The following is an 82,153-nucleotide window of genomic DNA, read 5'->3' on the forward strand; positions in this document are numbered from 1 at the left end:
AATTCAGAATCTGCCCGCCGAAACGCCCTGCCCGCCTGGATCCACGAATACAATCACCACAGGCCCCACACCGCCATCGGAAACCACCCACCCATCAGCCGCTTAACCAACGTCCCTGGGCAGTACACCTAGCTAGCCCTCGAGGTCGTCGACGCCGGGGGTCCAGCTCAGGCCGGGCACGCCCCAACTCTTCTTGCGTTCGACCTTGGTCGCCATTTTCGCGTAGACGTGCTCGAGACGATCGACATACAGCGTACCTTCGAGGTGGTCGTACTCGTGCTGGAAGATGCGGGCGAGCCAGCCATCCGCGCGAATCTCAAACGGTTGCTGTTCGGCGTCGACGGCTCGCAAAATGGCGGATTGTGATCGTTTCAGGGGAAACCGCTCGCCCGGAAATGACAGGCACCCTTCGTCTTCATCGACATTCTCATCATCGACGGGCTCGGCCGACACCGGCGTGATCCACAGTTCAGGATTGATCGCAACGCCGCGCCACGATACCTCGTCGTCGTCCTGGTAGCTGTAGGTGAAGATGCGCAGCCCAACACCCACCTGCGTGGCGGCGAGACCGACCCCCGGCGCGGCATCCATCGTCTCGAACATGTCTCGCACCAATTCACGCAAATTATCGTCGAAATCGACGACGGGAGCTGCGGGGGAGTGGAGAACGGGGTCACCTGAAATTACTATCGCGCGTACGGCCATTCCTCCAGAATATCGGCAAGCTTGTCGATAGGGTCATCAAGTGACCTCCGACCTAACCGATCTGGCGACAGAAATCGCTATCGATCCACGTCAGGCCATCGGAATTCCTCTGGCCTTGGTCGGTGCAGTCTTTCTCTCCCTCGGCGCACAATTTCAGCACCGCGGCGTCACCAAAGTCGAGGCGCGCACCGAAGAGGTCACCGGCGGGCTCACCGTACGCCAACTCACCCTCTTGCTGGCCAGGCCCTCCTGGGTCTTCGGATCACTCATGCTCGGCCTCGCCATCGTTTTCCAGCTCACGAGCCTCGCCTTCGCCCCCATCATCGTCGTGCAGCCGCTGGGGGCAGTCGCCTTGGTTCTCACCGCCGTGCTGAACGCGAGGGTCAGCAAGGTCAAGCTCAATCGCGCGAGCATTATCGCCATCTCCATGTGCGTCGGCGGTGTCGGCCTGTTCGTGACCGTGGCCGCGTTCACCGCCGTGGACAAGCCGGTCACCGACCAAAACCTGGTGACCATCCTCATCGTGCTTGCGGTGGTTCTGCTGGCCTTTGCGCTCGCCTTTGGGTTTCTGCGTCGCCGGTCCCAGGCGATCTTTTACATTCTCGGCGCCGGCGTGCTCTATGGATTCGTCGCCACCCTTGCCAAAGTCGTGATCAACCGCACCCAGCACGGCAACTTCGAATGGCTGACCCTGACCTGTGTGCTCGGCCTGCTGTTGGCGGCAGCGCTCGGGGCTTACTTCGTGCAGAACGCCTACGCGTCTGGACCACCCGATCTTGTCATTGCCGGGCTCACCGTCGTCGACCCGCTCGTCGCGGTGGGAATCGGAATCGTTGTGCTCGGTGAAGCCAGCCAGGCCCCGCCCGCAGCAGCACTCGCCTTCGTCGTTGCCGGTGCGATTGCCATTTGGGGCGTCTTCCTGCTGGCGCGGTACCACCCACAACTTGACCGCTGACGGCCTGCGAATTTGGGCCGCCACGGTGCGGGGCGCCGCGCGGCAGGCACGGTTTAGAATAGGGTTCGAGTGCGCAGCGTCATTTCCTGCCGCGCGTACCCGAGATATCCTGCCGGACGATGATCCCCGGCCCAACAACGTAGGGACCACTCCACTTGTCAGATTCGACCGACTTGCTGAGCAGCCCGACCCCGGGCAATGCGCCCGAGAGCGCGGCGGGTGCGCCAACCGAGAAGCCGCGGATTCGCGTGCTCATCGCTGCCGACACGTTTGCGCCCGATGTAAATGGTGCGGCCCGCTTTGCCGAGCGGCTCGCCGCTGGCCTGGTCGCCCGCGGCCACGAGGTGCAGATTATGGCTCCGGCAGCGTCGCGCAAGCACGGCAGCTGGACCGAAATGCACGAGGGCCAGCCCATGGTGGTGCACCGCCTGCACAGCTGGCGCTGGTACCCACACGACTGGCTGCGATTCGCCCTGCCCTGGCTGATCCGCGGTGAAAGCCGGCGCATTCTCGACTCCTTCCATCCCGATGTCGTGCACTTTCAATCGCACATCAATGTGGGGCGGGGCGTGTCCATCGAGGCGGCGAAGCGCAACATCCGCTTGGTCGGCACGAACCACTTCATGCCGGAGAACATGGTGAAGTTCTCCCTCGTTCCGGTCGGTTTGCAGGATCGAGTCATCAAGGCCGCGTGGCGAGCCGCCCGACGCACTTTCGGACGCGCCGCAGCCGTCACCACCCCGACCCGTCGGGCCGCCCAGTTTCTTGAGAAATACACCGGCCTCACCGGGGTATACGCCATCTCCTGCGGGATCGATGCCGACAACTATGCCCCGAATTTTGAGCCGCGCATCGAGAACCGCATCCTCTTTGTCGGTCGGGTCACCGGCGAGAAGCAGATCGACGTGTTGCTACAGGCGGCGGCGCTGCTGTCAGCCGACCTTGACGCTCAAATTGAAATCGTTGGCGGGGGCGATCAGAAGCGCAACCTGGAACACCTGGCCGACACCCTCGGTATCCGCTCGCGTGTCACGTTCACCGGTTATGTGACGGATGACGAACTGCGCGCGGCCTATTCACGTGCCACGGTGTTTGCCATGCCGTCCATTGCCGAGCTGCAGAGTATCGCCACGATGGAGGCGATGGCCTCCGGATTGCCGATTGTCGCCGCCGACGCCATGGCGCTGCCCCACCTCGTGCACGACCAGGCGAACGGGTACCTGTTCAAGCCGAGTGACGCGCAGGATCTGGCGGATAAACTGACCGTGGTGCTCACGGCGTCGCCGGAACGCCTGGAGGAGCTTAAGCGGGAATCGCTCAAGCTCATTGCCGCGCACGACATCAAGCGCACTTTGAACACATTCGAATGCCTGTATCGTGGGGAGACGGTGAGCGATCTGGTCACCAATGGGGCCTCGTCGCAGTCGCCCGATTAGTCACATGTCTGTGGGTGCAACCGTTGGGTTGTGCTTTTTGGGGCGGTAGCTCAGCTGGTTAGAGCAGCGGACTCATAATCCGTCGGTCCCGGGTTCAAGTCCCGGCCGCCCTACTGTAAATTTGATCTGATCAGGGTTTCTTGTCTGTACCGAAAGGGCAAGACTTGATGCACTATCCGTTTATTGGTCCTTTATTCAAAAATATCCGCCATCTCTGGCCGCTCGTAGAGAAGGTGCACGACCCGGTTCGAGTCATGTGGAATGACCTCGCTTACCTACGAGTTATGGACAGCGAACGACAATTCGGGCTCGGCCTGGAGCCGGTTTTAACGACAAGCGAGCTCGCCGAGTACCTCGGCGTGCAGACGCAGGCGATCTACGACCTGCGTACAGACGGACGTGGTCCCTCGGGCATTCGAGTGGGCCGGGAGATCCGCTTCCGCGTGTCCGATGTGGTGCGATGGCTCGACGGGCTTCACGAGCCCGAACCATCCAGCGCCCACGGGGACAGACGCTGATGGCCGGACGACCCCGGCTCCCGATCAGCACGTTTGGCGCCATTACGACTCAACAGGTCAGTCTCGGGATTTTTCGCTCCGTGACTCGCTTCCGCGACTGGGACGGTCAGACGCGCAAAGTGACAGCGACCGGCTCGAGTCGTAATGACGCGCAGGCAGCCCTTAAGTCGGACCTAGCGGCCCGCCTACGAGCCGGCGGTAGCGGCGACTTGCTCACGGCGAGCTCACCATTCCTGCTGCTCGCTGCGGCCTGGATGGAGGACGTGATGCTCGACGTTGACCGCTCTCAGGGCACAAAAGACACCTACCAGCGTGAACTGCGCGTGCTTGTTTTGCCCTTTTTCGAGAACTTCACGATTCGTGAAGTGACCGTTGGGCGGATCGAGCTCTTCCTGAGGCAGCAGCGCGCGCAGTCGTACCCGAGAGCGAAGCACTCCCGCACGCTGCTCGGCATGATCCTGGCCTTTGCGGTGCGGCGGGAGATCATTCCGCGCAATCCCATGAAGGAGACGTCGCGCATGAAGAAGCCCCCGCACACCCCGAAGGCGCTCACGACCGAGCAAATCGCTGCGATCCGCCTCGCGGCCCGAGAATGGCGCACGGAAGACGGCAGAATGGGGCCACGATCCGACGGCCAGGTGCGGGACATCATCGAGGTGATGCTCGGCACCGCAACTCGCATCGGCGAGGCACTCGCGCTGCGGCAGTGCGACGTCGACATGGACGCCGATCCGCCGCGGGTGAACATCAGCGGCACAATCGTCGTGCACAACGGCGCCGGCGTGCACCGTCAAGAGCACCCGAAGACACATGAGTCGAACCGGGTAATCGGCGTGCCGCAGTTCGCGGCCGACGTGATTCGCCAGCGCTTGGCGCTGCTGGATCCGGAGGACACGGAGCATCTGCTGTTCTACTCCCGGGTGGATACTCCACTGGCGCCGTACAACGTCAGGCGCACATTCCGGGGGATACTGCGGAATGCCGGCCTTGAGGGCAGGGCACCGGAAAGTCACACATTTACTCGGAGTTCTCACCGCACGGGATGTTAATCTCAGGCGGCGAGGTGACCGTCCCGAAGCTGTTTGTGAACAACGCGAACGGTCGCCTCGGCCTCGTCGGGTACTGGGACGTTGTCGCATTTGACGAGTTCGCGGGCAAGAAGAAGCGCACCGATAAGGCGCTCGTCGACATCATGAAGAACTACATGGCGAACAAGTCATTCTCCCGTGGCGTCGAGACCCTCGGGGCGGAGGCGTCAATGGTGTTCGTCGGTAACACGTCGCACACTGTGCCGTACATGCTCAAGCACTCCGATCTGTTCGACGAACTGCCCGAGAGTTACCACGACCCGGCATACCTCGACCGTCTTCACTTCTATATCCCCGGGTGGGAGATCGATACGATCCGCAATGAGATGTTCTCGGACGGGTATGGGTTCGTCGTCGACTACATCGCCGAAGTGCTGAAGTCGATGCGCAATCTCGACTATTCGGACCGCTACCAGCACTACTTCACGCTGGGGTCGGACATCTCGACTCGTGACCGTGACGCCATCCACAAGACTTTCTCTGGACTTATGAAGCTCATATACCCTCACGGTGATGCCACCGCTGAGCAGATCGAGGAACTGCTGCGCTTCGCGATTGAAGGCCGCAAGCGTGTGAAGGACCAGATCCTGCGGATGGATGCCACGATGGCCGCGGTGAATTTCGGCTACGACTCGCTCGGTGGAGGCTGGTCAGCTGTGACGACCCTCGAAGAGGACGAGTACCCGTCGCATTACTACCGGGGTCATGTGGCCGCTCCCGCCGCAGCAACGTCCCTCGGGGCAGACGCCTTGGCGTCCTCCGCAGCGACGGTGTCTGCGGTCTCGGGGACGGAATCCGCTCCGGCGAAGCTATTCCACGGGCAGCGCGACTTCGTCGAGAATCAGCGCGGCATCTCCTACGAGACGTTGCTTATGTCGTACATGGCGGGCGCGACCGAGATCGAGTTGCACGATCCTTACATCCGCTTGGGGCATCAGGGTCGTAACCTCGTTGAGCTGCTCGCGCTCATCGCGGCCGCGAAAGACCCCGCTGACGAGGTCACCTTCAATCTGTTTACAGTGCTCGACGAAGACCCTGAGTATCAGCCGAAGCAGCTCCGTATGCTGAACGACATCGTGCAGGGCGCCGAGCAGCAGGGCATCAAGGTAAATGTGGCGAAGGACCCGGGCGGCCACGACCGCTGGATCCGTACGGATGGCGGCTGGCGGATCAACCTTGGGCGTGGTCTCGACATCTTCCAGAAGGCCGATGGTGGCTGGTTCGACTTCGGCACGAGTCGACAGGAGTTCCGCCAAGTGCGCGCGTTTGGCGTCACCTATATTCGTGAAGGCACGGACAACGGATGACTAATTGGTCTTACCGACGGATGGATAGACGATGACTGTTCCCGGGTCTCTTCCGGAGATCACCTTCTTCATCATTTTGGTGACCCCAGGTGTCGCCGACTCCTTGGCAAAACGAATGGTGGTTGGCTGGCAATCGCCAGATCACAGCGCAGCGTCGAGGCTCTTCGACGCGTTGTTTGTAAGTCTCGTTTTCGACGCCAGCTACTTGTTTGTCATCCTCAGCCTGGTCGGCTGGACAGGCGGCAATGCGCTCGATAGAGCTGGGAACCTGGTGTCGACTTTGAACGGAGGTGTTCTCGCCCTCGGCCTTATTGTGCTGATGCTGCTGACGCCCGCCGGAATTGGATACTTCGCCTCTGCTCGGTTCAGAATCGTGAAAGTCCCTGCCCGTGGCGGGAAGACGCAAAAGCGCATTAGGCAGGTGAACCGTGCGCGGGCAACCCCCCGTGCCTGGGACCACGCGGCGTTTCGTGCCTATGAGCCCTGCTTCGTTCGAGTTCGAACGGAAGACGGCCGGTACTACGGTGGGTGGTTTAACGCGGATTCGCTCGTCAGCACCTACCCTTTCAGTCGCGACATCTTCATCGCTGTTGCGTGGAATATGGGTGAGTTCGGCGAGTTTGAATGTGAGGCGCCAAACACTCGAGGTGTTTGGAGTCCGATGACCGACGGGTGCATTGTCGAATGGGTCGATGCTTCACCGCTGAAAGACAAGGAAGCACAAAATGTCTGAGAACAAAGATGAATCCCGTGAGTCGCTATTTGGGAGTGCAGGGCCCCACCGGGCTCCACGTGCTCAGCGTATTTCGGAGAGCGCACGGCCCGGAGCGCAACAAGCTCGCCCCACAAGCGCTCCTCCAGGAGCAGCTTCCAGCTCCGACGCAGCGAAGGCTCCTGCCCGAGACCAGTCGAAAGGCTGACAGTGCTTACGAGCTGACAGTTCTCCCACTGCGATCCCACGCCTCTTGCAGATCGAGGCGGAGCGGGCATTATCGCTGCAGATGTCACTGGCCAAGCCGTTGTCGGTTTGCAGCGATCGGTTGCGGAAAGGAGTGGATCGCCGCCTCAAGGTCGGCGTCGTCGAAGACGACGAACGGCGCCTTGCCTCCGAGCTCGAGATGCACGCCCGCTGCGCTATTTCCTCCGATCGCGCTTCGAGCAGGGTCGCGAACTTCGAGAGCACGCCGGAGCGCTCGGAGGGAGTAGAGGTGGACCACCCCGGGAAGGCGGCGGGCCGCGGCGACGGCGTGGTCGCCGTCGGCCGCATTTGCCATGGTGACCTCGGCCATGGCGTCGCCGTTGGAGGGGTCACGCACGGTGCGGGTCTAGCCGGAGACGCCGTCTCGCGGTTCAGTTTGACTTTTCGCAATCGATGCGACAAGCTGATCAGCTTTGCAAACGCCGCGCCAAGCGAACGCAAAGCCACGAGATCGTGTTGCCCCATCGGGAGCACGAGTGGCCATCCGGCCATCTGAGTGGTCATCCGGCCATCAACACCCGCACCAATAACACAAGGGAGCATGACAAGTGCAGTATTTACGAATCACCGGCGCGGCACTCCTCACGGGAGTTGGACTTGGCAGCTTGGCCGCCAGCTCAATTCTGTGGAAGCAGGCAGGCATCGACCTCGCGCCGCTCGTAAGCCGAGTCCTCAACATCCGCGCGTAGCGCGGGCCTGCTCTTTCCGTCCGTCTTAACGTGCGACACTGATTTCGATACTTGAGGAGTACAACCATGGCCCTTTTCGACGCTTCCCAGTTCACCGCCTCAAAGGCAAAACCGCTCCCAGTCATTCTGCTGCTCGATACGAGCGGCAGCATGGCGCTCGCCACGCAGGGGGGCAACTCTGGCGAGAAGAAGATCGACTCGCTGAATGGAGCTGTCCGGCGCATGCTGGGCACCTTCACCAGGGAGGAGTCCCAGGCGAATGAGTTCCTGGTGTCGATCGTCGCGTTCGGCGGCGACGCCTCAGTCGCCACGTCGCCTACGCCGGCGTCGGAGATCGCCTTCCTCGACCTCCATGCAGGCGGCCTCACGCCTTTCGGCGAGGCAATCGATGTAGCCAAGCGTCTGATCGAGGACAAGGAGCAGACCCCTTCCCGCGCTTACCGCCCCCTGGTCGTCCTCGTGTCGGATGGCGTCCCCACTGACTCGTGGCAGGACCGGCTCGACAACTTCATCGGGACCGGGCGCTCGGCGAAGTGCGACCGTATGGCGCTGGGAATCGGGCAAGAGGCGTACGAGGGGGTCGGCCGTGCAACGCTGGAGCGATTCATCGCCGGAACCGAGCACCAGGTGTTCGAGGCGAAGGATGCGGAAGAGATCCACAAGTTCTTCAGGTTCGTGACGATGTCGGTCGTCAGCCGCAGCCTGTCTCTGGACCCGAATGCGGTCCCCAAAGATGCGACCCTCCAGCCGCCAGCCACCGCCACCGAGTCCGCTGTAGACGAAGACAGCTACTGGGGATGACCCTCTGGCTCATATGCGATGCCTCAGGCAGCATGATCGAAGGCGGCAAGCGCCTCATCGTGCGTGGCGTCGTACGACAGGTCGAACAGTACCTCCGCCTCGGTCATTCCACTAATGTCGATTTGCGCCTGATTATATGGCGGGACCACGCCGCTGAACTCGGCTGGATCATTGGCGACGAGGTGCCCGGCGAGTTGCTTGAGTGTCGAGGGTCTGTCGATGCCGCTGAGCTCTTGGCGTTGCTTGGACACGACAGCAATGACCGCTACCTCATGCTCACCGATGGCTTCTGGCCCGACGATTCAAGGGAGGAGCTCAAGCATTGGCGGGACAGACTCTCCCCTGACGCGCTTCGACTCATCAAGATTGGGGCTGACTCCAACCCCAAAATGATAGGTGATGAGGTGTTCGAGGCCGAGTGCCTCCTCGAAGCGCTGGACGGGTGGCTCGCGCGATGATGCCAACCACCTGGAAGAGTTTTGGAGCCAGCGTTACGGGCCCTTCCCACGTCGCGACGGGCAAACCGAATCAGGACGCGTGGTCCGCATTCGAGCATTCCTGGGGATACGGGATCGCGGTAGCCGACGGTCTGGGATCGAAGCCGCATTCGGACTGGGGGAGCCGCGCTGCCTGTCGAGCGGTCGAGGCTTCGGCATCCCGCTTGTGGACCGACCACCGGCACCCGATGCTCCAGTCCCATTCGAGCGAACTTTTGCCGGGCATCGTCGAGGAATGGCTGTTCGCGATCGATCCCTTTGTGGAGAAAGACTGCGCTGCAACGTGCTTGTACGCAATCACCTCCCCCGACGACCAGATCCATCTTGGGATGCTCGGCGACGGCGCCGCGGTGGCTGTACTCCAGGACGGGTCGGTGATCGTACTCTCCGACTCCAAAGATGAAGGCTTCTCGAACCTCACGAACGCGCTCTCAGCAACCACAACACTCAATCATTGGCGGGTGCGGAGTGTCGTCGCGTCGGAGTGCGCAGCTGTACTCCTGTGCACTGACGGCGTCGCCGACGACGTGGAGGATCTGGCCGGCTTCGCGCGGGGCTTCGTAAAGGCATACGAGGGACTCGGGAGTTTGGCGGCGTCGCGACGCGCCTGGGAGATGCTCAGCACGTGGCCTGTGCCGAAACACAGCGACGACAAGACCCTCGCGTGCCTGATCAATGTGGTGACTCCCGATGAGTGAGGTGTTCCAACGCGCACGAAGTACGGCACTCGCCGACCAGTACGGTTATGTCCACCAGGTCGGAGCGGAGCTAGCCCGCGGCGGTCAGGGCGTCGTCTACCGGACGGGCGATGCCGACCTCGCCATTAAGCAGCCGCTGGGCCCCGACGGAGAGCCAGACCACGCGTCGAACCTGCAATCTCGCTTCGAGAATATCCGAACGTTGCCGATCCCGCCGCGCATCCCGATCTCACTGCCGCTGGCAACACTGCGCGATGGGCCCGGATACGTAATGCAACTTCTCAACGATATGCGTCCGTTCAGCATCTTCGACCTGAGTGGCGACCGCCGCGAGCAGATAGCGAGGAGCCCACGCCCGGCATGGCTAGCTGGTATCGAAGACGTGAACACCGTCGCAACGCTCATGCACTACGCCGAGTCGGGATCGACGAAGCACCGCCTCATCGCCCTCTCTAAGGTCGCCGCTATTCTGGGCCGTCTCCACGCGGCTGGCCTCGTCTACGGCGACATCTCACTCAACAACTGCTTCATCGACGAGGGCTACAACCCTGAGGTCTGGCTCATCGACGCCGACAATCTGCGCTGCGAAGTCTTGAGCGGCGGGAACAGCGTGTACACACCGCGTCTCGGTGCACCGGAGGTAGTGCAGGGTCGTGATCAGTCACGACCGCGTACCGATGCTTGGGCCTTCACTGTGATGGCTTTCGAGATGCTGGCTCTCGTGCATCCGTTCATCGGGCAGAAGGTGCTCGACCCTGATGACGACGCAGGGGGCTGGGACGCCGAGCCTGTGGCCGCGGGCGCTCCGGCCGATCTCGACGAGCAGGCGTACGCCGGGTTCTTGCCTTTCGTCGATGACGAGGACGATGACACGAACATAACGATGAGCGGGCTGCCTCGCGGACTGGTGCTCACTGCCGAGCTTTCACGCCTGTTCCAGGAAACTTTGTCAGTTGGCCGCACCAAACCCTGGCGGCGACCTGCGATGTCTTTTTGGGCGTTTGAACTGATGCGAGCACACGACCAGTCAATTACTTGCCCCGGGTGCAGAATGAGCTACTACCGCACCTATGACACCTGCCCGTTCTGCTCGGCGCAGCGACCAGGATTTGTAGTTGCGACTACGGATCGGTGGCAGATGACGGTCCAGGGACATGGCCAGGTTGAAGTCCCACTCCCACACCGCCTCTTCAACCCTTTCTCGCTGGAGCTCAACGGCAGGACGGATTTCGAGGCATTGATTGACTTCGATCGTGGCACTGCGACGCACGTTCGCGGAACGGGTGCGCTGCCAGCAGGACTGGACTTCGAGCTTGTCAGAGGAGGGCTGTGAAGTTCTCGGAACTTCCGGGACAGAGGCTTTCCGTCCGGGTGTTGCCCACCGACCGCATCGATTTCAGCGACCAGCTCGATCAGCGCAGCGGGACCATGACCGTCCTGACGGTCGAACCAACGAGCGCGGAGGGCCAGTTCGGACTTGCACTTCGCGAAAGCTACATACACGTTCGTCCTGTCAGCGAGACCGAAGCGCAGCGGCTCAATGACGAGTTGCTCCACGGAAGGGCGATGCTCGCCCAACTCTCCGATCCTGGGGTCGACGGGAGCGCCGAGCTTTCCGTGGTCTTTTTCACCGGCCAACCAAATGACCTCGGTGACGTCGAAGTCGGTCTAGATGAATACGTCATACGGGCAGCTCAACGTCTCGGCCGCCAGTCGGCTCGCAAGGTACCCGGCTGGATTCAGACCCAGTTTGTCTACGAAGTAGACGGGCTGCACTACTTCTTCTTTGCGGCAGGACCAGCAATCGGGGACGCGCTTGCAGCAGGTCAGGTTGATGAAGGCGCGGGACCGGTCGGACCGTACGAGACGTCTTCCGCGGAAAATTCGGATGAGCCAACCCACTTGCCGCACGAACTTGCGTCAGCGCCCAGGGTCGACCAGACGACGAAAAACTCCTTCATGCTCGTCGGCACTCATGCGCGCTGCGTCGCCACGGATACACCCGTCGGACATGGACAATCAATCTATGTAGCCACGAAAATCACGGCGCGCAGCCCAGAGGTCGACCCGACAATCCGGCTCGCGCGGGGCACGTTGAAATTCGTTAACTGGTCGGAGGCTGGCCAGATTCAGATTCGATCCCGTGCTCAACTCGCGAGCCTGACACTGGACGAGTCGAGCTACATGCGCAAGTGGGATGAGTTCGGCGATCTTGAAGGCACGCTTCTTCTCGATCAAGCCAGAGAAATCGGGCTGGTTCGATTCACGACGCCGACTGAGAATCGTGATGGGACAGTCACGATCCAGATCACGGATGCCTCGGACTCTGCTTTCGACGCGCTCCGTAGTGGAAACGTGGAGGCACTTGAGCTCGTAGATGCCGTGCCGAGCTACCTCAGCAATACTGCCCTCACCTTCGCTGAGTTCTCCCGGCAGATCGCATTGGGTGCAGGCGTCGGCGATCGGACGCGTCAGGGGAGGGCTGATCGTGTGTCGGGAACGACCATTCCGGTCGGTCGCTTCGACAACGAATCACTTCGCCTCACACTCCAGATCGAACGACTTTCACCGGACGGCATGCTTGTGCTGTCGCTCCAAGGCGAGATCGCGCAGATCCGACGACGTCACGCTGCCCGCAGAGCGATTCTCGAAGGTCGGTCCGCGAACCCTCAGCTCGGGCTGCTTATCGAAGAGAAGGGCGAGATCACCTCGATGCGCTCACCGCAGAAGGTTGCGCCACTCACTGCCTTCGTGCGCGACAAGGTGTTCCGGAACGACCCGACGGTGATGCAGGAGAAGGCGATCGAGGTCGCGCTCAACACCCCCGACATCGCCCTTATTCAGGGGCCACCTGGTACCGGAAAGACGACCGTGATCGCGGCGATCTTGGAGCGACTCAACGAGAACGCGTCGAAGTCTGGCCGCTCACTGAAGGGGCGCGTGCTGCTGACCGGGTTCCAGCACGACGCGGTCGAGAACATGATCGACCGCATTTCGCTCAATTCCATCCCCGTCCCGAAGTTTGGCAGGCCCACGGGGGCGGATGACAGCACCGAATCGTTCGAGCGCAACCTCGAAGTCTGGTGCAAGCAGATCGCAAACGAGTTGCGAGAGCGGAATCCGCAGTTCGCCGACATAGAGCACGAGGCGGATATTCGAGACCTTTATCAGCAGTACCTGCAGGGCCCATCGCGGCGGCTTGCACTGGCGTTTGTGACCCGAATTGCTGCGCTGAACGTGTCAGACCTCGGCGAGGAGCTGAGTCGTACCGCGACTCGACTGCTAGATCGCCTTCAAGCCGAAGACACGACGTCCGTATCCGGGCTGGCGTTGGCACCAGTCGCTGCGGCGCGCCGATTGCGAGTGCGCGCCGAGAGCTTCGCAGACGACGGGCCCGAGCGTGCCGAAGATGCGCTCGTCGATCTCGAGTTTCTCCTCACCGCAGATGAGCGCGGCGTCTTGGACAAGGCGAGTCTTTGGACGCAGTCACGGGGTACTCCTCCGTTCTTGGGGGAACTCGTTGGCGCGAAGAAGTCGCTTCTGCAGCGTCTCAAGGCTCCTCCAGAGTTTCGGGTGGAGAAGCATAGCGACGAGGTGCTCGGTCTCGGCCGACGAGTACTGGATCGGCTTCGTACCCACGGGCACGCAGCGTCCGACCGAAAGTCGGCTGCGCTTGCACAGTTCCTGGCAGAACTCGAGAACAACCCGTGGGGCATGGTCGATGCGGTTGCCGAGTACAGCTACGCGTTTGCCGCGACCGTCCAACAGTCCGTGAACAATGAGATGCAGCGACGGAAGGGTCTCTCGGCCGGTGAGTCCCAGGACCTCGAGTACGACTACGTCATCATCGACGAGGCAGCACGCGTATCGCCGCGAGACCTGATGATCCCGATGTCACAAGGTAAGCGCATCATCCTTGTAGGGGACCACCGTCAGCTTCCTCACCTCATCGACGAGGCGGTAGCCCACAGAATGGAGTCCGGCGAGGCTGGCCCCACAGAGAGCGAGTGGCTTAAGCGATCAATGTTCGAATACCTCTTCGCAGAGCGATTGAAGGCGCTCGAGACACAGGATGGCATCACGCGTAGGGTAACACTGGACCAGCAGTTCCGAATGCACCCTGTCCTTGGCGGATTCATCAGTCGCAACTTCTATGAACGCTTCGACCCTGCCGAGCGCTTCGGGTCGGGTTTGCCCGAGGGCCACTTCGCCCACAACCTCCCGGACACGCAAGCACGACCAGCGATGTGGCTTCCCGTGACAAGCGACCAGGGCCCCAGCCGCCGTAGCGGCACCAGTTGGATTCGTCAGGCAGAGGCCGATCGAATCGTTCAGCAAATCCGTGACTGGATTCGCTCGCCAGAAGGAGAGAGTCTCACCTATGGCGTGATCTCGTTTTACAAGGCGCAAGCCAACTTGATCCGCGATCAGCTCCGGGAGCTCCTCGGTGACATCGCTGACAATAAGCACCGCATCAGAGTGGGCACCGTCGACTCATTCCAGGGCATGGAGTTTGACGTGGTGTTCCTGTCCGTTGTGCGGACAGTCGCGCCGAATTGGTCACCAAGAAGTGCAAACGCCGCTGTGAATGCACGTCAACTCTTCGGCCACCTCGGCCTCTACAACCGACTGAATGTGTCCATGAGCCGGCAGAAGCGACTACTCGTTGCGGTGGGCGACCCAGCGCTCGTCCAACACGACCTCGCTGCGGAACACATCCCTGGCCTCGTGGACTTCTATCGTCTCGCCGGCGAGGCTTCGCCCGCGCTCCGATCGCCGGCCGACACTGCCACCGTGCGATCGCCCCTCACTTCACCTGCGCCACTAGTCGTCGGCATGGAACAGCCACCGCCCAAGGGACAGCCTCCGACCAACGATCAGCCGCCGACCGAGGAGGAGCGTCACGGTTTCTTCGCCCGGCTGTTCGGCAGGGGGCGAGGCTACGTATGACCGTCAGGCTGATGGACTTCGGCTCGCCGAACCCCTTTGTAGGAATCTTCGGTCGGCCACGGACGCTCGCTTGGCCGGTCAACACCTATCGGGTCACCCTGCCGATGAGCGGGCGGGGGAGCAATACATTGAACCCCTTCGAGCAGGTCATCCTCGGCGTCTTGGAGGCCGAGCCCGGACGGAACCTCTCCGACCTCGCACAGGTGACTTGCATCCCGGAGGGCCTGGTCCGCAGCGTGCTGCTTCGGCTGCGCGACAGGCGACTCATTGACAACGACAACCGACCGCCGCAGCAAGCATCGACGGCGAATCCGGAGGATTCGGAGGTTCAGATCGTGACCGCGGTCGTCTTCCAGGAGGCTCTGACCGGTCGGCTCCTGCCGCACATCCAGATCCTTGACGAAGATTCCCCACTCCGATTCAAGACGCGTGAAGATCTCAAATATTACCAGGGTCGTGTTATTAGGGCGTCCGGCAGACCCAAGTCACATGCCCACCCTTCGCCCAAGGATGTCATCGCGGTTCTTCGCGAGTCCAGGCAGCGGAGCGCGGCCTTCGGCGGCCGAGCGAAGCTGCCCGAGCTTTCCCAGATCCGCGTCGCAGACGATGCCGACAGTCACCTGCTCGAGTGCCCGATTGCGATCCAGCGAAGTGATGCCGATTTCCGGATCGCCGATCCCTTCGGGAGCGGCTTCTCGCTCATGCTGGAAGAGGTGCTGACTGCTCGGCTGGCGGGCGATGAGTCACTGCAGCAGTGGATGACGGACTGGAGGACGTCGCTCACATCGACGGAATCAGGCGACAGCAGCAGCAGAGATCGAACGCGCCAGCCTTTCGAGGCCGAGCCATTCCGGAGTCGCTACCCGAGGCTGGTAACGTCGCTCGTCGCAGGTCGCACCCGCGGCTACCGGTCGATCGCCAAGATCTACGCCTCATTGGAGTGGGCGCTCTTCTACTGCGCTGACACTCGGGACGCCGCCAACGCAATTGAGGTGGTGCGCCACACCCGACCTGACGAGTGGAGCGAACACCTGTCTCGAGCCGCTGAGCAGATTGGCCTCAAGGTGCCTGCCTACGGATTCCGCGCGATCCCACATGGGCGCCTAGCCGACATGCTCGCAGGCAAAGCCGAGATGAGCACAGTGCTGGCGGCTACGTTGGTGCAGGCGGAGCATGACGAGGCTCATCCGTTGCGAAAGCTTGCGGAGCGGCACCCAGGTTTCCTCCTGCGGATTCAAGAGATTCGGGAGAGCCGGGACGAGCAGGAGCATGGTGGCGCAGCCGAGCGGCAGGATGGAGAGTCGCGATTCGATGCGCTGATGTGCGAGTGGGTCACCGCGTTGATTCCGGGGATCCGGTTCGACGGGCCTGCCCTCGGCACAGGCCACCAGGCCACGGCTGAGGACCGGCGCCTGGATGCTCGGACAGCTGTGATCGGACAGCTCGGGTACGCACTGATGAACCGACTCCCGGGAAGTGCCCGTGACGCTCTCATCGACGCAGAACGAGCGTGGATTGCGCATTATGACAGCGACGATGCGCTCCCGCTCGTGGGGCGGCTATATGCGGCGCTGCAGTCCGTCACGATGGATCGCCTCAGCGGTCTACAAGCCGTTGCTTTGCCGGCGCAGGACTATCGCAACGTTGCCACGAGCCGCGCCGAGGTTGCCGGTTTCGGTCGCATACCGGAAGCGCTCTCAAGAGTGCGCCCCGAGCGAGTTCGGGAGGCCATGTTCGGGAATGGGTCAACCCTGGGAGCATGTGCCATTGCGCTGCTACTTGTCCTGAGCGACGAGCAACTGGTGAAGCTGGCGGCCGTCCAGCCCTCCTTGATGGCGGACATCGGTGCCGTCATCTCGCATCGTGGGCATGGCAATGAGTCCGTACCACTAAACAAGTCGGCGACCAAGTCGCTGCGCACCTCAGCAATAAACTCAATTCGAACCCTTATGGAGGCCTAGATGGATGCACCAATCGACAAGGACAGGCCCCATACAGATGCGCCGACGGCTACGGGAGTAAAGCCGGTCCGGGCGGACGACTTCGCGATTGCGGAGCTCCAGTCGAATCTGGAGCGGAAGATTGCCGATGTCGGCGAACGACTGAAGGCCACGGAAGCTGCGGCAGGCGCCGCGCAAGGGCTGCTTGACACCCTCGAACGCTTCGCAAACGCCAACGCTGCTGATCGCGCCGCTCTCGCGCGCGGAAAGGCCGAGTTCGTCGAGCGACAGCAAGCCGTGTGGCGCGCCGAATCCATCCGCGACGCAGGGTATGCAGACGAGCGCGCCAAGCTGGATGCGGAGCTGCTGGACCGGCGGCGAGCACTCGACACGCAACTGAGCACCACCCGCACCACGCGGCTCGCGGAGGTTGCCGAAGCTGAGGAGGCGGAGCGCGATCGGGTGCGCGCTGCGATCGAAGCAGAGCGCACCGCTTGGGATGCCCGACGTCAACTGCAAGAATCCTCCCTTGCGCAGCTCATGGCCGAAGTCGAAACACAGAAGGGCGCGGTAATCGCCACGCAGAGCGCGCTCGAGGGCCGCCGCGTGGAGATCGAAGGCCTGGAATCCGAGGCCGAGCAACGTGAGTCGCGTGCCCGGCGACAGGCGCGGCGTCGCGCCGAGAACCTTCAGGAGGAGGTCGACGATCTTGTTGTCGAGCGGCGCCTGTCTTTCGAGAGCGCTCTGCAGGCTTCCGCTGCTGAGACGTCCCAACTTCGCGCGACGATAAGGTCGCAGACTGATCTCGTCGGAGCGTACGAGTCATTGAAGCAGCAGTTGGGCAGCCAGCACCCAGCTGCAGTTATTCAGATACTCAACAGCAAGACCGATGAGATCACGCGTCTGCAGGAGGAACTGGCGACTCGGCCGACGGAGGAGATGCGCACCCGGTACGAAAGCCTCGACGCGGAGTATCGACGTGTGCTGACGCTCGCTGAGCAGCGGGAGGTGAAGATCAACGCGGATGCGCAAGTCGTCGCACAAGTGACCGCATTCCAGCACGAGAACAGCGAGCTGAAGGCGCAGAACGCATCGCTTGATCGCCTGGCGCGAAACATGGAGAGCGAAGCGCAACGGCTCGACGCCGAGCTGAACCGCCTTCAGGCAGCGTACGAGCGACCGGCGGAGGTCGAGGCACGCTACGACGAGATCGAATTGCCGCGGCTGGCGGCAACGGAGATCAAGCAGCCTCCAGTCGCATCGGGCATCGACGAGTTGACCTGGCTCACGGGCATCGCCCGGGCTTCCGATGCATACGGACTGCACTTCAACCCGCGCATCTTGAAGGCATTCCACACTTCGCTGAAGACGGCCGAGTGGTCACCGCTCACTGTCCTCGCCGGCGTGTCCGGTACGGGCAAGTCAGAGTTGCCACGGCTGTACTCGCACTTCGGCGGCCTGTTCTTCGAGCCGCTCGCCGTGCAGCCAAACTGGGACAGTCAGGAGTCGATGCTCGGCTTCTTCAACTCGATTGACAACCGGTTTGATTCGCAGCCCGCGCTTCGCTTTCTTGCCCAAAGCCAGAAGCCATGGACAGCTACAACCGACGGAAGCGGGTACCCGGGCCTCGCGGATGCCGTGTCACTCGTCCTACTCGACGAGATGAACCTCGCCCACCCAGAGCTCTACTTCGCCGAATTCCTGAGCAAGCTGGAATTTCGCCGAGGCATGAAGGGCTCCGACGTTCCGCGCCTGCCAGTCAAGATCGGCGCGGGGATGCCGCCGTACGAGTTGCCGTTGGGTCGGAACGTGCTGTGGACCGGCACGATGAATCAGGATGAGACGACCAAGTCGCTATCCGACAAGGTGCTCGACCGGTCGATCATCATCCATTTCCCCCGGCCGACAGAGCTGAAGCGGCGTCTGAAGCTCGCCGCCCTGGACGGCAACAACCGTGGCGCACTCCTGCACAAGAGCGACTGGAATTCTTGGAAGGCACAAGCAAGTGGCTTCTCCGACGAAGAAGTGACGCCGTTCAAGTCGTTCATCGAAGAGATGAACACGTCCCTCGCGGTCGTCGGTCGCGCCCTCGGCCACCGCGTCTGGCAGTCGATCGAGTATTACATGGCCAACTACCCGGATGTGCGCGCCGCCGGCGACGACACGGCGAGGCGTGCCGAGGCGATGCACATCGCCTTTGAGGACCAACTCGTCCAGAAGGTCATGCCAAAGCTCCGCGGTATCGACACTCGCGGCAAGAGCAAGGACGAGTGCCTGGACAAGATCCGTGGCCAGCTCACCGTTGGGGTCAATAGCCGTGAGTTCAACCTCGACGAAGACTTCCTCTTGGCCACGGAACTCGGCTACGGCCAGTTCATTTGGCAAACCGCGAACTACCTGAAGGCTGACGATGCCGGCAACGCTGGGTGAGGTCTATCAGGCGTTTGGCGAGGACAACGAGGCTGGGGCGGTTGCGCGTCGACTGATCGAGCAGCAGCACTGGTACAACTCGTTCGCCGAGTTCGATCCGAAGACGGGGCAGGCGCTGCCCCTCGGGCTCGACGAGGTCCTCCGCCGACTCGTGAAGCCCGAAGAGGATGCCGAGATACGCGATCGCCTGTGGCGGATTGTCGAACACGGTCGTGTAGCCGTTGGCCGACTCTTCCACACGCTCAATGAGAGCCCACACCGCGAGCAGGCGACGCTGCCCATCCGCGCCGTCAGGGAGCTGAATGCCACGAGCTTGATCGCCCTCAACCGTCGGCCCGGACGCAACATCCGCGAGAAGCTCGCGGGCAACCCCTACATGCAGGCTGTCCGCAGGTACCAGTCGACCGATCTGCCTGAGAACCGGCTGCTCAAGGAGTACGTCACACGGCTCGCTGATCTGCTCGAACTGCGAGCCAAGCATCTCCTTCGCGAGGACCCGCTGCTCGCCGTAATATATCGTTGGCTCCACACAGACGAAGCGAAGGCCATCTCCCGATGGGGTAATCTTCCCCCGAACAACACTCTCCTTTCGCACAAGGACTACCGCCGTGTCTGGGATGCCTGGCGTCGGCTGCAGACGCTTGACGAGGACCTCCATGCAGACGTGGCGCAGGCAGGCGCCCGCGCTGCACTCATTAGTGAGTGGCAGAGCTTGGCGTCTTCGTACGCCGCCGGGACAACGTTGTTCGGCGACATGCCTGTGCTGTTCGACCATGAGGCCTTCACCATAACCCCGTGGATTGCACTGGTTGCCGTTAAATCTGTGCAGACTGCGAATCGGCGCGCCGGGCTGACGCTGCGAACCGACCGGGCAGTCTGCCTCGACCTGACTGGAGTCCATCCGAGGCTCGCCACCGAGTCGGGCACGCCGGAGGCGCTACCAGATACGTTCGTTTGGCAGCGATGGCAACGGAAAGGCGACGCTGTCGACATCAACCTCTTTGAGGCGGAATTTCCAATCCTTCACCCGGACTCGACCACAGTCGCTTTACCCGACCTGTTCTTCCGCAGCGACCTGGACCCGTCTCTCGCCGACATCGCCGCCCACTCATTTGCCCGGCGACTGCGGTCGCGCTTCCGGGATGCGGCGTTGACATGGCTGATCCCGGACCGACTGAACGAGTTTGATCTCGGGGTGCTGCGTCGGAATATCAATGCGCGGTTCCCGGCCGCGGAGCCACTGCCTCGATCGGTGGCCGCGGTGTTCGAATCTGTCGAGCACAAGCAGATCAAAAGCGAGGGCTTCACCGTCCTCGTTGTCGACACGACAGGCTGCATCACAACGGCAACGAGGCTAATCGCAAGAGTGGACAGCGAACTAGCTGAGCGGGTGCCGGCAACTCGCGGCTACTACTGGGAGCGAACGCCCACAATCAGTCTCGAGGACGCCGGTGCGTTCGATCCCCTAGATGCGATCGCCTATGTCGGTGCAGATGGGCAGTGGCGAGATGCCAAGACGAGTGGTCACCCTAGCGCCGTCACTGAGAAAGCGTTGCAAGCCAACCAGCAGATCGAACCGTTTGACGAGCTGATTCATGTCATCACCAGTCCAGTCGTAGGCGGCATGCGGGTCCACCAATTGCAGCTCACCGCTGGCGATATTCCGATCTGGCGCGACCAGATCCCTGAACTGTCGATCAAGGTGCATGTCAGTGGCCGCTATGAGTCGTTCTTCCTGGTCAACAAGCACACGACGATCCGGCCGATCAGGGGTCTCGCAGTCGAGATTCCTGTGGTCGAAGGGTTCACGCTTCCGGCCGGACGCACCCATTACCAGTTCCCGCTGTACCAGGGCAGCGACGCCAGCGATCTGGGCTTCGAGGCGCGCTTGGATTCCCCTAGCTTCCCGTTGGTGACGGACACCCGGTGCCGCTTGACCATGACGTACACCTACGGCGCCGACGAGCCGTACCGGCTCGTGCTGAAGGCCATCGATAGCTCGCTTCCGCCCATTCACGTGAAGTGGCGGCCGAAGTCGGACGAGCCCATGACTGACGCACCAGCGCCGGGCTACCCGCGGCCGATGACGTGGGCGGAGCTCCAGCGCAACTATTACGCGGCGAAGGACAGATGGAATGACTATCTCGACTGGGTTGTCACCGCGACACAACGACTTCTGGACAACGTAGAGAATCCGACCATCGTTGAACATCGGACACATTCGGGCGCTGTTGAAAGCGACTGGAGAGTGGACCGGAACGGGAAGTCCTTCACGTTCGTCGATGGACTGTTCGTGCACGAGAGCTCGCTTCGTGACGGTCTGACAACTCTCAGTGTTCGGCGAGGAGACTTCCTTTACTACGACATCGCAGAGTCAGCGGACGGGCGGTCTCATGCTCGGAATGTGTCGACTCAGCGCTCATCGACACGTCAACTCAGACCCGTTGATCCCGGTGCCGTTCGCATAAGTCTCTTTGTCCCCTACATCAAGACCTGGGGCGATGCGCGGTCTGTCACTGACGATGCCTGCCCTCCCAACTTCCGTAGCCAGATGGCAGAGCTTGTCCCGCGGTTGGAACTCGCAATGCGAGCTCCGGCTACGAATACCGAGTTGCAACGCGAACTCCACTTCCTCTTCTGCTGTATGCACCGTGACATGCCGACATCCGTGAGTCGCGATCTGGTGAGCGGTGCTTCAGCCAAGACCTTGGATGATCGGGCGTATGCGTTTGCGCTCGGTGACCTGACGCAGGGCTGGCAGAAGGAGGTGTTCCTGGCGATCTGGAATCGTGCAGATCTCCAGACGCTTTCCATCCTCGCCCAAGCCATCTGGCGTACGCACGACTTTGTACGGGTGTTCGATGCCGCATCGCTTGCCTGGCTCGGTGAGCGCCTCCTGACTGAGATGCAGAAGACTAACGAGGTGAAGCGACCCGACAAGCAGGATGTCTCCCGGATGACCCACTACTGCGAACTCCTCCTCGGACTCCTGCGGAGCCGCGATTCAGAGGTGCCAGAGGTGCGAATGACATTCCAGCCGAGTCAGGAGCTCACGACGCTACTCGCTGACCAGGTTGAACGTGCGGCATCGTTGATTGATCGATCTGGCATCCTGCCGCGGTCGCGGGTTGAAATCGCGGACCTGCCCGACAAGCCGGAAGGTGACACTACGCCCGACCTGCTCTACGCCCTCCGCCTTTTCCTGATTGGCGACGTGGGATCGAACGCGATTCGAGTGACCGGCGTTCTCGACGGAGATGATGATTGACGATGAAGCATTACCTGCTGACCTGGTACGGCATGACCGACTTGCGCGCCGCACTCGCGCTTGACGCCACGGATGGGCCAGTTCTCAGCGCGCTCAGGACCGGCGACTACACCGACGTCGTCATCTTGGCCTACACGGACTCTGGCAAGACGGGGCCGTCTGCAGGCGCCGCCCCGCCGAGCTCTGGATTGACCCGCGACGAAGCACAGTGCGTTACCGATGCAGTCAGCAACACTCCGGCCGGGCATGACTTGTTTGCCGCTTGGCTGACGAAGTCCTTAGCTGCTGGCGGACTCACGGTACGCGTGCGGGTCGTTCCGCAGGAGTTGACGCACATCAACGACGCAGCCGGGATTCACAGTGCTGCGTCGACCGCCGTCCGTATGGCGCTGTCCGACCCGAGCGAGAAGCAGATCACGACCTATGTAAGCCCCGGCACGCCCGTAATGGCCTACACGTGGGCCCTGATTGCGAGGTCCAACCCGCAGCTGCGCCTTCGAGTAATCTCCAGTTCTGACCCCCGGCGCCCGCCGGAGGAGATTGCATTGCCGACCTCCCTGTTGAACCCGTCTATCGGCGGTGCCGGATCGATTGGGGCGACAACCAGAGACTATGACCTCGTGATTCACCTTCTCGGTGAGCAAGTGATGCCAATCTTCTTTGCCCTCCGCCAGTTCGCCGCGAAGCGCCATGTGATCCTGACAACGCGGGGCTACCTCGACGAGGTCGATCGCCTTGCGAAGGTGACCGCGGTCGAGCCTGACCCGGTGGTGATCGCCGACCCGTTCAAGCCGGCCGACACGAAGAAGGCCATCACCGCACTGGTCGCGTCTATGTCCGACGGAGTGAGGGTTGCCGTCAACATGACCGGCGGGACGAAGCTCATGTTCGCCGGCGCGCTGTCGGCGTGCTGGGCGCTCGGGCTGGATCCGTTCTACTTCGAGATCAAGAACCACAACGTCATTTTCCTGCGCGATGGGACCCAGGTTCCGTTCGTTGGCATCTCAGACGTTGAGGACTTCCTTCGCGCTGGCGACTATCACGCAGTGACCGCGGGCCATTGGCCAACGCAGAATGACAGCATCAAGAATCGACGACTGCCGGCGACTGAGGAGCTGTGGCGACGGCGCGATGCGCTTCGATCCCTCTACAAGGAGCGAAGTTTCCTTGAGTTCTCGAACAAGTACGACCGGCACTATCCGCGACACGAGCGAGACGACCTCGAGTTCTCTTTTGCCTGGGGCGGGGGAGAGGCGTCGCTCAACCAAGGCGGCAACCCGACGCTGACGCTCAAGGGCACCCGGCTGGCAATTCCGAAGCGTGATTTCTTCCCTTTCATCGCGGGAGGATGGCTTGAGGAGTATGTGTATTCCCTGCTTCGACCGTTAGTAGAAGAGGGTGTTGTGCGGGACGTGCGCGTCGGGTTCGAGGTCGGGCACCGCCAGGACACTAGCGCGAAACACGAGAAGCTCGCGCAGGAGTTCGACTGCACATTCACCGATGGAAAACGGCTCTGGATCGTCGAGTGCAAAGCCGGCCCAGTGAAGCAAGAAGCGATCCAGAAGCTTGAGAACAACCTCCGCCAGTACGGCGGAATTGCCGCACGCGGCATCATCGTCTCTTCGTTCCAGCTCACGGACGCTAACCAGAGTCGGATCGACTCGATCCCGACGATCACGGGGATCGATCCTAATGGCCTCACGACCGACGCGCTGAGGCTCATCATCAAGGCAGCGCAGTAGTGTCCATTTGTACTCGCGCTGATATTCGTCGATCGAGTACGAGCGGCCCTGGAGCAGTTCCACGATCGTGCGGAAGTACGGTTTGATGCCTGTCGTAGCGTCTTGCTTTCGTTAGTTCGGTCTCGTGTTTCAGAGAGAGGATGGGTTGCGGTCCGGGAAGGCTTCGCCGAGGGCTTCGACAAGCAGGTCGGCAGGGTCGACAACATGAGGTGCAGCCATCGTGATCACTCCAATTCGAGGATTCGGTAGAAGGTTGACTCGAAGGATCACACGATGAACGCACTTTCGTCAGTAACGACGAACCGGGTCGCCGGGCTACACCACGTCATGGTGCACTACTTGCTTGCCAGGCAGTACCCCCACCGTTTACTCATTGGAATCACCCGTTACCTTCCGCAACGAACTCGCTAAAATCAGATCAGGCCAACCGCCTGCATCCCTAACAACTCAAGGGGACCCAGCGGTATCCGAGACATCAGGAAACACCTGCTGACCGGGGATTCATCAGAGGGTCGCAGGATGAGATCTGTCACGGCCGACCTGAAAACGAGGCGGTTTTCGAGACTGCGGCTGGACGGTCCCTGACAGGACTTTCGTGTTCCAAGGGGACAGTGCAGGCAAAATTCTGCGGCCTCTTGCTCGATGCCCCAGAACGGGTTCGCGAAGCGCGCGGTTGCATCGTGTCGCAAGACCCGATGCCCAGTTCACTACGGCCGAACTACCAACCACTCTGTGCGTACCGGTGCTCGTGGACCCGAGATGATTGTCGCCTCCGCCAGTGGTTGCGCGCGGCCGATGGTTGGTCACGTTGCCCCGAACTATCTTGGCAAGGAGACCATTAACCTCCGTGCGGATTCCTGCGACGAAGAAGCCTCTCTCTAATCCTCTTGTGGGTCACTGCGCACCTTCGTCACGACGACGGAGGTGACTTCAGTGACGGTGTCGATGCGGGTGATGAGCGCCGGCGACGGGTACAAATACCTGCTGCGCACCGTCGCCGCCGGTGACGGCAAACGCCTGCTGTCGACCCCGCTCACTCGGTATTACACCGAGGAAGGTACCCCGCCGGGCCGATGGATGAGCGGCGGACTCCGCGGCCTCGGCGAGGGACTCATCGTTAACGGCGACGTCGTTACCGAGGCACAGCTGCAGCTCCTCATCGGATTGGGCCGAGACCCGGTAACCGGCGAACCCCTTGGTCGCGCTTACCCGGTCTATCGCACTGCCGCCGACCGCGCCCTGGACGGGCCACGCGACGACGTTGGCCGATCTACCGAGCGGGCCGCGGCATCCGCTGTGGAGCAGCCCGACGAGAAACGGCGTCGCGCCGTTGCCGGCTACGACTTCACGTTTTCGATTCCGAAGTCGGCGAGCATCCTCTGGGGTGTTGCCGACGCGGCCGCGCAGGAGCGCATCGTGCAGGCCCACCATGCGGCGGTGGCGGAGGTGCTGGCGTACATGGAGCGCGAGGTGGCGGCGACGCGCACCGGCACGACGGCGCGGGGCGGTGCCGTCGCGCAGGTCGATGTGACCGGACTGATCGCGACGGCGTTCGATCACTTCGACAGCCGGGCCGGCGACCCGCACCTGCACACGCACGTCGTGATCAGCAACAAGGTGCAGACCGTGCTCGACGGCAAGTGGCGCTCGCTCGACGGCCGGCCGATGCACGAGGCCGTGGTGGCGCTCTCGGAACTGCACGAGACCCTGTTCGCCGATGAGCTCACGCGATTGCTCGGCGTGCAGTGGGAGCAGCGGGAGCGGGGGCGTGATCGCCACCCCGCGTGGGCCCTGACGGATGTGCCGGAGGCGCTCGTTGCGGAATTCTCAACGCGGTCCCGGCACATCGACGTCGAGACGGACCGTTTGATCGAGGAGTATGTAACCAGTCACGGGCGACGTCCGAAGCCGGTGACGATCATGAAGCTGCGCGCGCAAGCCACACTCGCCACCCGGCCGGCAAAGCAGGTGCACTCGCTGGCGGATCTCACGGCGGCGTGGCGGGAACGGGCTTCACGCGTGCTCGGAAACGAAGTATTGACGGTCGCCGAGTCGTCGCCGGTGTTGCTGCGTGCCGAGGATCTGCCTCGCGAGACAGTGGATGCGCTCGGGGCGAGCGTGATGACGGCCGTCAGCGAGAAGCGCGCCACCTGGCGGCACTGGAATCTCACCGCCGAGGCCGCGCGCCAAACGATGCCGTACCGGTTCGCGTCGGCCTCCGATCGGGAAGCCGTCGTCGGCCTCATAGTGGATGCTGCCGAGCGCGCGTCCCTGCGCCTCACGCCGCCAGAGCTCGCCGTGAGCCCTGTGGAGTTTCAGCGGGATAATGGGACGTCGATGTTTCGGCCGAAGCACTCCGTCGTGTTCACGTCGACCGAGCTGCTCGAGGCGGAGACTCGCCTGCTCGAGCGGGCTGCGCTTCTGACCGCACCACGGGTGGCGCTTGGGTCGGCTGCTTCTTCTCGGTTGCCGGGTGGCGGCCGGCTTGCCGATGACCAGCTCGCGGCGCTTTCCTCGGTTGCTGGTTCGGGCCGTGTCATCGATGTGCTCGTGGGGCCGGCTGGCGCGGGCAAGACGACGGCGATGAACGCGCTTCGGCGGGCTTGGGAATCAGAACGCGGTTTGGGCTCAGTCGTCGGGCTTGCTCCCTCGGCTGCCGCGGCGACAGTACTGGCGACGGATCTCGGTATCGCGACCGAGAACTTGGCTAAGTGGTGGCAGACCCATATTGACCAGAGTTCGTCGTTTCGAGCTGGCCAGCTCGTGATCATCGACGAGGCCTCGCTGGCGGGCACGCTGCCTCTGGATCGGGTCACCGCGCTGGCTGCTTCGGCGGGCGCGAAGGTGTTGTTGGTCGGCGACTACGCCCAGCTGCAGTCGGTCGAGGCGGGCGGTGCGTTCTCGCTGCTCGTGCACGATCGAGCGGATGCGCCCGAACTCGTCGACGTGCACCGTTTCGTGCACGAGTGGGAGAAGACGGCCTCCCTCGGACTGCGCCAAGGCAACCCCGACGTGATCGACCGGTACTCCGCCCACGACCGCCTGCGCGATGGCAGCACCGAGGCGATGGCGAATGCCGCCTACGAGGCGTGGCGGGCGGACATCCGCTCGGGCAAGTCGGCCGTGCTGATCAGCGACTCGAACGAGGCCGTCGCGGCGCTGAACGTGCGCGCTCGCAGCGAACTGATTCTGGAGGGACGTGTCGATGCGCTGCACGAAGTCGCCCTGCACGACGGAACCCGCGCCGCCGTCGGTGACACGGTCATCACACGCCGTAACGATCGTCGGCTGTATGCGTCGCGCAGTTGGGTGCGGAACGGGGACCGGTGGAATGTCATCGGCGTGCATCGGAACGGTTCGGTCGAGGTGCGGCGGCTGGGTCGCCGGTGGGGCAGCACGGTGCTGCTGCCCGCGTCGTACGTCGCTCAGCATGTCGAGCTGGGCTACGCGGTCACCTCGCACCGGGCGCAGGGAATCACGACCGACACCGGTCACGTCGTCGTCGCGCCGAGCATGCCCCGCGAGAACCTGTACGTCGCGATGACGCGGGGCCGCGAGGCGAACACCGCCTACGTCGCCGTCGACCGGCCCGATGTCGCCCACGTCGGGCCGCGGCCTGGCGACGTGGCGGACGGGACGGCGCGCAGCATCCTCTGTGGCATTTTGCAGCACGTCGGCGCCGAGCTGTCCGCACACGAGACTCTAGCGGCCGAGCAGGATGCCTGGGGCTCGGTGGCGCAACTCGCGGCGGAGTACGAGACCCTCGCGGCGGCCGCGCAGCACGACCGGTGGGCTTCTCTCCTGCGAGCGAGCGGTCTATCGCCGGGCCAGGCATTGGACGTGATCAATTCGGATGCCTTCGGGCCGTTGACCGCGGAGCTCCGGCGAGCCGACGCGCACTATGTCGACGTTGCGAGCCTGCTGCCGCGCGTAGTCGCGGCCCGCGGGTTCGAGGATGCCCAGAACATCGCGGCGGTGCTGCGCGCCAGGGTCGCTGCGGTCGTATCGCGAGATTCCGGAGCAGGTCGAACGCGCCGTGCGCCGCGTCTCGTAGCCGGGCTAATCCCGCGTGCGCTCGGGCCGATGGATACTGCCATGCAAGAGGCGTTGGTCGAGCGCGCCGACCTGATCGAATCGCGAGCTGCCGCCGTGCTCGACCAGGCGCTACTAGCGAGGGAGCCGTGGACTCGAGCGCTCGGCCCCGCGCCCCTCGGGGCGGCCGCAGTCGCGTGGCACCAAAACGGATGCGCCGTCGCGGCCTACCGAGACCGCTACGGCATCACGGGCGCTCGCCCGCTCGGTGCGGCACCGGAGTCGACGGCACAGAAACTCGACGCCGCGCGCGCTCGGGTTGCCCTTAAAACCATCAATCGTCTCGCGCAAGCGCCCCCCGACTACGTGTCCAGCCCGGTTGTAGCCGCGGCCCTAGAGCTGTAAATCATCAGACTGGAGTCCCTAGCGCATGCCATGCAGTTGAATAGTTTGCCAAAAGCCCCTGTGCCTATTACTTTTGAAGCCCGTAATTCAAACCATGTATTCGACAGATGGCCACCAGACAATCCAGACGAATTACTTTTCCAAGACCAGCTATATTTCGTAGATGCGTCTTTCTCTTCGACGGTCGACTTCGTGTCGAATTTGCAACGGCGCTGAAACTGATTTCGCACGGATAGTGTTAGGGCCCTTGGCGCGCTCGTTCACCGACCGGGGATCAGGCTTCAGCGTTCCCCTAATAGTCAACGATCGTAAATACGCTAGTTTGGGTCCGGTCTGCCTCTGTCTTGATGAAAATCGTGACATTATCATCAAGCCGGTAGCCAGAGAAGATTGGGCCGCGATGACGTAAGGCTTCTGACGTGCTAATGACCTCGAATTCTCGCCACAAATTTCGCTCATTCGCAGCCGCCTCCTCTTGATCCACGTCACCCCAGTCGCCGCGCATATGGCGTTGGACGAGCAGGTCAATTTCGACAAAGCGGCCTTCCTCCGCAAGCGCTGCGACCGATAGCCCTGTATCGACGACACCAATTTCGAGCGCCCACGACGATTTCCAGTCCGGGCTTGGGCGTTTGTATTCAAAGTTGAGGGGGATCCGGTCTGAAAAGTCAAAAACGTCCGATTCCTGCTGGATATCGGACTCCAATGAAACCAGCGCCGACCCGTATAGGCTGGCTCCTCGCGCCCCTGCAAGGCGCAGAATCTCACGCAGATCAGTGGTCGAAGGTACGTCGGCGTTTGGCTCGTCTGTTTTCACCCCGGGGATCATCTCCTCCACGAGGACAGGGAGGACGAGCTCCATGCATTCGGCCCGGAGCCCCACTTCGTGCAGCGGTGCATGCTCTTGTCCTTCTGAACGGGCGATCATTGAATCAATTTTCATCACCATTCCGAGGGATTCGAGAGCGACGCGACATGCGGCTGCGGCACTGGCTAGCGTCCAGCCCCTCTGCCGTCTGTGGCTGTCCAGGCATACGGCCAGCGCGCCAAACAGATCACACACAATCTCTTCAACAAAACGCGGCTTATTGAGCATCGGCAGGAGTCGGGATCGCTTCTCGTCCCACTCCGCAGTGGTTGATGCTTTCGCAGAGCCGTCGGCCCATGAATGCAGGTACCAGTCATCAATGAACAAGTGATGGTCCTGATATAGCATCAAGGAATTGTCCAGCGAGTGATCTGCACGGGGGCTACGAAAGGGCGAGTACTCGTCAAAAGAAGTTCCTTGTGACGACTTCAATATTTCTACGACCCGTGCAGATATTAATTCGAATGCGTGATGATCGGCCGTTTCCAGAAAGTGCATTTGCTCGTGAGCCAGAGCGAAGCGCTCTTGCAATTCAGTAGTCAGCCAGATGCTGAAGACACTTTCTGCGTCGGAGTAGTAGTCGTTCGAGTTGTCGACAGGAGTGCGATCAAGCAAGGCCGCCGCCTTTGACGCCTGCCGATCCGCTTCCGCAGATAGACCGGCCACGCTTAGTCGGACTGAGCACACTGTGCGAACGAGTGATTCTGCAACGGCCAGGGGCTGGGGGTGAGGGAGCTGAAGCGCGAAAATGTTCAGCAGACTTCCAAGCCCGGCATCCCAAACGATCACGGTACTTGGACCGCGACCTAACGTCGCAGGGAGCGCGCGCGCTGTGGACGCCTAAAAGGCTAGGTGCCGACGTTGATGTGCCCGCAATATGGCGGATGGCATTCCAAAGGCTGACGTTTCGACCGGACACCGTCTCGAGCTCATGGTCGTCGAGTTGACGGCCGATCGGGTTACCCCAACGGGTTGATACGTAAATCGGGAGGGCGATCAACTTTCGGGCGGTTCATTAAAGCCGAAGGTTTTGTCCAAAGCTGAAATCACTTTTACCGTGTCGCGACGATTCATACCGTCGATAACGATATCCCGACCGTTGTAGGTCACGCGCGAATTCTTTAGTTGATCAGAACGTGTGATTAGCCAAGTCCTTACTGTGGCCCAAATCGCCGTTGCACTCGCCGTAGTCGTGCCAAGAGGCAGGAGTAAGTCCAGAAAATTTGCGCCGTCAAAATACCTTTGCTCGGTCACATCTGAATCCCGACCGAGGGACGATGCCAAGTCAGCAAGGTCGTCGCGGTCAGCGGGAAGAACTCCAATTATTATGGCTGGCTCCGTCATGTGGCCAGCATAGAGCACACAAGGCCGTTACCTAATAGCTGCGCGTTGTCTAGTCGCGGTGGGTCGAGTCGTTGGCGACCCGCGAGGATGCGGCATAGTGGGGAAGACGACGAATGAGGGCAATACATGGATGGACTGATCGCGAACATATCCTTTGCCGTTCTTGGCGCGGGAATTTCGCTAATCTCCGGGCTCATGCTCGAGAGGTCGAAAAGGAAAAATGAGTTGCAAACGCGTTGGGATCAGCCGAGGCTGGAGGCATACATGAAATTCGGTTCTGTCATTTCGGGAGCGCTCAAGGCTTCGGATAAGGCCGCTGGTGGGTCGGCCATGGAGGGTTCAGGCGAACTCTATGAAGCGATCCTAATACTGAGCTCCTCACGGTCGGCGCTGGCGGCACAAGCAGCTAGAGCCGACAGTGACGCCTATGTTCAGAGCCTGCCAATGGCCCCGGAACTTGGGCCCAGCACTTCCAGGGATTGGGAAATCGACTCTGCTGGCCATGCGATAGCGCCACCGGGTATGGAATTGGGTATCCGAGGGCTCCAAGACTCTGGCTTTTCGAGCCTCACCTCCTTTTACGAAGCCGTACGCGCGGAGTTAGGAATTGCGGCTTTGGATCGCAACCAACTAAACGATCAACGGCGCGAGTCTTACCGGAGGGCTCAGTAGGTTAGCTCGGAGGAACGAACACGCAGATCGCTTGCCAGTCGTCTCCGGCGTTTGTCACCCTGCCGATCGGCAACATCGACCACCGTCCTGAGACCGACTCGCTCGGCCGACGGTTCGACGCCGAGTGCGCCCGCCCGGTAGGAGCGGAGCCAGTTGCCTCCGATGTCGACGTCGGAAAATCCGGTCGCGGTGCCCGCCAAGCAGTAGACCGGCAGATTGACGGAAATGCCTTCTAGCGGAATTTTACTGTAGCGGGCCCGGAGCCGGGTAATGAAGGCCCGATACAGATCGTCCGGCGCGCACAGAAATGATGACACTCGCCCACCCACCAGCGGCGTCAAAGCGTTCGATCGTTGAATATCCAGGGCATTTCGAGCGACGACGGCGCAAGGAGTGGGGCGGCGTTGGGAAAACGTGACCTATAAATCCAGCGCCCGGTAGAAGTCCAGCGCATTGTCCGAGTCGGCGCACGGCACTACCAGATGTGTTCGCTTGCCCGTGATCGTGTCCAGAATTTCGCGGGGCGGGTAGGCGCTTCCTAGGGCAGGGAAGCGCAGTCAAGCATGCACTCTGAGTTAGCGCGCGCGGCACTTTTGCTTGACGGCATCCCGTTCTAAAATGTTTGTAGGCAACCTCCATTACGCGCCATCGCCCGTCGCGATGGCATGATATTCAGTCCTTCAGGTTCTTGTTGCCGAACATCTGAAAGGCCGCGCCATGTTCGAAATCATTCTGGCCGCCACCGCACGCAGCTACTTCTTCTTGCGCCGCTTCATGCCGACCGCCATCCTGATCGACGCGATCAACACACGGCGCGGGCTGAAGTGGGGCCTGCCAGCGATGCTGCTCGCCGTTCCGTATGCGATGGCTGCTGTCTACTGCCGAGCTCAGATTGAAGCCGGTGGTGCGGGCTGGCTGAACCTTCTCGTGGTGCTGTTCCTTTGGAACATGCTCAAGTTTGTTTTGATCGGGCCCATCAGCCTGCTGAAGTTGATCGCGGTCCGCGTTCGTGAAGCCGTGGCGCGCCGTCGCAGGGCGCGGACGCTGCTCGCTGACGGCGTTGAGAGCCTCGATGAGCCAGTGCTCGTGTCGAGACACGGCTGACGCCACGTCACAGTCGGCGTACCTCCTAATAGCGGCATGATTGGCTCACACACGTCCGCGCACAGGAGGCTTTACTATGACCATCCCGCAGGAACAGTTCGACGACCTGCTCAGCCGGACCGCACTCGCTGCGCTGTTCTACTTTCCGGAGGTTGCCGTCGACGATGACGGCCCCAACCTGCAGAACGACATCGCGTACTGCTTGGAGCCCGTCGCCGGGATCGCAGACGAAGATGCCGAGCGGCTCCGCGTAGCTGTCGGGCGCGTGATTACGAATCCGACGACGCACCGCTCCGAACTTCTTGCTTTGGCCATCGAGCTGGCCCCGCCGCCCGCCGAGTAGCAGCGATCATGAACGACTTATCTGGGGAAGCCGGAGCAGCATGGAAGGCGCTGGCGGAGCATCCGTCTGTCGATGACACGGCGGAGAAGCGACGCCAGTATGTGGCGGCGAACCGTGACAGGATCCGCGAGCTGAATCGTCTCTGGCGTTCGCAAAATCTCGACCGGGCCCGGGAGCTCAATCGGGACTCGATGCGTCGGGCCGCGGCTCGCCGGCACCGAGAGTCGGAGGTGCGTGCGCGGGGGAGAGAGCGGGCGAAGCGGTGGCGGGTGGAGCATCCGGAGCGCCGGCGTGAGTATTAGCAGCGGTGGGTGGCGGAGAATCGCGAGAAGGTGCGCGAGTACTACAACCGCTACTACGAGGCCCATCGCGAAGAGGTGAACGCCCAGGCCGCGGCCAGGCGAGATGCGGACCCGGAGCGGACGAAGCAGATCACCCGGCAGTGGGCGGAGCGCAACAAGGAACGCCGTGCCGAGTTGCAGCGCAATCGGCGCAGCGACCCGGAGATCTACCAGTCCGAGCTAGAGGACAACGCTGCGGCACGACGGCTGACGCGCAGCCTGAGTCGGGGCGGGCTCCCGCCGAAACTTCTGCACGCGACGACTGCGGCTGAGCGCCGGGCGAATGTGCGTGAGGCCGACGCCTATTTCAACCTCGATCGAAAAGAGCGACCACCGGCGGCGACGCGAACGACGACTGGGCCGTGCGCGGGCGAGAGTCGCCACCTCAAGGACCTTGAGCAGCGATGCACCGATTCAGCGTCGACCCGCTGCCTCGTCTTCATGCACAGAACAGCGGAAAGAAGCGGGAGAAATGAAGAGGAGTGTGGAAAAGCCAGTACTCATATTCGCCAACACAAACCCGAAGACAGGGAAACTCTCGTAGATGAATTTTCAAACGACATCAGGAGCCAGTTTCAGTCGCGGACGACACGGAGTTCGGTGACGCCGGGGTCATACGCGCCGCGCACGTATCCGCTAGGGCTGGCAGCCACAGCCTGCAAATACTCCACGGCGGCCGAGGTGATCTCCTCACCGGGTAGCAGGTTCGGGATGCCGGGCGGGTATGCGGCGACCGTATCCGCCGACACTGCACCTATGGCGGAGCGCGCCGGCATGATCGCGGTGGGCGCGAAGAATGCCTCGCGAACGCTCATTCGGCGGGGTCCACCTGGTGGAATAATCAGTGAGTCTCGGGCCCCCGGCTTGTGGGCCGAAGGCAACCCGTGCAACAGGTCGAGTACATTGCCCGCACCATGGTTGGAACCTGCTCCGATCACCGCAACTAGGGTGGACTCGTTTGCAAGTTCGAAAAGGACGTCGTGCTCCTCGTCGAGGATCGAACGTGCTTCGTGGCCCGTGATGCCCCCGTCGATCGTGGTAATCACGACCTTGAGTGGATCGTTCGCGTACCAGCCCGGAACCTCGTGGAATCGGTCGGAGGCGATCGTGAATCGCCCCCGGCTGCGCACTTGGTCACGAAGCGAATCAGCAAAGTCGATCGACCGCCGCACTAGGGCGGGCCGTGTGACAAGGGCTCGACGAGCGAGGTCAAGCGAGGCCAGGAGCACGGCGCTCTCACTGGTCGACTGTACCGCTCTGTGGGCGCGCTCGATCAACGGCTCGAGTTGGTCGGCGAACGGCCCGTAGCCGAGGTGGATCATGGCTGACTGGGTCAGCGACCCGGCCTGCTTGTGAGTGGAGGAGATGACGAGGTCGGCTCCATTCGCGAGCGCGTTAGTAGGAAGGTCGTCATGGAGACTCAGGTGCGAACCCCAAGCTTCGTCGACGACGAGCGGGATGCCCTCAGCATGCGTTACCTCTGCGATTGCGGCAATGTCGGAGATGAACCCAAAATAGCTGGGTGACACCACATAAATGGCCACTGGGCCCGCATTCCCCGCGCGCATCCGTACCAGTTCCTGCCGCACGTCATCAGCGGTCACCCCATGGGCGATGCCGAGAGTGTTGTCGATCTGCGGGAGGACGAACCGAGCGTTCGCGCCCGTCAACACCATGGCGTCGACCACAGACGAGTGCACCGAACGTTGAACCAGTAGGTCGGTGCCGAGGCTGCGCAGAGCGATCGAGGCGACGTGATTGCCTTGGGAAGCCCCGTTCGTGAGGAACCACGTGCGGCGCGCGCCCCAGGCCTTTGCTGCCAGTCTCAAAGACCGGCCGAGCGCAGTGGGGGCCGGACCAAGGTCGATTCCGCGGATCATGGGCATGAGATCGAGCTCGGCCAGCCGCCCACCGAAGAACTCCGTCAAGGCTGTGACCCCGGCCGTATCGCCACCGTGGCCGGGCAGGTGCAGTCGCCGACGATGCCGTTCAGCGTAGGCCACGAGGGCATCGGCATAGGGCGCGCTCGCCTGCGAATCTAAGGGCTCATCTCGCAGATTCGGGGTGGTTGCGAGAATGAAAGAAGCTGCTTCTGGCATGACTGACCTCGGGGTTGAGGAGTGGATATGTAATTTACATTACATTACGCGTCAGTTTTTTGACATTACGGTATGTTTGTTACATGCAGACCGTTTCGCAGATTCTGAGAGCGCATTTGGGCACACTTCCGCGTGCCGAGAGGATGGTAGCCACTGCGCTGCTGGGAAACTATCCGGCGGCCGCTCTCGACACGGTGGCCAGCATCGCAGCCGATGCGAGCGTAAGTGCTCCGACCGTTCTGCGCCTCGTGGAGCGCATCGGCTTCGATGGGTATGCCGCGTTTCAGGACGCGCTGCGTCAGGAACTCAAGGAACGCTCGCTCGCCCCTATCGAGCAGCTCTCGGACTATGGAGCGGACGACGACCCGTTGATGCGCGCACGCACAGTCTTTAGCCGCGGCGTCATCGAGACCTTCGACGCGATGAACCCCGCCGACTTCCATGGCGCGGTCGCAATGCTCTCCTCCGCCAAGAACCGCATCTATGCCACCGGCGGTCGGTTCTCGTACATCCTCGCCAAGACCCTCATTCTGGGACTGGAGGTGCTGCGGCCGCTCACCAGATACCTCAACGTCGAGGATCGCACCACGCTGCTCACCGACATCACCGTGAACGACGTAATCGTGATTGTCGACCTGCGTCGGTACCAAACGAACACGATCGAATTTGGTCGCGGGGCGAAGGCCCGCGGGGCGAAGATCGTGCTGCTCACCGACCGTTGGATGAGTCCCCTTGCTGAGCACGCGGATGCCGTGCTCACCTGCTCGATTGATGCCCCGCATCCGCTCGATTCGATGGTGCCGGCCATGGCGGTCACCGAGGCCCTTCTGGCCGGTGTCGCGGACTCACTCGGCGACACCCCTGTGGAGCGGATGCGCCGCTATGACGCGGCCTGGGACAGCCTCGGCTTCCGCAACCGGCATGGATCGCTCGTCGAAACCGCCGACGCCCAGTTTGGAGAAACCCCCCGATGATCGCATCCGACGTCAGACTCGTCGACCACCACTGCCATGGTTTGCTCTTCGGCGCGTTGCCGGCGGCCGAGTTCCGGTTGCATGCCACTGAGTCCGATTGGCTGAGCATCAACGGCATCGAGACCCTCGACTCGCCGTTCGGGCTGGGAATCCGCTCGCGGTGCGCACCCTTGCTCGGTCTGCCTCGCCACGCATCTATCGCGGACTACCTTGAGCGGCGCGCCGAGCTCGGCGCACCTGAGGTCAACCGCCGTTTGATGGCGGCCACCGGCACTGACATCCTGATCCTCGACACCGGATTCACAGCATCCGATGTCGTGTCCCCGTCGTTGATGACTGGCGAGCTCGGCATCGGTTCGGCCGAGATCGTGCGCCTCGAGCGCATCGCCGAGGAGGTGGCGCCGGACACCACCGCGTCCGGTTTTCTCCTCGACTTCCGGGAGGCGCTGCAGCGAGCCTCCGCGGGCGCGGTGGGCTTCAAATCGGTGATGGCTTACCGCACCGGCTTCGATATTCCCGAGTCGCCGTTCACTGCCGCAGAGGTCGAAGCTGCCGCCGCGGAATGGTTGGCCGGCAGCGACCCCGAGGCCGGTTATCGACTCGATCACCGGGTGCTGCTGGCGCACATCGTCTGGGAGGCCGTCGCCCTAGCCAAGCCCATCCAGTTTCACGTGGGTTTCGGCGATAGCGACGTGCACCTGCACCTCTCCGATCCGACCCGTCTCACCGGTTTCTTCCGCGCTACCCGTGCTTCGGGTGCCTCGATGATGCTGCTTCACTGCTACCCATTCATCCGCGAGGCCGGGAGCCTCGCGCACATCTTTCCCCACGTCTTCCTCGACGTAGGCCTCGTGAGCCACTACATGGGGCCGAGCGCCGGTTCCGCCGTGCGAGAGTCGCTTGAGATCGCTCCCTTCCACAAGGTGCTCTACTCCTCTGACGCCTATGGCTTGGCCGAGCACTACCTCGTAAGCGCGACGTCGTGGCGCAGTGCTATCTCGCGCATCGCCGAGGAGTGGTTGGGCGACGACTGGCTGACAGCAGACGAAGCCGAACGCATTGTCGAGCTCGTCGCGTCCGGCAACGCCAGGCGCGTCTACGGACTGGAAAACCGCGGGGTCAATGACAGTGTGCTCGAGGTACGCGGGCTCGGTGGCCGCCGGTGAGCGAGAATCCGCGACTGCCTGATGAGACCGAGACCGAAGGCGTGGTCGGTCTCGTGGCCGAGCAGCTAGAGGCCCTTGAGCAGGTGGCGATCAGTATGCTTGAGACGGTCCTGCCTGAGGCTGTGGAGTTGCGCCACCGCATTCATGCCGAGCCGAGGCTCGGCGGGGACGAATTCGACACCCGCGACGAGATCCTGCGCGCGCTGGGGATGCCCGGTGCGCAATTCATCCACGAGGGCTTCGTGCTTCGGGTCGGCGACGCGAAAGGTCCGGTGATCGCGATCCGCTCCGAGCTCGATGCGCTGCCCATCCAAGAGTGCTCAGAGGTTCCGTGGCAATCGCGGCGGGCGAACGTCGCCCACCTCTGCGGTCACGATGTTCATATGGCAGCACTCGTGGCAGTCACCCGGGTGCTCGACATGGTCAGGCCCCCGGTGCCCTTCCTGGCTGTGTTCCAGCCCCGTGAGGAGACATACCCCTCCGGTGCCAAGGATTTCGTGGACAATCCGACGATGCTCGCACACGACATTCGCGCGATGATCGGGGTACACCTGCAGCCCGCCATCCCTGAGGGATGGATCTCCTCGGCGGCCGGCGCTATCAACGCCGCAGCCGACAATTTCGATATTCTGGTGCATGGGAGGCCGGCGCACGGAGCGTATCCGCACCTCGGCGACGACACCGTGCTCGCTGCCGCCGCCATCGTTCAGAGCCTGCAACAGGTCGTCGCCCGTCGGATTGACCCGATGAATCCCATGGTCATCACCGTCGGCCGTATCAGCGGCGGTGACTCGCACAACGCCATGCCCTCGCAGGTATCGCTGCAGGGCACCATTCGAAGCTACAGCCAGTCCGAATCCCGCCTAATTCATGGCTTGGTCAACACGATTGTGCGCTCCACAGCCGAGGCCTATGGCTGCACCGCCGAGGTGGTTATAAGCATCGGAGAGCCCGTGCTGCGCAACAACGTCGAGCTGGCGGAGGGGCTCTCAGCTCAACTGCGGTCCAACGACTTCATGGAATCGGCTCCGGTGCGCTCGTGCGGCGCCGACGACTTCGCCTTCTTCAGCGCGCTCATGCCTTCTCTTATGGTCTTCGCCGGTGCTGGCGACGGTGATCCAGGCTCGCCGGGCCTCCATCATCCGCGGTTCGCCCCCGATGACACGAGCGTGCGGCAGGTCGCCCAAGTGATGCTGCTCGCCTACTTCGCGGCCGCACGCACCCTGCTCACCTGATCCACACTAAGAAGGAGTTCTTGATGACCAGTATCCCGCCAGCGGCTTCGCCCGTCGACCTCGGCGCGGTTCGCGCGCTGATGATATCTCATGTCGACAACGCCGGTGTCTCGCGGCTCAAGGTGGTGCCCGGTAGAAAGATCGAGAGCGCTGCGCGCAGCGGCAGCACTGTCTCGCTCAGCGTCGCTCTGCTGCTCGCGATCGACGATCACGTGTGCCGCACCGACGAGCTCGACTCGACGGTCGGCGACCTGCGGGGTATCCCCGACCTAGGCGCCGCCGCCCTGATCGATCCGATTGCTGGGCTCGCCTGGGCACCTTCCGATCTGCACGCGCTTGACGGCAGCCCGCATCCGGCCTGTTCGCGCTCGCTGCTGAAGCGTCTCGGCCGAGAAGCGGAGGCTGATGGACTCCACTTCACGATCGGCCTCGAGATGGAGTTCACGCTGTTCACAGGCTCGGCCGACGCACCGGTGTTGGCGCACTTCGGGCCGGGATACGGGGCACGCCCGTTCCTCGAACTGGAGACATGGCACCTCGATGTCATGCGCGGACTCGACCAGGCGGGCGTGCCAATCGAGCAGATGCACCCGGAGTTTGGGGCCGGGCAGGTGGAGGTGTCGTTCGCCCCGCGCGATCCGGTGCGGGCGGTTGACGACTACATGCTTGCGCGCCATGTCATTACCCGCCTCAGCGCAGCCCACGGACTGCTCGTCTCATTCCAGCCAGTCGCCAGCACAGCGACCTGCTCGAATGGCTGCCACATACACTTCTCGGCCCGGCGCGAGGGGGTCAACGTCTTTCATGATCCGGCGGGGTCGTGGGGGATGAGTGATGAGGGCGGCCACATGATAGCCGGAGTACTCGCTCATATGCGGGAGAGCACCGCTCTCCTCGGTGGCAGCACCCTGAGTTTCGAGCGCTTGCAGCCGCACAACTGGTCGGGCGCCGCGATCTGCTGGGGCGTGGGTAATCGCGAGGTCGCCGTGCGCCTTATGCCTGGCTACGCCGGTTTGGAGGCGACGCAATCCAATGTGGAGGTCAAATGCGCCGACCCGGCGGCGAACCTCTACCTCGCTGTCGCGACGGTCATCGCTTCAGCACTCGACGGCGTGCGCACCAAAGCCCCACTGCCTGAACCCGTCAACGTCGACCCTGAGCTCCTCACGGAAGCCGAGCGTGCCGCGGCCGGCGTTACTGCGTTCCCGGCCGATCTTGGTCAGGCGCTTGATCTGCTCGAGAAAAGCACGTACCTTCGCGAGGCCTTCGGCTCCGTGCTTCTTGACGCTTACGTTGCGGTACGGCGCCACGACGCGGCCACCTACGGAGCGCTGCCCGTTGACGAGGCGGCCGCGCTGATCCGTTGGAAACTCTAGCTCTAGTCCCCGAGTTTCCCTGCCGCCTCGGCAGATTCCAATGCCGATTTCTCAATCGGAAAGAACGCAGTGGATTCTGGCCACAATGCAGGCGCCGAGGCCCCAAGAATACTCCTGGGGCCTCGGCCATTGTCCTGCAAAAGCAGCGGCAGTGATCCAGTTGGGAAAGTTGCCGTGTTCCGATGATCACCATCGTCGACAACGGACCACGGTGCGGAGACTACCTATCACCGGTAGGTGTCAGTCAGTCGGTGCGGGAACCTGCTCGGCAAACTTCTCTGCGATGTCGATGCGACGCATAAAGGCGACGTCGTCAAACTGCTTCGCGTAGTCGATGAATCGAGCCAGAGCATCGGCGCGAGCAGGATTTCCGGTGATACGCGGGTGCAGACCGATGGACATCATGCGCCCCACGTCGTCGCCGTCGTTGCGCAGGCGGTCCAGGCTCGCCTTGGCGGTCTCGAAAAAGTGCTCCGGGCTCGCGTATCCGGTTCCGATAACGTAACGTGCGTCATTGACCACCAGCGAGTACGGAACGACCAAGTGGTTCTTGCCGTTCGTCTTGGTCCAGTAGGGGATATCTTCGTTGTAGGTATCGGAGTCATACATGAACCCGCCCTCCTCCACAACGAGATCCCGCGTGTTGACACTCATCTCTCGGCAATACCAGCCAGTCGGACGCTTGCCCGTCGTCTTTTCAATTGAGGCGATCGCGCGCTTGATGGCTTCGCGTTCCTCGTCGCGGGTCATTTCGTAGTGATTGCTCCACCGATAACCGTGGCCAGCTGCTTCGTCGCCACGGCGGGCGAGCTTCTCCGCAACCGCCGGGTTGCGTTCCAGTGCCACGGCAGCGGCAAAGAATGTGACCGGAATATCGGCGGCGTCGAAGATTCGGAACAGTCGCCAGATCCCCGCGCGAGCCCCGTATTCGTACATTGACTCGACCGCAAGGTCGCGCTGGCCGTCCACGGCGAACGGAAGCTCGTACATTCCCTCGTTTACGCCGTCACCCATAGCGAACGACTTCTCCGAACCCTCCTCGTAATTCACGACGATCTGGATCGCAACCTTCGCGTCGTTCGCCCAACGAACGCGGGGCGGAAATTCGCCGTATCCGACCAGGTCGCGAGATGGACCAGGCACGTCGGCAACGTCGGCCTGTCGGAAAAATTGTGGATCAAGGGACATAATCTCACTCCTCTAGTGTTTGTGTGCGGGGTGGTGCGCGGCGCTGTCGCGCCTAGTCAAGTCCGGCAAGGTTGCGGCCGCCGTCGACGACCAGAAGTTGGCCGTTGACGTAGGACGCCTCTTGACTGGCGAGAAAGCGGTAGACATATCCGATGTCGTCCGGTACTCCCACTCTTCCGGCTGGAATCTTCTTGGCTGCAGCGTCCACTCCGGCGGGGCCTAGCGAGTTCACGGGGTCGAGCGACTGCGGGGTGCGAATGACCCCGGGTGCGACCGCATTGGCCGTGATCCCGTCGCCGCCGAACTCCACGGCGAGCGACTTGACGAGCCCGACGAGCCCGGCCTTGGCAGCGGCATAGTGGGAGTGCTCGGGCCAGCCCGAGACGGTGCCCGCAACCGACGAGGTCGCGAGCAGCCGACCGTATTTCTCGCGCTGCATGGACGGGATGGCCGCTCTGAAGCAGCGCCAAGCCCCGTGCAAATCGACTTCCATTACAGAGTTCCACGCCACATCGTCTAGGTCGGCGAGGCGCACGGTGCGCGCTATTCCGGCGTTGGCGACCACGATATGGACGGCCCCGAACTCATTTTCGGCGGCTTTCACAAGCCCTTCGACATCCGCAGTGGACGAAACGTCAACGGGAGCGGTAATCGCCCGGCGGCCGGCTGCCTCGACGGCGGCGACGACGGGGCGGATATCGTGCCCGTCCGGCGGGTAAAACGCGAGTGCGACATCGGCTCCGGCCTCGGCGAATATCCTCGCGGTTGCTGCCCCAATGCCTGAGGCGGCCCCAGTGATTAGGGCCACTCGCCCTGTAAGGTCAAACATCGTCATCTCCTGTTTCTCTTACCGCCGGGGATATGGCGGAGTTGTGTGCGCCGAAAGCGCCAGTCTCGCGCAAGTAGCGAATTCTCGTTTCGGGGTATCCGAGCAGGCCTCTCAGAATTTCTGGGCCGTCCTCATCGCGTGCGGGGGCTCGGCCTCGCGCGGGCGGAAACGAGCCGACTCGAGCCGCGGTAGCGACCTGCGTGATGGTCCCAAACCGGGGATGCTCTGTTTCGACGAGCATGTTTCGCGCCAGTGTGTGCGGATCGGCTAGGGCCTCGCGGACCGTGTTGACCGGACCGCACGGTACACCGGCGACGGTCAGCTTTTCGATCCACGACGCAGTGGTGTCGGATCGAAAGGCCGCCTCGAGGATCTCCGTCAACGCTTCACGGTGGGCGCGCCTTGTCGCGAAGCTGTTGTATCTAGCGTCCGTGGCCAGTTCTGGTCGACCGATGGCATCGGCCAATCTTGCCCAGAACTTCTCCTTTGCACAGGCCACAACTAACCAGCCGTCCTCGGATGGGAAGGCTTGGAATGGCACGATCGACGGATGGGCAGAGTGATGTGTGCGCTCGGGGAGAAAGTTACTGTTGAGCGCCCACGCCGCGGGGTAGCTCAGCATCGAGATTGCAGTGTCGAAAAGGCTCACGTCGCAGTCCATGCCCACGCCGTCACGCCGAGCCGCGTGGAGGCCGGAGAGGAGAGCGATGGCCGCGACCAGGCCACCCGAGTAGTCGACGACCGAGAGCCCCGATTTGGTGGGGGGGCCGCTTGGTTCACCTGTCAGGTCCATCCATCCCGCGATTCCTTGCAGGAGATAGTCATAACCGGGTTGCGCGCTCCGAGGACCGGACATTCCAAAACCACTGAGGGAGCAGCACACAATCTTAGGGTTGAGGTGCTTCAGGGCGTCATACGTTATTCCGAGCTTGCTCGGCACGTCGCCGCGGAGGTTGGAGTAAACGGCATCACTGTTGCGAACCAAGTCTTCGAATACACGGCGTCCGCTCGACGTGGAGAGGTCGAGGCTAATGCTCCTCTTGTTCCGGTTGAACGCTTCAAAAAAGAGACTGTCTTCGCCGGCTTGAAGCGGAACCACGTAGCGTCCGACGTCGCCGCCGCTAGAGGGGTCTTCAATCTTGATCACGTCGGCACCGAGGTCTGCGAGGTGCAGGCTGCCGAATGGCCCGGCGCCGTACTGCTCGATGGCGATAATGCGCACATCTTCAAGCGGCCTCATTCGCCTACCGCCGAAGGAAGTAACTCCGAGATTCTCCGTCGCGCGGCGGCCAATGCCGCGGTGCGCGCCATTTCGTTCCCAACAATCATGACCCCCTCGTCAACGCCCATCCCCGGTTTGGCGAGAACCTGGTCTGCCCCGCATGCCATAGCGACGTGGGCGCACACCCGACCCGAAATATCGGTTTCGTTGCAGGTGCCGCCGCAATACGCGGCCAGACCGCTCGCGCGGACGAGAAGTAGCGCAGTGATGGTGTTGTTGATTCCGCCAAGGTCCGGAGTTTTGACATGGATCACGTCAGCGGCCCGAGCTGAGACGAAGGCCTCAATGTCCTCGAGGGTATTGCACCACTCGTCCACGACCAGTTCAACACTGATTGAACGTTCCCTCAGCAGGGCACGCAGGGCTGCGAGCATCTCGATCTGGGCATCCCGGCTGCCGGCGTCGATAGGATGTTCTACTCGGAGTCGGAACGGCGACGCACACTCCTCCAGCTCGCCCAAGTAGTCAGCAATACGATCCAGGTCGTTCGAGAAGGCAATGCCGATCGTGCCGTAGGTGTCGATGTGGAGCCGCGGGTTGTAGTGAGGGTTCAACCGAACCGTCCGGATGCGCTCGCTAAGCCAGCTGACGTAGTCCTTGAGCAATCCGCCGTCGATGCCGAGCTTGGTCTCAACATTGTTTATGAGGCCGTGGGGTAAGACGTCAACTTCTTTGAGAATCATCTTGTCGACGTTTATCCGACGTTCGTCGCCCGTTTGTGCATACAGGGGCACGGGCACGATCTCGATCCCCGTGTCGTATTCGTCACGCACGATCTCTGCCATCGTCAGGCCACGCGTTAGCGAGACGGCATGAAGCAGCGCCTGGGTCACGCCGTATCGAACGGAGGCAGAGAGTCGGTCTGCATCGCGTGGGTCGCCGTCAACCTCATCGGCAAGCTCCCGGAAGCTGTGCACCTCGCGACCGACAAGCGCAGGAGTGACCCGTTCGGAGATCTGCCGACTCGCACTGTCCGCGTGGAACACCGCTTCGCGCCCCGCTGCTCCCGAATACTGAACTTCAGCGCAGTCGCCGACGCCGACTTGCCCGTCGGCGAGCACAATCATTACCGAGACCGATTCGCCCGGTTCTCGCACAGAACGAAATCCCGGGGTGACCGGCGATCCAGAATAAAGAAAGCCATCGTGCCCTGCTCCCGTGCGAATAGCCATCTGGTCATCGCGGTAGAAACCAGTGCGGCCAGGCACGCAGATAACATCGACAATCCTCACAGCATCACGTCCCCACCGTTAGGCCCGAGGGTTTGCCCGACGTAGAAGGAGCCCCCGGCAGAAGCAAGCAGCACTGCCGTGGGCGTAACCTCGCTCACCTCGCCGAATCGCCCTATAGGCAATTCGGCCAGCTTTGCCGTGCGCCACGACTCCGTTTCGGAGTCGAGCAGTGGAGTGTTGATCGGGCCGGGAGCAATCGCATTGACGAGCACTCCGCGCGAAGAGACTTCGCGCGCGAGCGCTTTCGTAAAACCAATGACACCGGCTTTACTTGCGCAATAGTGAGCTACTTCGGCGCCACCAATCTGGCCGAGTTGGGAGGCAATGTTGATGATGCGGCCGTCGCCGCGTTCGAGCATCCCACCGAGGAATGCCCGAGTGCACAAGAACGTGCCACGGAGGTTGACCCCCATGACGAAATCCCACTCAGCAATCGTCATGTCCTCAACCAGAGCTTGAGTAAAAACACCCGCGTTATTGACGAGCACATCTACTCGCCCCAGGTTTCTGGTTACGGCATCGGCGAGTTCGGACACAGCCGTGGCGTCGCTCACATCGGTTTGAATAAACAGGGATGTTGCGCCCATCGCGGCCAACTGATCGAGCACTGGCTGCGCCTCAGCTTGGTCGCACAAGTCGACGACCGCCACGTGGGCGCCTTCCCGTCCGAAGGCGAGCGCAATTCCAGCGCCAATACCAGATGCCGCGCCAGTCACAACCGCAACCTTGCCAACGAGTAGTCCGTCTCGTGTCACATTCTTTTTCATTGCTCTCCTTGGTTGCTGGGGTCTAGATCGGGAGGGCAGTCGAAGTGCTTTCCCATGCCATACGAATTTCGCCTTCCGTTGCCATGTCAAAACGGTGGCGCATGAGCAGCATTGAGGCGTCGTGTTGCTCCGGGTCGTCGCTGGCGACGCAGTCCGTGGCAAGAACCACGTAGTAGTTCGCAAACATCGCGTCGCGAGCGGTGGATTCCACACAACCCTCTGTGGTGCACCCGGTGACGATTACCGTCTCGATTCCGTTGCTGCGCAGAAGGAGATCGAGGTTGGTGCCCCAGAACGCGCTGGATCTGTACTTACGCACGACAAGTTCATCGCCGATGGGAAGGAGTTCCTCGACGAAGTCGAACCCAGGCGTGCCCGGACGGGTGTAGATAAGTGGCTCAGCCCGGGAGATGTCGCTCGAGTGCATCCGCTGGTTGAACCGGATTTGTGCGGGCGAGTCACTGGCTCGACCGGGAAGCGAAGTGTTCTGAATGTGTATTACGAGCACGCCGTTTTCCCGGGAACTCTTCAGCAGCTCATGCAGTCGGGGTCGGCTCTGGTGATACATGCTCAGATCGATGCCCATGATACCGAAAGCGCCATCTGGTTCGATGAAGTCCCGCTGCATATCAACGATGACGAGCGCGGTGTGCGAAGGCTCGACGAGCTCCTTGAGTTCCGTGTATATCTGCTTCCCATCGACGATGATCATTGCAATTACTCCTTATTTGAAGGGACGTCAGAGCGGCGCCACGGGTGAACTGGGCGGCTCAGCGCGGGTGCGCTGAGCCGCCCAGTGAGCCTGGGCTAGGGCTAGGGCTAGGGCTGAATGGTCTCGACGAACGTTGTGACTTCGTCGACGATACGCATGATGGTGACAGCCTTGCTCGGCTTGCGTGAGCCCTCGGGGAACGAGATTGTTCCCGTTACGGCGACCAGGTTCTGGGTGCTCGCGAGGGCATCCCTCACCGCTGCCGGGTCGGTGTCATCGGTCGCGCGCTTGAGTGCATCTGCGATCAGGTTCATCGTGTCGAAACCCAGTGCGGCGAATGCATTCTCCGGAGCAGTGCCATATTCCTCGGTGTAGGCCGTCACGAAGTCCTGAACGACCGCATCCGTACTTTCGAGGGAAACGTGAGTGGAGAAATAGACATCCTTTGAGTTGGCGCCTGCGACTTCAGCGACCAGCGGAGTGTCGTAGCCGTCGCCCGATACGATGGGTTGCATGAGCCCCGCAGCGCGGATTTGCTGTGTGATGATGCCAGCCTCGTTCGGGATTGCGGCGACGAACAGCACATCAGGCTGGGTCTTCAAAGCTTGCAGTCGTGCAATCTGCGCCGAGTAGTCTGTGTCGCCCGACTTGTACGAGTCTTCAAGGACAATCTCGCCGCCGCTGGCGGTGAAGCGCTCCTGGAAGAACTTGTTTAGCGCGGTGGTGAAGTCATAGGCCTGGTCCACGAGCGCCCACGCGGTTTGTGCGCCCAACTCTTCGGTCGAATAGTCTGCGATTGCTTCAGCCTGAAGGTCGTCACCGTAACAGGCCATAAACATGGAATCACCGACCTGTTCGGGCAGCGTCGGGAGGGTCGCACCGGATGCAACAAAAGGAATACCCGCCGCTTGGGCAATGGGCCCGGCCACCAATGCCAAGGTGGAGTCGTTCGTTCCGCCAAGTGCCACCGCACCGTCGTTCTCGATGAGTTCGGAAACGACGTTAGTTAGCGTCGTAGTCTCCGAAGCGGCATCCGAGAATGCAACCCGAATCTGCTTACCGTTGATGCCGCCGCTTTCGTTGATCTGCTTCGCAGCGAGTTTGAACCCGTTGTAGCCGGGCTGGTCGATTGATGCTTGCGAGCCAGTGATGCTGTACACAGCGCCGACGACAATCTCGTCGTCAGCGGCGGCGGCCGAGCAGCCGGCGAGGAGCATCGCAGCGCTCACGCCAAGTGCCAATAATTGGATGTTTCTCATTGTCGTGCCTTTCGTTGTGTTGTGAGTGTGGGAATTACTGCTGTGGTGCGTCAACGGAAACTGGAGTGGCAGGTTTCTTCATGAACCATGTCGAGGGATGCATCTCACGGCTACCCATGAGGCCCTGACGGCGAAAGATCATGAAGGCGATCAGGGCAGCGGCGATAATGATTTGTGAGACGCCGGGCAGCTCAAAGCGGCGCTCAAGGTCGCGCAGAATCACAGGCACGATAGTCATGATGATGGCTCCGATAACGGAACCGGTCACGCTGCCCGACCCGCCGATAACAAGCATGATCACAATCAAGAAAGTCAGGTCGAAAGAATAGGTGGGTGGCGTAATTGCGGTGAGCTGGTGGGCAAGCAACGCCCCACCTACGCCGCCAAAGAATGCGCTCATGATGAAGGCGATGAGTCGAATCTGGAACACGTAGATACCGCGGCTCGCCGCGGCCACGGAGTCATCCCGCACGGCGATCATCGACCGACCGAATGGGGAGTGCACCAGACGCCACACGACGAAGACCGTGACGACCGCCCACCCGAACGCCCACCACAGAGTCGTCGCCGAATCTAAACCACTCAGTCCTCGAGCACCGCGGGTGACCGGCTCCCAGTTGCTCGCGAGGCTCTTGACGACAATCAGTAGGCCCAGAGTCATTACCGCGAGATAGTGACCGCGAAGTCGCAACACGACGAGGCCAACAGGCAGGGCAACGAGCGCGGCAAGAAGCCCTCCGAGCACGGTCGCAAGTGGGAAAGGCATTGCGAACTCCTGAAACCAGGCGGGCAGGTCCGCGAGCTGAAGGGCTCGCGCAGCAAGCGGCATCGTCAGGAGGGCAGATACATAGCCGCCAATGGCCATGAAAGCAGCATGGCCGAGGGAAAAGTCTCCCGTGAACCCGTTCGTGAGATTTAGGCTCGCCGTTAAGACGATGTAGATCCCCATCAGTTGAAGAATCCGCAAGTAGTAGTTATTAAGCGTCGCGTCTGCGACCCCGAGGAGAACTACGAGAAGAACAATCCCTCCCAGCAGCACGACGTTCTTGCGCGTAAGAAAGCTCTTCATTATTTATGCCCTCTCAACTTCGGACTTGCCGAACAGCCCGTTCGGCCGGACCAGCAGAACAATCAGCAGAAGCGAGAAGACGAAGGCGTCACGGTAACCCGAGAACTCCGGAGGGAGAAAGCCAACGAACCCGATCTCGGCGACCCCGAGGATCACCCCACCCGCCACTGCACCGCGAATCGACCCAATTCCCCCGATGACGGCAGCGACGAACGCTTTTACGCCGGGAAGGAAGCCCATGAAGGGATCAATGATTCCGTACCGTGAGGCCCACAGGAACCCAGCCGTTCCCGCAAGAGCCGAACCAAGAACGAATGCTGCGCCAATCGCCCAGTTGACGTTGATGCCGATGAGTCGCGCGGCGCGAAGATTCTCGCTCGATGCGCGCATCGCCATGCCGGTCTTCGATCGGTTGATGTACAGGGTCAGGAGCACCATAAGAGCAATGACCAGCAGGAAGGTGAGCACATCCAGTTGGGTGAAACGGATACCCCCCACATTCATGGTCTGCGTTAGATCGCCGGGGAGCCTGAAGGCGCGCGGCTGAGGGCTGAGTACCAGAACCGTCGAGTTTTGTAGTAATCGGCTTACCCCGAGGGAGGTGATGAGCATCGCGACTTCTGGCGCGCCTCGTAGCGGCCTGTAGGCGGTTCGTTCAACGATCAGGCCCATGAGGGCCATGAGCAGGGTCGGGATGACGACAGCAAACAAAATGGGCAGGATCGTCGCGCTTATGAAGATGCTCGAGACGTAAGCGCCCAGCATCATGAGGTCTCCATGCGCGAAGTTTATGAGCCGCAGGATGCCGTAAACCATCGTCAGTCCGATAGCGAGGAGGGCATAGATACTTCCGAGCGCAAGCCCGTTCACCAGCTGCTGCATGATGTAGTTGATCGTCATCGGATTAGTCCAGTCCCAGGTAGGCCGCACGGAGCATTGGGTTGTTAATGAGTTCTGTCGAAGGGCCTTCGATAGTGACCGTGCCAGTTTCAAGCACGTAGGCGCGGTCGGAAATGCGCAGGGCCTCATTCGCGTTCTGTTCCACGAGAAGAATCGTGACGCCCTCGTTTCGGAGTTCGACTACGACGTCGAAGATCTTCTCGACGAGGAGCGGAGCAAGCCCAAGTGACGGCTCGTCGAGGAGCAAAAGATTCGGCCTGCTCATGAGTGAACGAGCGATTGCGAGCATCTGCTGTTCACCACCGCTGAGGGTGCCGGCCCGTTGCGACTTTCGCTGTTCAAGCACCGGGAACATTCCGAACATCCGTTCCATGTCGCTCTTTACGCCGGAAGGATCCTTGCGGTTGTAGGCGCCAAGTTTTAGATTTTCCGTTATCGTGAGGCGGCCAAAGATCATCCGTCCCTCGGGTGAGTGCGATATGCCGCGAGTGACTATTGCTTCAGGAGACAGCCCAACCATCGACTTGCCCTTGAACAATATTTCGCCGGACCGTGGCTTCAATACTCCAGAAACGGTTCGAAGTGTTGTCGTCTTTCCTGCACCATTGCCTCCAACAACGGTGACGATCTCACCTTCATTGACGGTCAAGCTCAGGTTAGAAACCGCGACGATCTTGCCGTAGGCAACGGAGAGATTACGAATTTCAAGCATCGTGGGCTCCCGCTCCTAGGTAGGCCTCAATTACGGCAGGGTGCTTGCGGATGTATGACGGTTCACCATCGGCAATTAGCCGACCGTAGTTCAGCACTTGAATCCGCTCACACGTGTTCATGATGAAATGCACGTTGTGTTCGATGAGCATGATGGTGAGGGCAAACTCGCGGTGAACTCTCTTAATGAGTTCCATCAATTCAAGGGTCTCCGTTGGGTTCATTCCGGCCGCCGGCTCGTCGAGGAGCAGCAGCTTTGGCTCAAGCGCCAGGGCACAGGCGATTTCCAGCCGACGCTGGGCGCCGTACGGCAATCCGTCGCCCGGTAAATCCCGAACGTCGTCCAAGTTCAGCAACTTGAGCAGGTCGCGAGCCTTCCGCTCAGTGCGGGCTTGTCCGGCGCGGTATCCAGGTGTGTAGAAAATCGTGGAGAGTAGCGACGGAGCCTCATGAAGGCCCAATGCGACTTTCACGTTGTCGATGACCGAGAGGCCTCGAATGTTTCGGATGTTCTGGAAGGTGCGAGCGACGCCCGCGCCTGCGAGAACATGCGGCTTTGCCCCCGTGATGTCGCGGCCCTGAAGCACCACGGAGCCTGTGGTGGGCGGCACGAGTCCGGTGAGCAAGTTGAAGAGAGTCGTCTTGCCGGCGCCGTTGGGACCGATGATTCCCAGGAGGCGCCCCTGCTCGAGTTCAAGGGCGTACTCGCTAAGCGCGGTGAGCCCGCCGAAAGTTACTCCGAGGTCCTTCACACCGAGGAAAGCACCTTCGCCGCTTGTTGCGGCGCGCGCTCCCTGCGCAAAAACGATCCCATCTGTCATGTGCTCGACTCCTTACGTCGAATCGGAGAATCGTGGTCTTTTTATGTGTTGCCACTGAAGATACACAAGTGAACCCATCTTGTATATCAGTTGCATATTTCAGTTATTTCTGATGAGGTGGACTGCGGTCCGCCTGCCTTAGCTGTTTGGGGATCGTCAGGAGAAAATCAAAGGCTGAGAAGGGAACATGGTGTCAGCGCAACGGGACAGTGACTTGGCTTACGCGAAGCTACAAGAGATGATCGTGGACTTGCGTCTTCCGCCCGGTACCTTCGTAAATGAAAGTGCCCTTGCCAGCGAACTAGGCTTTGGCCGCGTGCCGGTGCGCGAGGCTCTCGCTCGGCTCGCAAAAGACCGGTTCGTCACGATCATGCCCCGCCGCGGCACTGCCGTGACCCCGCTGACGCTAAGTGATGTTCTTGACATATTCGAGGCACGAGAAGTCATTCAGTGCGGCGTCGCGTACATCGCAGCCGCGCGTGCCAGCGAGGAAGATCTCTCGGTATTGCGCGCTCTTGTTGAGTCCATTGATCGTGATCGCGAAATCAATGATCACGAACAATTCCTTCTCGATGACCATGCCTTTCACGAGACGCTCGTGCACATGGTGAACAATTCGTTGCTTCAAGACGCCGCTGACAGTTTGTTGCTGCACAGCTTGCGGTTCTGGCGGATGCATTGGAAGAACCGGCCACCATCAAAAGATGCGATGCTCTCCCATTCCGACTTGATGAGTGCGCTCGAAAGTGGTGACTCTGCTCGTGCCGAAGCGGCCATGCGCGATCATCTGACAACGTCGCGTCAGCTCGTGCAGATGCTCTTCTGACGATGAATCCATCCGGCAACGGCCCAGGTCTTCGGAGCTACCTCTACGTACCCGGCGACGCGGGTCGGCGACTTGACATGGCGCAAGGGCTGCGGGCAGATGCCGTCATCGCAGACCTTGAAGACTCGGTAGTGCCCGCACATAAGGCGAGCGCCTTGGCACAGGTGCTCGCCTGGTTGAAATCCGAGCCGGTTGTCAGGGACAGGCGAGGGCGGCCCGTGGAGCGATGGGTCCGGGTGAATGCTGGCTGCGTGGGGCTCCAAGAGTTGAATCAGCTCGTACGCGGGCATTTGCGGGGAGTTGTGTTGCCGAAAATCACCACGTCGGCTGACCTCGCCGCAGCCGACGATGTGTTGACCGCGGCGGAGCGCAGGCAGGGCCTCGCCCCAGGCTCAATCGCAGTCATGCCGCTCATCGAAACGGCCGAGGCCGTAGTCAACATCATGCCCATTGCCGGCGCGCCGCGAGTAATCATGCTGCAGCTTGGGGAAATCGACCTTGCCGCAGATTTGGGGATGGAGCTCGGTGCCGACGAGGGCGGACTTGCGGCAATTCGATCGAACATTGTTGTCGCGTCGCGGGCGAACGGGCTGGCAGCTCCGGTCGGTCCGGTCTCTGCAAACTATTCAGACCTTGAACGCTTCCGATTCTCTACCGAGCGATTGCGCCGATTAGGCTTCGTCGGTCGGGCAGCGATCCATCCCGCGCAACTACCGATCATTCATGAGACGTTTACACCCTCGGCCGACGCGGTCGCGTCAGCCAGGGCACTGCTTGATACAGCGAAGGTCTTCACGGACGCTGGTCGTGGGGCATGGGTTGGAACCGACGGCAAGATGGTGGACGCGGCGATACTCCGTCAAGCGAGACGGATTCTGGAACTCGCAGCACCGAGCGAGAGCGAGATAAAATGACAAAACTTCCGAGTTGGCGTGGACGTTTCTTTGAGGATTTTGCAGTCGGTGAGATATATCAGCATGCGCTTGGACGAACGGTGACGCAGACGGACAACTCCTGGTTCACACTCCTCACTCAAAACACGGCGCCCCTGCACTTCGACCATCATTACGCTGCACAGACCGAATTCGGCAAACCGCTCATCAACTCGACCTTCACACTCGCGCTGGTCACCGGGCAGTCCGTGAGCGATATCTCGCAGAACGTAATGGCGAATCTCGGTTGGGACGAGGTTCGGTTGCCCAACCCTCTCTTCGAGGGCGACACTGTCTATTCCCGCTCCGAGGTTCTTGAAACTCGTGAATCTGCATCTCGACCCCATGTCGGAATCGTGACGGTTCGCACGACTGGCTACAACCAGAACGGGACACCGGTAATCAGTTTCCGACGCACGGTCATGATCTACCGCAGAGGCCAAGGTCCCAGCATCCCGACTGTAGAGCTGCACGACCCGCAGACCCGCTAGGAAAGGCCACCGCCGGCATCTGCTGGTTTCGTGGGAGATCAGACAGAAATGGGATCCCTGTGTCGAAGCGTCGGGCACCATCTGGTCATTGACGCCGACCGAGCACCTGGCTAAATTTTAACATGTCAACGACGGTTGAAAATTGAGCCAAGAACGACGGTTGAGAATTGAGCTAACAGAGCACGATGGTTGCGTGATCACGTTGGAAGAGTGGGCTTTGGTTCGTCGCCTTCATTTGAATGAGGGGGTGTCGCAGCGCGAGATCGCTCAGCGGTTGGGCATCGCGCGGAATACGATCGCGATAGCGATCAAGTCGGAGAAGCATCCCCAGCATGGTGGCGTCGTCCGGTCCTCGGCGATGAGGGAACTACGGCATGCTGATCGACCACGTGTACAAGCAAGAATGGAATTTACAGGGCTCACCCGCGCCAAGGCGGGCAGTTTGTCGTATTCGACCTAGGAATCCTACGAGACAACGGCTCGCGTCATCATCGTGCCGCGCTGCGGGGGGAGTGCGGCTCGAGCACCTGACCGTCGGTCGCTGCGATCGCATCCTCCAGCGAATCCTGGAGGAAGAAACGATCAAGAAAGCCCGTCGAGCGCCTGCGGTCTTGACCTAGTGTGTGGCTACGCCGTGCGCGACGACGCCATGACCCAGAATCCCGTGCGCGACGTGCAGCGCCTGCCGATGTGACCGCAAAAGGAATCCGCCCTCACTCCGGAGCAGATCACCGGTATCCGCGGTCGCATGCAGGTATGGCGGCTCACGCGCGAGGAGGGACCCCGACCCAATTACCGCGCCCTGATCGACGGCATGGATATTATGATCGGCGCCTCGCTGCGCATTGGCGAGTGCCGCGGCCTGCGCCGCTGTGACGTAGATATGACGACGCTTCCACCTACCCTCATCGTGAACGGCACAATCGTCAGCACCAAGGCCCAAGGAACGCACCGCAAGAACTCTCCCGAACGCTCTCGACAGCGGCGGAGTATCGCGCTGCCCTCCATGGCAGCATCGGCCGTGCGCGTGCGGCTGGCGCTTGCCGAGCCAGACCCGGAGGCTTTCTTGTTCCCCACCAGGACCGGCCGCTCGTTGAGCGTGAGCAACTACGAGCGGCAACTGCGCGCCTTCGTTGAGGATGAGCGCACTCATCTTGTTGGCCTCGGCGTTGACGTCGATGAATACACGACGCATATCTACCGGCGGATGGCCGCGACGCTTATAGAGTGGGCAGCCGGGATCACGCTCGCCTCGCGACTTCTCGACCACGCCAACGAGCAGACCACTCGAAATAGCTATGTGGTCACGGCCGACATGTTCGACCCGGTGACGGCGGAGATATGTTGTCGTCGTCGAACACTGTTCCCCAACGACAAAATTCTAGTCATGAGACGGTGCGTCGCCGAGCGTGTACGAGAAGCATCATGCTTCGGCTAGGTCTAGTTGCGTCGAGCAAGACTTGATGCGCGGATTTTTAATATCCGTTTATTCCATCGAGATGGCACGAACTCGGTCTAGGCTTACCCTTACCTTTCAGCGCATCTGCAACGATGAAAACCTGGTCCGACCGAAGTTCGTCGAGATCAATCGATGTTCATTATCACCGAGCGAGCGACTCACGAGCACTTGGTGTGATCCGTCGGTCCCGGGTTCAAGTCCCGGCCGCCCTACTGTAATTTAGATCTGATCTGGGTTTCTTGTCTTTACCGAAAGGGCAAGACTTGACTCACCCATTGTTTACCCATTGTTTATTGCAAAATAACCGCCTTGTTCAGGTGCTCGTAGAGAAGGTGCACGACCCGGTTCGAGTCGTCTGGGATGACCTCGAACACCTACGGGTTATGGACACTGAAAAACTTTTGGGGCTCGGTCTCGAGCCCGTTTTGACGACAAGCGAGCTCGCCGAATATGTCGGCGTGCAGGTGCAGGCCATCTATGACCTACGCACCGACGGTCGCGGACCCTCCGGCATTCGAGTCGGGTGAGAGATCCGCTACCGTGTCTCCGATGTTCGGCGATGGCTCGACAGTCTGCACGAGCCTGCACCGGCTCTGGGCGATCCTGGGGGCGATCGCTAGTGGCCGGGCGTCCACGTCTGCCGATAAGCACGTTCGGCTCGAACTCGGACCGGCGCGATTTCGAGCGACGACCGTCTTCCGCGACTGGGATGGTCAGTCACGGCAAGTTGGGGCGACACGTGAAAGCCGCAACGCGGCGCAGGCGGCCCTCAAGACCGAACTCGCCGCGCGCATGCGCGTCGGTGGTGTCGGGGAGTCCCTGACGGCCAGCTCGCCATTTCCGTTGCTCGCGGCGGCATGGATGGAGGACGTGACGCTCGATGTCGACCGTGTCCAGGGCACGAAGGACACGTATCAAGGCGCGTTGCGTGTGCTCATCTTGCCCTACTTCGAGAACTTCACGATTCGCGAGGTGACCGTCGGTCGTATCGAGCTCTTCCTCAGGGAGCAGCGAGTGCAGTCCTATACGCGGGCAAAGCACTCTCGAACGATTCTCGGCATGATCCTGGCGTTCGTAACGCGGCGGGAGATCATTCCGCGAAATCCGATGAAGGATACCTCGCGCATGAAGAGCCCTCCGCACACGCCAAAGGCGCTCACGACCGACCAGATTGCCGCCATCCGGCTCGCGGCCCGAGAATGGCGCACGGAAGTGGGCCGGATGGGGCCGCGGTCTGACGGCCAGGTGCGCGACATCATCGAGGTGATGCTCGGCACCGCCACGCGCATCGGCGAAGTGCTCGCCATTCGGCAATGCGACGTCGACCTGGACGCCGACCCGCCGCAAGTGAACATCAGTGGCACGCTCGTCGTGCACAATAAGGCCGGCGTGCACCGTCAGGAGCACCCCAAGACCCACGAGTCGAACCGGGTAATTGGCATGCCGTTCTTTGCGACCGAGGTTATCCGCCAGCGTTTGGCACTGCTTGATCCGGCGGATGCGGAGCACCTGATCTTCTACTCGAGGGTGGGCACACCACTCGCGCCATATAACGTCAGGCGCACGTTCCGGGAGATACTCCGAAATGCGGCGCTCGAGGGCCTGAACATCACGGCGCACTCCTTTCGACGAACGGGCTCGACGTTGCTCGCGAACGAGCTTGGAATGCAGGCGGCAGCCGACATGCTCGGGCATACCTCGACGTCGACGACGAAGGCGCACTATGCGGAGCCCGACCGCACAGTGAAGTCAAGGCCGGCGGAGGTGATGCAGCGGTTGGTGCCTCCGAAGTGATCGCTGTTGGTCTTCATCGATGCGCGAGGTCCCCTGTATTGGGGTTGAACCGCTAACTGGAGGCCGCACAATCGTGGATACGCTCATCTAGTAACTTGAGTCCGCACCGGCTCCCACGATGCTAATTTACGTCAGGAACACATGATGTCCTTCGGCCAGGCTATATCGACCGTTTTCAGCAAATACGCGAAGTTTGATGGGGTTGCCAGTCGTTCTGAGTACTGGTGGTGGACTTTGTTCAATGTTGTCGTGTCCGCCGTTCTCGGTGGCATCGACATCGCGATCAATGGTCAACAAGATATCGCCGTGCTGCAGACACTGTGGGGATTAGCCGTACTACTCCCGTCTCTCGCCGTCGGCGCGCGTCGGCTGCGTGATGCGGGGTATTCTTGGGGATTTCTGTTTCTCGCGCTCATCCCGTTCGCAGGAGCAATTATCGTGATCGTGCTGTTGTGTCAGCCCAGTACAGTGAGCGCGGCAACACAAAATTCTTACGTTGCCTCCGACACTTAGCAGGGCGCGCGGGCGTGGTCAGTTCGGGCCGATTCCTGCACCCAGGGCAGCGATGGACGTAGCATCTCCGACGGATCCGTGGGCGGTAGCATTCGAGTATGCCTGTGCGCCGCGATCTTGACGAGCGCCTCGCGGAACACCTTGACTGGCTTCGGGCATCCGCTGCACGGTTTGATGCCGGTACTACCTCAGAGGCGAAACGCATAGCGACTTCTGTTCGCACTCTTGTTCACACAACCGAAGTGTCCACGTCTCTGCTCACTCAGATGAACCTGCGGGATTCGATGACCTGGCTTTCCGCAGTTGAAATGGTGCGGCCCGATGGTTTGCCCCACACAGATGGCCTGTGGGTATCACTTCCGAATATGCCGGGATTCGAACCCATCCGAGGCCTGCCCAAATACACGACCAGTTTCGAAAGTTGGTGGTATGGAAGTCTTGGAGCGATCGGAGGAGTGGAACTCAGTCGTAGTTATTTCGTCTTACACGCGGCCAACATAGACGGGGGCGCTCACGTCGATCCTCACATCCCCGACCATTACAAGGACCTCAGCCGGCTGGGCGGCCTCAAACCCGTTCGAATAAACAGCGCGGGCAACCCATATCCGGACTCATCAGATCCCACTCCGAGCGCGCTAAGAACGATCTGCACCGAAATCGTCGTTTCCATTGAGGAAGCGAAATGGTGAACCATGATGCGCGTAAACGGGAGGGGGTCTCATGCCCGTAGCTGACTGTGAAAGGGCGTTCGCGCTGGCGGCGGCGGCCGATGGAGTCGTGTTAGCGCGCGCTCGCGTGCCTTGGTTGAACCAGCGCGGTCATCTCGGGGTTCCAGATGCCGCAGCATCGGTCCGTGGGATCCTCGACACGATATTTGCTTCTCTGGGCGGGCATCATGAGGAGCAGAACGCAAAACGACTTACCTCCCTTCCGGGCGACTTCATTCACGCCGAGAGCGGTACGTTCATCGAAGTGGACGAGTCTCAGCACTTCACGAGTTTTCGGCTGCTCAGCCTCGAGCTGTACCCGATGAACGTGCCTCTGGGCTTTGACCTCGTCGAGTATCGAGCCCTTTGCCGGGCATGGGCCGAGCGGTCGGACAAGTACAGAAAGTACAAAGCCGCGGTTGGCTTTGGCGATGGGGGTAGGCAACGTCAGCGTGCCTACCACGACGCACTTCGTGACCTGGTGGCACCAGAGATGGGCATCCACCGGTCATTCGGGTGGCTGCGCCCGACCGAGACGGGGCTGCCGCCTACCAGCGAGTCCGCGACAGGCTTCAGGGCTTTAGAAGGGTTGGCTGATCGCCATTGCCCGAGGGCGCCGTTGGCCCTCTATTGCACCAGTCTGGCGCGCCGGGAGGAGGCAGGTCGACGTCGAGGTGGATGCCGTCGCGAGTCAGCGATGTACCGGCCACGCGAGAGAATGGGGCTATGGCATCTGAGCTCGCTCGAATCATCCGATCCGTCGTCGACGGCACCACGGTCGGTCCCGAGGAGATCCGAGTGGTGCTGGCCGGAGATGGCGAAGCCGCGATTGCTCTGGCCGATCTCGCACAGCGGGTCGATGCCCTTCGTCAGCGAAGCGCTGAACTTCGCGGTGTGATGTCGTCAACGCGTGATCTTCTTGCCATCCCCGACGCCGACCTCATGCTTCAACGGATCGTAGATCGCGCTCACGAGCTGATGAAGGTCGACGTCACCTATCTTTCTGTCTACGAACCAGTCCGAGACGAGTTGTATGTGCGCGCGGCGACGGGCACTATTTCACCACGATTCTTTGGAATGGTGGTGCCCGCAGGCATCGGACTTGCGAGCCTGGCCGTACGAACGCAGCACCCGCAATGGGTTGAAGACTATTCAACCCATACCGCTGTGCCGCACGACCCCACGATCGATGAGGTCGTCGGTGAGGAACAGCTGCGTGGGCTACTTGGTGCACCTCTGGTCGTCAAGGGCAAGGTTCTGGGCGTGCTCTTTGCGGCCACCCGTTCACCGCACGCGTTCCGACCGGACGAGATCGCGCTCCTGTCCGCGTTCGCTGCACATGCGGCCCTGGTTCTCCACCTCGCGCAACTGCTGCGGCAGGCGACGGATGCAACGGCTGAAGCCGCATCGCGTCAGAGAGAGGCCGAGTGGGCTGCGAGCTTGCACGGAGAGCTCACACAACTCGTCGTGGACGGTCATGATGCGGAAGCCGTTGTGGGCGCGCTCACGGAGGCCCTCGGGCGTGATGTCACTCTTGTTTCCGATGGGGGAGTGTTGCGATCTGCGGAAATCGATCCGTTCGCTGATCCAATTTTGCGGGCTGCGGCCGCTGAGGCAGCGGTAAGTGGGCGCAGCGTCGTCATACCAACCGGGGGGATCGAGCTCGTCGTCTCGATTATCGCCGCGAGTTCGCGATCGGAATCCATGCTTATTGCGCGAGGTGAGCATCCGCTCACACCGGTCGAACGTCGCACGGTGGAGCGGTCCGCGCTCACGGCTGCGCTCGTCATGCTGCGGCGGAACGCCCTCGCCGATGCTGAGGAATGGGTGCGAGGCGAGGTCGCCACGGAAGTCCTGGAAGGGGCGGCAAACCGAGTTACGGGCCTGCGTCGAGCTGCCGCGCGTGGTTACCCGGTCGACCGATCGTGGGTGATGGTGGCCCTTCCGTGCGATCCTGACGCGCGTCCTCGCCTCCTCGCTCGCCTGCGTATTCGTACTGACTGGCTGGTGGCACCGGCTCCCCTCGGCGTCACGGTGCTAGCCCCCATGATGACCGATGGGGAGGCTGAGGAAACCGAGGCGCTGGCGACGGCGCGAAAGGTTGGGGACTTCGCTGGTCCTGGATCGGGGTTGGTGGTTGCATCGGGGCGGGCGTCGTTGGAAGAAGCGGCTGTCGCGGCTCCCGCAATCTGGCAGACGGCCCAGCTCGCCCGCGGCCTTGGCATCAACACCGGCGTGATCGATGCGGCAACCCTGGCACCGTACAGTCTGCTTTTTGAAGGCGACGGCGGTCGAATCGCTGCATTCGTGGACAGCATGCTCGCGCCGGTTATCGCGTGGGACAGTTTGCACGGCTCGGACCTGCTGAAAACGCTCGCCGTGCTGTTTGATGAGCGCTGGTCACTGGCCTCGGCAGCACGCACTCTGCACGTCCACCTGAACACTGTTAAGCAGCGGATGCAGCGCCTTCGCGTGCTCCTCGATGAGGACCCCGACCAACCCGAGGCACGGTTCCGACTGGAGCTGGCCGTGCGGATTGAGCGCGCCCGGCAGGTTGCGCAGCGAGCCTCAAAAAGCTGACTAAGCCGCAGCCACGACGGCTGAAGGTGATGAATTGGACATGAACAAGGGGTGCACTGTGTCTGATATGGACCTCGTCGGGGTTTTCGCCGGATGGTTAGCTTGCTGAATCGGTGACGAAGTAGTCACCCGGAAGGACAGCAACGTGGCTAGTACATCTCGACTCAGCGGACTCCGCAATATCAGCGTCGACGAGCGACGGGCCGCCGTCGCCGAGGCGATCGGTGGCGATATCGACCTGACGCCTCTGGCGGGCGATGGCCTCAGCATTGAGCAAGCAGACCGGATGATTGAAAACGTCATCGGTCAGATCGGTATCCCCGTCGGAGTGGCGACCAACGTCATTGTCAACGGCCGCGACGTGCTCGTGCCGATGGCCACGGAGGAGCCTTCCGTCGTCGCGGCGGTCTCGAACATTGCCCGGATGGCACGGCGTTTCGGCGGCATCGTCACCACGTCAACCGAGCCGCTCATGCAAGCCCAGGTGCAGCTGCTCGACATCGCCGACCCGCAGGGTGCGCGTGCACGTATTCTCGAGGCGAGGGATGAGATCCTTACCCTCGCGAACGAGCAAGATCCCATGCTCGTGCAGGTGGGTGGTGGCGCGCGCGACCTCCTCGTCCGCACGATCCACGGCATTCTCGGCGACCACCTCGTCGTACACCTCGTCGTAAATGTCGGCGACGCCATGGGCGCCAATGCCGTCAACACGATGGCAGAGGCCATCGCGCCGCGCCTCGCGGAGATCGCACGGGGCCGATCTCTACTGCGCATCCTGACCAATCTTGCTGACCTACGCGTCACCCGTGCGCGCGTAGCCATCCACCCCGATGAGATCGGCGGATCGGAGGTCGTGGCGAACATGGTCACCGGCGCCAATCTCGCCTACGACGACCCGTACCGTGCGGCTACGCATAACAAAGGGATCATGAACGGCATCTCCGCCGTCGCGCTCGCCACCGGCAATGACACGCGCGCCGTTGAGGCGGGAGCACACTCCTACGCCGCACGCGATGGGCAGTACCGAGCCTTGTCGCGCTTTGAACAGGACGCCGATGGAAACCTCGTGGCCACACTGGAGCTTCCGATGGCGGTCGGCCTCGTCGGGGGAGCGACCAAATCGCATCCCGCCGCCCGCGCTGCTGTCGCAATGACCGAAGTATCCACTGCGCGCGAACTCGCCGAGATCATTTCCGCCGTGGGGTTGTTGCAGAACGTTGCCGCGGTTCGTGCTCTCGCTGCTGAAGGTATTCAGCGCGGTCACATGGGACTGCACGCGCGCAACGTTGCAGTCGCTGCCGGCGCAGTGGGTGCGGAAGTGGATGCTGTCGCTGCTGCTTTGGTCGCGCGGCGTGCGGTTCGCTCCGACATCGCGGTTACGGTGCTCGCTGAGCTTCGTGCCTCAGAATGACCAGCACTCGTGAGTTAGGCCTGCCGACAGTTTCCCGGCAGGAGGGACTGGCAGATGAGGTCGAGATCTGGGAGGTCGCCCCGCGCGATGGGCTCCAGGCCGAGAAGGCTCTTGTCGACGTCGACACGAAGGTTGAGCTCATCCAGCGCCTCGTTCGTGCTGGCGCGTCGGTCATCGAGGTCGGCAGTTTCGTGCGCGCCGACCGCGTGCCACAAATGGCCGACTCGGCAGACGTCTTCGAGCGAGTGAAGGATCTGCCCGTTCGCACACCGGTTCTCGTGCCCAACGTTCGTGGATATGAACTTGCCCGCGAAGCTGGGGCATCCGACATCGCGGTCTTCCTCAGCGTGACCGAGTCGTTCTCGCAAGGGAACCTCGGCGCGTCGCGCGAGCGGATGGAGCAGTCTGTCCTGAATGTCGTCGCGCGGGCGAAGGCCGACGGTGTTCGCGTCCGCGGCTACTTGTCCATGGTGTTCGGAGATCCCTGGGAAGGATCTGTTCCCATCGAAGATGTACTCCGGCTTGCCGTCGCAATGCGATCATGGGGTATCGAAGACCTTTCCCTCGGCGACACCATCGGTGTGGCTACGCCGGGGCAGGTCAAGCATCTGGTCAAGTCGCTCGTTGGGGCGGGCGTACCAACGTCCTCGCTCGCTTTACATTTGCACGACACCTACGGCATGGCTCTCGCGAACGTCTATGCGGGACTTGAGGAAGGTGTGCGCATCTTCGACGCCGCTGCGGGCGGCGTGGGTGGATGCCCCTTCGCAAAGTCCGCGACCGGAAATCTCGCCACTGATGATCTCGTCTGGATGCTGAACGGGCTCGGCATTCGAACCGGCATCGATCTCGATGCACTAACTGAGACGAGCGCATGGTTGTCACACGCTCTCGCAAAGCCCACAACGTCTCGAGTCGCAATGGCGCTGACGCGATAACGAAAGGAACCACAGCAATGGCACAACACTATTTGGAGGTGTGGGGGGACACAGTAGACAGCCGGCATTTGATCGGCTCCATCGGTCTGGGTATCGGCATTGCCGTGCCCATCTACCTCCTGGCGGACTGGGGATTCGATGTCTTGACCGGAGGTGACGTCCTTGCGCACTCCTACGCCCTCGTCGCCGGCCTCGGCGCCTGCGTGCTCGCGGCCGTGGTTGCAGCTCGTCTGTTCAAGCCCAAGCGCATCATTCAGATCGGCACAGCTCACCGGGGGTCCCGCGAGGCGGCGATGGATGCAATCGAAGAAGAGATGGGCTTGCTCGGCAACCCAGACGAGCTCTCACCGTCGGCTTTGGCCGAGGTGAAGGAGCTCGGTCTGTATGAGGATCTCCGCGCCCAGCACGAGAAGAACCAGCGCAACGCAGCCAAAGCCGAGGCTCAGTAATGGAAGGCTTTCTTGAACCAGCGCTCTGGGCGCTCGGAATGGCAGTCATTGGTGCGGTCGTCTTCGGCCTCCTCGGACTGGTTTCCGGGACTGATGAAACGGCCACCATCGCGCCCCTCACTCTGCTGGTCATTCTCGTTGGCGTCCCGCCGGAAGGTGTCTTCGCCTTCTTCATGGCGGCGATCTCGGCAAAGCACATCACGCATGCGATTCCAACCACGCTCCTCGGCATACCAGGCGACACCATGGCGGCGCCACTGCTGCGCGATGCGCAAATGCTCCGTGAGCTCGGAGTTCCGCACATCGCACTGCGCAAAGCGATTTCCGGCGGCGCGGTAGCAGCCGTCATCGCAGTCCCGATGGCCGTCTTCTTCGCCTGGGTGATCACGCCGTTCTCGGGTCAGATCGGCGCCGTTGCTCCTTGGCTGTTCTTCGCGGCCGCCGGGCTCATCGCTGTACTGTCGAAGGGCCGTTGGGCAGCACTGATCGCCCTTCTTCCTTTCGTTCTCATCGTGGTCGGTTTGCAGAACTTTGCGATCGACGCGCTCGGCAAGGGGCTTTCGATCAGCTTCTTCCTGGGCATTGCCATCGGGCCCCTGATCGCAGACCTCTTTCTCGCAGCGAGCCCCGCCGGTCGCGCGACGCTCAAGCGGGACGCGCCGCGTACATTTGAGCTGGCAGCGGATGTGCGCACCTGGAAGGGACGGATGCCCAATCCGTTGCGAGTTCTGGATCGCGCCCAGTTGGGCAGCACTGCCGGAGCCGCCGTGGTTTCAAGCGCGACGTTCGTGTTCTCGCCCGTTGCGATGACCGTGATGATGGGTGAGCTGTTTGGCCGTCGGATCAAGAATGGCTACCAGCGCCTCACGACCATGATGGCAGTGAAGAACGGAACGACAGAGTCGACCTACATTGCCGAAACCCTCATCCCGCTCATTGCGATCGGTCTTCCGCTGTCACCGATGGCTGCAGGACCGGCAAACCCGTTGTTCAATGCACCACCGGTTTTCACCCTCAACGCCGAGACCGGTGCGACGAACAACCTGCACGACATGCTGGACCCGTGGCAGTTCCTGGTCATCGGTTTAGCAGCAGTTCTCATCGGACTAGTCATTACATATCCGTTCGCGATGACGCAAGCGCACCGCGCGGCATCCTGGATCATGCGGAAGGTTTCGCACGAAGCGATCATCGGAGCCTTCGCTGGGCTCATCGCTGTGATCTGCCTCTACGAAGGCGGGATCATTGCGTTGTTCGTTGCGATCACCATTGGTCTCGTTGGTGGATTGCTGAACAAAATTTTCAGCATGCACACGGGTGTGCAGTTCATGGGCTACTACGTTGCGGTGCTGACGGTGCCGGCCATTACAGCCCTGTTCGCAGGCTGATTCGACAGACGGAGCCGCCATGCTCAGATGGGTGGCGGCTCCTTAGCATCCTCGCAATTGTGCTGCGAGCAGTTCGCGCCGATGTAGGCTCCGTGAGCCTCCTAAACGCCGTCCCTGCTTTTCAGACGACAGCATCCAAGTGGACGATTCTGCCTGCGCCGGTCGGAGCTCTTTAAGTCAGCCGGAATCAACGGGGGCGTAGAAGCTGGCCTCAGCCTTACGCCGCTTGGCGACGTCGTCGACGACGAACTGCACGAAGTCCTCGTCGCGGTCTCCGATGACCAGGTCTTCGACCGTGCCGACCGACGGTTCGCCCGGCCAAGCGGTCTGCCGAGTCGGCCGGTCGCGCCCCAGCCGCGTCCCCGAGATCGCGACCCAGTCGCGAAGTCGCTGGCGGGCATCCGCGAAGTCGCGATGCCAGCCGAGCGGGGCAGAGCCGTGCTGGTCGGGATCGTAGGCGCCGAGCCAGTGCAGGTGCAGCGCGGAGAGTTCCCAGACCAGCTCGGGGTGCCGGTGCCAGAACGGCGGCGCAACGGATGCCGGCAAACCGTAGGTGCGTCGCAGCCAGTTCACCCACCGGTTGAGTTCGATCCATTCGGCTTCGGCGTCGTCAGCGCTAAGCGGATTCCAGTTGATCGGATGCGGCGGCTCGGCCGTGAGAGGGCCGTCGAGGTCGTCCAACGAGCTCGCTCCGAAAGCGTTGTCGTGATCACCGGATGCCCACTCCACCAGGGACCCTACCATTGCTGCTTCACCGCCCTGATCCGGCGTGAGCCGCTTCTGTCTCGTGGACGAGTGCCGTGTGCGCGGCCTGTGCGCTGTCCGAAGCAGAGCGATGAGCTCGGTCCACCTGATAGTTAGTGCGCGCGAGGTCATGGCCGATATTCTTGGCGACGAACTCTTCGCGCAGGATGGCGTCACCGTCGCGCAGGACTTGAAAGGTGCGCACGTAGCCTTCGGCGACGAAGCTGTCACCCTTAGCAAAAAGGGTGAGCGCCCGATCGGCGGTGGCACGGTAGGCGACGATGTCGTGGAAGGTCGGCTCAAGCGCGGTGAAGTTGCCGTTGTCTTCGCGGAGGAAGTGAGGCTGGCCGATGCGCGAGTAGAAGCGGGTGTCGCCGTTTTCGGTCAGGGATTGCTGCGGATCTGAGGCGATGAAGCCGGAGAGCGATTGCTGGGTGTGAAGTGTCATGGGACCGAACCTCCTGTTGGGTGGACCTTGTTGGACCGCGCTCACTGGGAGGTGCACTTAGCGCACAACCATTTATGCACAAATCCTTGCATACTTACTTTATTCACTGTAAAAAGTAAGTATGTCGTTTCTACTGCAGGCTCCCGCCCCGTCTGGCCGCGACGCCCTCCGCCAGATTCGGGTAGAAGCCATCTTTGCCACCCTGCTGGCGAAAAGCCCCCTGGCGCGCACCGAACTAGCAGCACTGACCGGCTACAGCCCCTCAACGGTCACCGGCATTATTCACGACCTCTCAGAGGCCGGCTATGTGCGCGTTGTGGGCCAGGTTGAGTCCAACGGCGGTCGCCCGCGCACCCTCATTGAATTTGACCGCACCTCCATCACCATTGCCGTGGTGGGCGTGCGCGCCAACAGGGTGTGGGCCCAGCTCGTCGACCTCAATGCCACCCTCATCGACAGTGTAGAACGCGATTTTAATGCGGAGCAGCCGCTGATTGACGCCACGGCGGCCATCGCCGAACTCACCGCACGGGCCAAGCTCCCTCCCTCGCGCGTGGTGCTCTCCCTCCCCGGTGTGGTGGGGCGAGACGGCTCAGCCACGCTGGCACCTGCCTTCGGCGCGGTCTCCCACATTGTTCTTGCCGATGCGCTCGCCGAGCTTGTGCTCCTGCCGGTGACGGTAGAAAACGACGTAAACCTCATTGCCCTCGGCGAGCGCCAGGCTGGCGCCGGCAACGGCGTGGACGACCTGGCCGTCATCCATATTGAAGAAGGTATTGGCGCAACGATAGTTATTGGCGCTCGCGTACTCGATGGCTCCTCACGTTCGGCGGGAGAAATTGGTTTTCTGCCCTACGGCCCCGAATCGGCCCACCGCAGCGAACGCGGCGAGTTCGAGGCCCGGTGGGGCACCGGTGGAATAGAACTGCAAGCGCGTGAGCGCGGACATGCCCTCGACCCCGGCAACCCTATAGCCGACCTCTGCTCGCGCACCGACGCGCCCGCCGTCGCCTTGTTGCACGAGGCAGTCAGCGCCTGGGCCTACGCCGCCGTGGTGTGTGTGTGCGTGACCAACCCGCAACGAGTGATCTTCTCGGGAGATGCCGTTCACCTTGATGAGCCGGCGCGAACGCTACTCATCGAACGCGTTCTCACCGGTGTGCCCTCTCCCACCGACGTAAAATTTGCCACCCTCGGCGAGCGGTCCATGCTGCACGGCGCCGTGGCCACGGTGCTGACCAAAGCCGCCGATCTTTTGTCCTCTGCACTGTCAGCAGCACCGTCTCGCGGAGAACTCCAGCGCTAACCGACCACCTGATTTCTGCACCGAATGTTTACCAAAGGAGATAATCATGCATTCACCTCGACTTCGCACCGCCATTTTTGCCGGTGGTGTTGCCCTTACGCTGGGGCTCACCGGCTGTGGACTCGGCGCCACACCGCAAGACGGCTCGGGTGATTCGGCGGGCGGCAACACGCTCACCATTTACACCGCACGTGACAAGGGCCTGGCCGACTCGGTCGTGGCCGATTTTGTGGCCGCTAACCCCGATTTTGAGGGCAACGTTGAGGTGCTCACCCTGGGCGCCCAGGAAGCTCTCGAGCGTATTCGAGCCGAAAAAACCAACCCGCAGGGTGATATCTGGTGGGGTGGCACCAGCCAGCAGATGCAGCAGGCGGCCTCCGACGGGGTGCTCTCGGCAGCACCGCAGTCTGTGATCGATGCCGTACCCGCGGCGTCTCGCGACGCCGACGGACTCTGGGTGGGAGAGATGAAACTTGCCGAGGTGATCGTGTACAACCACGACATGCTCAGCGCCGCCGACGCTCCCAAAGACTGGGACGATCTCATTGCCCCGGCGCTGAACGACCAGATTGCTATTCGCGATGTGGCCGCCAGCGGAACCATGCGCAGCATCTACTCCGCCATGATCGATCAGAGATTTGATGAGGCCGGCAGCCCCGAGGCCGGCTACGACTGGCTGCGCGCCCTCGACGCAAACACCAAGGTGTACGCGGCCAACCCCACCGACCTGTACCTGCGCCTCACTCGCCAAGAAGCAGCGGTGACAGCGTGGAACCTGCAGGATGTGATGCTGCAGATTGAACAGCAAAACGCCCCATACACCGCTGTTGTTCCCACCTCGGGCGCGCCCATGCTGGTAGACGGCGTGGCCAAAATCGCCGACGGCCCGTCATCGGCTGGCGCAGACGCCTTTCTGGAGTTTCTCCTGAGTGAACCCACCCAGACCACGCTGGCGGAAACCTACTTTCAGATTCCCTCGATTGAGTTGGCCACCGAGCCCTCCTGGCTGGCCGACCTCAACCTGAAGGAAATGGATGTGGACTGGTCTCGCGTAGCGGAAAACGAGACCGCCTGGATTGACTACTGGGCCACCAACATTAAGGGCCAGAACTAACAACCGATAGCGGTGGGCGACACTTTCGCCCACCGCACTGCCACCAACGACGCCGGCGGAGCCGAAATGACACGCGTTTTACTCGACAACATCAGCAAGACCTACCCCGGGGTAGCGCCGTCGGTTGCCGGACTCACCCTAAACATTGCGGAAGGGGAACTCTTCACCCTGCTCGGCCCCTCGGGCTGCGGCAAGTCGACCACACTGCGTATGGTGGCTGGTTTCGTGCAGCCAACTGGTGGCCGCATCCTTTTTGACGATACCGACGTAACCAACGCCGCGCCCAACCGAAGAAACACCGGCATGGTATTTCAAAACTACGCCCTCTTTCCCCACCTCACCGTGGCCGGTAACGTGTCGTATGGCTTGAACGCACGTAAGGTGACCGCGGCCCAAAAACACTCGCGCATTGACACAGCGCTCAGCCAGGTAGGCCTCGACGGTTACGGTGACCGCCGTATCGACATGCTCTCAGGGGGCCAACAGCAGCGCGTGGCCCTGGCCCGGGCGCTTGTTATTCGTCCCTCGGTGTTATTGCTCGACGAACCGCTCTCTAACCTCGACGCCAAACTGCGCGAAGAAACCCGCACCGAGATTCGGGCCACGCAGAAAGAGGCCGGAATTACCTGCCTGTACGTTACTCACGATCAGGCCGAAGCGATGTCAATGAGCGACCGCATTGCTGTGCTAGAGGCCGGCGAAGTTCACCAGGTTGCCAGCCCGCGAGACGTGTACCATCGCCCCGCCACGGCCTTTGTGGCCCGGTTCATTGGCCGCTCCAACGTCTTCACGAGTGAGGTCGTGGCTATAGAAAGCCACACGGTGGTGGTTCGCCTCGGCGAGGGTACCATAGTCAAGGCGCCCATTGTGGCCGATACGGCCTCAGCCAGCGCCACGGTAGGTATGACCACCGCCGTGTCCCTGCGGCCTGAAGCCATTAGCCTCACCGTGAACCCGGTAACTGTGGGGAGCCATGAGCTCACCGGGCGCGTACTCACCGCCGAGTTCACTGGCGCTGTAAATATTTACGAAGTTGATTGGCACGGTCAGACCCTGGTGGTCTCGGTGCCCGGCGCCCTCGACCGCGCCGACCCGGGAGATACGGTAGCGATGGCACCGGCCCAGGGCCTGGTGTGGATGGTGCACCCATGACGCTGATGCAGCGCCTCTCCCAGCGCCGCTCGGGGCTCACCTCCTCAGACCGGTTTGTGTACTGGATCTCAGTACCACTCATTCTGGTTCTGCTCGTTTACATTGTCTTTCCCATGCTGGCCACAGCCATAACCAGCGCCGAGGGCGGCGGCGAAGCCTACGGCGGCTTCATTAGCGGCAGCTCGGGCAAAGCGCTCGGCCTCTCGGTCGGCATCTCTCTGGTCTCCGTGTTCACCACCTGCGTGATTGGCACTGGACTGGCCGTACTGCTCACCCGGTTCGACTTTCCGGGCCGCCAGGTGCTGCGCATCTTCGCCCTGCTGCCCATGGCGTTGCCGCCACTAATTGGCGCAGTGTCGTTCTACTTTCTCTACGCCGAAAGCGGCATCATTCCGCGCTTTCTTGCCGCCTATTTTGGAGCGGATGCCGCAGCCGTCTCGGCCAACGGTGTAGCCGGCGTGATTTTGGTGCACAGCCTCACCATGTATCCCTACTTCTATCTGGCCGTGTCATCGGCGTTGAGCGGCTCCGATGCCTCGCTGGAAGAAGCCTCCCTCAACCTCGGCGCCTCCCGCTGTCGCATGTGGCGAACCGTTATTTTACCCATGCTCACACCGGCGCTGGTCTCGGGCGCGCTGCTCACATTCATGGTGTCGATGGCCTCCTTTACCGCGCCCCAGTTTTACAACGTGCAAACGCTCACCATGCAAATTGTCGCCTCCCGCACGAGCGGTGCCTACTCCACCGCCGCAGCACAATCGGTGGTGCTGTCGGTCGTCTCCATCTTGTTTTTGCTCATTATGCGCTGGTACCAAAACCGTCGCGTGTACCGCAGCCTGTCCAAGGGCACCCCGCAGTCGCTGACCGTTATTCAAGGCTTTATCCCGCGGTCGGTGGCCGCCATCGGCTCGCTGATTATTGTGGTCATCCTCATGGCCCCGGCCGCCACCATCGCCCTGCTGGCCTTCACGGTAGACGGCAGCTGGACCATCCAAATTTTGCCGCCGGAGTACACGCTCGGTAACTTTGCCAAAATCTTTGCCGACCCCGAGTCACTGCATCCCATTTTGGTCAGCACCCAGATGGCGTTGCTGGGAATGGTGGGCTGCGTGTTGGTGGGGGTTCTTGCCGCCTTCGTCGTCACCCGCTGGAGCGGGCCGGGCAAGGGCCTGCTCGATGTGATGGTGATGATTCCCTGGGCGCTGCCCGGCACGGTTATTGGCGTGAACCTGGTGACCGCCTTCGCCAGCCCCACCCCGTTTAACCTCGGGCAGGTGCTCATCGGTTCGCTGTGGATCTTGCCGGTCGCCTACTTCGTGCGCTTTCTCCCGCTGGTGTTTCGATCGGCCAACGCCGCCCTGGCCCAAATTGATCCATCGCTTGAGGAGGCCGCCCGCAACCTTGGCGCCGATACCCTGCGCGCTATTCGCACAATCACCGTGCCGCTCATGTCTCGCGGAATTCTGGCCGGCGCCCTGATGGCGTTCATTCAGGGTTTTGGCGAGTATGTTGCATCCGTTGTGATCTACCCCGCACAATTTGCACCCGTCTCGGTCGAGATTTACAACCGCATCTACTCCAATGAGTTTGGTACTGCGGCCGCCTACGGAACGCTGCAAATGGTACTTATCGTGATCGTATTGATCATCGCCCAGCGACTGGAGAAACCACGCGGCCAACGCGGCCTGCGACAGAAAGTGGCGACCAGAACAGCGCTTCCACTTCCCGTAATGAATACGTAGCAGCTCATACCCCCTCAACACGTATGACGACACAGAAAGCTCACGACTGACATGACCACTACTCACCGAACTGCCCTCAAAGATAACGCCGACCTGTCGATCTACTGGGACAACCACTTGCGTGATGCATTTATGGAATCGGCGCAATTCATTTATCCACCCATGGTGGAAGCGAGCCTCGCCCACGTGTTCATGCTGTCGCGGCAGGGCGTCTTACCAAAGGAGCGGGGGGTGCAGCTTCTTACCGGGCTTCTCGAACTGTGGAAGCAAACCACTACCGAAACGCAGGAGTTCGTCTTCGACGGCAGCGTTGAGGACCCCTACTATTACTTCGAGCAGCAGCTAGCCACCGCCTGCAACATCTCAACAGCCGAGCTTGATGTGCAGCTCGCCCGCAGTCGTAACGACCTCGATGCGGGTGCTTTTCGCATGGTCTTGCGCCGTCAACTGCTCGACCAGATTGATCTCGTCGTGCAGACCGCAGCGGATGCCGCCCGACTCGCAGCCGACACCGCGGACGCCGTGATCATTGGCTTCACCCACCGCCGCCCAGCGCAGCCCACGACGATTGGGCACGTTCTGGCCGGGCTCTCTGAAGCCCTGCTGAGCCAGGCCGACGAGATGCTGAGTGTGTACGACGAGCTGAACATTTCACCGCTGGGTTCCGCAGCTTTCGCTGGAACCGACCTCAACATTGATTCTGCACTGGTGGGTGAACTTCTCGGATTCGACCGGTCATTCACCTCGAGCTATGAGGCCGTCGCCGGCGCGGAACACTTTATGCGTCTGGCCGCCGTGCACGGTCGCGTCACTGCTACCGGAGCACGCTGGGCGCGCGTACTTCTGGAGTGGATGACGTTTCGTTGGGTGGAAACACCCACCGCGTTCACGCAAGGGTCATCGATTATGCCGCAGAAAAAGAACCCGGTGGTGCTCGAACATCTCGTGTCAATGGCTGGGGCGACTGCGGCCGATATGGCCGCGACCTATGCCAATATCGGTTCCTCTTGGTACGAAGACTCCAACAATGCCACCACAGATGTGCAGAAGCACCTCTGGCGTTCCGGAGAACGCGTGGTTCGCTTTGTTCGTTTGGTAGACGGGCTCTTCGAAAGCTTTCGCGTGCTGGAACTGCCAAGTGCCGAACAGATCGTTAAGTCGGGCGCAACAACCACCGCGGTTGCCGAGGCTCTCGCCGCTGAGGGTATTGCGTGGCGTAGCGCTCACCACGTTGTGGGGGACCTTGTAGCGGCCGCCGACCCCACGACGTGGACGACCACTGACGTGACGGCGGCATTTGAGCGTGCCAACATCCCCGTGACCGACGCCCTAGTCGACCTCACCCTGAAAGCGGGTGTCAACCCCAATTTCGTGTTGAACCGTTCCCAGCTTGGGGGCCCCGGCCGTGAGGCGGTTATGGCGACCGCACAGGAGTCATCGCTTCGCGCCGCTTCCGCCTCTGCCGAGAGCGCCGAGCGCCGAACCCACATTGACGGCACACGCCAGCGACTTCTCGACGTGGTGCAGGCCGCCGTCAGCTCAGACACATGGTGAACTCACGTTTTGCCGTTATCGGGAATACCAACCTCGACATTATGGTCGCAGATACGCGCGACCTTCCCGCGCCGGGTACGGAACGTATCGTGCCGAGCATCACTATGCGAGTGGGCGGGTCGGCAGGCAACCTCGCCATCCGCTGTGCAGGTCTGGGCCAGAAAACCACCCTGGTGAGCCGAGTCGGAAACGATGCTTCGACCACCCTGCTCGAAGCAGAGTTGTGTGACCCCAACCTGCAGCTCGTGTTCATTCGTGATGATCTGGAACCCAGCGCGATCACTGTGGCGGTCGAGTCGGTCGGACAGGATCGTGCCTTTCTCTCGTCGATGGGCGCGATGAAAAACATGACGACCGTCGATGTGCCCTCCGAGGTACTCACTGCCCGCTTTGTTGTTCTCGCCGGCTATTTTCTGCTCCCTGGCCTGCGCGGCCAGGCGGTCACCGCACTCTTTGAGCGCGCTCGAACGAGGGGTGCCGAAACCGTTCTCGACACGGGTTGGCCGCCGCAAGGCTGGACGAACGACGTCTGCGCCGAAGTGGTTGAGGCCTTGGCCGGCGTAGATGTGTTTCTGCCTAATGAAGATGAATTGCTCGGGTTGACTGGCGAAGCTGAAGTGCGGCCGGCGGCCCTGCAGCTTGCAGCACACACGAACACAATAGTTGCTGTCAAATGTGGAGCTCGAGGAGCGTCATTGGCGACCCCGGCTGGCCTGTGGATTGAAGAGGTCGCGTTGCCAACAGCAGTGGTCGATTCAACCGGTGCCGGCGACGGGTTCAATGCGGCCTTTTTGATCTCCATCGCCCGAGGCAGCGGCCTGCAGCAGTCTCTTCGACAAGCCGTTCGTTATGCCACGCAGTTAGTGGGCAGCACGGAGACAGACCGAGCATTGATTCAACTGGAACCCACTATTGCGTGAACCGGAGCTTGTCATGAAACCCACCGAGCTGTCTGGGCGGCCCACCGTGCAGGGCCTCTCGGTGGTGGATTTTCACGTGCACTTTCGCATGAATCATGATGAACTCACCCAAAGCTTGGCGGGAGGACAGTTTTCTGATTGCGGCCAGGGCGATAGCGCAGGGCAGCGTGCCGTCACGACCGCGACCGCCGCGACCTCGGCACGGTGGCGACGTTCGTGGGATTTTGCAGACCCCGAGGGTGCCGAACACGATCACGGTTGGCAGGCTGAAGCTGATCGTTGGGTGGCCGAACTGAGTGCGCATTCGGTGGAACACGCCAATTTCGTGACCGCTGGCGGAGACGCCAAAATGCATGAACTTGTGGCGCACGCGCCCCATCGATTTACTGGAATGGCGGCCATGAAAGATCCGTACGCCCCCGGGGCAGCCCAGGCTTTTGAAACCGCCATTGTGGAGCACGGTTTGGTCGGTTTGAAACTCTTCGCTCCCCTGATGTCTGAGCGCATCGACTCCACCGACGACGCGGTATGGCGGGTTGCAGCCCGGAACGGTGTTCCGATCGTCATTCACTTCGGGCACTGCGGCTCGGCAGGCGGTATCGCCCATAACGAGTTCAGCAATCCGGCATGGCTCGAGGCTGTCGCCAAGCGGTACCCCGAAATTACGTTCGTCATCCCGCATTTCGGCATTCAACATGTGCAAGAAGTATTGTTTCTCATGTGGGCCTGCCCCAACGTAGTCGTCGATACTTCGGGGTCGAACCAGTGGGTGCGCTACATGGCGAGCAAGCTCACCCTCGACGATCTGTTTCGCCGCTTTTATGAAACTATGGGCTCGGAGCGCATCGTCTTTGGCTCGGACTCCTCGTGGTTTCCGCGCGGCTTTGCCAGGCGCTACCTCGTCGATCAGCTCAGGATCTGCTGGGAGATGGGTATGACAGCCAGCGATCTGCAGAACATCTTTGGTGCCAACGCTGCACGCCTGCTCAAAATCGATGGCTGGATGCCCGCCGACCCGAGTCTGTCGGCGTAGGCGCGACGTCCGCTGGGCGGTGCAAGCACGGTCGAGAGAACCCTCTGGGTATCGTGCCTCCAATCCGCATCCGCGAAAGAGACACTCTCGGCATTCACTTCGCGAAGCGCGGGAGCTGCGCCCCAGCGGAATTTGTCGAGGTGAATGAGGCTAGCCTGAGTTTAGGCGGCTAGTTTCGTCTCCGTTTTGGCCTCGTCTTCTTCGACGGGTTTGTTGATCCAAACGGTCTCGTGAAGAGTGAGGATCTTGGGGTCCCGAGCTGTGCTGAATCGCTCCGGATGCTGAGCGCGGGCCGCAGCGAGGGGCGCTAAGCGTTCGAGGGCTTTGCCTGCGGCGAGGCCGTAATGGACGTCGGCCGGGGTGTTCAGCCCGATTCCGGTATGGCGGTGGTTCTCTGGGGTTACTGGGTTTCGAGAGACCTTGTGGGTTTTACTTTTCCTGGTCAGAGGCTTATTTGTCGTCGTAACGTGTGCGGCTACTGTCGTGCACGTGATCGATGGAAGAGTCAGGTTTAGCCCTTGCCGGTGTTGATTTGTGTCATGAATTCGCCGTTGGCGCCTCGGGCAGCGGCATGGTCTTGATCGCGTTGTTCGAGCTCTAGGGGTCTGGACATGGGCGGTGGGGCGGTGTTCCGGCTTCCCGGATTCGGGCGGTTTTGGGCTCCCCTGACGTAACCGTGGGTCCGTTGCGAGCGCCTTAACGGCCGCACGCCGCTCTCCGCTGAAAACGTTGGGCGCAACATCCGCTGATATTGGCCAGAGCGACGTGCCGTGGACGGTTCTGGCCGACCCGGAGGGGAATGTGTTCGGCGTTCTCGAACCCCGGGAGATCTATGCGGACACCGGCCCGATCGCCGCCGTGGTTGTCAGTTGTGCGGATCCACGTTCCATGGCCCGGTTCTGGAACGCGGCGACGGACTAGACCCTGCACGAGGTGACCGACGACATGGCGCGGCTGCGATCGGCTGCCGGGGTCGGTCCGTATCTAGAGTTCGTTCGCGTCCCCATTATCACCGTGTGGTTCCGCGTCCACCTCGACCTACGACCATACCCTCGTGATGATCGGGCGGCTGAGGTCGCCCGGCTGCGAACAATGGGTGCGATGGATGCTGACATTGGGCAAGGCGATGTGCCCTGGGCGGTTCTCACCGATCCCGAGGGAAACGAGTTCTGCGTCCTGACGCCGGGATAATCCCGTCGAGGGCGAGGTCACGCAAGTAGAGCGGATGCCCGCAGCTCGGTAACGAGACCCTCGTATGTGAGGGCAGTGTTCGGCTGGTCGTCATTCCGGCTCGACCGGCTCCGGCGTGGGCGCGTTTCGAGTGGGCGCTCACATCAACCCTTCGATTTTCTCACGGTTCGCGCGAAGCTCCTTGGCGTCGGGCCGAGCGGTCCACATCTGCAGGCTCGCGATGACGGCGGGGCCGCGCGCAGCATGATCAAACCTGTACGAAACAACAAAGTGCGGGTCGTGTCGGGCGGCATGATCGGGACTCGTCGGACGGAGCGTTGCGAAGAGCGTGAACCGCGATCCCCGATCGTCGTCGAGTCGGTCAGCTCGTCTCGGTCGCCGATCAGGGTGGAGAGGTCGTGCAGGTCTCGGGAGTTGGATCCGCCGAGCACGATCTTGACGATCGACGAGTCCCAGATGGTGCCGGCGGCGTTGTCGCTCCACTTCGTGCGGGCCTGCGCCAAGGACTGCAACACCGGCATGGTGGTGATGCCGGTGCCGCCGCCCTCCGCCATGAGGGTGGGCAGTGAGGGGAGTGGGGCTAGGTTGCCGATCTCATCTAGCGCCAGCAGCAGCGGCGGGTCGAGTCGCGCACCGGCGCTTCGGCGGCAATGCGGCGGGCGGTTTCGACGAGGTCCTCGACGAAAGCCGAGACCAGCGCCGCCGAGTTATTCGAGCCGGCACCGGTGGCCAGCAGGTAGAGCGTGCCGTTGCTGCGTCATGGTCATAGTTGGCCTGCCGTTTTCCGGAACCGGGTCACCGAGTTCGCAGATGATGACCAGACCGGTGACCGACAGCCGGGAAATGTCAAACGGGAGGCGCTGAGCGCGCCCACTACGCACCGATCTTCGTTGCATCGGTACGAATCGACCCCGCTCATGGCTATCCGTCATGCTGGCAGCTTAGGGCTTTCGCCGGTCCCGGGCGACGCAGCTGGCGAGCCACTCTGTGACCCGTCAATGCGACGTAAACCTGTTCCGTTCACCGTTCACCGTTCCGGCTACGGACGCCTGTGTGCGAGGCCGTGACGGGTACGCTGAGCGGTAAGAGGAGTGCGTGAGGGGGCATGGTGCTGCAAGAACTTTACATGATTTGCCATTTTGCGCTCGTTGTCGCCAGCCCGCATCTGACGTTGGGTCATCCGGTTTTCGTGATCGTGGTCGCCGTTGGAATTCTCCTGGGTCTCGCTGTGATCGTGGCCCTCTTGGTTTTCGTTGTGGCGCGGCAATTCGACCTGCGCGCGTCGTCCACGCAAAGCGGGGGAGCTCCGCCGCGTTCGCACTTCAAACCCCAGATATCGCGATGTGGCAGAGGCACTCCTATGCCGCGCGCCCCCACGAGTCAGACGCCCGTCGCCTGACCCTTGGTGGAGCACGTCCATTCAGCGTGCACCTCTCCTTCGGTAGCCGGCCGGCAGAGACAACTGTGCGCCGCTATCTATAGGAGAAATAATGCTAATGACATCAAGAGAGCCACGACTAGATCCACACCGGAATGTGCACTCGAGGCGAACGCAAAAATTCTTGACGCGTGCCTGGTGGAAACTTAATGACCTCGCAGCCGCGACGTATGTCGGGGCAGCCTCGCTGATCGGTTTCGAAGCCCTTGCGCTGATTCTCGTTTTCACCACCGCTTGGCCGATTGCCATCCCTTTCGTTGTCGGGCTGCTGGCGCTGCTCTTTTTCGCCCGCCGATTTCTCGTCCGACTCTGGTGCCTGATCCTGCCGGCTCGGTCTGGAAGCAAAAATCCCGAACTGGAGCGTGACGCGACTCGTATCGAATCTGAGAATGGAGCCTCTTGGTGAGGCGGCGTCAGAATGCCGTCCCGCTGAGGGTTGGCGAATTCAAACGGAACGGATGAAAGTCGCCGATCGACCGTTTGCGTGTCCCACTCGCCGTCCGGCGTGCGGGACACCGAATGGAGTTCGTTCAGCGCGAGCAATTCGATGTGGGGGTCGTCGAACTGGGTGACGGTGAGGACGAAGACGTCGACGTACGAGGGCCTGGGCCTGCGCCACCGAGAGACGGACCAGCACGGCACCTTCAAGCCGTCGGGCGACGACCGGAACGCGGGAGAGAACCCGAGCCAGGGGCGCGACGCGGGAGCCCCGGGCGAGGCCTCGGAGCCGTAACCGCCGAGCCCGCCGTCCTCAGCCGGGCGCCGGCTCGGCGCCGGCGGCGCGGTTGACCTCGGCCAGGCGCTGCTCCAGAAAGGCGCGCTCCGCAGCGTTCGCCGTGAGCTCCATCGCGCGCCGGTACGACTGAGCCGCGCCTGCGGCGTCGCCGAGGCGGCGCAGTAGGTCGGCGCGGGTGGCGGGAAGGTAGGGGTAGTCGGCGAGCCGGGGATCGGTCGCCAGCTCGTCGAGGAGCGGCAGGGCGGCGGCCGGACCGTCGGCGAACGCCACGGCGGCGGCCCGATTGAGCGCGACCACCGGGGTGTTCCACACCGCCAGCAACCGGTCGTAGAGGTGCACGACGCGCGGCCAATCGGTCTGCTCCAGGGACGGCGCCATCGCGTGCACGCCGGCGATCGCCGCCTGCAGGGTGAACCGCCCCGATGGGCCGGACGCCAGAGCCCCGGCCGTCACCGTGAGCCCCTCCAGAATCGCGCGCTGGTCCCAGCGCGTCCGGTCCTGATCGGCGAGCAGGAGCAGCCGGCCCTGCCCGTCGGTCCGGGTGGCCCGGCGCGCGTCGGTGAGGAGCAACAGGCCCAGCAGGCCGCGGGTCTCGGCCTGCTCGGGGAGCAGCGCGGCGAGGGTGCGAGCGAGGTGCAGGGCCCGGTCGCAGAGCTCCTCACGGACGAGCGAGTCCCCCTCGCCGGCCGTGTGGCCGGTGCTGAAGAGCAGGTGGACGGCGGTGAGCACGCTGTCCAGGCGCTCGGGCAGCTCCGCCCGGCCCGGAACTCGGTAGGGGATCCGCGCTTCGGAGATCTTCTTCTTGGCCCGGGTGATCCGTGCCGCCATCGTCGGCACGGACACCAGAAAGGTCCGGGCGACGTCGGGCGTGGGAACGCCGCAGACCAGGCGCAGGGTGAGGGCGACGCGGGCCTCGGGGGCGAGGGTGGGGTGGCAGCAGGTGAACACCAGCCGGAGCCGGTCGTCCGGCACCGCGGCGTCGGGCCAGTCCAGGTCGGCCGGGTCGTGCGGATCGACGGTTGCTGGCTCCACGAGCAGCGGGAGCTTGCGCCGGAGGGTGACCTCGCGACGCAACCGGTCCATCGCGTGGTTCCGCGCCGCCGTGGTCAGCCACGCGCCGGGCCGCTCCGGGACGCCGTCCCGGGTCCAGGCCTGCAGCGCGCTGACGTACGCCTCCTGCGCGCACTCCTCCGCGACGTCCAGGTCGCCCGCGACGCGCACCGTGGCGGACAGCACGAAGGCCCACTCGGAGCGGTGGGCCTGCGCCAGCGCGGCAGCGACCGCGTCCGCCAGCAGGGCGGACGCGGTCGGCTCGTCGCTGGGGGCGATCAGAACGGGTTCGTCGTCGGGTCCACGACCGGGCGAACCTCGACGCCGCCGCCGGGGACCGGGCACAGCTTGGCGATCTCGACGGCGTGGTCGAGGTCGCGCGCCTCGACGACGTAGTAGCCGCCGAAGGCCTCCTTGGTCTCGACGAACGGGCCGTCCGTCACCGTGCCGGCACCCTTGATCGTGGTGGCCGTCGTCGTGGGCGCGAGCGCCCCCCGCCCGTGAGGGACCCACCGAGCTCGAAGACCTGCTTGGTGAACGTGTTGTTCGCGTCGACCACCGCGCCCCACGCCTCGGGCGACATGTTCGCGTAGAACGCCGGGTCTTCGTAGATGAGGATTGCGTACTGGGACATGGAGCTGCCTCCTGCATTAGGTCGCGGGCCGGCCTGTCCGGCTCCGTCATTAACTACGACGAACGTCCTGCCGCCGGATCGACAGCTAGGCCAGGATTTTCTTCAAGATTTTTCCGCCGCCGCCGCCGCCGCCGCCGCGCGTGCCGGAGTCCGCTTTGCGTGCTGAAGTGCACTATAGCGGCCCCACCTGACGCTCCGTTTCGTGGCGGCGCGGTGCGAGCTCGGGGATTTCTTCGCCGTCGATGGAGTCGGTTTGGCTGACGTCGAACACGCTGAGGATCGGAAAGTAGGGGCGGCGTTCTTCCTCGCCGTCCTCGCCTTCGATCCGCTTGGTGCCGTAGCCGTAGCCGAAGATCTTGATCGCCCGTTCGCCCGTTCGCACCTGTCGGCCGCGCTCCTGCCATTGGCGGAATCCTGCGACGCGGCTCGCGTTCGGGCGCTGGGACAGGATCAGTAGAATGTTGTTCAGGCTGTAGTTGTGGAACCCTGGTGGCGAACGTGAGGAACAGCGCCCATCCTTCGGTGCTGGTCAGTTCCTCGAGCTGCGAGCCGATTGACTTGTGCAGCTGGTCGGCTTCCGCGCGGCGCTCGTGGGCGCGGTGATCCCCCCGAGATCGGCAACAATGAGCTGCTTGCCGTCACGGGTAGCGAGGTGAGCGATGCTGGTGGACTCCATCTCCCTGTTGTAGGGCGCGCGGTCAGGAATGGTGGACCCCTCTCGCGCAGCACGTCCTGCTCGGCCTCGACCTGCTCACGGCGGGTGCGGTGGTCGCGCTGGCGCTGAACTTCGTTCCAGACCTGGTCCGATGCGTCCTCTGCGCGCTGCACGAACGACGTGACGGCTTTCAGGTCGTCCTCGACCCTGTTGACAGATTCCTTCCGTTAAGTAACACCTGTCCCAATGCAACGGGAATGCTGCAGCTTCGGTTTGCTCGGTTCCTTCATTCCGCCAGTGCCGCGGTTTGGTCCATGCAGGACTTGATCTCGATCGGGTTCAACTTGTCGAGGCGTCGTTGACGGCGGCGGCGGCAGACGAGCTCCCTCACGGCCGTTCAGCATTGTACGCACGCCGCGCCGGGCGAGCTTGAATTCGTCCACGACGGCAGGGCGCGACCCTCGGGCTCGAGGACGCCCAGTCTGACCCACGATCGTGGCGTCGAGGGTACTAATATCGCAACCACTAATCCGGTCGGCGGGCAAGTTAAGGAAGCGCCCACGCTCAGGCAATCACCGACCGCCGTGGTGGTGCGCTCCGGGAGTTGAACGAGTTCAGCATGCGTCCAGTTGACGGTTATAAGGCCTTCGTGGGGCTTGAAGGTGATATCACCATCAGATATCATGAAGGTAATAAGACCGTGGAGAGGAGGGTGCTATGGCTGCACGTGGAGAAGTGAAGGGCCCTGAGGGTCTTGGCCGGATGCTGCAGCAGGGCCGTCTCGTGAGCGGTCTGACGCAGCGCGATCTCGCGGAGAGGTTGGACACCGACCAGAAGTACATCTGGGGCTTGGAATCCGGCAAGAACACTATCGTGCTCGAGCGCATCTTTGCGATCATGCGCGAGACCGGTGTTCGCATGTACATGGAGGTTGATCCAGGCACCGACGAGCCCCAAGACGACGTTGTGGACGAACCCCGTGGGTGACTTGCGCGTCGAACTCTACGGCGAGCTCGTCGGGCATCTGGTCGGAACGGACCGTCGCACGTTTGATTTCGTCAGGGAAAAAAATGCGATCGAGACCTTTGGGCGCGGCAGCACGATCCTCTCCGCGTCGGTGCCATTCGATCTGGTCAGCAACCGTAGCCGGGCAGCGCGAAGACGCAACTTCTTCGCCGAACTCCTGCCCGAGGGTACTGCTCTCGACAACCTCGCCGCTGAAATCAGAGTCTCCACCGACGACACCATTGCGCTGTTGGCGCGGTTCGGCCGCGATGTCGCCGGAGCCATCCAGATATACGATCCAGAGGCTACGGGGGAGCCGCGCACGCCCGCCATAGCGCTGGTTGACGCGGCCGAGGTTGGCCGGATGCTCACCAATACCCAAACCGCTCCGCTTGGCAACCGACCGAAGTCCGGCCGCACCTCTCTGGCCGGCGTCCAAGACAAGATCGTGCTCGCACGACAGGATGACCACTGGTTTCAGGTCCTCGAGGGGCACCCGTCGACCCACATCATCAAGCCACCGTCGGTACGCTATCCGACCATAACCTTCGACGAGGAATACGGCTTCCGCGCTGCCAAAGCGGCTGGCCTCACCACGCTCAACACGTGGATTGAGAACTTTGGCGGAGTCCCCGGCCTCGTGATCGAGCGATATGACCGATCACGGCACGCCCCGCAGGGACGCATTCACCAGGAAGACATGAACCAAGCTCTCGGCGCATCAAAGAATGAGAAGTATCAAGAGTTCGGCGGCAAGGTCTCCCTCAAGCGGATAGCGGATGTCCTCGGTCGCGACGGCGACCGCGCTTCCGTCGAGCAACTCCTCCGACTCCTGACCGTCTCGCAGGCCGTTGGCAATCTCGATATGCACGCCAAAAACATCAGCATGCTCCACCTCTCGGATGGCAGCACGAGGATCACCCCGGCCTACGATGTTGTTCCGCAGACGCACCTCGACAGCGACGGAAAAATGGCGCTGGCCATCAATCGAAAATACAGCCACGCCGCTATCACTCTCGATGACCTCATCGTCGAAGCCGAGGCGTGGAAGGTGCGCGCTCCCCGGTTGATCATCACGTCCGCGCTAGATGAGTGAGTCCTAATCGGTTGGTAGCACGCCAACCGCTCAGTCCGATCGGACTTTTCCCGCGTGGGCGCTGTTAATCGAAGGCGGAGGGTGTTAAACCCAGTGTGTGAAAACAGACCTCAAC

At 61.9% G+C, this 82,153-nt stretch carries 71 protein-coding genes, 1 tRNA gene and 7 pseudogenes; 54 read left to right on the forward strand and 25 right to left on the reverse strand.

What is annotated here, in order from left to right; translation table 11 throughout:
* Positions 1-132 (forward strand): integrase core domain-containing protein (locus tag CJ028_RS20210; protein WP_148666449.1); only part of this gene is annotated, 132 nt, incomplete at its 5' end.
* On the opposite strand, the gene def is transcribed toward CJ028_RS20210, so the two are convergent.
* Positions 133-705 (reverse strand): peptide deformylase, encoded by a 573-nt coding sequence (def, locus tag CJ028_RS20215; RefSeq protein WP_105037002.1) that lies wholly within the window; start codon positions 703-705, stop codon positions 133-135. It lies immediately after the preceding gene.
* Positions 706-745: 40 nt separating this feature from the next.
* Between def and CJ028_RS20220 the strand changes: the two genes are divergently transcribed.
* The 7 genes from CJ028_RS20220 to CJ028_RS20250 all read left to right on the forward strand — a co-directional run bounded on the left by CJ028_RS20220 (position 746) and on the right by CJ028_RS20250 (position 6,742).
* On the forward strand, positions 746-1,660 hold the full coding sequence (locus tag CJ028_RS20220) for a DMT family transporter (protein WP_105037003.1): 915 nt from the start codon (positions 746-748) through the stop codon (positions 1,658-1,660).
* 155 nt (positions 1,661-1,815) lie between these two features.
* The gene (locus tag CJ028_RS20225; RefSeq protein WP_439099065.1) at positions 1,816-3,096 is read left to right on the forward strand and encodes a glycosyltransferase; all 1,281 of its coding nucleotides are present in this window, start codon (positions 1,816-1,818) and stop codon (positions 3,094-3,096) included.
* A 39-nt stretch (positions 3,097-3,135) separates the two neighbouring features.
* Positions 3,136-3,209: transfer RNA gene (locus tag CJ028_RS20230), tRNA-Ile, on the forward strand.
* Between the two features lie 171 nt (positions 3,210-3,380).
* Positions 3,381-3,614: a helix-turn-helix transcriptional regulator gene (locus CJ028_RS20235; RefSeq protein WP_105037058.1), complete on the forward strand. Its 234-nt coding sequence runs from the start codon at positions 3,381-3,383 to the stop codon at positions 3,612-3,614.
* A 266-nt stretch (positions 3,615-3,880) separates the two neighbouring features.
* Complete coding sequence (locus CJ028_RS20240) at positions 3,881-4,663, forward strand: tyrosine-type recombinase/integrase (RefSeq protein WP_161499034.1); 783 nt, start codon at positions 3,881-3,883, stop codon at positions 4,661-4,663.
* A complete protein-coding gene (locus CJ028_RS20245) occupies positions 4,657-6,009 on the forward strand; it encodes a BREX system Lon protease-like protein BrxL (RefSeq protein WP_240607480.1) in 1,353 nt (450 codons plus the stop codon). Before CJ028_RS20240 ends, CJ028_RS20245 begins: the two co-directional genes overlap by 7 nt.
* A gap of 31 nt (positions 6,010-6,040) precedes the next feature.
* A complete protein-coding gene (locus CJ028_RS20250) occupies positions 6,041-6,742 on the forward strand; it encodes a DUF6338 family protein (protein WP_105037005.1) in 702 nt (233 codons plus the stop codon).
* A 319-nt stretch (positions 6,743-7,061) separates the two neighbouring features.
* On the opposite strand, the pseudogene CJ028_RS22120 reads toward CJ028_RS20250, so the two are convergent.
* A pseudogene (locus CJ028_RS22120) lies at positions 7,062-7,145 on the reverse strand (aldehyde dehydrogenase family protein); the annotation flags it as partial.
* A 391-nt stretch (positions 7,146-7,536) separates the two neighbouring features.
* Here CJ028_RS22120 and CJ028_RS21050 point away from each other — a divergent pair.
* The 11 genes from CJ028_RS21050 (at position 7,537) to mobF (ending at position 28,440) form a co-directional block, all read left to right on the forward strand.
* The gene (locus CJ028_RS21050) at positions 7,537-7,677 is read left to right on the forward strand and encodes a hypothetical protein (protein ID WP_161499035.1); all 141 of its coding nucleotides are present in this window, start codon (positions 7,537-7,539) and stop codon (positions 7,675-7,677) included.
* A gap of 66 nt (positions 7,678-7,743) precedes the next feature.
* Entirely contained in the window at positions 7,744-8,478 is a 735-nt protein-coding gene (locus CJ028_RS20260; RefSeq protein WP_105037007.1) for a vWA domain-containing protein, read from the forward strand.
* Positions 8,475-8,936 carry a hypothetical protein gene (locus CJ028_RS21245; RefSeq protein ID WP_205684119.1) on the forward strand — a complete coding sequence of 154 codons (462 nt, stop codon included), beginning with the start codon at positions 8,475-8,477 and terminating at the stop codon, positions 8,934-8,936. The genes CJ028_RS20260 and CJ028_RS21245 overlap by 4 nt, the downstream gene beginning before the upstream one ends.
* Positions 8,936-9,673: a PP2C family serine/threonine-protein phosphatase gene (locus CJ028_RS20270; protein WP_105037060.1), complete on the forward strand. Its 738-nt coding sequence runs from the start codon at positions 8,936-8,938 to the stop codon at positions 9,671-9,673. Before CJ028_RS21245 ends, CJ028_RS20270 begins: the two co-directional genes overlap by 1 nt.
* A 202-nt stretch (positions 9,674-9,875) precedes the next feature.
* Positions 9,876-11,006 carry a hypothetical protein gene (locus CJ028_RS20275; protein WP_205684121.1) on the forward strand — a complete coding sequence of 377 codons (1,131 nt, stop codon included), beginning with the start codon at positions 9,876-9,878 and terminating at the stop codon, positions 11,004-11,006.
* A gap of 1,418 nt (positions 11,007-12,424) precedes the next feature.
* A complete protein-coding gene (locus CJ028_RS21250) occupies positions 12,425-14,623 on the forward strand; it encodes a DEAD/DEAH box helicase (protein ID WP_205684122.1) in 2,199 nt (732 codons plus the stop codon).
* A complete protein-coding gene (locus tag CJ028_RS20285; RefSeq protein ID WP_105037010.1) occupies positions 14,620-16,584 on the forward strand; it encodes a DUF1311 domain-containing protein in 1,965 nt (654 codons plus the stop codon). The genes CJ028_RS21250 and CJ028_RS20285 overlap by 4 nt, the downstream gene beginning before the upstream one ends.
* Positions 16,585-18,993 (forward strand): DUF8727 domain-containing protein, encoded by a 2,409-nt coding sequence (locus CJ028_RS20290; protein WP_105037011.1) that lies wholly within the window; start codon positions 16,585-16,587, stop codon positions 18,991-18,993.
* The gene (locus tag CJ028_RS20295; RefSeq protein WP_105037012.1) at positions 18,974-22,261 is read left to right on the forward strand and encodes a DNA-binding protein; all 3,288 of its coding nucleotides are present in this window, start codon (positions 18,974-18,976) and stop codon (positions 22,259-22,261) included. Before CJ028_RS20290 ends, CJ028_RS20295 begins: the two co-directional genes overlap by 20 nt.
* A 188-nt stretch (positions 22,262-22,449) precedes the next feature.
* Positions 22,450-24,003 (forward strand): Card1-like endonuclease domain-containing protein, encoded by a 1,554-nt coding sequence (locus CJ028_RS20300; protein WP_161499037.1) that lies wholly within the window; start codon positions 22,450-22,452, stop codon positions 24,001-24,003.
* Between the two features lie 945 nt (positions 24,004-24,948).
* Complete coding sequence (gene mobF, locus CJ028_RS20305) at positions 24,949-28,440, forward strand: MobF family relaxase (protein WP_105037061.1); 3,492 nt, start codon at positions 24,949-24,951, stop codon at positions 28,438-28,440.
* Positions 28,441-28,732: 292 nt separating this feature from the next.
* Here the strand turns inward: mobF and CJ028_RS20770 are convergent, their stop codons facing one another.
* Entirely contained in the window at positions 28,733-29,974 is a 1,242-nt protein-coding gene (locus tag CJ028_RS20770; RefSeq protein ID WP_129590560.1) for a hypothetical protein, read from the reverse strand.
* Positions 29,975-30,304: 330 nt separating this feature from the next.
* Positions 30,305-30,652 (reverse strand): hypothetical protein, encoded by a 348-nt coding sequence (locus CJ028_RS20775; RefSeq protein WP_129590561.1) that lies wholly within the window; start codon positions 30,650-30,652, stop codon positions 30,305-30,307.
* A gap of 126 nt (positions 30,653-30,778) precedes the next feature.
* On the opposite strand from CJ028_RS20775, the gene CJ028_RS20315 reads away from it, so the two are divergent.
* Positions 30,779-31,324: a hypothetical protein gene (locus CJ028_RS20315; RefSeq protein ID WP_105037015.1), complete on the forward strand. Its 546-nt coding sequence runs from the start codon at positions 30,779-30,781 to the stop codon at positions 31,322-31,324.
* Here CJ028_RS20315 and CJ028_RS20320 read toward each other — a convergent pair.
* Positions 31,318-31,731: pseudogene (locus tag CJ028_RS20320) on the reverse strand (DUF8817 family protein); the annotation flags it as partial. The gene CJ028_RS20315 and the pseudogene CJ028_RS20320 overlap by 7 nt on opposite strands.
* A gap of 310 nt (positions 31,732-32,041) precedes the next feature.
* Between CJ028_RS20320 and CJ028_RS20325 the strand changes: the two are divergent.
* Together CJ028_RS20325 and CJ028_RS20330 are read left to right on the forward strand one after the other, a co-directional pair.
* Positions 32,042-32,428: a sulfate permease gene (locus CJ028_RS20325; protein WP_105037017.1), complete on the forward strand. Its 387-nt coding sequence runs from the start codon at positions 32,042-32,044 to the stop codon at positions 32,426-32,428.
* 76 nt (positions 32,429-32,504) lie between these two features.
* Positions 32,505-32,771 (forward strand): hypothetical protein, encoded by a 267-nt coding sequence (locus CJ028_RS20330; RefSeq protein ID WP_105037018.1) that lies wholly within the window; start codon positions 32,505-32,507, stop codon positions 32,769-32,771.
* 916 nt (positions 32,772-33,687) lie between these two features.
* On the opposite strand, the gene CJ028_RS20335 is transcribed toward CJ028_RS20330, so the two are convergent.
* Complete coding sequence (locus tag CJ028_RS20335; protein ID WP_105037019.1) at positions 33,688-35,211, reverse strand: aminotransferase class I/II-fold pyridoxal phosphate-dependent enzyme; 1,524 nt, start codon at positions 35,209-35,211, stop codon at positions 33,688-33,690.
* 83 nt (positions 35,212-35,294) lie between these two features.
* Here CJ028_RS20335 and CJ028_RS20340 point away from each other — a divergent pair, with 83 nt between their 5' ends.
* From CJ028_RS20340 to CJ028_RS20355, 4 genes are read left to right on the forward strand one after another with little or no spacing between them, the layout of a single operon-like run.
* Positions 35,295-36,185: a MurR/RpiR family transcriptional regulator gene (locus CJ028_RS20340; protein ID WP_105037020.1), complete on the forward strand. Its 891-nt coding sequence runs from the start codon at positions 35,295-35,297 to the stop codon at positions 36,183-36,185.
* On the forward strand, positions 36,182-37,351 hold the full coding sequence (locus CJ028_RS20345; RefSeq protein WP_105037021.1) for an amidohydrolase family protein: 1,170 nt from the start codon (positions 36,182-36,184) through the stop codon (positions 37,349-37,351). Before CJ028_RS20340 ends, CJ028_RS20345 begins: the two co-directional genes overlap by 4 nt.
* Positions 37,348-38,586 (forward strand): M20 metallopeptidase family protein, encoded by a 1,239-nt coding sequence (locus CJ028_RS20350; protein WP_105037022.1) that lies wholly within the window; start codon positions 37,348-37,350, stop codon positions 38,584-38,586. The genes CJ028_RS20345 and CJ028_RS20350 overlap by 4 nt, the downstream gene beginning before the upstream one ends.
* A gap of 23 nt (positions 38,587-38,609) precedes the next feature.
* A complete protein-coding gene (locus tag CJ028_RS20355) occupies positions 38,610-39,962 on the forward strand; it encodes a type I glutamate--ammonia ligase (protein ID WP_105037023.1) in 1,353 nt (450 codons plus the stop codon).
* Positions 39,963-40,202: 240 nt separating this feature from the next.
* Here CJ028_RS20355 and CJ028_RS20360 read toward each other — a convergent pair whose 3' ends face one another.
* The 11 genes from CJ028_RS20360 to CJ028_RS20410 all read right to left on the reverse strand — a co-directional run bounded on the left by CJ028_RS20360 (position 40,203) and on the right by CJ028_RS20410 (position 50,732).
* Positions 40,203-41,105: a polysaccharide deacetylase family protein gene (locus tag CJ028_RS20360; RefSeq protein WP_240607483.1), complete on the reverse strand. Its 903-nt coding sequence runs from the start codon at positions 41,103-41,105 to the stop codon at positions 40,203-40,205.
* A gap of 97 nt (positions 41,106-41,202) precedes the next feature.
* Positions 41,203-41,979: an SDR family NAD(P)-dependent oxidoreductase gene (locus CJ028_RS20365; RefSeq protein ID WP_240607485.1), complete on the reverse strand. Its 777-nt coding sequence runs from the start codon at positions 41,977-41,979 to the stop codon at positions 41,203-41,205.
* Positions 41,972-43,219 carry a CaiB/BaiF CoA transferase family protein gene (locus CJ028_RS20370; protein ID WP_105037026.1) on the reverse strand — a complete coding sequence of 416 codons (1,248 nt, stop codon included), beginning with the start codon at positions 43,217-43,219 and terminating at the stop codon, positions 41,972-41,974. Before CJ028_RS20370 ends, CJ028_RS20365 begins: the two co-directional genes overlap by 8 nt.
* A complete protein-coding gene (locus CJ028_RS20375) occupies positions 43,216-44,493 on the reverse strand; it encodes a methylaspartate ammonia-lyase (protein ID WP_105037027.1) in 1,278 nt (425 codons plus the stop codon). Before CJ028_RS20375 ends, CJ028_RS20370 begins: the two co-directional genes overlap by 4 nt.
* Positions 44,490-45,260: an SDR family NAD(P)-dependent oxidoreductase gene (locus CJ028_RS20380; protein WP_105037028.1), complete on the reverse strand. Its 771-nt coding sequence runs from the start codon at positions 45,258-45,260 to the stop codon at positions 44,490-44,492. Before CJ028_RS20380 ends, CJ028_RS20375 begins: the two co-directional genes overlap by 4 nt.
* 22 nt (positions 45,261-45,282) lie before the next feature.
* On the reverse strand, positions 45,283-45,972 hold the full coding sequence (locus CJ028_RS20385) for a cysteine hydrolase family protein (protein ID WP_105037029.1): 690 nt from the start codon (positions 45,970-45,972) through the stop codon (positions 45,283-45,285).
* Between the two features lie 107 nt (positions 45,973-46,079).
* On the reverse strand, positions 46,080-47,231 hold the full coding sequence (locus CJ028_RS20390) for an ABC transporter substrate-binding protein (RefSeq protein ID WP_105037030.1): 1,152 nt from the start codon (positions 47,229-47,231) through the stop codon (positions 46,080-46,082).
* 34 nt (positions 47,232-47,265) lie between these two features.
* On the reverse strand, positions 47,266-48,300 hold the full coding sequence (locus CJ028_RS20395) for a branched-chain amino acid ABC transporter permease (RefSeq protein ID WP_105037031.1): 1,035 nt from the start codon (positions 48,298-48,300) through the stop codon (positions 47,266-47,268).
* 3 nt (positions 48,301-48,303) lie between these two features.
* Entirely contained in the window at positions 48,304-49,182 is an 879-nt protein-coding gene (locus CJ028_RS20400; protein ID WP_205684123.1) for a branched-chain amino acid ABC transporter permease, read from the reverse strand.
* Between the two features lie 22 nt (positions 49,183-49,204).
* Entirely contained in the window at positions 49,205-49,912 is a 708-nt protein-coding gene (locus tag CJ028_RS20405) for an ABC transporter ATP-binding protein (protein ID WP_105037033.1), read from the reverse strand.
* A complete protein-coding gene (locus CJ028_RS20410; protein WP_105037034.1) occupies positions 49,905-50,732 on the reverse strand; it encodes an ABC transporter ATP-binding protein in 828 nt (275 codons plus the stop codon). The genes CJ028_RS20405 and CJ028_RS20410 overlap by 8 nt, the downstream gene beginning before the upstream one ends.
* Before the next feature lie 187 nt (positions 50,733-50,919).
* Between CJ028_RS20410 and CJ028_RS20415 the strand changes: the two genes are divergently transcribed.
* The 15 genes and pseudogenes from CJ028_RS20415 (at position 50,920) to CJ028_RS20470 (ending at position 64,220) form a co-directional block, all read left to right on the forward strand.
* Positions 50,920-51,558 carry a GntR family transcriptional regulator gene (locus tag CJ028_RS20415; protein ID WP_105037035.1) on the forward strand — a complete coding sequence of 213 codons (639 nt, stop codon included), beginning with the start codon at positions 50,920-50,922 and terminating at the stop codon, positions 51,556-51,558.
* 2 nt (positions 51,559-51,560) lie between these two features.
* The gene (locus tag CJ028_RS20420; RefSeq protein ID WP_105037036.1) at positions 51,561-52,472 is read left to right on the forward strand and encodes an HpcH/HpaI aldolase/citrate lyase family protein; all 912 of its coding nucleotides are present in this window, start codon (positions 51,561-51,563) and stop codon (positions 52,470-52,472) included.
* Positions 52,469-52,981: a MaoC family dehydratase gene (locus CJ028_RS20425; RefSeq protein WP_105037037.1), complete on the forward strand. Its 513-nt coding sequence runs from the start codon at positions 52,469-52,471 to the stop codon at positions 52,979-52,981. Before CJ028_RS20420 ends, CJ028_RS20425 begins: the two co-directional genes overlap by 4 nt.
* A gap of 193 nt (positions 52,982-53,174) precedes the next feature.
* The gene (locus CJ028_RS21620) at positions 53,175-53,441 is read left to right on the forward strand and encodes a hypothetical protein (protein ID WP_240607486.1); all 267 of its coding nucleotides are present in this window, start codon (positions 53,175-53,177) and stop codon (positions 53,439-53,441) included.
* A gap of 354 nt (positions 53,442-53,795) precedes the next feature.
* Positions 53,796-54,419 (forward strand): tyrosine-type recombinase/integrase, encoded by a 624-nt coding sequence (locus CJ028_RS21625; RefSeq protein WP_240607493.1) that lies wholly within the window; start codon positions 53,796-53,798, stop codon positions 54,417-54,419.
* A gap of 338 nt (positions 54,420-54,757) precedes the next feature.
* Positions 54,758-54,967 (forward strand): helix-turn-helix transcriptional regulator, encoded by a 210-nt coding sequence (locus tag CJ028_RS20780; protein WP_129590563.1) that lies wholly within the window; start codon positions 54,758-54,760, stop codon positions 54,965-54,967.
* Between the two features lie 22 nt (positions 54,968-54,989).
* A complete protein-coding gene (locus CJ028_RS20435; protein WP_161499038.1) occupies positions 54,990-56,234 on the forward strand; it encodes a tyrosine-type recombinase/integrase in 1,245 nt (414 codons plus the stop codon).
* 141 nt (positions 56,235-56,375) lie between these two features.
* On the forward strand, positions 56,376-56,747 hold the full coding sequence (locus CJ028_RS20440; RefSeq protein ID WP_240607495.1) for a DUF805 domain-containing protein: 372 nt from the start codon (positions 56,376-56,378) through the stop codon (positions 56,745-56,747).
* A 98-nt stretch (positions 56,748-56,845) separates the two neighbouring features.
* The gene (locus CJ028_RS20785) at positions 56,846-57,436 is read left to right on the forward strand and encodes a hypothetical protein (protein WP_129590564.1); all 591 of its coding nucleotides are present in this window, start codon (positions 56,846-56,848) and stop codon (positions 57,434-57,436) included.
* Between the two features lie 31 nt (positions 57,437-57,467).
* A pseudogene (locus CJ028_RS22125) lies at positions 57,468-57,791 on the forward strand (hypothetical protein); the annotation flags it as partial.
* Between the two features lie 389 nt (positions 57,792-58,180).
* On the forward strand, positions 58,181-60,034 hold the full coding sequence (locus CJ028_RS20450) for a helix-turn-helix domain-containing protein (protein ID WP_161499039.1): 1,854 nt from the start codon (positions 58,181-58,183) through the stop codon (positions 60,032-60,034).
* 145 nt (positions 60,035-60,179) lie between these two features.
* Complete coding sequence (locus tag CJ028_RS20455; RefSeq protein WP_105037040.1) at positions 60,180-61,445, forward strand: hydroxymethylglutaryl-CoA reductase, degradative; 1,266 nt, start codon at positions 60,180-60,182, stop codon at positions 61,443-61,445.
* Positions 61,442-62,383 (forward strand): hydroxymethylglutaryl-CoA lyase, encoded by a 942-nt coding sequence (locus CJ028_RS20460; RefSeq protein WP_105037041.1) that lies wholly within the window; start codon positions 61,442-61,444, stop codon positions 62,381-62,383. Before CJ028_RS20455 ends, CJ028_RS20460 begins: the two co-directional genes overlap by 4 nt.
* Before the next feature lie 17 nt (positions 62,384-62,400).
* Positions 62,401-62,832, forward strand: a complete 432-nt coding sequence (locus tag CJ028_RS20465; protein ID WP_105037042.1) for a hypothetical protein — start codon at positions 62,401-62,403, stop codon at positions 62,830-62,832.
* A complete protein-coding gene (locus CJ028_RS20470; RefSeq protein ID WP_105037043.1) occupies positions 62,832-64,220 on the forward strand; it encodes a tripartite tricarboxylate transporter permease in 1,389 nt (462 codons plus the stop codon). Before CJ028_RS20465 ends, CJ028_RS20470 begins: the two co-directional genes overlap by 1 nt.
* Positions 64,221-64,397: 177 nt before the next feature.
* Here CJ028_RS20470 and CJ028_RS20475 read toward each other — a convergent pair whose 3' ends face one another.
* Positions 64,398-64,964, reverse strand: a complete 567-nt coding sequence (locus tag CJ028_RS20475; protein ID WP_105037044.1) for a hypothetical protein — start codon at positions 64,962-64,964, stop codon at positions 64,398-64,400.
* Between the two features lie 7 nt (positions 64,965-64,971).
* Entirely contained in the window at positions 64,972-65,412 is a 441-nt protein-coding gene (locus CJ028_RS20480; RefSeq protein ID WP_105037045.1) for a single-stranded DNA-binding protein, read from the reverse strand.
* A 121-nt stretch (positions 65,413-65,533) separates the two neighbouring features.
* Between CJ028_RS20480 and CJ028_RS20485 the strand changes: the two genes are divergently transcribed.
* The 7 genes from CJ028_RS20485 (at position 65,534) to CJ028_RS20515 (ending at position 74,233) form a co-directional block, all read left to right on the forward strand.
* On the forward strand, positions 65,534-66,718 hold the full coding sequence (locus CJ028_RS20485; protein WP_105037046.1) for an ROK family transcriptional regulator: 1,185 nt from the start codon (positions 65,534-65,536) through the stop codon (positions 66,716-66,718).
* Between the two features lie 46 nt (positions 66,719-66,764).
* Positions 66,765-67,832, forward strand: coding sequence for an extracellular solute-binding protein (locus tag CJ028_RS20490; protein ID WP_105037047.1), 1,068 nt, complete (start codon positions 66,765-66,767; stop codon positions 67,830-67,832).
* Positions 67,833-67,898: 66 nt separating this feature from the next.
* The gene (locus tag CJ028_RS20495; RefSeq protein WP_105037063.1) at positions 67,899-68,984 is read left to right on the forward strand and encodes an ABC transporter ATP-binding protein; all 1,086 of its coding nucleotides are present in this window, start codon (positions 67,899-67,901) and stop codon (positions 68,982-68,984) included.
* A complete protein-coding gene (locus CJ028_RS20500; RefSeq protein ID WP_105037048.1) occupies positions 68,981-70,726 on the forward strand; it encodes an ABC transporter permease in 1,746 nt (581 codons plus the stop codon). Before CJ028_RS20495 ends, CJ028_RS20500 begins: the two co-directional genes overlap by 4 nt.
* Before the next feature lie 51 nt (positions 70,727-70,777).
* The gene (locus CJ028_RS20505; RefSeq protein WP_105037049.1) at positions 70,778-72,280 is read left to right on the forward strand and encodes a lyase family protein; all 1,503 of its coding nucleotides are present in this window, start codon (positions 70,778-70,780) and stop codon (positions 72,278-72,280) included.
* The gene (locus CJ028_RS20510; RefSeq protein ID WP_105037050.1) at positions 72,274-73,200 is read left to right on the forward strand and encodes a carbohydrate kinase family protein; all 927 of its coding nucleotides are present in this window, start codon (positions 72,274-72,276) and stop codon (positions 73,198-73,200) included. Before CJ028_RS20505 ends, CJ028_RS20510 begins: the two co-directional genes overlap by 7 nt.
* A gap of 13 nt (positions 73,201-73,213) precedes the next feature.
* Complete coding sequence (locus CJ028_RS20515) at positions 73,214-74,233, forward strand: amidohydrolase family protein (RefSeq protein WP_205684125.1); 1,020 nt, start codon at positions 73,214-73,216, stop codon at positions 74,231-74,233.
* Between the two features lie 161 nt (positions 74,234-74,394).
* Here CJ028_RS20515 and CJ028_RS21630 read toward each other — a convergent pair.
* Positions 74,395-74,622 (reverse strand): annotated as a pseudogene (locus tag CJ028_RS21630) (IS3-like element ISAar44 family transposase); the annotation flags it as partial.
* Between the two features lie 325 nt (positions 74,623-74,947).
* Between CJ028_RS21630 and CJ028_RS21635 the strand changes: the two are divergent.
* Together CJ028_RS21635 and CJ028_RS21640 are read left to right on the forward strand one after the other, a co-directional pair.
* Positions 74,948-75,154, forward strand: a pseudogene (locus tag CJ028_RS21635) (VOC family protein); the annotation flags it as partial.
* A 24-nt stretch (positions 75,155-75,178) separates the two neighbouring features.
* Positions 75,179-75,424: a VOC family protein gene (locus CJ028_RS21640; RefSeq protein ID WP_240607514.1), complete on the forward strand. Its 246-nt coding sequence runs from the start codon at positions 75,179-75,181 to the stop codon at positions 75,422-75,424.
* 138 nt (positions 75,425-75,562) lie between these two features.
* Here CJ028_RS21640 and CJ028_RS20525 read toward each other — a convergent pair.
* Positions 75,563-76,181: pseudogene (locus CJ028_RS20525) on the reverse strand (type IV secretory system conjugative DNA transfer family protein); the annotation flags it as partial.
* Between the two features lie 805 nt (positions 76,182-76,986).
* Between CJ028_RS20525 and CJ028_RS20535 the strand changes: the two are divergent.
* Together CJ028_RS20535 and CJ028_RS20540 are read left to right on the forward strand one after the other, a co-directional pair.
* Entirely contained in the window at positions 76,987-77,268 is a 282-nt protein-coding gene (locus tag CJ028_RS20535; RefSeq protein WP_105037052.1) for a hypothetical protein, read from the forward strand.
* 78 nt (positions 77,269-77,346) lie between these two features.
* Positions 77,347-77,595 (forward strand): hypothetical protein, encoded by a 249-nt coding sequence (locus CJ028_RS20540; RefSeq protein WP_105037053.1) that lies wholly within the window; start codon positions 77,347-77,349, stop codon positions 77,593-77,595.
* A gap of 18 nt (positions 77,596-77,613) precedes the next feature.
* Here CJ028_RS20540 and CJ028_RS20545 read toward each other — a convergent pair whose 3' ends face one another.
* From CJ028_RS20545 to CJ028_RS20555, 4 genes and pseudogenes are all read right to left on the reverse strand, one after another.
* On the reverse strand, positions 77,614-78,834 hold the full coding sequence (locus tag CJ028_RS20545; RefSeq protein ID WP_105037065.1) for an RNA polymerase sigma factor: 1,221 nt from the start codon (positions 78,832-78,834) through the stop codon (positions 77,614-77,616).
* A gap of 92 nt (positions 78,835-78,926) precedes the next feature.
* Complete coding sequence (locus tag CJ028_RS21645) at positions 78,927-79,091, reverse strand: YciI family protein (RefSeq protein WP_240607497.1); 165 nt, start codon at positions 79,089-79,091, stop codon at positions 78,927-78,929.
* Positions 79,088-79,282 (reverse strand): YciI family protein, encoded by a 195-nt coding sequence (locus CJ028_RS21650; RefSeq protein ID WP_240607499.1) that lies wholly within the window; start codon positions 79,280-79,282, stop codon positions 79,088-79,090. The genes CJ028_RS21645 and CJ028_RS21650 overlap by 4 nt, the downstream gene beginning before the upstream one ends.
* Positions 79,283-79,454: 172 nt before the next feature.
* A pseudogene (locus CJ028_RS20555) lies at positions 79,455-79,757 on the reverse strand (ArdC family protein); the annotation flags it as partial.
* 897 nt (positions 79,758-80,654) lie between these two features.
* Here CJ028_RS20555 and CJ028_RS20560 point away from each other — a divergent pair.
* Together CJ028_RS20560 and CJ028_RS20565 are read left to right on the forward strand one after the other, a co-directional pair.
* Positions 80,655-80,924 (forward strand): helix-turn-helix domain-containing protein, encoded by a 270-nt coding sequence (locus tag CJ028_RS20560; protein ID WP_105037055.1) that lies wholly within the window; start codon positions 80,655-80,657, stop codon positions 80,922-80,924.
* The gene (locus tag CJ028_RS20565; protein ID WP_105037056.1) at positions 80,917-82,038 is read left to right on the forward strand and encodes a type II toxin-antitoxin system HipA family toxin; all 1,122 of its coding nucleotides are present in this window, start codon (positions 80,917-80,919) and stop codon (positions 82,036-82,038) included. Before CJ028_RS20560 ends, CJ028_RS20565 begins: the two co-directional genes overlap by 8 nt.
* Positions 82,039-82,153 lie beyond the last annotated feature (115 nt).

This window comes from Cryobacterium aureum, from assembly GCF_002954245.1.
GTDB lineage: Bacteria > Actinomycetota > Actinomycetes > Actinomycetales > Microbacteriaceae > Cryobacterium > Cryobacterium aureum.

Excerpts from the sequence above, each read along its gene's own strand:
- CJ028_RS20785 (WP_129590564.1), top strand. The coding sequence starts at position 56,846 with ATGCCTGTGCGCCGCGATCTTGACGAGCGCCTCGCGGAACACCTTGAC.
- CJ028_RS20775 (WP_129590561.1), bottom strand. The coding sequence starts at position 30,652 with ATGACGGAGCCAGCCATAATAATTGGAGTTCTTCCCGCTGACCGCGAC.
- CJ028_RS21640 (WP_240607514.1), top strand. The coding sequence starts at position 75,179 with ATGGCGCGGCTGCGATCGGCTGCCGGGGTCGGTCCGTATCTAGAGTTC.
- CJ028_RS20410 (WP_105037034.1), bottom strand. The coding sequence starts at position 50,732 with ATGACAGATGGGATCGTTTTTGCGCAGGGAGCGCGCGCCGCAACAAGC.
- CJ028_RS20475 (WP_105037044.1), bottom strand. The coding sequence starts at position 64,964 with ATGGTAGGGTCCCTGGTGGAGTGGGCATCCGGTGATCACGACAACGCT.
- CJ028_RS20370 (WP_105037026.1), bottom strand. The coding sequence starts at position 43,219 with ATGAGGCCGCTTGAAGATGTGCGCATTATCGCCATCGAGCAGTACGGC.
- CJ028_RS20250 (WP_105037005.1), top strand. The coding sequence starts at position 6,041 with ATGACTGTTCCCGGGTCTCTTCCGGAGATCACCTTCTTCATCATTTTG.
- CJ028_RS20470 (WP_105037043.1), top strand. The coding sequence starts at position 62,832 with ATGGAAGGCTTTCTTGAACCAGCGCTCTGGGCGCTCGGAATGGCAGTC.
- CJ028_RS20390 (WP_105037030.1), bottom strand. The coding sequence starts at position 47,231 with ATGAGAAACATCCAATTATTGGCACTTGGCGTGAGCGCTGCGATGCTC.
- CJ028_RS20340 (WP_105037020.1), top strand. The coding sequence starts at position 35,295 with ATGCAGACCGTTTCGCAGATTCTGAGAGCGCATTTGGGCACACTTCCG.
- CJ028_RS20505 (WP_105037049.1), top strand. The coding sequence starts at position 70,778 with ATGACCACTACTCACCGAACTGCCCTCAAAGATAACGCCGACCTGTCG.
- CJ028_RS20330 (WP_105037018.1), top strand. The coding sequence starts at position 32,505 with ATGACCATCCCGCAGGAACAGTTCGACGACCTGCTCAGCCGGACCGCA.
- CJ028_RS20345 (WP_105037021.1), top strand. The coding sequence starts at position 36,182 with ATGATCGCATCCGACGTCAGACTCGTCGACCACCACTGCCATGGTTTG.
- CJ028_RS20485 (WP_105037046.1), top strand. The coding sequence starts at position 65,534 with ATGTCGTTTCTACTGCAGGCTCCCGCCCCGTCTGGCCGCGACGCCCTC.
- CJ028_RS20425 (WP_105037037.1), top strand. The coding sequence starts at position 52,469 with ATGACAAAACTTCCGAGTTGGCGTGGACGTTTCTTTGAGGATTTTGCA.
- CJ028_RS20465 (WP_105037042.1), top strand. The coding sequence starts at position 62,401 with ATGGCACAACACTATTTGGAGGTGTGGGGGGACACAGTAGACAGCCGG.
- CJ028_RS20335 (WP_105037019.1), bottom strand. The coding sequence starts at position 35,211 with ATGCCAGAAGCAGCTTCTTTCATTCTCGCAACCACCCCGAATCTGCGA.
- CJ028_RS20235 (WP_105037058.1), top strand. The coding sequence starts at position 3,381 with ATGGACAGCGAACGACAATTCGGGCTCGGCCTGGAGCCGGTTTTAACG.
- CJ028_RS20515 (WP_205684125.1), top strand. The coding sequence starts at position 73,214 with ATGAAACCCACCGAGCTGTCTGGGCGGCCCACCGTGCAGGGCCTCTCG.
- CJ028_RS20315 (WP_105037015.1), top strand. The coding sequence starts at position 30,779 with ATGGATGGACTGATCGCGAACATATCCTTTGCCGTTCTTGGCGCGGGA.
- CJ028_RS20500 (WP_105037048.1), top strand. The coding sequence starts at position 68,981 with ATGACGCTGATGCAGCGCCTCTCCCAGCGCCGCTCGGGGCTCACCTCC.
- CJ028_RS20400 (WP_205684123.1), bottom strand. The coding sequence starts at position 49,182 with ATGCAGCAGCTGGTGAACGGGCTTGCGCTCGGAAGTATCTATGCCCTC.
- CJ028_RS21650 (WP_240607499.1), bottom strand. The coding sequence starts at position 79,282 with ATGTCCCAGTACGCAATCCTCATCTACGAAGACCCGGCGTTCTACGCG.
- CJ028_RS20415 (WP_105037035.1), top strand. The coding sequence starts at position 50,920 with ATGGTGTCAGCGCAACGGGACAGTGACTTGGCTTACGCGAAGCTACAA.
- CJ028_RS20365 (WP_240607485.1), bottom strand. The coding sequence starts at position 41,979 with ATGTTTGACCTTACAGGGCGAGTGGCCCTAATCACTGGGGCCGCCTCA.
- CJ028_RS21245 (WP_205684119.1), top strand. The coding sequence starts at position 8,475 with ATGACCCTCTGGCTCATATGCGATGCCTCAGGCAGCATGATCGAAGGC.
- CJ028_RS20435 (WP_161499038.1), top strand. The coding sequence starts at position 54,990 with ATGTTCGGCGATGGCTCGACAGTCTGCACGAGCCTGCACCGGCTCTGG.
- CJ028_RS20325 (WP_105037017.1), top strand. The coding sequence starts at position 32,042 with ATGTTCGAAATCATTCTGGCCGCCACCGCACGCAGCTACTTCTTCTTG.
- CJ028_RS20270 (WP_105037060.1), top strand. The coding sequence starts at position 8,936 with ATGCCAACCACCTGGAAGAGTTTTGGAGCCAGCGTTACGGGCCCTTCC.
- CJ028_RS21625 (WP_240607493.1), top strand. The coding sequence starts at position 53,796 with ATGGATATTATGATCGGCGCCTCGCTGCGCATTGGCGAGTGCCGCGGC.
- CJ028_RS20495 (WP_105037063.1), top strand. The coding sequence starts at position 67,899 with ATGACACGCGTTTTACTCGACAACATCAGCAAGACCTACCCCGGGGTA.
- CJ028_RS20290 (WP_105037011.1), top strand. The coding sequence starts at position 16,585 with ATGGATGCACCAATCGACAAGGACAGGCCCCATACAGATGCGCCGACG.
- CJ028_RS20260 (WP_105037007.1), top strand. The coding sequence starts at position 7,744 with ATGGCCCTTTTCGACGCTTCCCAGTTCACCGCCTCAAAGGCAAAACCG.
- CJ028_RS20490 (WP_105037047.1), top strand. The coding sequence starts at position 66,765 with ATGCATTCACCTCGACTTCGCACCGCCATTTTTGCCGGTGGTGTTGCC.
- CJ028_RS20480 (WP_105037045.1), bottom strand. The coding sequence starts at position 65,412 with ATGACACTTCACACCCAGCAATCGCTCTCCGGCTTCATCGCCTCAGAT.
- CJ028_RS20405 (WP_105037033.1), bottom strand. The coding sequence starts at position 49,912 with ATGCTTGAAATTCGTAATCTCTCCGTTGCCTACGGCAAGATCGTCGCG.
- CJ028_RS20560 (WP_105037055.1), top strand. The coding sequence starts at position 80,655 with ATGGCTGCACGTGGAGAAGTGAAGGGCCCTGAGGGTCTTGGCCGGATG.
- CJ028_RS20450 (WP_161499039.1), top strand. The coding sequence starts at position 58,181 with ATGGCATCTGAGCTCGCTCGAATCATCCGATCCGTCGTCGACGGCACC.
- CJ028_RS20420 (WP_105037036.1), top strand. The coding sequence starts at position 51,561 with ATGAATCCATCCGGCAACGGCCCAGGTCTTCGGAGCTACCTCTACGTA.
- CJ028_RS20440 (WP_240607495.1), top strand. The coding sequence starts at position 56,376 with ATGATGTCCTTCGGCCAGGCTATATCGACCGTTTTCAGCAAATACGCG.
- CJ028_RS20380 (WP_105037028.1), bottom strand. The coding sequence starts at position 45,260 with ATGAAAAAGAATGTGACACGAGACGGACTACTCGTTGGCAAGGTTGCG.
- CJ028_RS20245 (WP_240607480.1), top strand. The coding sequence starts at position 4,657 with ATGTTAATCTCAGGCGGCGAGGTGACCGTCCCGAAGCTGTTTGTGAAC.
- CJ028_RS20295 (WP_105037012.1), top strand. The coding sequence starts at position 18,974 with ATGCCGGCAACGCTGGGTGAGGTCTATCAGGCGTTTGGCGAGGACAAC.
- CJ028_RS20285 (WP_105037010.1), top strand. The coding sequence starts at position 14,620 with ATGACCGTCAGGCTGATGGACTTCGGCTCGCCGAACCCCTTTGTAGGA.
- CJ028_RS20355 (WP_105037023.1), top strand. The coding sequence starts at position 38,610 with ATGACCAGTATCCCGCCAGCGGCTTCGCCCGTCGACCTCGGCGCGGTT.
- def (WP_105037002.1), bottom strand. The coding sequence starts at position 705 with ATGGCCGTACGCGCGATAGTAATTTCAGGTGACCCCGTTCTCCACTCC.
- CJ028_RS20460 (WP_105037041.1), top strand. The coding sequence starts at position 61,442 with ATGACCAGCACTCGTGAGTTAGGCCTGCCGACAGTTTCCCGGCAGGAG.
- CJ028_RS20385 (WP_105037029.1), bottom strand. The coding sequence starts at position 45,972 with ATGATCATCGTCGATGGGAAGCAGATATACACGGAACTCAAGGAGCTC.
- CJ028_RS20240 (WP_161499034.1), top strand. The coding sequence starts at position 3,881 with ATGCTCGACGTTGACCGCTCTCAGGGCACAAAAGACACCTACCAGCGT.
- CJ028_RS20395 (WP_105037031.1), bottom strand. The coding sequence starts at position 48,300 with ATGAAGAGCTTTCTTACGCGCAAGAACGTCGTGCTGCTGGGAGGGATT.
- CJ028_RS20510 (WP_105037050.1), top strand. The coding sequence starts at position 72,274 with ATGGTGAACTCACGTTTTGCCGTTATCGGGAATACCAACCTCGACATT.
- mobF (WP_105037061.1), top strand. The coding sequence starts at position 24,949 with ATGCGGGTGATGAGCGCCGGCGACGGGTACAAATACCTGCTGCGCACC.